Annotated in this window: 80 protein-coding genes and 20 pseudogenes (1 of these 100 cut by a window edge); 67 read left to right on the top strand and 33 right to left on the bottom strand. The window is 58.1% G+C overall.

The window, feature by feature from the left end; all coding sequences use genetic code 11:
* From IVA95_RS28935 to IVA95_RS28920, 4 genes and pseudogenes are all read right to left on the bottom strand, one after another.
* Positions 1 to 11, bottom strand: the 5' portion of a protein-coding gene (locus tag IVA95_RS28935; RefSeq protein ID WP_247513569.1) for an aminodeoxychorismate/anthranilate synthase component II. Its footprint begins 574 nt before the window's first position; the window shows 11 of its 585 coding nt (coding positions 1–11); the start codon lies at positions 9 to 11; its stop codon lies off the left edge, out of view.
* Positions 8 to 1,403 (bottom strand): annotated as a pseudogene (gene pabB, locus IVA95_RS28930) (aminodeoxychorismate synthase component I). The gene IVA95_RS28935 and the pseudogene pabB overlap by 4 nt, the downstream one beginning before the upstream one ends.
* A 171-nt stretch (positions 1,404 to 1,574) precedes the next feature.
* Positions 1,575 to 1,880: a Dabb family protein gene (locus IVA95_RS28925; RefSeq protein WP_247513568.1), complete on the bottom strand. Its 306-nt coding sequence runs from the start codon at positions 1,878 to 1,880 to the stop codon at positions 1,575 to 1,577.
* A 167-nt stretch (positions 1,881 to 2,047) separates the two neighbouring features.
* On the bottom strand, positions 2,048 to 2,683 hold the full coding sequence (locus tag IVA95_RS28920) for a GntR family transcriptional regulator (protein ID WP_247513567.1): 636 nt from the start codon (positions 2,681 to 2,683) through the stop codon (positions 2,048 to 2,050).
* A gap of 294 nt (positions 2,684 to 2,977) precedes the next feature.
* Between IVA95_RS28920 and bioB the strand changes: the two genes are divergently transcribed.
* From bioB to IVA95_RS28890, 6 genes are all read left to right on the top strand, one after another.
* Positions 2,978 to 3,979: a biotin synthase BioB gene (bioB, locus tag IVA95_RS28915; RefSeq protein WP_247513566.1), complete on the top strand. Its 1,002-nt coding sequence runs from the start codon at positions 2,978 to 2,980 to the stop codon at positions 3,977 to 3,979.
* A 47-nt stretch (positions 3,980 to 4,026) separates the two neighbouring features.
* The gene (panD, locus tag IVA95_RS28910; RefSeq protein ID WP_247513565.1) at positions 4,027 to 4,380 is read left to right on the top strand and encodes an aspartate 1-decarboxylase; all 354 of its coding nucleotides are present in this window, start codon (positions 4,027 to 4,029) and stop codon (positions 4,378 to 4,380) included.
* Between the two features lie 82 nt (positions 4,381 to 4,462).
* Positions 4,463 to 5,617: an 8-amino-7-oxononanoate synthase gene (locus tag IVA95_RS28905; protein WP_247513564.1), complete on the top strand. Its 1,155-nt coding sequence runs from the start codon at positions 4,463 to 4,465 to the stop codon at positions 5,615 to 5,617.
* Complete coding sequence (gene bioD, locus IVA95_RS28900) at positions 5,614 to 6,246, top strand: dethiobiotin synthase (protein WP_247513563.1); 633 nt, start codon at positions 5,614 to 5,616, stop codon at positions 6,244 to 6,246. The genes IVA95_RS28905 and bioD overlap by 4 nt, the downstream gene beginning before the upstream one ends.
* Positions 6,243 to 7,529 carry an adenosylmethionine--8-amino-7-oxononanoate transaminase gene (locus IVA95_RS28895; protein WP_247513562.1) on the top strand — a complete coding sequence of 429 codons (1,287 nt, stop codon included), beginning with the start codon at positions 6,243 to 6,245 and terminating at the stop codon, positions 7,527 to 7,529. The genes bioD and IVA95_RS28895 overlap by 4 nt, the downstream gene beginning before the upstream one ends.
* Positions 7,530 to 8,121: 592 nt before the next feature.
* The gene (locus IVA95_RS28890) at positions 8,122 to 9,186 is read left to right on the top strand and encodes a Crp/Fnr family transcriptional regulator (protein WP_247513561.1); all 1,065 of its coding nucleotides are present in this window, start codon (positions 8,122 to 8,124) and stop codon (positions 9,184 to 9,186) included.
* Here IVA95_RS28890 and IVA95_RS28885 read toward each other — a convergent pair.
* Together IVA95_RS28885 and IVA95_RS28880 are read right to left on the bottom strand one after the other, a co-directional pair.
* The gene (locus tag IVA95_RS28885; protein WP_247513560.1) at positions 9,183 to 9,374 is read right to left on the bottom strand and encodes a hypothetical protein; all 192 of its coding nucleotides are present in this window, start codon (positions 9,372 to 9,374) and stop codon (positions 9,183 to 9,185) included. The two genes, IVA95_RS28890 and IVA95_RS28885, sit on opposite strands and share 4 nt — an antisense overlap.
* On the bottom strand, positions 9,371 to 9,538 hold the full coding sequence (locus tag IVA95_RS28880; RefSeq protein WP_247513559.1) for a hypothetical protein: 168 nt from the start codon (positions 9,536 to 9,538) through the stop codon (positions 9,371 to 9,373). The genes IVA95_RS28885 and IVA95_RS28880 overlap by 4 nt, the downstream gene beginning before the upstream one ends.
* A gap of 605 nt (positions 9,539 to 10,143) precedes the next feature.
* On the opposite strand from IVA95_RS28880, the gene IVA95_RS28875 reads away from it, so the two are divergent.
* Complete coding sequence (locus IVA95_RS28875) at positions 10,144 to 11,028, top strand: hypothetical protein (protein ID WP_247513558.1); 885 nt, start codon at positions 10,144 to 10,146, stop codon at positions 11,026 to 11,028.
* A gap of 246 nt (positions 11,029 to 11,274) precedes the next feature.
* Here the strand turns inward: IVA95_RS28875 and IVA95_RS28870 are convergent, their stop codons facing one another.
* A complete protein-coding gene (locus IVA95_RS28870; RefSeq protein ID WP_247513557.1) occupies positions 11,275 to 12,669 on the bottom strand; it encodes an FAD-binding oxidoreductase in 1,395 nt (464 codons plus the stop codon).
* Positions 12,670 to 14,286: 1,617 nt separating this feature from the next.
* Here IVA95_RS28870 and IVA95_RS28865 point away from each other — a divergent pair.
* The 11 genes and pseudogenes from IVA95_RS28865 (at position 14,287) to pimD (ending at position 30,428) form a co-directional block, all read left to right on the top strand.
* A complete protein-coding gene (locus IVA95_RS28865) occupies positions 14,287 to 16,080 on the top strand; it encodes an ABC transporter ATP-binding protein (RefSeq protein WP_247513556.1) in 1,794 nt (597 codons plus the stop codon).
* 1,189 nt (positions 16,081 to 17,269) lie between these two features.
* The gene (locus IVA95_RS28860) at positions 17,270 to 17,593 is read left to right on the top strand and encodes a hypothetical protein (RefSeq protein WP_247513555.1); all 324 of its coding nucleotides are present in this window, start codon (positions 17,270 to 17,272) and stop codon (positions 17,591 to 17,593) included.
* A 283-nt stretch (positions 17,594 to 17,876) separates the two neighbouring features.
* Positions 17,877 to 18,087 (top strand): annotated as a pseudogene (locus IVA95_RS28855) (hypothetical protein); the annotation flags it as partial.
* Positions 18,088 to 18,428: 341 nt separating this feature from the next.
* Positions 18,429 to 19,289 carry a MaoC/PaaZ C-terminal domain-containing protein gene (locus IVA95_RS28850; RefSeq protein ID WP_247513554.1) on the top strand — a complete coding sequence of 287 codons (861 nt, stop codon included), beginning with the start codon at positions 18,429 to 18,431 and terminating at the stop codon, positions 19,287 to 19,289.
* A 1,160-nt stretch (positions 19,290 to 20,449) separates the two neighbouring features.
* Positions 20,450 to 21,298, top strand: a complete 849-nt coding sequence (locus IVA95_RS28845) for an acyl-CoA thioesterase II (protein ID WP_247513683.1) — start codon at positions 20,450 to 20,452, stop codon at positions 21,296 to 21,298.
* Between the two features lie 491 nt (positions 21,299 to 21,789).
* On the top strand, positions 21,790 to 22,662 hold the full coding sequence (tesB, locus tag IVA95_RS28840) for an acyl-CoA thioesterase II (RefSeq protein WP_247513553.1): 873 nt from the start codon (positions 21,790 to 21,792) through the stop codon (positions 22,660 to 22,662).
* Positions 22,663 to 23,757: 1,095 nt separating this feature from the next.
* On the top strand, positions 23,758 to 24,354 hold the full coding sequence (locus IVA95_RS28835) for a phosphotransferase family protein (RefSeq protein WP_247513682.1): 597 nt from the start codon (positions 23,758 to 23,760) through the stop codon (positions 24,352 to 24,354).
* Positions 24,355 to 24,441: 87 nt separating this feature from the next.
* Positions 24,442 to 24,573, top strand: coding sequence for a hypothetical protein (locus tag IVA95_RS38865; protein WP_256470305.1), 132 nt, complete (start codon positions 24,442 to 24,444; stop codon positions 24,571 to 24,573).
* 1,207 nt (positions 24,574 to 25,780) lie between these two features.
* Entirely contained in the window at positions 25,781 to 26,914 is a 1,134-nt protein-coding gene (locus IVA95_RS28830; protein WP_247513552.1) for a mandelate racemase/muconate lactonizing enzyme family protein, read from the top strand.
* A gap of 1,116 nt (positions 26,915 to 28,030) precedes the next feature.
* Positions 28,031 to 29,218 carry a pimeloyl-CoA dehydrogenase large subunit gene (pimC, locus tag IVA95_RS28825; RefSeq protein ID WP_247513551.1) on the top strand — a complete coding sequence of 396 codons (1,188 nt, stop codon included), beginning with the start codon at positions 28,031 to 28,033 and terminating at the stop codon, positions 29,216 to 29,218.
* 67 nt (positions 29,219 to 29,285) lie between these two features.
* Positions 29,286 to 30,428 (top strand): pimeloyl-CoA dehydrogenase small subunit, encoded by a 1,143-nt coding sequence (pimD, locus tag IVA95_RS28820; RefSeq protein ID WP_247513550.1) that lies wholly within the window; start codon positions 29,286 to 29,288, stop codon positions 30,426 to 30,428.
* 18 nt (positions 30,429 to 30,446) lie between these two features.
* On the opposite strand, the pseudogene IVA95_RS28815 reads toward pimD, so the two are convergent.
* A pseudogene (locus tag IVA95_RS28815) lies at positions 30,447 to 31,389 on the bottom strand (IS481 family transposase); the annotation flags it as partial.
* Positions 31,390 to 31,479: 90 nt separating this feature from the next.
* Between IVA95_RS28815 and IVA95_RS28810 the strand changes: the two are divergent.
* A pseudogene (locus tag IVA95_RS28810) lies at positions 31,480 to 32,519 on the top strand (IS3 family transposase).
* A gap of 756 nt (positions 32,520 to 33,275) precedes the next feature.
* Here IVA95_RS28810 and IVA95_RS28805 read toward each other — a convergent pair.
* The 3 genes and pseudogenes from IVA95_RS28805 to IVA95_RS28795 form a co-directional block, all read right to left on the bottom strand.
* Positions 33,276 to 33,991, bottom strand: a pseudogene (locus tag IVA95_RS28805) (IS5 family transposase).
* 147 nt (positions 33,992 to 34,138) lie between these two features.
* Positions 34,139 to 35,791, bottom strand: a complete 1,653-nt coding sequence (locus tag IVA95_RS28800) for an MFS transporter (protein ID WP_247513549.1) — start codon at positions 35,789 to 35,791, stop codon at positions 34,139 to 34,141.
* 462 nt (positions 35,792 to 36,253) lie between these two features.
* Entirely contained in the window at positions 36,254 to 36,730 is a 477-nt protein-coding gene (locus IVA95_RS28795) for an Lrp/AsnC family transcriptional regulator (protein ID WP_247513548.1), read from the bottom strand.
* 128 nt (positions 36,731 to 36,858) lie between these two features.
* On the opposite strand from IVA95_RS28795, the gene IVA95_RS28790 reads away from it, so the two are divergent.
* Both IVA95_RS28790 and IVA95_RS28785 read left to right on the top strand, forming a co-directional pair.
* On the top strand, positions 36,859 to 38,394 hold the full coding sequence (locus tag IVA95_RS28790; protein ID WP_247513547.1) for an NAD-dependent succinate-semialdehyde dehydrogenase: 1,536 nt from the start codon (positions 36,859 to 36,861) through the stop codon (positions 38,392 to 38,394).
* A 10-nt stretch (positions 38,395 to 38,404) separates the two neighbouring features.
* Entirely contained in the window at positions 38,405 to 39,802 is a 1,398-nt protein-coding gene (locus tag IVA95_RS28785) for an aminotransferase (RefSeq protein ID WP_247513546.1), read from the top strand.
* Between the two features lie 58 nt (positions 39,803 to 39,860).
* On the opposite strand, the gene IVA95_RS28780 is transcribed toward IVA95_RS28785, so the two are convergent.
* On the bottom strand, positions 39,861 to 40,193 hold the full coding sequence (locus tag IVA95_RS28780) for a hypothetical protein (RefSeq protein ID WP_247513545.1): 333 nt from the start codon (positions 40,191 to 40,193) through the stop codon (positions 39,861 to 39,863).
* A gap of 95 nt (positions 40,194 to 40,288) precedes the next feature.
* Between IVA95_RS28780 and IVA95_RS28775 the strand changes: the two genes are divergently transcribed.
* The 5 genes from IVA95_RS28775 to IVA95_RS28755 all read left to right on the top strand — a co-directional run bounded on the left by IVA95_RS28775 (position 40,289) and on the right by IVA95_RS28755 (position 45,549).
* Complete coding sequence (locus IVA95_RS28775) at positions 40,289 to 41,422, top strand: ABC transporter substrate-binding protein (RefSeq protein WP_247513544.1); 1,134 nt, start codon at positions 40,289 to 40,291, stop codon at positions 41,420 to 41,422.
* A complete protein-coding gene (locus IVA95_RS28770; protein WP_247513543.1) occupies positions 41,419 to 43,161 on the top strand; it encodes an ABC transporter permease subunit in 1,743 nt (580 codons plus the stop codon). The genes IVA95_RS28775 and IVA95_RS28770 overlap by 4 nt, the downstream gene beginning before the upstream one ends.
* Positions 43,162 to 43,224: 63 nt before the next feature.
* Positions 43,225 to 44,316 carry an ABC transporter ATP-binding protein gene (locus IVA95_RS28765; RefSeq protein ID WP_247513542.1) on the top strand — a complete coding sequence of 364 codons (1,092 nt, stop codon included), beginning with the start codon at positions 43,225 to 43,227 and terminating at the stop codon, positions 44,314 to 44,316.
* An 857-nt stretch (positions 44,317 to 45,173) separates the two neighbouring features.
* Positions 45,174 to 45,386 (top strand): hypothetical protein, encoded by a 213-nt coding sequence (locus IVA95_RS28760; RefSeq protein WP_247513541.1) that lies wholly within the window; start codon positions 45,174 to 45,176, stop codon positions 45,384 to 45,386.
* Complete coding sequence (locus IVA95_RS28755) at positions 45,379 to 45,549, top strand: hypothetical protein (RefSeq protein ID WP_247513540.1); 171 nt, start codon at positions 45,379 to 45,381, stop codon at positions 45,547 to 45,549. The genes IVA95_RS28760 and IVA95_RS28755 overlap by 8 nt, the downstream gene beginning before the upstream one ends.
* 957 nt (positions 45,550 to 46,506) lie before the next feature.
* Here IVA95_RS28755 and IVA95_RS28750 read toward each other — a convergent pair.
* Positions 46,507 to 46,653 (bottom strand): hypothetical protein, encoded by a 147-nt coding sequence (locus IVA95_RS28750; protein WP_247513539.1) that lies wholly within the window; start codon positions 46,651 to 46,653, stop codon positions 46,507 to 46,509.
* A 62-nt stretch (positions 46,654 to 46,715) separates the two neighbouring features.
* Between IVA95_RS28750 and IVA95_RS28745 the strand changes: the two genes are divergently transcribed.
* Positions 46,716 to 48,263, top strand: coding sequence for an acetolactate synthase large subunit (locus tag IVA95_RS28745; RefSeq protein WP_247513538.1), 1,548 nt, complete (start codon positions 46,716 to 46,718; stop codon positions 48,261 to 48,263).
* A 448-nt stretch (positions 48,264 to 48,711) separates the two neighbouring features.
* Here IVA95_RS28745 and IVA95_RS28740 read toward each other — a convergent pair whose 3' ends face one another.
* On the bottom strand, positions 48,712 to 50,142 hold the full coding sequence (locus tag IVA95_RS28740) for an aldehyde dehydrogenase family protein (RefSeq protein ID WP_247513537.1): 1,431 nt from the start codon (positions 50,140 to 50,142) through the stop codon (positions 48,712 to 48,714).
* Between the two features lie 790 nt (positions 50,143 to 50,932).
* On the bottom strand, positions 50,933 to 52,042 hold the full coding sequence (locus IVA95_RS28735; protein ID WP_247513536.1) for a M14 family metallopeptidase: 1,110 nt from the start codon (positions 52,040 to 52,042) through the stop codon (positions 50,933 to 50,935).
* Between the two features lie 616 nt (positions 52,043 to 52,658).
* Between IVA95_RS28735 and IVA95_RS28730 the strand changes: the two genes are divergently transcribed.
* The 18 genes and pseudogenes from IVA95_RS28730 (at position 52,659) to IVA95_RS28645 (ending at position 74,858) form a co-directional block, all read left to right on the top strand.
* The gene (locus IVA95_RS28730; protein ID WP_247513535.1) at positions 52,659 to 53,432 is read left to right on the top strand and encodes a hypothetical protein; all 774 of its coding nucleotides are present in this window, start codon (positions 52,659 to 52,661) and stop codon (positions 53,430 to 53,432) included.
* Positions 53,433 to 53,610: 178 nt separating this feature from the next.
* Positions 53,611 to 54,435 carry an enoyl-CoA hydratase-related protein gene (locus IVA95_RS28725; RefSeq protein ID WP_247513534.1) on the top strand — a complete coding sequence of 275 codons (825 nt, stop codon included), beginning with the start codon at positions 53,611 to 53,613 and terminating at the stop codon, positions 54,433 to 54,435.
* Positions 54,436 to 55,183: 748 nt separating this feature from the next.
* Positions 55,184 to 56,383, top strand: coding sequence for a pimeloyl-CoA dehydrogenase large subunit (pimC, locus tag IVA95_RS28720; RefSeq protein WP_247513533.1), 1,200 nt, complete (start codon positions 55,184 to 55,186; stop codon positions 56,381 to 56,383).
* Positions 56,384 to 56,472: 89 nt separating this feature from the next.
* Complete coding sequence (locus IVA95_RS28715; protein ID WP_247513532.1) at positions 56,473 to 57,636, top strand: acyl-CoA dehydrogenase family protein; 1,164 nt, start codon at positions 56,473 to 56,475, stop codon at positions 57,634 to 57,636.
* A gap of 69 nt (positions 57,637 to 57,705) precedes the next feature.
* Positions 57,706 to 59,916 carry an acetate--CoA ligase family protein gene (locus IVA95_RS28710; RefSeq protein WP_247513681.1) on the top strand — a complete coding sequence of 737 codons (2,211 nt, stop codon included), beginning with the start codon at positions 57,706 to 57,708 and terminating at the stop codon, positions 59,914 to 59,916.
* Positions 59,917 to 60,163: 247 nt separating this feature from the next.
* Positions 60,164 to 60,609 (top strand): annotated as a pseudogene (locus tag IVA95_RS28705) (3-alpha,7-alpha,12-alpha-trihydroxy-5-beta-cholest-24-enoyl-CoA hydratase); the annotation flags it as partial.
* 822 nt (positions 60,610 to 61,431) lie between these two features.
* On the top strand, positions 61,432 to 62,433 hold the full coding sequence (locus IVA95_RS28700) for an amidohydrolase family protein (RefSeq protein WP_247513531.1): 1,002 nt from the start codon (positions 61,432 to 61,434) through the stop codon (positions 62,431 to 62,433).
* A 653-nt stretch (positions 62,434 to 63,086) separates the two neighbouring features.
* Positions 63,087 to 63,962 (top strand): N-acyl homoserine lactonase family protein, encoded by an 876-nt coding sequence (locus IVA95_RS28695; RefSeq protein WP_247513530.1) that lies wholly within the window; start codon positions 63,087 to 63,089, stop codon positions 63,960 to 63,962.
* A gap of 115 nt (positions 63,963 to 64,077) precedes the next feature.
* Positions 64,078 to 65,560 (top strand): annotated as a pseudogene (gene istA / locus IVA95_RS28690) (IS21 family transposase).
* A 174-nt stretch (positions 65,561 to 65,734) separates the two neighbouring features.
* Positions 65,735 to 65,989 (top strand): ATP-binding protein, encoded by a 255-nt coding sequence (locus tag IVA95_RS28685; RefSeq protein ID WP_346658064.1) that lies wholly within the window; start codon positions 65,735 to 65,737, stop codon positions 65,987 to 65,989.
* 2 nt (positions 65,990 to 65,991) lie between these two features.
* Positions 65,992 to 66,261 (top strand): hypothetical protein, encoded by a 270-nt coding sequence (locus IVA95_RS39160; RefSeq protein ID WP_247513529.1) that lies wholly within the window; start codon positions 65,992 to 65,994, stop codon positions 66,259 to 66,261.
* A 566-nt stretch (positions 66,262 to 66,827) separates the two neighbouring features.
* Positions 66,828 to 67,712: an NtaA/DmoA family FMN-dependent monooxygenase gene (locus IVA95_RS28675; protein ID WP_247513528.1), complete on the top strand. Its 885-nt coding sequence runs from the start codon at positions 66,828 to 66,830 to the stop codon at positions 67,710 to 67,712.
* A 153-nt stretch (positions 67,713 to 67,865) separates the two neighbouring features.
* The gene (locus IVA95_RS28670; RefSeq protein WP_247513527.1) at positions 67,866 to 68,162 is read left to right on the top strand and encodes a hypothetical protein; all 297 of its coding nucleotides are present in this window, start codon (positions 67,866 to 67,868) and stop codon (positions 68,160 to 68,162) included.
* Positions 68,163 to 68,373: 211 nt separating this feature from the next.
* Positions 68,374 to 69,285: a CoA ester lyase gene (locus IVA95_RS28665; RefSeq protein WP_247513526.1), complete on the top strand. Its 912-nt coding sequence runs from the start codon at positions 68,374 to 68,376 to the stop codon at positions 69,283 to 69,285.
* A gap of 97 nt (positions 69,286 to 69,382) precedes the next feature.
* Complete coding sequence (locus IVA95_RS28660; protein WP_247513525.1) at positions 69,383 to 70,555, top strand: CoA transferase; 1,173 nt, start codon at positions 69,383 to 69,385, stop codon at positions 70,553 to 70,555.
* The gene (locus IVA95_RS28655) at positions 70,552 to 71,451 is read left to right on the top strand and encodes an MBL fold metallo-hydrolase (RefSeq protein WP_247513524.1); all 900 of its coding nucleotides are present in this window, start codon (positions 70,552 to 70,554) and stop codon (positions 71,449 to 71,451) included. Before IVA95_RS28660 ends, IVA95_RS28655 begins: the two co-directional genes overlap by 4 nt.
* A gap of 712 nt (positions 71,452 to 72,163) precedes the next feature.
* Positions 72,164 to 73,309 (top strand): ABC transporter substrate-binding protein, encoded by a 1,146-nt coding sequence (locus IVA95_RS28650; protein WP_247513523.1) that lies wholly within the window; start codon positions 72,164 to 72,166, stop codon positions 73,307 to 73,309.
* Between the two features lie 979 nt (positions 73,310 to 74,288).
* On the top strand, positions 74,289 to 74,858 hold the full coding sequence (locus tag IVA95_RS28645; protein ID WP_247513522.1) for a DUF296 domain-containing protein: 570 nt from the start codon (positions 74,289 to 74,291) through the stop codon (positions 74,856 to 74,858).
* A gap of 806 nt (positions 74,859 to 75,664) precedes the next feature.
* Here the strand turns inward: IVA95_RS28645 and IVA95_RS28640 are convergent.
* On the bottom strand, positions 75,665 to 76,114 hold the full coding sequence (locus IVA95_RS28640) for a hypothetical protein (protein ID WP_247513521.1): 450 nt from the start codon (positions 76,112 to 76,114) through the stop codon (positions 75,665 to 75,667).
* On the opposite strand from IVA95_RS28640, the gene IVA95_RS28635 reads away from it, so the two are divergent.
* The 3 genes and pseudogenes from IVA95_RS28635 (at position 76,113) to IVA95_RS28625 (ending at position 79,477) form a co-directional block, all read left to right on the top strand.
* The gene (locus tag IVA95_RS28635) at positions 76,113 to 76,589 is read left to right on the top strand and encodes a hypothetical protein (protein ID WP_247513520.1); all 477 of its coding nucleotides are present in this window, start codon (positions 76,113 to 76,115) and stop codon (positions 76,587 to 76,589) included. The two genes, IVA95_RS28640 and IVA95_RS28635, sit on opposite strands and share 2 nt — an antisense overlap.
* 282 nt (positions 76,590 to 76,871) lie before the next feature.
* Positions 76,872 to 77,266: pseudogene (locus IVA95_RS28630) on the top strand (hypothetical protein); the annotation flags it as partial.
* 1,626 nt (positions 77,267 to 78,892) lie between these two features.
* Complete coding sequence (locus IVA95_RS28625) at positions 78,893 to 79,477, top strand: DUF296 domain-containing protein (RefSeq protein ID WP_247513519.1); 585 nt, start codon at positions 78,893 to 78,895, stop codon at positions 79,475 to 79,477.
* A gap of 459 nt (positions 79,478 to 79,936) precedes the next feature.
* On the opposite strand, the gene IVA95_RS28620 is transcribed toward IVA95_RS28625, so the two are convergent.
* Both IVA95_RS28620 and IVA95_RS28615 read right to left on the bottom strand, forming a co-directional pair.
* Positions 79,937 to 80,290 carry a hypothetical protein gene (locus IVA95_RS28620; RefSeq protein ID WP_247513518.1) on the bottom strand — a complete coding sequence of 118 codons (354 nt, stop codon included), beginning with the start codon at positions 80,288 to 80,290 and terminating at the stop codon, positions 79,937 to 79,939.
* Between the two features lie 847 nt (positions 80,291 to 81,137).
* Positions 81,138 to 81,449 (bottom strand): annotated as a pseudogene (locus IVA95_RS28615) (transposase); the annotation flags it as partial.
* Between the two features lie 236 nt (positions 81,450 to 81,685).
* Here IVA95_RS28615 and IVA95_RS28610 point away from each other — a divergent pair.
* A pseudogene (locus tag IVA95_RS28610) lies at positions 81,686 to 82,096 on the top strand (hypothetical protein); the annotation flags it as partial.
* An 813-nt stretch (positions 82,097 to 82,909) separates the two neighbouring features.
* On the opposite strand, the gene IVA95_RS28605 reads toward IVA95_RS28610, so the two are convergent.
* Positions 82,910 to 83,647 carry a dienelactone hydrolase family protein gene (locus IVA95_RS28605; RefSeq protein ID WP_247513517.1) on the bottom strand — a complete coding sequence of 246 codons (738 nt, stop codon included), beginning with the start codon at positions 83,645 to 83,647 and terminating at the stop codon, positions 82,910 to 82,912.
* Positions 83,648 to 84,780: 1,133 nt separating this feature from the next.
* Between IVA95_RS28605 and IVA95_RS28600 the strand changes: the two genes are divergently transcribed.
* The 3 genes from IVA95_RS28600 to IVA95_RS38940 all read left to right on the top strand — a co-directional run bounded on the left by IVA95_RS28600 (position 84,781) and on the right by IVA95_RS38940 (position 87,299).
* On the top strand, positions 84,781 to 84,933 hold the full coding sequence (locus tag IVA95_RS28600) for a hypothetical protein (protein WP_247513516.1): 153 nt from the start codon (positions 84,781 to 84,783) through the stop codon (positions 84,931 to 84,933).
* Positions 84,934 to 86,345: 1,412 nt separating this feature from the next.
* Positions 86,346 to 86,522: a hypothetical protein gene (locus IVA95_RS28595; protein WP_247513694.1), complete on the top strand. Its 177-nt coding sequence runs from the start codon at positions 86,346 to 86,348 to the stop codon at positions 86,520 to 86,522.
* 651 nt (positions 86,523 to 87,173) lie between these two features.
* Positions 87,174 to 87,299, top strand: coding sequence for a hypothetical protein (locus IVA95_RS38940; protein ID WP_276577726.1), 126 nt, complete (start codon positions 87,174 to 87,176; stop codon positions 87,297 to 87,299).
* Between the two features lie 742 nt (positions 87,300 to 88,041).
* Here IVA95_RS38940 and IVA95_RS28585 read toward each other — a convergent pair.
* The gene (locus IVA95_RS28585; RefSeq protein WP_247513515.1) at positions 88,042 to 88,320 is read right to left on the bottom strand and encodes a transposase; all 279 of its coding nucleotides are present in this window, start codon (positions 88,318 to 88,320) and stop codon (positions 88,042 to 88,044) included.
* Positions 88,321 to 88,669: 349 nt separating this feature from the next.
* Between IVA95_RS28585 and IVA95_RS28580 the strand changes: the two genes are divergently transcribed.
* From IVA95_RS28580 to IVA95_RS28570, 3 genes and pseudogenes are all read left to right on the top strand, one after another.
* Positions 88,670 to 88,966: a hypothetical protein gene (locus IVA95_RS28580; protein WP_247513514.1), complete on the top strand. Its 297-nt coding sequence runs from the start codon at positions 88,670 to 88,672 to the stop codon at positions 88,964 to 88,966.
* Between the two features lie 642 nt (positions 88,967 to 89,608).
* Positions 89,609 to 91,288 (top strand): class I adenylate-forming enzyme family protein, encoded by a 1,680-nt coding sequence (locus IVA95_RS28575; protein WP_247513513.1) that lies wholly within the window; start codon positions 89,609 to 89,611, stop codon positions 91,286 to 91,288.
* A 1,277-nt stretch (positions 91,289 to 92,565) separates the two neighbouring features.
* Positions 92,566 to 92,760 (top strand): annotated as a pseudogene (locus IVA95_RS28570) (transposase); the annotation flags it as partial.
* Positions 92,761 to 92,894: 134 nt separating this feature from the next.
* On the opposite strand, the gene argG reads toward IVA95_RS28570, so the two are convergent.
* Positions 92,895 to 94,205: an argininosuccinate synthase gene (gene argG / locus IVA95_RS28565; RefSeq protein ID WP_247513512.1), complete on the bottom strand. Its 1,311-nt coding sequence runs from the start codon at positions 94,203 to 94,205 to the stop codon at positions 92,895 to 92,897.
* A gap of 302 nt (positions 94,206 to 94,507) precedes the next feature.
* Between argG and IVA95_RS28560 the strand changes: the two genes are divergently transcribed.
* Positions 94,508 to 94,672 carry a hypothetical protein gene (locus tag IVA95_RS28560; protein WP_247513511.1) on the top strand — a complete coding sequence of 55 codons (165 nt, stop codon included), beginning with the start codon at positions 94,508 to 94,510 and terminating at the stop codon, positions 94,670 to 94,672.
* 169 nt (positions 94,673 to 94,841) lie between these two features.
* On the top strand, positions 94,842 to 95,600 hold the full coding sequence (locus IVA95_RS28555) for a transposase (protein ID WP_256470311.1): 759 nt from the start codon (positions 94,842 to 94,844) through the stop codon (positions 95,598 to 95,600).
* Here IVA95_RS28555 and IVA95_RS28550 read toward each other — a convergent pair.
* Both IVA95_RS28550 and IVA95_RS28545 read right to left on the bottom strand, forming a co-directional pair.
* Positions 95,557 to 95,705, bottom strand: a pseudogene (locus IVA95_RS28550) (IS110 family transposase); the annotation flags it as partial. The gene IVA95_RS28555 and the pseudogene IVA95_RS28550 overlap by 44 nt on opposite strands.
* 366 nt (positions 95,706 to 96,071) lie before the next feature.
* Positions 96,072 to 96,443 (bottom strand): hypothetical protein, encoded by a 372-nt coding sequence (locus IVA95_RS28545; protein WP_247513510.1) that lies wholly within the window; start codon positions 96,441 to 96,443, stop codon positions 96,072 to 96,074.
* 219 nt (positions 96,444 to 96,662) lie between these two features.
* Here IVA95_RS28545 and IVA95_RS28540 point away from each other — a divergent pair.
* The 4 genes and pseudogenes from IVA95_RS28540 to IVA95_RS39155 all read left to right on the top strand — a co-directional run.
* Positions 96,663 to 96,928 (top strand): annotated as a pseudogene (locus tag IVA95_RS28540) (IS256 family transposase); the annotation flags it as partial.
* Between the two features lie 385 nt (positions 96,929 to 97,313).
* The gene (locus IVA95_RS28535) at positions 97,314 to 98,558 is read left to right on the top strand and encodes an ArgE/DapE family deacylase (protein WP_247513509.1); all 1,245 of its coding nucleotides are present in this window, start codon (positions 97,314 to 97,316) and stop codon (positions 98,556 to 98,558) included.
* A 158-nt stretch (positions 98,559 to 98,716) separates the two neighbouring features.
* Positions 98,717 to 98,983 (top strand): hypothetical protein, encoded by a 267-nt coding sequence (locus IVA95_RS28530; RefSeq protein WP_247513508.1) that lies wholly within the window; start codon positions 98,717 to 98,719, stop codon positions 98,981 to 98,983.
* Positions 98,984 to 98,995: 12 nt separating this feature from the next.
* Positions 98,996 to 99,279, top strand: a pseudogene (locus tag IVA95_RS39155) (IS256 family transposase); the annotation flags it as partial.
* Between the two features lie 120 nt (positions 99,280 to 99,399).
* On the opposite strand, the gene IVA95_RS28525 reads toward IVA95_RS39155, so the two are convergent.
* The 4 genes and pseudogenes from IVA95_RS28525 to IVA95_RS28510 all read right to left on the bottom strand — a co-directional run.
* Positions 99,400 to 99,912, bottom strand: coding sequence for a hypothetical protein (locus tag IVA95_RS28525; RefSeq protein WP_247513507.1), 513 nt, complete (start codon positions 99,910 to 99,912; stop codon positions 99,400 to 99,402).
* A gap of 527 nt (positions 99,913 to 100,439) precedes the next feature.
* Positions 100,440 to 100,520 (bottom strand): annotated as a pseudogene (locus IVA95_RS39150) (carbon monoxide dehydrogenase); the annotation flags it as partial.
* 289 nt (positions 100,521 to 100,809) lie between these two features.
* Positions 100,810 to 101,390, bottom strand: a pseudogene (locus IVA95_RS28515) (4-hydroxyphenylacetate 3-hydroxylase C-terminal domain-containing protein).
* 125 nt (positions 101,391 to 101,515) lie between these two features.
* Positions 101,516 to 101,791 (bottom strand): annotated as a pseudogene (locus tag IVA95_RS28510) (4-hydroxyphenylacetate 3-hydroxylase N-terminal domain-containing protein); the annotation flags it as partial.
* Positions 101,792 to 101,972: 181 nt separating this feature from the next.
* On the opposite strand from IVA95_RS28510, the pseudogene IVA95_RS28505 reads away from it, so the two are divergent.
* The 4 genes and pseudogenes from IVA95_RS28505 (at position 101,973) to IVA95_RS28490 (ending at position 109,002) form a co-directional block, all read left to right on the top strand.
* Positions 101,973 to 103,081: pseudogene (locus IVA95_RS28505) on the top strand (IS630 family transposase).
* Between the two features lie 1,522 nt (positions 103,082 to 104,603).
* A pseudogene (locus tag IVA95_RS28500) lies at positions 104,604 to 104,996 on the top strand (CoA-binding protein); the annotation flags it as partial.
* Between the two features lie 1,208 nt (positions 104,997 to 106,204).
* Positions 106,205 to 107,596 (top strand): CapA family protein, encoded by a 1,392-nt coding sequence (locus tag IVA95_RS28495; RefSeq protein ID WP_247513505.1) that lies wholly within the window; start codon positions 106,205 to 106,207, stop codon positions 107,594 to 107,596.
* A 336-nt stretch (positions 107,597 to 107,932) separates the two neighbouring features.
* Positions 107,933 to 109,002, top strand: a pseudogene (locus tag IVA95_RS28490) (IS630 family transposase).
* A 10-nt stretch (positions 109,003 to 109,012) separates the two neighbouring features.
* On the opposite strand, the gene IVA95_RS28485 reads toward IVA95_RS28490, so the two are convergent.
* Positions 109,013 to 109,192, bottom strand: a complete 180-nt coding sequence (locus tag IVA95_RS28485) for a hypothetical protein (protein ID WP_247513504.1) — start codon at positions 109,190 to 109,192, stop codon at positions 109,013 to 109,015.
* 1,493 nt (positions 109,193 to 110,685) lie between these two features.
* Positions 110,686 to 111,621, bottom strand: coding sequence for a cyclase family protein (locus IVA95_RS28480; RefSeq protein WP_247513503.1), 936 nt, complete (start codon positions 111,619 to 111,621; stop codon positions 110,686 to 110,688).
* 498 nt (positions 111,622 to 112,119) lie between these two features.
* On the opposite strand from IVA95_RS28480, the gene IVA95_RS28475 reads away from it, so the two are divergent.
* On the top strand, positions 112,120 to 113,061 hold the full coding sequence (locus IVA95_RS28475) for a phytanoyl-CoA dioxygenase family protein (RefSeq protein ID WP_346658074.1): 942 nt from the start codon (positions 112,120 to 112,122) through the stop codon (positions 113,059 to 113,061).
* A 180-nt stretch (positions 113,062 to 113,241) separates the two neighbouring features.
* Here the strand turns inward: IVA95_RS28475 and IVA95_RS39145 are convergent, their stop codons facing one another.
* The 4 genes from IVA95_RS39145 to IVA95_RS28460 form a co-directional block, all read right to left on the bottom strand.
* Positions 113,242 to 113,703 carry a class II aldolase/adducin family protein gene (locus IVA95_RS39145; RefSeq protein ID WP_346658063.1) on the bottom strand — a complete coding sequence of 154 codons (462 nt, stop codon included), beginning with the start codon at positions 113,701 to 113,703 and terminating at the stop codon, positions 113,242 to 113,244.
* Positions 113,676 to 113,981: a class II aldolase/adducin family protein gene (locus IVA95_RS39140; RefSeq protein WP_346658062.1), complete on the bottom strand. Its 306-nt coding sequence runs from the start codon at positions 113,979 to 113,981 to the stop codon at positions 113,676 to 113,678. The genes IVA95_RS39145 and IVA95_RS39140 overlap by 28 nt, the downstream gene beginning before the upstream one ends.
* A gap of 124 nt (positions 113,982 to 114,105) precedes the next feature.
* Positions 114,106 to 114,408, bottom strand: a complete 303-nt coding sequence (locus IVA95_RS28465) for a hypothetical protein (RefSeq protein ID WP_247513501.1) — start codon at positions 114,406 to 114,408, stop codon at positions 114,106 to 114,108.
* Between the two features lie 68 nt (positions 114,409 to 114,476).
* Positions 114,477 to 114,617, bottom strand: a complete 141-nt coding sequence (locus IVA95_RS28460; RefSeq protein WP_247513500.1) for a hypothetical protein — start codon at positions 114,615 to 114,617, stop codon at positions 114,477 to 114,479.
* Positions 114,618 to 115,004: 387 nt separating this feature from the next.
* Here IVA95_RS28460 and IVA95_RS28455 point away from each other — a divergent pair, with 387 nt between their 5' ends.
* Entirely contained in the window at positions 115,005 to 115,184 is a 180-nt protein-coding gene (locus IVA95_RS28455; RefSeq protein ID WP_247513499.1) for a hypothetical protein, read from the top strand.
* The last annotated feature ends 159 nt before the right edge of the window (positions 115,185 to 115,343 follow it).

Here is a 115,343-nt window from a genome sequence, read left to right as displayed (position 1 = left end):
ATGACAATCAAGATGCACCGCATGCGTCAGCACGAAATGCGTCAAAGATTCGCTGCGCCTTGGCGAACGTCTCCTCGTATTCGGCCTCTGGGTCCGACATCGCCGTGATCCCGCCGCCAGCATGAAACACAGCTAGACCGTCGTCGATCGTTACGGTGCGGATCGCAATATTCGTGTCCATATGCCCGTTGAAGCCGATGAAGCCGATCGCCCCGCAATAAATATCTCGCGCCACACGCTCGATTTCGGCAATAATTTCCATTGATCGCACCTTTGGCGCCCCGGTAATGGAGCCGCCGGGAAAGCAAGCTCGCAGTAGGGTTAACGGCGTCTTGCTCTTCTGCAAGTTCACCCGTAACGATCGACACGAGGTGGTGCACTGAGGCATAGGATTCGAGGTTGCAAAGCGCTGGAACTTCGACCGAATGCGGCGTGCAAACACGCGAAAGATCGCTACGCAGGAGGTCGACAATCATAATGTTCTCGGCACGGTCCTTTTCGGACGCGACAAGAATTTCAGCGCGGCGCTGGTCTTCCTCGGAGTCAGCGGAACGCGCAATCGTGCCCTTGATAGGGCGCGTCTCGACCTTTCGTCCGGCAAGCTTTAGGAACCGTTCCGGGGAGCTGGATGCCATAGTCAACTTGCCGTATCGCAGGAGGGCTGCAAAGGGTGCCGGGTTCAATGAACGCAGCTGGCAGTAGAAGGCAAGCGGATCAAATGAGGGCGACATCCTGGCACTGAAGCGCTGCGCAATGTTGGCTTGGAAGACGTCTCCAGCCAGAATCAAGTCGATGACGCGCTGTACCGCCGCAATGTAGCCGTCACGGCTGAAGTTCGAATGACATCCGCCGGATGTGCCCAGGGCCTCATTCCGTGGCAACTGTGGGCTAGCAAGCAGTGCTGCAAACTCATCGGCTCGACGGCGTGCACGCTCGCTCCTACGTGCGGGATCCTGTTCCGGCCATCCGGTAGAGACGATCCAGCATCTGTCGTCGCGGTGGTCGTAGCTGACCACCACATCATAGAAATGCAGGACAGATTGGGGCAAACCCTGACCGGGAATTGCGGGCGTCGGCAGTTGCTCCAGTGTCCTGTTCAGATCGTAAGCAAAAAAGCCGGCCGCGCCTCCCTGGAACGGCGGGAGATCGAGGCGAGGCTCTTGCGGATACTTCGCGAGCAGGGTGCGAAGAACTTCCCATGGATCGCCCTCGAGAGCCGCTCCATTGCAACTCGCCCGTCCGTCCGCGACCATAAAGGTACTGAACGGGTCGCAGGTCAGATATGAGTACCGCCCAAGCAACTCTTGTCTTGCCGCGCTATCGAGAAACGTAAGGTGCGGTCGATGCGCGAGACATCGCATCGCTGCAACAGGCTCGATCCACTGCAGTTCGCGGACGTGCATCGGGCGGGCTGTCAGTCACTGACGACTGGCATGCCGTGAGACGCGCTCCGATTGTGGTTCTCACCCAAACGAGAGCGACGCTCGTCTGTCCGCAAGCTCTTGAGATCTAATATCAGGTTAACCCCCATCAGTGGACACGGCGCGCCGACTAACTTGGCTAATCGCTGCTATTCAGGCAAAACGCACATCTGTTAATACATTGTAGTCGGCCGCAAACCGCAGTTCGCGGAGTGGTCGTACCCGACGGATCGATTCCTGGTATAGATCATGCGCTTTGTAAGCTGCGAGATCCGCCTCGTTATCGAACTCACCATAAACCACGACGTCGATGTCGTTGCCGAGTTGGTCGGTCTTGCGATTGCGAGCAACCTCGAGCCGGCGGGCGTGCGGGATTGTGGTGAGAACCGACAGGCCTTCGATCATTTTGTCGATCTGGGCCTCATCCTTGGCGGTGAACAAGACGATATGACGAATCATGGATAACCTGAGGAGTGATATCGCAAGTAGGTCGCATAACTATCGTGGGATCAAGCCCGCTGCAACGCTAGCGCCGTATCCCGCGTCGCCCGGCAAGATGGTCGCTGCTTTGACAGTCTTGCAATGGAGCGCGGTCTGCAGCGGAACTTGCCAGATCGCATTGACGGTCAGGACGCAGGAAGGGTAAGGCGCTCAATAGTTTGGATGTGGCGCGCGAGCAGATTACAGGCTTGATCGACGTTGCGCGCTCGCAATGCTTGCAGAATTAGGCGGTGATCCTGATTGGACCGTGGTTGCCAGCCGCTACTTCGCGCCATCGCGAACACCAGTCGAGAGTTTGCAAGCTGTAGTCCCTCGAGACTGGCGAGCAGGCGCGGCATCGCGCACGGCGCCACCAGCGCTTGGTGAAAGGCGCGGTTGGCCATCTCAAAATCCTGAATCGTCTGGGCATTGTCTCCTTCAATCAGGGCGAACTCGATCCGTGCCAAATGGCTAGAGGTGAGCTTTGGAGCCGCATTGCGCAGGGCGACCACCTCGAGAGCTGCACGCATCTCGGCGATCTCCTTCACGGAATTGGCATCGAGCGGGGCGACCCTCACGCCACGACGGGGCATAGCGACAACGAGATGTTGGGCCTCCAGTTGTCGAAAAGCCTCGCGCACCGGGACGTGGCTTGAATTGAATTCCCGTGCGAGATGATCCTGCCGCAGTGGGGCGTCTGGCTGCAGTGCACCGCTGATAATGCGCTCACCAATTGAGCCTGCAATGTGCTGGGCAATTGTTGTATTCTCGTCGGTGATCATAGATTATCTATCGTAGCTGAGCGGATATGTTGGGCCCGTTCGAGTGGCCCCACGCGAGATGTTCGAATCGAAACATGAAATTCCTCTGATGGTGCAGTATTTCCCCAAGCTTAACTAGGTTTTTGCTGTTTTTGCGCGTCGATTGGCTTTACACCTTTTTCGGAAGGCTGGCTTGGGGGCGGCGATAATAATCTCTAGCCGGTCCCCTGGCCGTTAATTGGCATCGATCCGGCGGCTATTATCGATAATCGACACTGGTATCTATGATTGATCGTGAGTGGGAAGGCTAGTCCATTGGTTACTGCTAAGGGAGTGGAGCGGAACGACGGCGGCAACAGAGCGTCGCTCCGCAGTGGCTGGGGACGCGCCGAGGCCGAAGCGCTCTATAGCCTGCCGTTTGCCGACCTGATGTTTCAGGCGCAGAGCGTTCATCGCAACAACTTCGATCCAAACCACCTTGAGACGGCGAGTCTGCTCAGCATCAAGACCGGCGGCTGTCCGGAAGACTGCGCCTACTGCTCGCAGAGCGCCCATTACGACACCGGGCTGAAAGCCGCCCGCCTGATGGATTGCGCCGATGTGGTTGCCACCGCAAAGCGCGCGAAGGGCGCCGGCGCGAGGCGCTTCTGCATGGCCGCGGCCTGGCGCAGTCCAAAGGACCGCGATCTCGATCAGATCTGCGAGATGGTCAGCGCTGTCAAAGGCCTCGGCATCGAGACGTGCGTCACGCTCGGTATGCTGACGCCGAAGCAGGCCACACGCCTCTTTGAGGCCGGGCTCGACTTCTATAATCACAATGTCGACACCTCGCCGGAGTTCTACGGCAAGATCATCACCACGCGCACGCTGCAGGACCGCATCGACACACTTGCACATGTGCGCGAGGCCGGCATCAAGGTGTGCAGCGGCGGCATTATTGGCATGGGCGAGCGCCTCGAGGACCGGCTCGGCATGCTGGTGCTGCTCGCCAATCTTCGAAAGCCTCCCGAAAGCGTGCCGATCAACCTGTGGAACCAGGTCAAGGGCGTGCCGGTCAACGACACCGCGGAGCGTCCTGATCCGATCGCGGTGGCGCGGCTGGTCGCGACCGCCCGGATCATGATGCCGAAGAGCGTGGTGCGGTTGTCCGCCGGACGGCAGTACATGAGCGATGAACTGCAGGCGCTGTGCTTCTTGGCCGGCGCGAACTCGATCTTCATCGGCGATGTGCTGTTGACCACCAAAAACCCGAAAGCCGACCGCGACGCGAGTTTGCTGGACCGGCTCGGCATCACGTCCGCACCTTGTCTCAAGTGAAACAGGGCAGCGAGCGGGCTGTACGCAAACTCCAGTGTAGGGGACAAATGCAGATTACGTCGATGAAAGGAAAGATCGATCGTGCCTCGGTGACCGAAGCCGATCTGCACTCCGAGGGCTCGATATCAATTGATCGCGCGCTGCTAGACGCGGCAGGTTTCCTGATCAACGAACGCGTCGAAATCTACAACATCGAAACCGGAGTGCGCTTCGCCACCTATGTCACCGCAGCGCCCCGGCGGTCGGGCACCATAGACTTGAATGGTGCAGCTGCGCGACTCGCGATGCCCGGAGACAAAATTACTATCGTTGCATATGCCTCCTTTGATGAAGCGGAAGCTAAGTTCTTCAGACCCCGCGTTGTGCTGGTTGACTCAGAAAACCGCATCCTACCAAGTTAAAAGCCATGAGGCGATGTTGGAGCCTTTGTGCTTGACGGCATCAGAGCTCTGGCGCGATCGATGACTCCTCTGGAAGTGAAGAATGCACCCAATCCATTCGGTCAAAGTTGCCGTTTACGTCGCACATTTGCATGCCCTGAAAGAAGACAACCGGCTGCGCAGTCTCAGGCCGCGCTCAGGGGTCGATTTCGCATCGAACGATTATCTCGCGCTGGCGAGTGCGCCGCGTATGAAAAAGGCTGTCTCCGCCGCGCTTGAGAAAGGCACATCGATAGGTGCCGGCGGGTCGCGGCTTTTGCGCGGCAATTGCGAGGAGCACGAACGTCTCGAAGCCGAAGCTGCCAGGTTCTTTGGGGCGGAGACGGCGCTTTTCTTCGGCGGCGGCTATGTCGCAAATTTTGCTCTCCTGACAACGCTGCCGCAGCGGGGCGATTTACTTGTCCTCGATTCCCTGGTGCACGCGAGTATTCATGAAGGCGCGCGGGCTGGCCGGGCGGAGTTTCGGATAAGCCCCCATAACGACCCCCAATCGGTCGAAAACACAATTCGTGACTGGCGGGCCAAGGGCGGAATAGGCCGCGCCTGGATTGTGGTCGAAAGTCTCTACAGCATGGATGGCGACTTCGCACCGCTGCAGGAGCTGGTCGCGATCGCGGAGCGGTACGAAGCGTTCCTGATTGTCGACGAGGCCCATGCTACGGGCGTCTACGGCGAGCAGGGACGCGGGCTCACCGCACCCTATGAGGGGCGCGAAAATCTCTTGGTCGTTCATACCTGCGGCAAGGCGCTGGGTGCTGCCGGCGCGCTTGTCACTGCTTCCGGTGTGCTGCGCGACTTCATGGTCAATCGCTGCCGTCCGTTCATCTTTGCCACCGCGCCCTCGCCGTTGATGGCCGTCGCCGTGCGCGAGGCAATCTTAGTCCTGCAGGAGGATCCCGAGCGGCAGCAGCGTCTGGCCAAGCTGGTCGCGTTCACGCATCAGCAGATCAGTAAACGCGCTGGGCGAAGTCCTTCGGAGTCGCAGATCGTGCCTTATATCGTTGGCGACGATTCGCGTGCGATGCGGCTCGCCTCTGCACTGCAGGCTCGCGGCTTCGATATTCGCGGAATTCGGCCGCCCACCGTGCCGGCGGGCACGGCCCGTTTGCGGATTTCACTGACACTCAACGTTGGGGAGGATGACGTGCGTGCAATGCTCGATGCGCTCATTGAGGAGACGAGGGGCTGGTCTCGATGAGTCAGCGGATCGTAGTGACCGGTACGGATACCGGGATCGGAAAAACGGTGTTTTCTGCGGGGCTCGCCGATCTCCTCGGCGCGAACTATTGGAAGCCGATTCAGGCGGGTCTCGACGGAGAGACCGACACCCAAGTCGTCGCAAGGCTGGGCAGTCTTTCACCCGATCGCATCGTGCCGGAGCGCTACCGCCTTCGAACGCCCGCTTCGCCGCATCATTCCGCCGAAATTGACGGAGTCCGTATCGACGTGGATGCGCTCGATATTCCGGACACCGGGGAGCGACCGCTGGTGATCGAGGGCGCCGGGGGGATAATGGTGCCGCTAAGGGGCGCCACACTTTATGCTGACATCTTCGAGCGGTGGCAGCTTCCAGTCGTGCTTTGCGCGAGCACAGCGCTGGGTACGATCAATCACTCGCTGCTTTCGATAGAGGCTCTGCGAAAGCGCCAGATCGACATTCTTGGGATTGCCTTCATTGGCGGAAGAAATTCGGAGAATGAGAGCGCAATTTGCGAGATCGGGCGGGTGCGTCGGTTGGGGCGATTGCCCTGGCTTTCCCCTCTCACGGCAGACGCGCTGCAGGCCGCGTTCAAAGCCTCATTCCGAGCTGACGATTTCAACCCATGATGCCAAAGAAGAAGTCGCCAATCTGGCATCCGTTCACGCAACACGCGCTTCAAGACGAGATGACAAAGGTAGTGCGTGGTGATGGTGCTTATCTCCACACAGCCGATGGTCGCCGTATCATCGATGCAATCTCGTCCTGGTGGGTCGTGACGCATGGACATTGCCATCCACACATCGTAAGCGCGATTCAGAAACAGGCAGAAAAGCTCAACCAGATTATCTTTGCCGGCCATACCCACGAACCGGCTGAGCAAGTTGCTGCACAACTTTTGAAACTCGCTCCCCGCGGCCTTGACTATGTCTTCTTCTCCGACAGTGGCTCAGCCAGTGTGGAAGTCGCCTTAAAAATGGCACTCGGCTATTGGCACAATATCGGCAAACAGCGAATACGAATTGTCGTGATGCAACATTCTTATCACGGCGATACGGTCGGGGCGATGTCGGTAGGTGCTAGAGGGGTGTTCAACGCAGCGTACGGGCCTCTGCTATTCGATGTTACTGCCATCCCGTTTCCCGCGAGAGGCCATGAACAGGCAACGCTCGATGCGCTCGAGTCTGTTTGCCGAAACGAAATGCCCGCCGCCTTTATTGTGGAGCCTCTAATATTGGGCGCGGGCGGGATGCTGATGTACCCGGCCTGGATGCTAAGAGAGATGAAGAGAATTTGCGAGGCCTCGGATGTCCTATTTATTGCCGACGAGGTCATGACGGGCTGGGGCCGCACCGGAACACTATTCGCTTGCGAGCAGGCCAATGTCACGCCCGATATCGTCTGCTATTCAAAAGGCCTCACAGGAGGAGTGCTTCCGCTCGCGGTGACGCTCTGCCGCGCGGATATTTTCGATGCGCATTATTCCAAAGACCGTACGCGTACGTTCTTTCATTCGAGTTCATATACTGCAAACCCAGTGGCCTGCGCCGCCGCAAAGGCCAACCTGGATCTCTGGCAAGATCAGGAATGTCGCCAGCATGTGGCGTCAGTCGCCACCATGCAAGAGCAGGCAATTGGGCCATTCCGCGCCGACCCACGGTTCGAAAACGTCCGTCGCACAGGCACGATTACGGCACTCGATCTGAAAGCAAGGAAAGCGGGCTATCTCGCGAGCATCGGTCCGAAGCTTCAGGCGTTCTTTAAGGACCGAAATCTACTGCTGCGGCCGCTCGGCAATACGATCTACGTGATGCCGCCATATTGCGTCACATCGGCAGACCTTGATGAAATCTACGGCGGCATCAGGGATGCTGCCGATGCGCTAACTGGAAGGCGCGCTTCGGTTGCGTAACTCCCATAGAGTACGCCAACCGATCCAAAGTCGCTCCGCATGACGAATTTGCGGCTGGAAAGTTCTTATTTGATGATCGAGCAGCATCGGGCCGTCTCGATGTGTCTGTCTATGAGTTCTGGAAAGCTGATGTGTATTTCCTCTCACTAAAAAGGTTTTCTCTTGCCTTTCTTAGGAACCGACCTCCGAGGGACGCAGGTCATATCGCGGATGGGGATCCAAGATAAGCTAAATTCGGAGGGCGCTTCCCAGACGAGAGTTTGACCGTTTGCGGGTTGGTTCTCATCCTTCGTTCGCAAGACGCTCCCGGCTCTTGCTCCGAGAAGTCCCGAGGTCTCGTGATTCTGGATAATGGCCGCGCTGGCGTCTGCATCCATCCGCCGCTTCAGATATCCACGCCTACCGAAATCGCCTTCGTAGGGCGATGGAGTTTGGAGCACCGGGGGCTCTTGACCCACGCCGGGTGGGGCGCTCTAGGCGGGACCATGAAAACGCGACTTTCGGCAAGCCCGGCGCCTTTTTTCTGAAGAACTCAAGGACCTCAGGTTCGCCAAGGCAGGCGCAAAGCCATCGCACCCTGCCCACAGTAACCATGCATATCAAGCAGCGGAAGGCGCAAATCGTGTTGCCGTTTGACAGCAAAGCCAAGTTGGTGGCGCTGACACTCCAAGCGAGGGTCGGTACATGCGCCCGCCGGCTCGGCCAGTCGGAATCCGTCAAAAGAGGCGCTCGCAAGCGGGATTTGAGCGCCGAAACGAGGCTCATTGCATCAATCAAGATTGAAACGTCGTTACAGTCGGTGATCCATATTTCGCGACAGTCAGCGGGGTCGACCCGAAAGAGAATCCGCATGCCAGGAGACGGATCAGACCATGACCGACCATCCGCGCGCTTGATAGCTCTGGAGACACAGCTCTCAAACGGATGTCCGGCACACACCAAATGCTTCGACCGGCCTGGTGCGGTGCGTCCTAATACGTGGTCCTTTGTCAAAAACGTGATTCTAACGAGTATTTCTCGTCAAGACCTCGCGGCAATAGGGGAGTTCCTTGAGCCGATCGTCCTGAAAGAACGCATGGTGCTGCAACAGCCGAAAAGGCATCCTGGTCATGTTTATTTTATCGAATCGGGCCTCGTCTCGCTAAGGATTGTCGCGGCGGGCAGCATCCTTGAGACGGCGGTGATAGGACATCGGGGCGCGGTCGGTGCTTCGCTCTTTGTGGGAGAGCATCTTTCGACTCATCAATCTGTTGTGCTCTTTCCTGGAAACGCGCACAGGATCCGTGTCGAAGATTTGTGTCGGGTGATGACCGAGCGTCCTGAAATCCGAAAACAGCTTTTTCAGTACCTTCAAGCGCTGGCCTTGCACTGCGCTCAGACAGGATTATGCGGGGTTCGGCACGATCGCGAAAAGCGGCTCGCGAGCTGGCTTTGTTTGGCCAGTGATGCTCTTGGCGCTCATGTGCTTCCAGTCACCCATGACTACCTTTCGTCTGTCTTGGGATTGCGCCGCGCTGGGGTAACGGAGACGTTGACCCAATTTGAAAAACAAGGGTTGGTTCGCAAGATGCGGGGCGTTTTGCAGATCGATGGACGCAAGGGCCTCGAGCAAACGGCATGTGGCTGTTATAAACTTATTTCGGACGCTTATGTCTAGTCGTGTCCGTAGAGACCAAGATCCTCGTCGATAACGACGATGCGGTCATCGGGCCAGCCGAGGTCGCGGGCTTTGCCGACAAGCGCATATTGCCGCTCTGTCGATGCGCGGTTGTGCTCGACCTGTGCGGCGCTGGATTGGCGCAGGTAGACGACCGCAATGACTTGGCGTAATCTTGACGCGCTCATTCATCGCTTGCCTCCGTCGATGGGCTGTTCTGAAGCAGGCGCGAGATGAGGCGCGCCAGAAGCTCGATTGCCGCGATGCGGGCGGCTTCGTCGATTTGCTCCCACGTCACTGGCGCGCTTGGTGGAACATCCGGCTGATCGAAAAAGTCCAGGTTCAATTGCATGGCGGCTCTCCTTGGACGGCGCCGACTCGGCACCCCGGATGCAAAGAGCGTCGACGAGCTTGCGCAAGTGGAGCAAATCACCGAGCCTACCGAGATCGTGGACAGCGTCATCGGCGTCGATTGGCGGCGTGCCTCCAAGCGGCTCCACCTTCCAATCTGTCCAGCTCGCCGGAATCAACGACCGAGTGCCATCCGGCAGAACTGTGAGGAGATAGTGGATGCCGCGCCGCCTAATGGTGCCGAGCACGGCCAACGCCCGACCTTCGAATGCGTGACGCTTGCGCGTGATCGTCACCGAAGCCGGCATATCATGGCGATGGGCAGTGTGTGGCCGCTTCCTTCGACTCGGTCGACCACGAGTGGTTGTTGCGGATGGTGGCGCACAGGATCGCCGATCCTCGCATCTTGCGGCTCATAGAGCTGTGGCTGCGGACCGGCGTTCTTGAGAGCGGCGAAACATCTTTCTGCACTACATCCTCGATCTCTGGCCCACCGTGGCGCAGTCGGCACGCACGCGGTCGCGTTGTGACCGTGCGCTATGCCGACGACTTCGTCATGGGCTTCGAGAGCAAGGCGGATGCGCAGGAGATGCTCTTGGCCCCAAGGTGCGGCTGGCCAGCTTTGGCCTGATGCTTCATGAGGGTAAGACGCGGCTCATCGAGTTCGGTCGGTTCGCGGCCCTCTCGCGTCAGCGGCGCGGCCAGCGGCGACCCGAGATCTTTGCCTTTCTCGGCTTCACCCACTACTGCGGGCGGACCCGGGACGGCCGGTTTATCGTGAAGCACAAGACGGAAGGGAAACGCCTGACGCGCAAGCTGACGGCGTTGCGCCAGGACGCCTGGCGGTTCATGCACGAGTCACTGGCCACGCAGCACGAGTGGTTCGCCTCTGTGCTGCGTGGACACTACGGCTACTACGGCAGGCCGCACAATTATCCAGCGCTCAACGGCTTCTACCGCGAAGTGCGTCGGACCTGGATGCGCTATCTGAAACGGAGCAGCCAGAAAAGTCGGCGCATGGGTTGGTCCGAGTTCGAGACCCTAACGAGCACGCTTCCGTCTGCCCGTTCCACGAATCACTCGCACTTGGGCACAGGCGCGGATATGACGCGGGTCACCCTTGGAAAAGAGCCGGGTGCGGGAAAGCCGCCTGCCCGGATCTGTGAGGGCAAAGCCAAATGGCCGAGCTACTCGACCACGACCGTGGTTCCACGCTCTAAGATGGCCCTGTGGGAATTCGCCAGTCTCATTCCCGTCAGGAGGTTGGAAGGGCAAGCCGCTCAATCGGTTGAATGTGCCGCGCGAGCGGGTTACGAGCCTGATCGACGTTGCGCGATCGCATTTCTTGCAGGATCAGCCGATGATTGGGCGTGCTCGCCAGCCGCTACTGCACGCCATCGCGAACAACAACTGGAATTTGCAAGGAGCAGACGCGACATCGCGCAAGGTGCCACGAGGGCGGAAGGCACCGTTAGCAGTCTCAAATCCTGAAAGTTTACGTATTGTCTCCTTCAATCAGGGCGAGCTCTATCCGCGCCAAATGGTGAGAGATGCCGCATTGGTAGCGCGACCAGTTCGGCGCATCTCGGCTATCTCCTTATGGTTATCGAACGGAGCAAACCCTTACACCGCGAGGGGCATGGCGATGACAAGGTGTTGGGCCTCCACTTCCCGAACGACCTCACGCACGTTCGACCGTTCCGACCGAGGTGCCCGCGCCGCCCTCGCATCCTCCTCTCACATCGTGAAAATTCGTCCCCGGTTCAGGATATTGTTCGGATCGAGCGCTCGCTTGAGCGTACGCATCGTTTCGATTTCCTCCGATGTCCTACTCATCTTCAGATATGGCCGCTTAACTATGCCGATGCCGTGTTCCGCTGAGATCGATCCGCCAAATTCACTCGTGATCTGATAAGCAAGCCCCTCTAATTCCTGCCGCCTATCGGGCGTGTGCTCGTGATGTAGCTCAATATGCAGGTTACCATCGCCAGCGTGCCCGAAAACCATCGCGAACGCGCCGGCGTCGATCTCCTTAACACGCGCGACAATTGTCTTCACGTACTGATCCATCCGGTTGATGGCGATGCTGACGTCGAGGGCGATACGTGCAGCATAAGGAAACGTCCGGGCAAGTTCCAAGCTGCAATCTCGGATACGCCATATCGCTGCTGCAGATGCATGCGACATCGAGAGCGTCGCGTCAAGGATTATGTTCGCGCGCATTGCCGTATCGAGCAGCTTTTCGAAATCGGCATGGATGCGATGGGCATCGTCACCAGAGGCCTCGATCAAGACATAAAAGGGATAATCGACCGGCAGCGGCCGAACCACGCCGTTCACGCGCTCGAGCGCGAGGCGGTAGTACTCGTTCCACATCACCTCAAATGCGGTCAGTTCTCCGCCCAGATGTTTTCGTGCCATCCCCAAGATCGAGATGACTCGTGCAAAGGAGGGCAGGGCGCAAAGCGCAACTTGCCGCTCCGTAGGGGCGGGGAAGATGCGTAAGGCCGCTCGCGTCACCACGCCGAGAATCCCCTCGCTGCCGATGAAGAGTTGCTTAAGGTCGATGCCAGTATTGTTCTTGATGTATTTGCGCAAGCCCTGCAGCACCGTGCCATCGGCGGTAACGACTTCGAGGCCGAGGATCAAGTCGCGCGTCATGCCGTACCGAATCACGCGATTGCCGCCGGCATTAGTCGAGATGTTGCCGCCAATAGTACAGCTACCGCGCGCGCCGAGATCGAGTGGGAACATGTAGCCTTCCCGCCCGATTCGTTCCTGTATCTTTTGCAGCGGCGCGCCGGCCTGCGCCACGGCTGCGCCTGACGAGGTGTCCACCTCCTCGACCGCATTCATAAGTTCCATCGACAGCACAATTTCATTCGGGTTCGGCAGAGCGCCGCGCACCAACCCGGTCATACCGCCCTGCGTCGTTACTGGCACTTTTTCGCGGTGACAGAGTCGAAGCAAGGCCGAGACATCTTCCGTCGTCTTTGGACGGACGACTGCTCGCGGCTGCGCGACCGGTTTACCCGCCAAATCATGGTAACAGCGAGGGTCAATGTCCGTGCCAGTCAGCACCGAACCCTTGCGGAGCGCCTTGCACAGTCGGTCGATGAAGCTGTCGGTCATGTCCCTCACTCGAGCTAGTCATGATGGCATGGTCCCCTGTTAGAACGCTGCAGCGTTCTCGTTGGCCTGCCGGGCGAGGTTCTCAGCAACTTTATTGATGCTCGTCGAGAACCACAAATCTTCTCCGCGCATTCATTGCACCGATCTAGCAATCTCCATCGACAACGCCGGAAGAATCCCGCTGCTCTCGGGCTGCGGGTTCTATCGCAGTAGCAATCGACGTGCCACTCGTGGAATCGGACGCGCGCCTTGCTTTGATAAGAGAAATACGCGTAATCCCAACGTAGCTGCGCTTGATGCTCTGGCCATGCATTGAGCCAGAGCGAAATTTCAAAGTTGATTGGGTCTGCCACTAGGATCAGCTCAGCCGTGCTGACAAACGCCGCAAGGCGTTCTTTCGGGCGCAAACGACCGCCCATCCTGTTCGGTTTCTGACGTCGGTGTGATGGCGGTTGCGCTCAAAGCAACCAGCCGTCGCCTACGGCTTCTCCAATCCCAAACAATAGCTTAACACGTTGCAAGGTGCTGGCATGGTTATTGCTACTCAAAGGCAGCGAGAGGAGCCAGACGACCGATGCTCTGTTTTCCCGGTGTTCGAGTCGTGAGGACATTCGTGCTGCAACGGAGACATACCGATAAAGAAGTGCGGCCGCACTGTTGCATGGTGCTGGGGCAAGAGACGGGGCAATGGCTAGGCCGAGCAAATCTGTCGCCGCCGGAATTAGCTGGTGCGTGCACACCGCCTTCTATCTGAAAGGAAGCGCGCGGCTTGTGTCGACGACAACAAACTGTTTGCGAACGCGACGTTGTGCACAAAACCAGAGCAAGGCGAATGGCTTGCGCGGCCCCAAATCCTGCGGCCGCAAGAAAAGGGCGTCGAAAACGGCGTAACAGCGTCAGGCCATTTCAGCGCGTCGGTTATGTGAGCTGACGCCTAGAGCAGGGATGTCACACTTGTTCCATCGATGGACGTGTGTGCAAGTCGGGAATATGCACCTTGTGAAAGTTTATGATGCGAACTGAAATGCGTTTTTGGCGTGACGACACAACGGTTACGCTCGTTGCAAGCGGTACTGCCAGTTCAGCGGATCTAGAGCCTGCGGTGAAGATCCTGCCAGGACTGTGGAGCTGGACCAGAGGATCTATTGGCGTGCTCGTCGGCGGCGACTGCGGCCAGAAATCCTTCAGTGACTACGGTCCATCAATCTACCGCAACGTCACCGATACCCCTGTGTTCTTGCAAGATGGCCAGATCGGCTACAAACGAGCCCGCCACCGTGGCGGCGTCATTCGACGACGCGCATTGAGATGGATGCGCTCACGGGCTTGCCATCTTGCAGATTGCACCCGATACATCCGTAGGCTGCGCCTCGTCACTCCAACGGGCGAGGCTTTTCGTGATCAAGTCTTGTTCAACGATCGCGCGCCTACGCCCGCTGTTCTTGCTGGGTTTTCGGCCGTGCCGTTGACCGCCGGCGTTGATCCGGACCGACGTCCCGCTCGCCCAAAGCACCCAAGAACCTACTGTTTTCCGATGACTCCCCTGTCGTTCCTGGCGCCACCGCGCGTCAATTCAGATGGAGTCGGCTCGCGCTGTGAGTGCGGCCGGATTGCGCCATGATTGTTTCCGACGACAAACGACGCGCCGCGATCCGCGAGGTGATCCCTTTCGTGTTCCAGCACTGGCTGAAGCAGCCTGTCCGCCTCACGATCGTCTTCGTCGGCTTCTTAGGTGCATCGGTCGCCGACCTGTTCATGCCAGTCTATTCGGGCCGTCTGGTCGATGCATTAACGTCGGGTCCGTCCGATTTGGCCGCACGGCATGCGGCGCTCCTTGCGTTCGGCGGCATCGTCGGGCTGGGTTTCGTCTCACTCATCCTGCGGTTTGCTGGCCTGCAGGCGATTGTGCCATTCACGCTTAAGACGATCTCCGATGTGGTGCGCGAAGCCTTCTTGCGGGTGCAGCGCTTCTCGACCGATTGGCACGCCAATTCCTTCGCCGGCTCGACCGTGCGCAAGATCACGCGCGGCATGTGGGCGCTCGACCTGCTCAATAGCATCATTCTGATGGCATTTTCGCCATCGCTCGCCGTGCTCGTGGGATCGATGATCCTGCTCGGCCTGCACTGGCCCGCGCTCGGCGGCGTGATCGCTGTCGGCACTGTAATCTATGTCGCGATCACGATAGCGATGACGATCGGCTACATCGCGCCGACTGCACGAATAGCCAATGCCTGGGATACCAAGGTCGGGGGCACGCTGGCGGACGCGCTCACCTGCAACGCCGTGGTGAAATCATTTGGCGCGGAGGCGCGGGAGGATGCGCGGCTCAACGGTGTCATAAACCGGTGGCAGGCACGGGTATCGCGCACGTGGCTGCGTGGCAACGCCACCAATGTGTTGCAGCACGTGATGCTCTTGTGCTTTCGTGGTTCGGTAATTGGCGGCGCTATCCTGCTGTGGATAGCGGGGCACGCCTCCCCGGGCGACGTCACCTATGTGCTGACGAGCTATTACCTCATTCACGCCTACTTGCGTGAGGTCGGCATGCACATCAACAATCTGCAGCGTTCGGTGAACGACATGGTGGAACTTGTTACAATTAGTGGCGAGCCGATCGGCATCATCGATGCACCCGGCGCCAAACCGATCGATATCCAGGGCGGAAGGATTACATTCGAGGACGTGACCTTTCACTACGGAGCGGACCGCTCGCCGTTTTACGACGGCTTGTCTATCGACATCCGTGCCGGCGAACGCGTTGGGCTTGTCGGCCGTTCCGGCTCGGGCAAGACCACGTTTGTCAAGTTGGTGCAGCGGCTCTATGACCTCTCCGGCGGCAGGATCCTGATCGACGGTCAAGATATTGCCAAAGCGACACAACAATCGCTGCGCAGCCAGATCGCGATCGTGCAGCAGGAGCCGATCCTGTTCCACCGCTCCCTGGCTGAGAACATCGCCTACGGCCGGCCCGGCGCGAACATGGCGGCGATCGAGCAGGCAGCGCGGCTCGCCAATGCGCATGACTTCATCCTGCGGCTGTCGAAGGGTTATGGCACGCTGGTCGGCGAGCGCGGCGTAAAGCTGTCGGGCGGTGAGCGGCAGCGGGTCGCGCTGGCGCGGGCGTTCCTCGCGGACGCGCCGGTGTTGGTTCTGGACGAGGCGACCTCGAGCCTCGATTCGGAATCGGAGGGGCTCATCCAGCAGGCGATGGAGCGGTTGATGAAGGGACGCACTTCGATCGTGATCGCGCATCGGCTGTCGGCGGTGCGCAACCTCGATCGCATTCTGGTGTTCGATCGCGGTGAGATCGTCGAGCAGGGCACCCACGGCTCCCTGACTCGGGCCGGCGGCATCTATCGATGGCTGTTCGAACGGCAAGCCAGCGGTAGGGTCTCGGCGACGAGCTAGCCGATCACTCCGGACCCATGCGAAGCATCGAAACCTGACAATCGGACGCCTTCGGGTCACGCCTGTATGGTGCGTCAAACTTGAATACGATTATGAGTTGGCAGGCTGCGTGCCCCGCGGGATTATCCGGATGGGTGTTCCGAGCGACGTTGTTCGCGCTTCCACGCAAACGCCTGCGCGACAGTGGTCGCTCGCCTAACATGAACATTCGTCTCAACCAGACGGATCATCATCCTCTCGGATAAACGGGCAAAGGATCCTCGCCGCGTCACGGAGCCGTGCAGAAGCTGCAGGCTATTGCCGTCCGCCCTCTGATCCACGCGACCTGTTCGGCGAGCCTGTTCAACGAACTGCTCGTGGAGTTGTCACACTGATCCGGCTCGATTATCACAAGAACCTACGGGGGCGAGCGGACTTTGTCCAATAACTTTATCCCGTTCCGTGCCTCCGTTTGGGTCCATGTGCTTTGGCTGCCCAGCAACATGTTTGTCCGCTCAGGTGATTTACTTGAGAGGCGCGCAGAGTGGGTGCAACTTCCCGTGGACTGTGTCTGCGATTATCCGCGTTGGTCATTCGCCTCCGTTTGCCGCGTCTACGCTACGCTCGGTTTGCCTCAATCGGGTAACGACGTTCCCGGCCGCGAGCAGGTTGTCCGATTTGTCAATCAAGATCCATCAGCTGCATGCGCATGCTAACAGGTTGAGGGAGAATCAACTCCATTATAAACTCCAAACTGGAGAGAAGCCTTCTACAGCTTTCAGGTCCATGGGTGCGATCCGCGGGCGGTGCGATTCGCGCAGTCGCCGGCTTGGTGCCGCCAGGTACGAAACGTCAGTATATATCGGCCGCACGAAGGCCAAGTCTGCGAGTTTTGAATGTCGGCAGCTAGGCTCAAAGTGGCCTTGCACGGATTGAAAAAGGGCGCCGGGAGAGCGGCAGGATATTGAAGGTGTAAATCCTTTTCGCTGAGCCTTTAAGCTGCGTCCTGGGGCGCCAAGCGCTCGGTTCTTGTCCAATTTCTGACAGGCACAAGGCCCCGTCAGGTTCAGAACACTGGGGGGACTTGGATGTTGTCGGGGTTTCGAATGCGTGATCAGACGCTTAGCGAGCGGTGAGACGCTGGCATGGCCGTTGCTATTGAGATTCAGCAACACTCGGTTGGGGCGCCAAGTCTCGCAAGGAAGACGAGATGCTCTTCTCTTCAACCTGTGTGTCGCCTGTCCTGAACAAAAAAGCTCACGCAAAAAACCGCGCAGCTTTGGCAATAGCTTCGGAGTGCAACATGGTGCTGCGCATGGAATCGCTGGCTCCTTCCTTTAAAGCGGAGAGTTGGCTAAGAGGCCAGCCCGTGACGAATTTCCAGCCGGGGAGAGTGTATAACGTGGAATGGGCAACGTTGTCCGGACCATGTGCTGCGGCGATGCTCCGTCTCGTCCAGCTGCAACAAGCATACAAAGACGACGACCTCGACGTCGTCGGAAACGCTGCTAACGAGCGAGCTGCAATCGGATAAGGCACGAACCAAGTTTGAAGGTCTCGAAGATGAACTATTCTATTGCGTTCGACTTCACGGGCAAAATGAACAAGCTTTGGATGGAATCCAGTTCTGCTCCCGGGATCTCCACCTCTTTCGTCCTTGATCGCGACAGCCACATCGCTTCTTGTCGGACATCCGATGAGACTCGATGGCGTTTTGCCGAAAGTCCTCCAAGCCATCTGGCGCACCAGAGATGAAGGTAAGGCAGCCGATACGAAGCGGATAGCCGAGCCAACGCATAGCCCGCAAACGAGCAGTGAATGTCGCCTGCCTCGTAGCGCTGAAAGTGGGACTAGATGAAGCCATGCCTGACGTGCAGATCAGCCTCTTCTGCGCCTTCGGCCTCGACGCGGTGGATTTCGCCGAAGTCCAGATCATGAGCGGCCAGCATGAGCATCATGATCGGCGGCGGAGCCAACTCTTCGCGCGACTATGTCGATACCTATGCCGTGGAGAGCCAGCGAGCAGCCAAGCCTCGAATTGGGTCCGGTTCAACTCCCGCCGTCATAGGTATCGCCATCACCGCAGGCAAAAAGTACTGTCAGCCGACCCCGATCTTGCGATGCCCGAGGGCATAAGTCGCACTTATGCGCGCGTGTTGAGAAGGGGCGAGGTCGCGATACCAACTGTGCGAGCAGAGCCGCCGCTTCTCGCTTGCGTTGCGGCATCGGAACCTCGCGCAAACCTTGGGCCTTGGCCATGAACGGCCCGCGCTCACTGCTGTACACAAGTTTGATCTACGTGAACCTCCACTGCCGCTCTATAAGCTGACCTGACGCCAACGGTAACGACGACACAAGGAAGCGGCCCGATGCCGATCGACTACCCCGCCATACTCGATCTCAAAACCGAAGCCGCTCCCTATTCGTGGAGCGATCGCGAGGTGATGCTTTATGCGCTTGGCATCGGCATGGGCTCCGATCCTCTGAACGAAAGGGAGCTGCAGTTTGTCAACGAGGCTTTTGCAACACCCAAGCCGCTAAAGGTGGTTCCGACTTTTGCTTCGGTCTGCGTCTGGGGGGCTCGACCCGGATTCATCGACCTCAACCGCGTCATGGTCCTTGACGGCGAACGCGACATCACATTTCACAAGCCGATACCTGTCGCGGCCAACGTTACGGCGGATGCTCGCGTGCGCGGCGTGTTCGACAAGGGCGAGGAGAAAGGTGCGATCATTCAGAACGAAGTCGTCGTCAAAGATTGGGAGGGTGACAAGATCGTCACGATCGCTTCTTCGACCGTTGCCAGGGGCGATGGTGGCTTTGGAGGACCATCGGAGGGAATGCCCGAGCCGCACCAAGTACCTCGCCGAGCGCCGGACAGATCAGTCGATATCCCGATCCGGCCCGACCAAGCACTGCTCTATCGTCTATCGGGTGATCGAAATCCTTTGCACAGCGATCCGGAATTCGCGCGTAAGGCCGGTTTTCCCAAGCCCATTCTCCACGGCATGTGCACCTATGGACTGACCTGCAGAGCCGTGTTGCAGACGTATGCTGACTACGATCCCTCTGCTTTCCATCGTCATCGCGCCCGCTTTTCCGCCCCGGTGTTTCCGGGTGAGATCATTACGGTCAATCTCTGGAAGGACGGCGATTCGATTTCGTTCGAAGCTCATGTTCGGGAGCGCCAAGTTACCGTCGCCAGAAATGGGCAGACGCTGCTGGGCTGAGCTGTCTAGGTGAAGATGACAACGGAATTGGCGAGGCACCCGTGCGGCCTTAAGACGCCCGGGAATCGACCCTGCCGGTATGGCGAGGCGTCGCTTGGTGCGCCAGCGCTGCTTTGCCCCAATCACGATCCCGCCAAGACGCCGAAGGCGCAAAATCTGAAAAGAGCGGTTCCCTCTGCTGCCGCGGCCTGGTGATCCGCCTGAACGACCCGGCCGCGCTTGGAGGCCCACCAGGCCGCGGAAACGGAGATGTGAGCGACTATCTAACACTCATATCTTACGGCGCGCATGCTGCGCGTGTACGTCAGTACTGCTTCAGACCGGGGGTAACGGTGTGAGCGTCGCAAGGACGAAGAGCCGCGCCGACCATTGAGGAATGGAGCTTGCGCCTAGCGTGTTGTCGCAACACTGACCTTGCTGGCCGCGCTGCGCAGCCGTTGCCAGATGCAAACCGGGCGGCTGGCGCGCACCTTTGGCGCGGAGGATGAGTAGATCGTAGCGCTCGTCAGATGGGCAGCAGCTCGCCCAGCGGAGGAGCCGGATGGGAGGCGATCCATTGCAACGATCGACCTAGAAGCTCCTTTCCGGACTGCCTTGGAGAGGCAGGGGCAGAAGGCGCTCACGAGATTAAAGGCCGCCGTCGGCTTATTTTTGCGTATGACAGCGCGGACGCATTTCTTTGTTCTATTTGCGAAAGTTCAAGCGAACCGTCGAATCTAATACGAAGCGTCACCTGTGAGATAATTTTGAAGGACCGTCATCGCCAAACGTTCGGCACGAGAGGTGTCCTTCGCGTCTGCTCAGCCGTGTCCGGTTTCAAATCTCTATGTTCGGAGCGCGACGCTAGGGTGAAAGTATTTCGTCGGCGCGGCACGAAGTAGATCAATTTACATCTCCTCTAGCATGAACAGCGTTTTATGGCACGCCGATTGCTGCAGCGACCGTAAAGCATCGTTGCGAAATGCCGACAGTCCGGAGTTCATGAGAAGGTTTCGATTTATCCAAGTCAATGCCATAGACAGCAGCACTGTCGCGTGCCGTTCCGCAAAATTTGCGCTTGCATCGTACGGTTCGAAAGAATGCCCCGACTCTCGAAAGTTTTAGGTTCACGGCTGTGTGCCATGCCCGGGAATGACGCCGAAGAAACCGAAAGCACATCAATGTCAGAAAGCCTTATCGACCTGCTCGCTATCTTCGACGTGGAACCGATCGAAACGAACCTATTTCGTGGCAAGAGTCCGAACACTAACGCGCAACGGGTGTTTGGCGGGCAGGTGATCGGGCAGGCGATGATTGGGGCATGCCGTACGGTCGAGGGTTGGCTACCGAACTCGCTGCACGGCTATTTCATCCGGCCCGGCGACCCCCAGGTGCCAATCATTTACCAGGTCGAACGGCTGCGTGAGGGCAAGAGCTATTCGACGCGCCGCGTCACCGCAATCCAGCATGGCAACGCAATCTTCTCCATCGTGGTGTCGTTCCATGCCGGGGAGGAGAGCGCCTTTGACCACCAGGACAAGATGCCCCGAGTGCCGCTGCCGGAAAAGCTCATGGCGGGGAAATTGCCTAAGCAGCCGATGTATTGCGAAACGACGGAATTCATCCGCCGCTATTACGCGATAGAGTTGCGCCCTGTCGAGATTGGCCGTTATGTCGGTCAGAAAATTGATGACGGTCGCGTTCATGTCTGGATCAAGTCCGCAGCGACGTTGCGCGACGATCCAGCGCTGCATATGTGCGCGCTGGCCTATGCCTCCGATTACTCGCTGCTCGATGCGGTGACGGCGCGCTACGAACGCCCACTGTTCGACAAGCGGATGATGATTGCAAGTCTCGACCACGCAATGTGGTTCCACCGCCCGTTTCGGGCCGACGAGTGGCTACTTTACGCCAAAGAGTCGCCCAGCGCGCAAGGCGGACGCGGTCTCGTGCGCGGCTTATTCTTCAAGCCTGACGGCACGCTGGTCGCGTCTGTCGCCCAGGAAGGCTCGGTGCGCGAGCGACGCTGAGCCTTCACGTCCGTATAGACGTGATGATAGTTTCGAAGATCCCAGTGCCGTTGATCCTCCGGCACGAGATGCGTTCATGTCTCTTTCATGTGCGTTGTCGTGTTTGGGCCGTGTCCGATTGAAGTCTACGTTGGCAGTCCGACAGTAAGCGCAAGTGTTGTTGCCGGCGCGGGATGAGCACATCGATTTCGCATCTCTTCAACTATAGCGGCGTGGCACGGTAATTGCTGGTGGGGGAGTGAAGCATCATTGGAAATGGTGGACGCGGTAGTCCCGGCCGCAGGAGTTCAACTAGGACTTCTCGATCTGCTCAAATCAATGTCAATAGACTCAGCATAGTCGCAGTTGGCGGGGGTCCTTAGCTGGGAAAGAGATGGACGAAAAACAAGAATCCCCGGGTGGCGCGAAAGAATGCCCGATCTCGAGAGCTCGGCTTCATCGCTGGGCCGCCATGCCGGGGAATGATGCCGAAGAAAAACGAAAGCGCGTCAATGTCAAAAACCTCGATCGACCTGCTCGCCATCTTCGACCTTGAACCGATCGATGTGAACCTGTTTCGCGGCAAACATCCGAACACTCGCTCGCAACGGGTGTTCGGCGGCCAGGTGATAGGGCAAGCGATGGTCGCGGCATGTCGCACGGTCGAAGACAGGCTGCCGCATTCGCTGCATGGCTATTTCATTCAGACCGGTGACCCTAAGGTTCCGATCATCTACCAGGTCCAACGGCTGCGCGATGGTAAGAGCTATTCGACACGGAGCGTCACCGCGATCCAGCAGGGGAAGGCGATCTCTTCCATCATGGTGTCCTTTCATGCGGGCGAGCAGGGCGCTTTCGACCACCAAAACAAGATGCCCGATGTTCCGCCGCCAGAAAGGCTCACCGTCGAGGAACTATCCAAGCGACCGATGTTTCCTGACATACCGGAATTCATCCGCCACTATTATGACTTCGATCGGCCGATTGAATTGCGTCCAGTCGAGATTGGCCGTTATGTCGGTCAGAAGATCGACGACGGCCGCTTTCATATCTGGATCAAGGCGGCGGCAAAGCTGCGCGATGATCCTGCGCTGCATATGTGCGCGCTGGCCTATGCCTCAGATCTGTCGCTGCTCGATGCGGTAATGGTGCGCTATGGCCGCACTCTGTTCGACGGGCACATGATCTCGGCGAGCCTCGATCATGCAATATGGTTCCACCGCCCGTTTCGGGCCGACGAGTGGCTACTTTACGCCAAAGAGTCGCCGAGCGCGCAAGGCGGACGCGGTCTTGCGCGCGGCTTGATCTTCAAGCGTGACGGCACGCTGGTAGCGTCCGTTTCTCAGGAGGGCTCGGTGCGCGAACGGCGTTCGGTTTCCAAGTGAACAAAAGCGTTCGGCGACCGGCAGTCATGCGCCTCACCCACGTCAGCAGGATTGCGATCCGGCCCATCAGCATCTGCGACTGCGTGGATCTTCTTGCTGTCCCTCCGCGCGAGCGGCCAATAACCTGCTTGCGCTCCCACTTTTTCCGCTCGCTGTCGAGCGATGCGCGTTGACGTGCGTGGCGTCGATCATTTGCGTGTCCGTAGCGCGCGCCAGGCCGGCAAGCTCTCGGAACAGGTTTTCCTAGACCCCACGTCAGCCAGCGCACAAAGCGATTGTAGATTTTTGCCGCAGGACCATATTCGGGCGGGCAATCGCACTAGCGGCAGCGACGTTTCAAAAGATGAACGATGCCACTGATCACGCGGAGATCATCTGCAGGCTGAACCCCACGGGCGTCCGTCGGCAAATGAGAGACGTTCCGCTCCCCCGTCCGGCATTCGTCGCTCAACAAAATGGAGTCTTGCGCAAGGTCGCAGCTTCAACGCGAGACGGATCGTATTGTCAGCGCAGAGAAAAAATGACGTCTGATCCTAGTCAGCTTCAGCTCCGGCCCGTTCGCGCGGCCGCAAACATTCACGTTTCCGTCGAGTCCAGCGGCTTGAGATCCGCACAAGAGGTTCGACAACGAGAGACTACTGCTGAATTGGCATCCAAAGACAAACCAGCCTGTGAATCATCGATCAAGCGACGCAGAGCTTGCGCCCGCGCGTCCACGAGGAGCGCTTAATCCGCCGCGACTAAGCCTCGACGCGTACTATGCGTCTGACGGGTGGCCCGATGAAAAGCAGTGCCGCCCCGTTGTAAGACTTGAACTTCGGAAGTATGCACCTGCTCGGGGTGATTAATGCGAAGCGGCCACGCGGGACGCTTCAAGAAGTTCGAGGAGCGTCACCTTGGCCGATGGCGTCAGGAAGGACGAGGAGTTTTCGGGCACGAGACCCGTCGAAGAGCGACATCGCATCGACGAGATCCGTCTCGATCGTTGGATGCGGCATGTCGAGGGCTACGCCGGCCCCTTGACCGTCTTACAGTGTAAGGGGAGGCCAATCCAATCCCACCTACAAACTCGACGGCCCCGGCCGCTCCTGCGTGATGCGCAGAAAGCCGTTCGGGAAATTGCTGCCGTCGGCGCATGCGGTGGATCGCGAGTTCCGTGTCATTTCTGCGCTCGGCCATCAGGGCTTCCCGGTCGCGCATGCATTTGCGCTCTGCACTGACGATGCTGTCATTTGGCGCGGCCCTCTACATCATGTCGATGGAGGACGGACGGATCCGACCTTGCCGAGCCAGCCGTCCGAGATGCGACCTAAGATCTTCCGCAGCAAGATCGAGACTCTCGCGGAGCTGCACATGCTTGATCCCGATAGGATCGGCCTTGCCGACTTCGGAAAGGCTGGCAATTATTTCGCGCACCAAGTCGATCGCTGGGCCAAGCAGTACCGCGCCTCGGAGACGCAACATATTCTCACGGTCACCGAGCAGAAACGTATCTCCATCGTGCATGGCAACTATCGGCTCGACAACATTATCTTCCATGCAAGGCAGCCTCGCGTGATCGCGGTACTCGACTGGGAATTGTCGACGCTCGACGATCCCATGTCCGGTTTTACCTATCTGTTGATGCAATGGATTAGGCCGGGGCTTGCGGACGCCGATCTGAAGGCGCTCAATATTCGTAGCATGGACTAGGCTGCGCAAATCTATTGCGACTACACGGGCAGCGAGCTGCGGGATTTGAACTGGTATTTTTCGTATAATCTCTTTCGCTTAGTCGGCATGACCCAACGCATCGCAGCCCGCATCCGAGATGGCACAGCCACCAATACCAAGGCGATCGAAGCTGCCAAGCGCACCGTGCCGTTCGCGAAGGCGTCATGGAAGTATGCGCAGAAGGCGAGCGCGAGATAACGGAAATGATTGAAACGAGCTCGACGTTAGGAACGTTCTCAGTGAGCAGTACTCGGCGTCAAGTTCAATAAAGTCGGTCAAGGGGCATTGTTGGTCCGTTGAACCTCGGCTGAAGCTCATGCGCCGCCGTTCGCGTCGAAATAGCAATAGCCCTTCTATCGAATGTGCTCCTCACCAGAGTAGGTAGTGTCTCGATCTTTGTTGACGGCGTACAGCAATACTATCGCAGCATACGCTATGTCGCAGGTCACAGCTGGACGGAGTACAGACATGAATATCCTAGTTGATCCGCTGCAACGTCCATTGGTGCAAGTACATGATCATGCCGCCGCTACAAGAGGAAAGACAGGAGTTGATTTGATTTCCATAAGTATGTCTCGATCGCGGTGACGAGATCAACAAAGGCACCCGCTCCCCAACAAAATCACGAGATGGGTTGTGGATGATAAGCCTCGACAAAAAGCACGAGGTCGCGTTTTACAGGTTGTTCGAGGGTATGAGCTTTCGCGCACCAACTCTACAGAGCATCTTGCAGAGGTGTTTAGCGCTGACCCGCTCCAACATGCACATCTTCACGACTTTATATAGCACCAAGCGCGAAAAAGATGACCTGTAAAGTAGCCTTCCATGGGATGGTTTGGCTGCGAACAGCATCTTGAAAGGGCGCACCCAAAAATCATGGCAGGAGTAGCATTTGACCGCTCTTTTGCCATGACTTCGTATTTGGCGTTGTAGGGGCGATGGCAGTTGGACCGGTCGTTGCGCAATACGGATATGCGCATCAATGAAGCTGGAATGTCGGCTGAGGCTCTCAAGGCGCCCGGGACTAACTACCTCGGCGATGATTGTGTCCACGAGCACCGCGCGGCTCAACGCGGATTGCAAGCCAGGCGACTAGGACTTGCTGCTGTCCGGCGATGCACAGCGAGAGGCAGTGCTCCGCTGCTCCCCTGCCGCTGCCTGGCCGACGACCATTGGCCCACCATGGTGAGTACCGGCGCTCTTCGTGCACGAACGGCCGAAATCTTTGTCCGGTTTCTGACAGTTCTAAAATGATCTGGCCTTCAATACACCGAGCATCGTTTCCTATGTGCGAACATTCGCAAAGCAAAAGCTTATTGCGTTCAAACGCCGCAGCACGGCCGTTACCTATTTAGAAGCGACTACCCCGAGTGAGGAGCAACAGAACTGGAGCAAGGCAAAGCCGATGAAGATCACGAACGTTCGCACTCATATCCTTCAAGCCGCGCTGGCGGAGCCTCTTGCCTCCGCGCGTGGCTGGTACCATACACGTACAGCGATGCTGGTCGAAATCGAGACCGACCAGGGTGTCGTCGGCTGGGGCGAATGCTACGGACCGGCGGGGATGACGGCCGCCGTGGTCGAGAGCGTCGCGCCATGGCTAGTTGGAGAGGATCCGCTGCGCACAGAGTATCTCTGGCAAATGATCTATGCGCGCCTGCGTGATCACGGCCAGAAGGGTGTGGTGATAGAGGGCTTGAGCGGTATCGATATCGCGCTCTGGGACGTCAAGGGCAAGTACTTTGGCGTTCCCGTGCATCAGCTGCTCGGCGGCGCGCGGCGGACTCACATCGTCGCCTACGCGACTGGCCTCCACCGACGCAAAGCTGAAGACCCGACCCGGTATCTAGCCGAGGAGGCAGCGCGCTACGTCGCGGAGGGATTCTCGGCGGTGAAGCTCAAGGTCGGCTTCGGTGTGGAGGAGGATGCGGTCGCGACAAGCGTCGTGCGCGAGGCGGTCGGGCCGACTGTGTCGCTGATGGTGGATGCGAACCACGCCTTTGACAGCGTCGCAGCGATCCATCTGGGCCGCATGATCGAGAAACACGATATTGGCTGGTTTGAGGAGCCGGTACCGCCAGAGGATCTTGCCGGCTACCGCGCGGTAAAGGGGGCAATTTCGATCCCGATCGCAGGCGGGGAATGTGAGTTCACCCGCTTCGGGTTCCGCAACCTGTTCGTCTCGCGCGCGCTCGATATAGCGCAGCCCGACGTTTGCGCGGCGGGCGGGTTGACCGAATGCAAGAAGATCGCCGATATGGCAGAAGCGTTCGGCGTCCGTTACAATCCGCATGTTTGGGGCACCGGGATTGCAATTGCCGCGTCGCTGCATTTGCTCGCCGTTCTGCCGCCGCACACGCGGTCCTCGCCCATATCCGTGGCGCCGTTGCTGGAGTTCGACCGAACCGAAAACCCGCTCCGGCAGGCGATTTTCACCGAGCCCATCGAGCACACTCGCGGCATCGTCCCCGTGCCTAACGGGTCGGGATTGGGCATCGAGATCGATCGGAAGGCCCTGGCCCGATTTGCTAGGCGGTGATGCATCAGCCGCTGCGCGCGACCGCAGCATTGCTGATTGGCAGGCGCTAGCCGCTCAAGTCTCGCGATCCTGCCACACATCTGATGATCCGGGCAAACGGCGAGCGATGCTTCTGCTGTCCTTGCTCACGTTCACGGTCATGCCCGATCTTAGATCAGCATTGATACGCAAGCGGATCGAAGAACCGTTGGGTTGGATGATGATGTCGGTGCTCTGCTTAGGACCAGCTGTTGCGGCAGACTGCTCGTCGAACGAGCTGGCAGGTCGACTATGGCCGCATCAAGGACTCCGCGCGCGTCGGAAGCCGTTCTGGACTGTCCTCGCTGGGGAGCCGTCGTGCCGAAAACCCTCAGCGTCCGCCAGCATTTCCGCAAACCTGAGGCTTCTTCATCCGTCCGTTCTCAGGACTACAGGGCTCGAACGGTAGGCGAACGTTAGTCCACATCCATTCGCATCAGAGTTGAGAGATAATGAAGGCTAGCAAATTTTGGATCCGCCAGCCATGCGGCAATTGAAACAACGGTCACGCCTTGATGGTTGTCCGATCTCTGACAACGTACGATGTCTGTTCGGTTCAAAACGCCGGTGATTGTTTGCGAAGTACGAATCATTCTCAAAACGAATCAGAGGTTTACGGCGCTCGAACGCGGCTGGCACGACCGTTGCTACAGAGAGGCGGCAACACTGAGAAGGGGCGGTTGAATGCATTTAGGAGCGCAGGATGAGCAATGCTTCGCTCCCGTAAACCAGGGTGCCCCATTCCTGACGGAGATAGAATGCAGGAATAGCTGCGCAAGCTTTGACGCTCGCTTGATGGGGAGCAAGACGCCCTTAGTGGGACAAATCACATTTTGCGACAAATTGAACAGCGAGAAGTCGAACGCGGACATGGGGGAACTATCATCTAACGGGTTCGCAGCGGTCAGGAAGGGGGAATGCTCGGTGTCGCCATGCAAGGGCGCTAGGATCAGGCGGATCCTTTGCCCCTCGTCAGCCCCGTCGATACGCTTCGCGTTCGGTTTCACCTTACGTCGAGGCCGTTTCTGATTTGGCATGCATTGAGAGGGTTTCACCATCCTAGCGCGCCCCGAATTAATTCGGTTGCAGGAGAACCCGATGGATCTTGTATTCACCGAGGAAGAACAAGCCTTCCGACAGGAAGTGCGGCAGTTTCTGCGCGATAATGTATCGCCGCAGATGCGGCACAAGATGATAGAAGGCCGCCATGTATCGAAGGAGGAAATGGTTACGTGGTGGCGCATCCTCAACAAGAAGGGGTGGAACGTTAGTTCCTGGCCGAAGGAATACGGTGGCACAGGCTGGAGCTCGGTCCAGCACTACATCTTCAGGGAGGAGCTGCAGATGTATCCCGCGCCGACGCCGCTCGCCTTTGGCGTCGGCATGGTTGGCCCGGTCATCTATACCTTCGGTAATGAGGCGCAGAAAAAACATTACCTACCGCGCATCGCAAACGTGGATGATTGGTGGTGCCAGGGCTTTTCGGAACCCGGTGCTGGCTCGGACCTCGCCTCGCTCACGACCAAGGCCGAACGCAGGGGCGACAAGTGGATCATCAATGGCCAGAAGACCTGGACCACGCTCGCGCAGCATGCCAACATGATCTTCTGCCTCTGCCGCACCGATCCCCGCGCCAAGAAGCAGATGGGCATCTCCTTCATCGTGTTCTGCTTGAATTCCAAGGGCGTGACGGTGCGTCCGATTCAGACCATCGATGGTGGCCATGAGGTTAACGAGGTCTTCTTCGACGACGTCGAGGTGCCCTACGAAAACCTAATCGGCGAGGAGAACAAGGGCTGGGACTACGCAAAGTTCCTGCTGGGCAACGAGCGCACTGGCATTGCACGGGTCGGGGTCTCTAAGGAGCGCATCCGGCGCATCAAGGAGGTGGCTTCTGACGTCAAAAGTGGCGGCCGGCCTATGATCGAGGATCCCGCGTTCCGGGAGAAGCTCGCCTTCGCCGAGATCGAGCTGAAGGCACTGGAGCTCACGCAACTACGCATTGTCGCCGACGAAGGCAAGCACTGCAAGGGTAAGCCAAATCCAGCGTCTTCCATGCTTAAGATTAAGGGCTCACAAAGCCAGCAGACTGCGACTGAACTCTTGATGGAGATGATCGGGCCATTCGCTGCGCCCTACAACGAACATCCTGATTCTTCGTACAAAGCGATGGACTGGACCGCGCAGATCGCGCCGAGCTACTTCAACAACCGCAAAGTCTCGATCTACGGCGGCTCCGACGAGATCCAGCGCAACATCATCGCGAAGGCGATGCTGGGACTCTAGCTCTTCTTCCATCCCCGCAAATGGGGACCGGCAAGAGTCCAGATCCGTCGTTAGGAGAAGCTGAGATATGGACTTCAATTTATCCGAGGAGCAGCGGCTCCTCAAGGAAAGCGTCGATGGACTCTTGACCGATGTCTACGATTTCGAGCAGCGCAAGAAATATTCGAAGGAGAAGGGCGGCTGGAGCAGATTGATCTGGAGCCGCTTTGCTGAGCAGGGTCTGCTCGGACTTCCCTTTGCCGAAGCCGATGGCGGGTTTGGTGGCGGCGGCGTGGAGACTATGATCGTGATGGAAGCGTTCGGCCGAGCGCTTGTGGTCGAGCCCTATCTCGCCACGGTTGTGATCGGCGGCGGCTTCCTGCGCCGTGGCGGTTCGAACGCGCAGAAGGCAGCTCATCTGCCTGGGATCATCGACGGCAGCAAGACCTTTGGATTCGCGCAACTTGAAAAGAACTCTCGCTATGATCTGAACGACGTGACTACCTCCGCCAAAAAGAGCCGCGATGGATGGGTCATTGACGGCGAAAAATTTGTTGTGCTCAATGGCGAGAACGCCGACACGTTGATCGTCACCGTGCGCATCAAAGGCGCTCAACGCGATAGAGGCGGTATCGCGGTGCTTCTGGTGCCTGCCGACGCGAGAGGCATCTCCAAAAAGAGCTATCCGACCCAAGATGGGCTGCATGCCGCCGACATCAGCTTCACAAGGGTCGAGGTGGGCAGCGCAGCGGCGATCGGCGATCCCGAGAACGCGTTGCCGTTGATCGAGCGGGTGGTTGACGACGCCCGCACCGCGCTTTGCGCGGAAGCGGTAGGCCTAATGGACGAATCGCTGAAGACCACAATCGACTATATGAGGACGCGAAAGCAGTTCGGAGTGCCAATCTGCTCATTTCAAAGTCTGCAGCACCGCGCCGCCGACATGTTTGTGGCGCTCGAACAGGCGCGCTCGATGTCGATGTACGCCACCATGGCCTCGGATATCGAGAATGCTGCCGAGCGTGCAACAGCGGTCGCCGCGGCTAAAGTGCAGATCGGGAGGAGCGGAAAATTTATCGGCCAGCAGTCGATCCAGCTTCATGGTGGAATTGGCATGACCATGGCGGCTAAGATCGGCCATTATTTTAAGCGGCTGACCATGATCGAGAACACGTTTGGGGATGCCGACTATCACCTTCGTCGGGTGAGTGAGACGGGCGTGTTGGTGTGATTGGTGGCACTTAGGCAGCTAGGTGTTTAGTCCCGGCATTTGCTGGAGCAGGTCAAGTTTGATTCGTTCTTGCTGGGAAGTCCAGCATTTGCAGATGTAGTCGTTAAGTGTGAGACACCTTCAGTGTCTTCAGCCGCCGAATGTAGTTTTTGGGGTTGATGAAGTCGGCAAGGTGTGCTTCGAGCTGATCGTGTCGGTCGTAATGATGGCCTTGGACGGTTGCTTCTTTGATCGTGCGTTCATGCGTTTGACCCGGCCATTGGTCTAAGGATGCGTGACTGGTCAGCCGATGCTCGATGCCGTTTTCGCGGCAGCACATATCGAACATATGTGTCATGTACCTTGCCGTCGGGCCGTCTGCGTCGCTTGGTGGGAAGTGAACTGAATCCCGTTCTCGGTGAGAACCGTGTGTAGTTTGTAGGGACAGCCGCGACCAGCGATTCCAGGAAGGAAGAGGCGGAGGTCCTTCCCATCTTTCTGACCTTTGACCAGTTGCACGAACGCGAACTTGCTTGCGCGATCGATGGCGACCGTAAAGGTAGAGCTTGCCTTCAGCGCTTGTAGTTGAGCGACGTCGATCTGGATATAGCGGATCGGATAAGCCTTGAACTTCTTCTTCAAAGGCTTGCCGCCTTCGACCTCCGCAATGGGCTGATACCCTGGCGCTGGACGCAGCGATGACCGCGTCAGGTGTGGGATGGTCGGCCGCAGTGCATACAGGCAATCATCGAGCGGCGGCGCATGCTGCCGGAAAGCGACGATGATCGCCTCCTCCTCGACTGAAAGGACGCTCGATTGGCTTCCTTAGGGAGATCGGCGACGGTCTTGCGCTCCTTCCATTTCGCGACAGTCTTCTGGTTGATCCCGTTTTGCTTGGCGAGCGTTCTCAGGCTTTCTTGATTCATTTGTATAGACGGACTGCCTCAGTCGTGGCGGCGCAGCCGCGTTAGACTTGTCTGACCTGCCAATGCGTATTTCCTCCAGATGGAGTTAGAGTCCGGCCCGCAGAAGGACGGACAGATGAAGCGAGCAAGGTTTTTCGGAAGAGCAGATTATCGCGGTGTTGAAGGAGCATGAGGCTGGGGCGAAGACGGCTGACCTGGCTCGCTAGCATGAGATCTCCGAGGCGAAGCGCCTGAAAGCCTTGGAAGAGGAGAACGCGAAGCTGAAGAAGCTTCTGGCTGAGCAGATGCTCGATGCGGCCGCCCTTCGGAGCTGCTTTCAAAAAAATGGTAGGGCCCGCCGCCAAGTGGCCTGCGGTCGCGCATCTGCAGGCCGTCATGAGCCTGTCGGAACGGCGGGCCTGTTCGATCGTGAGCGCGGATCGGAAGATGATCCGCTATCGCTCCATCCGTCCTCCGGACGCGGCTCTCCGTGGCCGGCTGCGTGACCTCGCCAACGAGCGGCGGCGTTTCGGCGACCGCCGACCGTTCGTCCTGATGCGGCGGGAGGGCGAGCCATCGGGGATCAACCGGATCTACCGGCTTTATCGCGATGAAGGACGCACCGTCCGCAAGCGACGGGCGCGGGGCCTCGATCCTGGTGGAGGCCAGGCCCAACGCGCGCTGGTCATTGGACTTTGTCCACGACCAGTTCGCCAATGACTGGCGCTTCCGCATTCTCAACATTGCCGACGACGTCACCAAGGAATGCCTGGGCGCCATTCCTGAGACGTCGATCTCGGGACGGCGGGTGTCCCGCGAACTGACGGCAATCGTCAAGCGACGCGGCAAGCCAGGAATGATCGTGTCCGACCATGGCACCGAGTTCACTGGCACTTCATCGCGCCCGGCAAGCCGATGCAGAACGGCTTCATCGAGAGTTTCAATGGCCGGATGCGCGATGAGCTGCCCAACGAGACCCTGTCCTTCGATCTGAATGACGCCCGCGCCAAGATCGCCATCTGGGTCGCCGACTACAATCTCCGGCGGCCTCACTCATCGTTGAAATACCTGACACCCCCGCTATGCCGCCCACCTCACCGCAACGGACGATCGGCTACGCAACCCCGACCAGCTCCGCCGATCGTCCGTTGCTCCACCCGCGCCACTTGGCGGACAAAAATCCGAGACTCTAACCGCCGCAGGATGAAAACTCAGTGGCAGGTCAACGCCCTGCGACTATGGCAATACTGTCACGTGGCACGCGCAAGTTGTCCATCTTTGAACTGGGCAATCAACAGCTCTCGCTGCCACAATGATTGAGCTCTGGGCGCGCTTCAGCGCGTTCGGACGTAAATCGGGGCTTTAGAAACGGAGAACCTTCTCGCGCGGGCATCTACCCAAGCTTGTACTAAGGTTTTCGGCAGATCCTAGCTCGCCAGCCTCTTGCATGTCTGCAATAACTTCCAAGTCTCTGCGCTAGACCGGGCCAGACGCTTCGGTGGCTATTCCGTGGTCTATATCGTGACGCGCATGCGGCTCGAAGATAGCTTATTTCCACGGTAAGTTTACCCGGCAGCTATTGAGTTCTGTTGCAATGGCAGCGTCTTTGGGAAACAAGCAGCCATCCAGTTCCGCCGTCCCCCAGGCGAGTAAAACAAATGCTTAAGCGAGAAGTAGTACTAAGCAATTTGGGGTTCATATCAATACCGATCGCTCGTCGGGCCTATTTGCTAGACCACACACAGATTGCTCTCGAGCTTTTCAAGATCCTGCTAGGGCTAGTAGAAAGAGCATCACAACAGTTGGCAATTTCGGTCCGCGTCAATCTGACTGACATATGTCCGGTGAGTATCTGGGAGAAGTGGATGGTGGCGAAGAGTTAGCCAAGCGCAAGGGCGTCATCGCGCCCAGGGGTCTTGAATGCGGTGCGATGGAAGGGACGACGGCTAGGTGGTGTGGACACTTATCGCAGCCACAGGACGATGGCAGCGAGAGTGACGACGGCGTGATAATTTCGAGCGGTCTTTTCGAAGCGGGTGGCGACGCGACGGAACTGCTTGAGCTTGCTGAAGCAGCATTCCACGAGATGGCGCTGGGCATAGAGATGTTTGTCGAGCGGATATTTGAGGGCTCGCGAGGGGTTGTTGGGGATGACGGCGAGCGCGCCCTTGGCCGCGATGGTCTGGCGCAAGTGATCGGCGTCATAGGCCGTATCGGCCATGACGACCTCGGCGGGCAATCCCTCGATCAAAGTGGCGGCTTGTGGTGCATCGCCCTTCTGGCCTGCGGTGAGCGTGAACCGCACGGGACATCCCAAACCTCGAACGGCCAGATGTATCTTGGTGCTCAAGCCACCGCGCGAGCGCCCGATCGCTTGATCTTCAGACCCCCTTTTTTCGCCCCGGCGGCGTGCTGATGCGCTCGGACGATGGTGGAATCGACGATCAGATATTTGAAGTCCGGATCATCGGACATCGCCTCGAAGATCCGCCACCAGACACCCTTGATGCTCCATCGACTGAAGCGCCGGAACACGCTGTTCCAATCCCCAAACGCCTCCGGAAGATCACGCCAGGGAGAGCCCGTACGAACGATCCAAAGCACCCCTTCCACGAACATCCGGTTGTCACGTCCGGTCGAACCCTTCTGGTCAGGCCGGCCGATGATCAGCGGCGCCATCCGCTCCCACGCCGCGTCGCTTAAAACCAACCGGTCCATCACACCCAAGACTACCTCCCAAAAGCAGTCTTGAATCTGATTTGCTCCCAAAAGGGAATCCTTAGAGTCCACACCGCCTAGTGCTTGCGCCGCGCTCCCGAGCAACAACTAGAGCTCACTCGCGGCGCGGTTGGGCACATCATCCTTCCAGCGTACCGATCCAAACGGGCGCTCTAGCATACGACGGATACGCACGGGCTCAGGCCCGATATGGAAAGCCATGGCCTTCTCATCTAATGCGCGTTCCGACTGGGTCCAGCGGTTGCGTTGGCGCAAATAATCGAGCCATGTCGGGCAGTGATAGCGCTCGGTCCACAGCTCGGGGTCGGCGATATCACGCGCAATTGACCAACCATAGGCCCCGTTGCGTTTCCGGTAGAGCTGCACATCCTGCATGACATTGTGGAAAGCTCGCGCATTTTCCGAGGCCACCCGATATTCGAGCTCAACCACCAGTGGGCCGCTCCGGTAGGTCAGCGGGAGCCGCACCTTAGGGTCGGCGAGCATCTCGGCGTCCTCCCCGCGCTCGGTGATGGCCGGCATGCGCAGCCAGCGCCCAAGCAGCGGCAAGAGCAGCATCAGTCCGGCAGAGACGAGCAGCGTGATGTCGACACCGACGGCATCGGTGAGGCGACCCCAGCCCCAACTGCCAACTGCGAGGCCCCCAGAGAACGCAGCCTGCCAAGCCGCAACCGAGCGGCCCGCAACCCAGCGCGGAGCGGAGAGCTGCACGCCAATGTTGAACAGCGTCCATACGATGGTCCATACCGCACCCGCTAAAACCAGAGCTGCGGCTGTCAAGACCGAATTGTGACTGAGCGCGACTGCCGCGATTGCGCCGCTCATGGACAGCGTGCAGGCACGAACCGCAGCCTCGCCACTCATACGCCTGCGCATTTCTCCGATGTTGAGAGCTCCTACTACCGCGCCCAACCCGAACGCACCTAGCATGATGCCGTAAGTCTGAGCGCCCCCGTGCAACAGGTCGCGAGCGACCAGCGGCATTAGCGCTTGAAGCGCGCTGCCGACGACGCCGGTTATCATGGTGCGAGCTACCACAATCTTGATCGAAGGCGAATTGGCGATATAGCGCACGCCCGAGACAATGGCGCGGCTCAGGTGTTCGCGCGGCAGCCGCGACGGCTCCGCGACACGTTTCCAGAGGAACAACGCCACTATCAGAGGTAGATAGAGGAATGCGTTAATTGCAAAAGCCGCACCCGCGCCCGCAGTCGCAACAACAATTCCTCCGACCGCGGGCCCAAAGCTACGCGCGATGTTGTAGCTAATTCCATTGAGGGCAATCGCAGCCGGCAGCGTCTTTGGCGGAACCTGCTCGCTAACCGAGGAGCTCCAGGCCGGCCCCATCAATGCCATGCCGCCGCCGACCACAAAACAAAGCACCAGGAGTAGATCCGGCGTGGTAACCTCCGACCAATCGAGCGCAGTCAACGCTGTCGCGCCGCAGAGCGCGATAGAGAGCGCAACGAGCGTCACAGTTCGGCGGTCATACATGTCAGCGATGGCACCGGCTGGGACAGCGATCAACATGACAGGCAGCAACAAAGCCGTCTGCACCAGTGCAACCTTATCGGCTGACGATGTCATCTCTGTCATGGCCCAAGCCGCGCCGACGCCTTGGATAAGTATACCGAGGTTCGACAGCAGGCTCGCGAGCCAAATCCGGCGGAAGGTGGGGTAGCGCAGCGGCGCCGCAACACCATCGACGCTAAAAGTCTGAGGATCGGGAGGTTCCGTCATTTAGGATCCACGGACCGTGCACCACGACCTGACCGAGGTCAGTGTTTGTCGCGGAACGCTGAAGCCAATCGGACGAGCGGTTCTGGGCCCGCCCTCAACCATCTGAAATTCGCGTTGCGCGCCCGTTTCGTTTGCGAATTTGCTGCCTCTATCACGACCTGTAAAAAATAATATCCAGATCAAAGAATAAACTTGTCGAGTTCTCTTACAGCTTTTTGGCATCGCTCCAGCAACGATCCGATCGGGGCGTCACGGCCATAACGGCGGTTGCATTGCTCTCAATGTCCGCGACGTCGCTTCACTTGGCTGCCATTCCGGCTGTCGGAGCAGCCATGCTCCTCTACCTAGAGGTAAGCACACTAGATACTACAAGAGCGATGGTGCTCGTTTCGCGCGTTCTGCGCGGATGAGCGATGAAAAAACGCGCGAGGCCTCGGAACAACGACCGCAGAGACACGAAGATCAATCTTCGTGGGGAACCTCTACCGGAATCGCAAAACCAGCCTTTACGCGATCCATGACGACCATCGTCTTGAAGCCCTTGATGTCCGGGTTCTCATAAAAAAAACGCCGCGTGAATTGCTCATAATCTTCCATGGTCCGCGAGGTAATATACAGAACGAAGTCCGCGTCCCCAGTGACGTAGAATCCGTTGACGACCTCAGCTGACGACTTAATCGCCTTCTTGAACCTGTCTATGATATCTGCGCGCTCGCGCTCGAGGCTTACGAGCACGAGCATCTGAATAGGCCTTCCTACCGCCTTTGCCGAAACAATCGAGACATCCGCCTCGATGATGCCGTCAGAGCGAAGCCTCTTCAATCGTCGTTGGCACGCAGTAGCAGAAAGTCCAGCAAGTTCGCCGATGATCTCGGATGTCAGGCGATTGTTCTTTTGCACGATCTCCAAGATACGGGCGTCTGTTCGGTCGTATTGCATAAGTCGGGCTCCAGGTGAATTCCGCTGCAAATGGCAAGGGCCTGCAGGAAACCGTCCACGCGACGGTAAAAAGCGACGCAAATCTGTTTGTAACATTAGTATCCTGATTGGCAGCAGAATTTCAACAAATGCCCGCCAAGGACTTTGAAATGGTGTTCCAAGCTGCCCGGCTCAAAAGTCCACCTCTGGTCGGGCTAGCTAAGAGACATCTCGAAAGTCTGCGCCGTCGAGACTTCGCCGCGGGAGCCGCTCTGATCGATGGACGCTGGATCGAGGGCGACCAAAGAGACGTTGTCGTCGATCCGGCAACTGGCGAAGTGATTGCTAAGGTTGCTTGTTGCCGTGCCGTAGATATGAATCTTGCGATCGACGCAGCCGAGCGATCGTTTGCTGAATGGCGAGGGCTGCTGCCAGAGCGGCGGGGGGCAATTCTCAGGTCTTGGGCCTCGTTAATGCTTGCCCATTTGGAGGAGCTTGCTGTCCTGGTAACTAGCGAGCAGGGCAAGCCACTTGCCGAAGCGAGGTACGAAATTGGATATGGCGCCGGATTTCTCCAGTGGTTTGCCGCAGAGGGGGAGCGCGCCTATGGCGAGACGATCCCAAGCCACAAGCCTGGAAATGTGCTTCAGGTTAGGATGCAGCCAGTTGGGGTCGCGGCAGCGATCACGCCTTGGAATTTTCCGGTTGCTATGATTGCGCGAAAGGCCGGCGCCGCTCTGGCGGCTGGCTGCCCGGTCATCGTGAAGCCTGCGCCCGAGACGCCGCTCTCTGCTCTTGCTCTGGCGAGGTTGGCTCAAGAGGCTGGAGTTCCGTCGGGCGTGTTTCAAGTGCTCGTCGGCAATCCGATTGAACTTTCGACCCCTCTGTTGCGGGACGCAAGGGTGCGGGCCCTGTCGTTCACGGGGTCTACGGAAGTTGGTCGTCTGCTACTTGAGGGGGCCGCGCGGACGGTGAAGAAGGTGTCGCTCGAGCTCGGAGGGCATGCTCCCTTCATTATCTTTGACGACGTCGATCTCGATAAGGCCGTTAAGGGGGCGATGGCCGCAAAGTTTGCCACGTCGGGGCAGGACTGCTTGGCGGCTAACCGCATCTACGTACAAAGGGGCGTTTATAGCGCCTTTGTCGAAAAGTTTGCGGCGGCAATCACTCGGCTCAAAGTTGGTCACGGGTTGGATTCTGCGACTGAGATCGGGCCGATGACGAAGCTGTCCGTGGCGGATAAGTGCAGGGCCCAGATTAATGAGGCAGCTGCAAAGGGGGCGCGGGTTATTTCTGCCAAACAAGACGAAGTCTTCGGGCAGAGTTTTATCCTTCCAACGCTGCTGAGCGACGTCACTGACGACATGCTTATTGCGAGTGAGGAAACGTTTGGGCCGGTCGCCGCAGTACTTCCGTTCGATTCCGAAGGGGAGGTCCTGGCTCGAGCCAATACCAGCGAAATGGGCCTGGCTGCCTACGTCTACACCGACAGCTTGCGTCGAGCGCTCCGAGTTTCTGAGAACATCGAATACGGCATGGTCGGCATCAATACGGCGTCATTCACTGGGCCTCCAATCCCATTTGGAGGTTGGAAACAATCCGGGCTCGGTCGCGAGGGTTCGCGACACGGCATCCAGGAATACATGGAATTGAAATACGTCTGCTTCGGCGACTTGGTGGATTAGGAGAAATGGTATGAACGATATCAAGACGATCGCCGAAAAAGATCGCGCGACTGTACTTCATCCGTTCACCCAGCTTAAGGATTTCGCGACTGGCAAAATTGGCGATCCGATCATCGTCACGGGGGGGAAGGGTATCCGAATCGAAGACGCGCAGGGACGTAGCTACATCGACGGCTTTGCGGGCCTCTACTGTGTCAATATTGGGTACGGCCGGACCGAAGTGGCTGAGGCGATTGCGCGCCAAGCGTACAAATTGGCCTACTACCATACGTATGCTGCTCACACGACTGAAGAGCTGGCGAACCTGTCAGATCGCCTTGTAAGAATGGCGCCGGGCAAGCCGAGTAAAGTCTTTTACGGGCTATCCGGATCGGACGCCAACGAAACCCAAGCCAAGCTTGTTTGGTACTATAACAATCTGCGAGGGCAGCCCAGGAAGAAAAAGATCATCTCGCGCGAGCGCGGTTATCATGGCTGCTCAGTAATTTCTGGTTCGATGACGGGTATGTCATTCTACCATGATCACATGGACCTTCCCTTTGCGGGCATTTTGCACACAGGCACGCCCCACCATTATTGGGGCGCGGAGCCGGGTGAGACTGAAGAGTCTTTTTCCCGTCGGCGTGCAGCCGAACTTGAAGAGTTGATCGTGGTTGAGGGGCCAGAAACCATCGGTGCCTTTATTGCCGAGCCAGTATTAGGTACGGGTGGCATTACGCCGCCGCCTGAGGGCTACTGGCGCGAAATTCAAGCCGTACTGAGGCGCTACGACGTTCTTCTGATTGCAGATGAAGTGATTTGCGGATTCGGCCGAACCGGAGCTGATTTTGGCAGCACTCTATATGGCATGGAACCTGACTTGGTGACCGTGGCGAAGGGGCTGACATCCGGCTACGTGCCGCTCTCGGCTTCTATTGTTGGAGAGCGAGTCTATGCGGTCATGGAAGAGGCTGCTGATCGCGTCGGAGCATTCTCGCATGGATATACCTATTCTGGCCATCCGATTGCGGCTGCAGCTGCTAACGCAGTCCTCGATATTGTGGAGAAGGAGCGACTAAGCGATCGGGCGAGAACAGTAGGCGTGCATTTTTTGAGGCGGCTGAAGGAGCGGTTCGCGCAACTTGAGATCGTCGGCGAAGTAAGGGGGGTTGGCTTGCTTGGTGCGCTGGAGTTTGTTGCCGATCGCCAGACCAAACGACGCTTTGATCCGCAGCTCAAGGTAGGCGCCCGCATCTCCAAGGCCGCACGGGACAGGGGACTTATTGCGCGAGCAATGCCGCATGGAGACATTCTAGGCTTTGCTCCACCTCTCGTCGTATCGGAACCCGAGATAGACGAGATTGTTGAACTCGCCTATCGCGCGACGAAGCAAGTGATGGACGAGCTTGCGAAAGAGCCAGTAATTTGAAACATCGGTTCTTGTATTCCGATCTGACCCGACCGGCTTAGCAATTCGCTCACCTTTGTTAGGCCTGGAGAGCTGCTGAGATCGCGCTGAAGAGACCTCCGTCGCAGCGCTCAATGGTACGCGCAGGCAGCGCGGGCATCATGACGGTCGAGCTTCCAGACCTTCGCTGTACGTCGATCATCGCGTCGACCGCGTGCTGTTGCGGCAATGCTGGCGTCGCCGGATAAACCGATCGCCGCCAACGTGCGGTATCGCTAATATCATGGTTCGAGAACGGGCGTGGAGTGAGGGTATGGGCACGTGGTTGCAAGACCGCGATGGTGCCATAGCTCGCTGGTAAAATCGTGGACTGGAGGGCTGCTACTTGCAGTTTTCCTTCGGGTGCAGCCATTTTTTGCTGCCTTTGTGCGTCGATGCGTCGGTAGACGGTGAAAATGGTAGTAGAAAACGATTTAGTGCTGCGTCAGTCTAGGGGAGGAGTGTGCCATGATCAAAAAGGATTGTGTTGGCCATTTACATAGCGGCCTGAGCCGGCGCTCAATTCTTAAGTCAACGGCTGCTTTCCTGAGCGCGCCGTTTGTTGCCAAGGCCACCGCAGCCTGGGCGCAGGAAAAGCTTGCCGGCAGTGGGGAGGTTGTAGTCTTCAGCTACGGCGGATCGTATACGCAAGGGGTAAGAAAAAACGTTTATGAACCCTTCACGAAGGCAACAGGCATTGCTGTCGTCGATGTGACCGCTGACATCGCCGAGCCCCAAGTGAGAGCGATGAATCGCGCCGGGCGCGTCGACTGGGATGTCGCCTTGGTTGACGGGCAGAACTACCCGACCATGCATGAGGCTGGTTTGTTTCAGCCCATCGACTACAGTTTATGGGACGATGAGGCGCTCAAGGGGGCGCCGCAGAGTGCTCGCCTCAGTGACGCAGTCGTTGCATTTCGTTCGACGACGTTGCTCGCTTATGATGAGCGTTCCTTCCTGAAGGGAGGGCCACAAAATTGGGCCGATTTCTGGAACGTCAAGGCCTTCCCCGGACCGCGTGGCCTCAGTGCGGTCGCCAGGCATATGGTCTTGGCGCTTGCGGCTGACGGCGTGCCAAACTCAGATCGTTGGCCTCTGACTGACGACAAGGTCGATAGGGCCCTCAAGAAGCTCGCGGAGATCAAGCCGAATATCGCGAAATGGTGGACGGCTGGAGGGGAGCCTGTTCAGGCGCTGATCAATCGGGAGTTTGTAATGACGAGCTGTTACGACGGACGTGCGCTGTCGGCCATTCGTCAGGGAGCGCCTATTCGCATGGTGTGGAGCGGTGGTAATCTGGTCTACGTTTACTGGACAGTGCTAAAGGGCGGTCCCAACAACGCAAACGCTCACAAATTCGTCGCATTCCTGAACCGGGCCCAGAGCGCAGCTGGATTCACGCTCGGTACAAACCTTACAGGTCCGAATGTGAACCAGCTGCTGCACCTGCCGGCCAATATCGTTCCGCTGCTCAGCATCACCGAGGAGAATGCATCCCAGGTAGTGCCTCAGGATGACGCTTGGCTCGCCGCCAAGCGTCCTGATGGCAAAACCAACGTAGATCATCTCCAGGAGCGCTGGCTGGCATGGCGGGCACAATGAGTTCCATCGCAATCACCGGTCGGGCGGAATCCTCGCGGCCTCGGCCCACGCCATGGGCCTGGCTATTGCTGCCTGGAAGCATCTTCCTTGCGGTCCTCTTTGTTGTGCCGCTCACTGGGCTTCTGTTGCTTTCGTTTGGGATGCCAAACTGGACGCTGGCGAATTTTCTGCGCATTGGCGAGACTCCTGTCTACCTAACCGTGTTGCGGAATACGCTGGAGATCAGCGTTACGGTCACTGCGCTCGCGTTCGTACTTAGCTACCCTATCGCCTACGCCCTTACGACGGGCGGAGTAGTGCTGCGCACATTCTTGCTCATCGCCGTCGTGCTTCCGTATTTCACCAGTACTCTGGCGAGGACATTCGCCTGGATTGTCCTTCTCGGGCGCAATGGCGTCGTTAACCAGCTCCTGCTTGAGCTTGGCTGGGCGTCCCAACCGATCCCAATGCTCTACAACCGATTCGGTGTGATCCTCGGCATGACCCACATTGTCATGCCGATGATGATCCTGCCGATGTTCACGGTCATGTCGAGCATTGACCAGAAGCTCATGCGCGCTGCGAGGGCGAATGGAGCGAGCCCGCTCGCCGCCTTCCTCACCGTCTTTCTGCCGCTCAGCCTGCCGGGCCTGATTGCGGGCGTTCTGCTGGTCTTCATTTATTGTCTCGGCTTCTACATTACGCCTGCATTGATGGGGGGGCTGTCGGATGTCATGATCACAATGGCTATCAGCTCACAGATCTTGGAGCAGCTCAATTGGAATTTCGGCGCTGCGCTTTCCGTGGTCCTTCTGGTCGCCGTCCTCAGTGTATTGTGGATCGGCTCGCGCTTCTTCCCGATTGAGCAGCTCCTTGGATTCTCCGACGGCAAGACCGGTTCGACCCTCGCCCGCCGCCAAATGGGTGCACAATTGTTGATGCGTATCGGCTCGGTGGCAAACGCGCTCGACCGCTGGCTCCCCTCGATGAGAGGTCGAGGTGTCCCGATCTTGGCAAGCTTTCTGGCCGTGCTTCTCCTGCTGCCGGTAGTGATCGTGGCATATTTATCGTTTAGCGCTTCGTCCTACTTCGTCTTTCCATTGCCAGGCTACTCCCTGCGCAACTACGAAGCCTTTCTTTTCGATACCCTGTGGGTGCGCGCAACATTCACCAGCATCCGCATTGCGCTGATGGCGGCTGCCATGGCAACCGCGCTGGGCGGCATGCTTGCCTTCGGCCTGTCGCGTGGTAGGACGCCCGGTCGCGGTGTCATGGTCGCCCTCGTGCTCTCGCCGATTATCATGCCGACCGTTATCGTGGCGGTCGCCACGTATTTTCTGTTGGCGCGGATGGGGCTGCAGGGCACCGAGTTCGGTCTGGCGCTTGGTCACGCCGTCCACGCCATTCCCTACGTGGTGGTGATTGTGGTTGCCAATCTGCGTGACCTTAATCCGAGCTACGAGCGTGCGGCTCGCAGCCTGGGCGCCGGGTCTTGGGCGACCTTCCGCACGATCGTCGCGCCGCTGGTCATGCCGGCGCTCATCGTCTCGAGCTTCTTTGCCTTCCTGACCTCGTTCGACGACGTGGTCTACGTGTTGTTCCTTGGTATCGGAAAGATCACGACCTTGCCGATGCGCATGTGGGAAGGAATTCGGCAGGATATCAGCCCCACTATTGCTGCTGTGGCTACGCTACAGATGCTGTTTGCGACGATTGTGATCGTCGTCGGTACTTTGCTGAGACGGCAAAAAAAGACCTGACGGCCTGCTTGGCCACGCAGGCCAAACAACAATGAACGACGAATTTATCCCTAGGGAGCTGAAATGTTGATGAAAGCGACCGTGAGCGGCACTGATGTGAGAACCGGAGGCATTGCGCTGCACAACCTGCAGAAGCGTTACGGTAGCGCGATGGCCGTCGACGAAGTCAATCTCTCCGTCTCGCCCGGCGAGTTCATTTCGCTTCTTGGACCGAGCGGATCGGGAAAGACAACAACACTAATGATGATCGCTGGTTTCGAGATGCCCGACAGCGGTCAGGTTCTGCTGGACAAGCGCGACATCACGCGCCTGCCGCCTCACCGCCGCGAACTCGGCGTGATCTTCCAGAACTATGCGCTGTTCCCGCACATGACAGTCGCCGAGAACGTTGCCTATCCGCTTCGGATGCGGCGTATAGCAAGGGTGGAGATCGAAGCTCGGGTGCGTCGCATCCTCGATCAGGTGCACCTCGGCGCCTTCGCCTCGCGTTACCCCCACCAAATGTCGGGCGGCCAGCAGCAGCGCGTGGCCATAGCGCGCGCACTGGTTTTCGATCCGCCTGTTCTTCTGCTTGATGAACCTTTGGGCGCGCTGGACAAGAAACTGCGCGAGCATCTGAGGAACGAGATCAAGACCCTGCACAAGGAGGTGGGCAAGACGATGATCTACGTTACGCACGACCAGGATGAGGCGCTCGCCATGTCCGACCGTGTCGCGGTAATGCACGAGGGGCGGATCCGCCAGGTATCGGCGCCGAAGGACATTTATTGCAGGCCGGCCGACTTGTTCGTGGCGGGTTTCGTCGGTGAGGTCAATCTCATACCAGTTAAGCTCAAATCCGGCATCGTGCACGGTCCTGCTGACAAAATCCTACCTGCTCAGCCATGGTCTGGTGCGGACAGGGATGCAACGCTATGCCTGCGGCCGGAGCATTTGCATCTCGACAAGAGGCTCGCCAGATCGTCCGGCGGGATTCACGGGCACATCACGGGCATGACCTTCGTTGGCGATGCGACTACCCTCGAATTCCGTAGCGAGTCTGGATTGCAACTGACGTCGAAGGTGCTGAACGTATCGTCTGAGGCAATGCCCGACGTCGGCGATCCATGCGTCGCCTCGTGGGCCGCGAACGATGCAACCATTTTGACGGAATAGCTTGCAGCACAGCTTGCACGCCAAAGCGTCCTGGATCTGGCAGTTGTTGTTATCTGGCAGCATCTTAGTCCCTTGTCTCGGAGCGTTTTGGGGACGTCTGCTCAACTTCTTATCTGTTCCGTTGTTATCCAGTTGAACGGTTGTGGGCAAGTTTCACGATGCCCATGGCACCCGAGCGAGCCTCGGCGATCATCAGCTTCCAGTTTACGAGCCGCTTGCCAACCGCGATGATGAACAATGCCACCTAGGGTGAGATGCGTCCGCCGGGGCGCAAGCAACCCGCTCCATATCGCTCAGCTAGTTGCGCCTGGCCCGCGCGATCGCGTCAGGTTGAAGTCCGAGGCATCGCCTCTGATGTTGCAGAAGTGCGCCTTTCTCCAAGCGGCTTTAGTCGATCTTTAGGCGTCGACACACCTACATCTTGGTCCGGCGAGTCGAACCACGGCGCTCACAGTAGAGAGCTTGCTTCTTTCCTCAGCCTTGAATGCGCGGTTGCTATCATTAACCTCGGGCATCCGCGCCCGAGACATGGTCAACGCGACCTAGCCCGCCGACGTTCGTTTGCCGCCTAGCTCTCTACGATATGCGCGCCGTCTGAGCCGTGAGCTCGAAAGAATCGGTTTTGCTTCGGCAAGAGAGGAATTCCACGTCCAAGCTGAATTGTGAGTACACTTCATATTGCGGCGTGACCCGCCGGCCACTGCTGCATCAACCGCCGGCCTTGCTGAGCCTGCCGTTCCTGACGGACGACACTAGCGCTTGGGCACAGGAAAAGTTTGCCGAACTAGCGAAGTTGAAGTTTTCAGTGGGCACGTTCTTTTACGGGCGGCGTTCGGCGAGATTGCTACGAGCTGTTTATGAAGGCGACAGAAATGGAGGTCGTGGATGTAGTTGCCGAACTCGCTGAGCCCCGGGTCAAAGAGATGCACGAGGCTGAGCGCGTCCATCGAGACATTGCCTATCTGGCACCAATGACCTATCGCGGAATGCACCATGCGGGAATGTTCGTGCTCGAGTATAACCTCAGGGACAAGGTACGCCCGCGCATGCAAAGACGCGGTCATGAATGAAACGAGCGCGTTCGTGCTCGCTTATGATCAGCTCGCTTTCCAGAAGGAGGCGGCAAACCCTTGGGACGCCAAGAAGCGCCAGGGCCCGCGCGGGCTGTTCTCTTCCACCGCTAAGGCTAAAATGCAGTTTGCAGTTATCGCCGCCGGTGTCGCACACAAATAGATCTGGCCGCTCACCCTCGACAAGCTCGATGGCGCATTCTGCGACATCACCAAGATCAAGCCGCTCATTTCCAACTCGCGGAGCGCCGGCGGTGGACCCGTATCAGCGTCTGATCAAGCGGGTGGACAATGAGCATCATCTACAAGGACCGTGTAGAGCTGCAATCCGCCAAGGAGCGCCAATCAAATTCATGCCGAGGGAGCTGTCCTGACCTACGGCCACGCAGCTGTTTGAAGTAGTACCAAATACCGCGAACGCACGAAGGCTGATTGCCTTGTTGAACTGCGCGTAGATCGCGGCCGCTGGGCGCATGTACCGGCTATCACCGGCCGAATACATATTTGCTCAAGTACTTGCTAGCCGATCTGAGCTCGCAGGTCAGCGTGAATCCGGAGAACACTTCGAAGTACTTCTTCGAAGACACGGCCGGGTTTCTGGCGAAAAGCCGGGACGGCAACACCAATGCGGATCACATCCAGGAGCGCTGGCCCGCGTGGTGGCAGAATAAGCTTTATCGCAGTCGACGGCAAACTCCTGCGGGCTCATCAACGATTGGACCTAGCGCCGGGCTGCCTGCTGTTTTCGGAAGCAGATTCGTTGTGACGATGCCGCTTGCTGCAGTGCGATCAGCGAGTTGGTCGCGCTGGTTCTGATAATAGCGCCGATCGCATAGCGGTGATCGACGAACAGGTTGGGGCAAGTAAGGTGGCGTGCTGCAGCGCACACTGACATTCGAGCGTCTCTGTACGGCTGTTGAACGGACCGCAGCAAGGGTCTGCTTCGGTACGTCATTCCTTGCGCCAATGTGGAGCCCAGGATGATGGCATGCGCGCGTCGGTGATCCTGGTGATTGCTTGGCTCGAGAAATGCGAGCTCGCAAGCTGTTCCCTGGCCGATCGCATTAAAACATCGCACTCACGGAATTGGCCGCAGAAAATCGGTAATAGAGACCGCTAGTCAGGGAAACGCGGCTTCAAGAGCCGGGTAGGATTGCGGAGCGATCGGTGTTCTGCCGAACGGACTCACCGCATTCAACTCGCCCGCCCCGATAATTTCCAGCAGCTCGATGGCACGCGCCGCACGATCATCCGTCTTCAGAGTCAACAGCCTGCGATTTGCAGATGCGCGAAGACGGTGTGCGACTAGGTTACAAGGAAACGACGTCAATGAACGGCGCTGAAAGTCTAGTCCGTACACTGGTTGCTGGCGGAGTTGACACCTGCTTCGCAAATCCAGGGACGTCCGAGATGCATTTTGTCGCTGCTCTCGACCGCGTCGATGGTATGCGCTGCGTGCTTGTGCTCTTCGAGGGAATCGCTACGGGAGCTGCGGACGGTTACGCGCGTATGGCCGAAAAGCCGGCCGCCACCCTGCTTCACCTTGGGCCAGGGCTGGCGAATGGCCTCGCCAACCTGCACAACGCCACCAAAGCGTCTACGCCAATAATCAATATCGTGGGAGATCACGCAACCTACCACCGCAACTATGATGCACCACTCACTTCAGACATTGAGGGTGCAGCAAGGCCGTTCTCGGGCTGGGTCCGCACCTCGCCGGACGCGAGGCATGTTGCGGCTGATGGTGCCGCCGCGATAGCAGCTGCGCGAATCTCGCCCGGTCAGGTGGCAACCCTTATTCTTCCTGCCGATACCGCCTGGAATGAAAGCAGTGGCCCCGTAGCTGTGCCCCAGGCGCAAGAAAGAGCACGTGTTTCGCAGGATTGCATTAAGAATGCTGCCAAGGCACTCCGTTCCGGAAAGCCGTCAATGATGCTGCTAGGAGGTCTCGCGTTGCGACAGCGCGGCCTTGATCTGGCGGGGCGCATATGTACCAAGACTGGTGCGAAAATCATGGCGCAAACATTTGTTGGCCGCATCGAGCGTGGCGCTGGTTGCGTTCCGGTCGATCGCCTTCCGTACCCAGTCGACCAGGCGCGTGCCACACTTGCGGGACTTAAGCACGTCGTTCTGGTGGGCAGCCGCGTCCCGGTCGCCTTCTTTGCCTACCCCGACAAGCCAAGTTTGATGGCTTCTGAGGATACGGGCTTTTTCACGCTAGCGCGTGCTGATGAAGATGCATTGAATGCGCTTGAGAGGCTTGCGGATGAATTGGATGCTCAATCAGTTCCGAGCCTGGCGGCGAAGCTGGAGCCGCCGTCGCCGGCCACTGGGCCAATTACCGGCGCCAGCCTATCACAATCGCTTGGCGGATTGATCCCGGAAAATGCTATCGTGGTCGATGAATCAATCTCGACTGGCGCCGGGTTTTTCGCTGCCACGTGGACTTCGCAGCCACACACTTGGCTCCAAAATATGGGCGGTTCGATTGGTCTTGGCATGCCGATGGCAACGGGCGCTGCGATTGCCTGCCCGAACAGGCCTGTGCTGAACCTGCAGGCGGATGGCAGCGCCATGTACGCCATTCAGTCGCTTTGGACACAGGTGCGTGAAGGCCTAAACATTACGACAGTGCTGTTCAATAATAGATCATACGCTTGCCTGCGAGACGAATTGGCTAACGTCGGAGCGCAAAACGTTGGGCGCAAGGCTCTGGATATGCTCGATCTCAGCCGGCCTGACATCGACTTCCTTGGATTGGCCAGAAGCATGGGTGTGCCGGGCGCTCGGGTGACAACGATGGATGAATTCAATATCGAGGTGGCACGTGGACTTGCGACGCCAGGACCATATCTGATTGAAGTACTGGTCACTTAAGCCAGCCATGGCCTGGCCGTCGGCCGATTTTGCGTTGAACTCCACCGTCCCTTGTCATTTGGCTAAGTGCGGCACGCGAGAGCGAGTGTGCCCGCGACGGACGATGAACAGCTCGACAGAGCATTCCGGAGAATTGTACGCCAGCAGCTCACGGTGCGAGGACGCAAAACCCGGGGATCATCCCGTGGCGGTCATTCGCGGATGCGTGGATGGCCATGGGAGGGGCGAGTCTCCGGGATGGGCTCGTTTCGCGGTCATATCGACGTTTTGCTGAATTGAGATCCGACGGTGAGCTTCAACAGGCGCGGTGCTCCCTACTTAGCTTATCCGAGACAAGGAACGCTCAATCATAAAATCACAAGCTCTCGAGATTCAATCTCGAAAGCTTGCAAGCTCTAATAATCGGCGGATCAGGATAGATGCCTGCTCGACGGTTCTAGTTCGCAATTCAGCGCTCAAGGGACCCAGCAACAGACTTGACTTCCAAATAGTCCTCCAGTCCGAACCGCCCCCATTCACGACCGTTGCCAGATTGTTTGTACCCGCCAAATGGTGCGGCCCGGTCAAGGGATGAGCCCTGCAGATATATGTTGCCCGCTCGAAGCATACGGCCAATCTTGCGCGCTCGCTCCGTTGACCCAGAGAATACGTAACCGGCAAGGCCGTATGGCGTGTCATTGGCGAGTTGGATCGCTTCGTTCTCGTCCTTAGCGCCAATGATCGCAAGCACTGGCCCGAAGATCTCCTCGCGTGCAATAGTCATTTCGTTTTTGACGTTTGCAAAAATGGTGGGCCGGACGTAAAAGCCCTTATCCGTGCCGTTCGGGAGACCTAAACCGCCAGCAACCAGCGTGGCCCCTTCATCTATACCTTTCTGGATCATGGCTTGGATCTTCTCCCATTGACCGCGGTTTACGACGGGTCCCATGTCGGTGCCTGCCGCGCGGGGATGGCCGACCCGGTATTTACCTGCCAACGTTTTCGCGATGTTTGAGACTTCTTCCATTTTCGAGTCCGGCACAATCAGGCGGGATGGTGCATCGCAAGATTGACCGGAGTTGAGGAATATCGTCTCAATGCATCCAGAGACAGCCTTTTCGAGATCAGCGTCATCAAGAATAATATAGGGAGACTTACCTCCAAGCTCTTGGCTAACACGCTTTACAGTTGGGGCCGCCCGACTTGCAACGTCGATCCCGGCGCGGGTCGATCCAGTAAACGAGATCATATCGATATCTCGATGCTCGCTCATGGCCGCGCCCACTTCGGGCCCTAGACCGTTAATCAAATTGAAAACACCCCTCGGTACGCCAGCCTGGTGAAGGATTTCCGTGAATATCAGCGCGCATGTTGGGGCAAATTCCGATGGCTTGAGAATCATCGAGCAGCCGGCGGCGAGCGCGGGCGCTACTTTGCACGCAATTTGGCTGATCGGCCAATTCCAGGGCGTGATCATTCCAACCACGCCGATAGGCTCCCGAACAACAACAGTACTGCCAATGCGCTCCTCAAAGGAGTAGTGCTTGAGCACCTCCAGAGTGCTTATGAAGTGGCCGATGGCTGAATTTGCCTGCATCTGCTCAGCCATGGCCAGTGGTGCGCCTATCTCATCGGAGATGGCATCGCCGATCTCCTTCACTCGATCTTTGTAGATCTCGATAATGTTTGCGAGCAGGCTAATGCGCTGCTCGCGAGTGGTTTGAGAAAAGCTCTCAAATGCGTGCCTGGCCGCCTTCACGGCCCTGTCGACGTCAGCTTTTGAACCGAGCGCAATTTGGTAGAGTTCCTCTGCAGTTGCCGGATTCACGGTCCAGGTCGTTTTCACAAGGACGGGATCGATCCAGGAGCCATCTACGTAGAATTGCATTCGATTGACCATGTCATCCTCTCGTGGTTTGTTAAAAGAGATCGCTCAAAGGAAGGTCGCTCGCTCTCGTTACGGGAAAGCCCGACTCAGGGAGGAAGGCGCCCATGAGAACCCTTTGAGGGCCAACGGCCTGTCGCCGACCCAAGCTCTTTAGCGCCAGCATATGCTAAGCTTCTCGCAGACCCGACTTCGTGCGTAGACCTGAATCATTCTGCTTGCCATCGAGGGTCGCTAGGCTCACAGGGCCTTCACCTCCGTGGCATTGTCGAGGCTTGCGATGCTCGTATATCTTCTTTGTTCGTATATCTTCTTTGTAGCGTCGCTTAGCGCTGATCCTCGCGCAAGTCGCGCGCGTTTTCTCCAAACTCGTTGAAACGGCGCTGAAATCCGAAGATCAATCGTATCTCCATACAGGAGAGGCTATGACGCGAAAAGGCAAGAACCGGCATGTCTGCAGAGCCGCGGCCGAGCAGCCTGCCACGTTAGGCGCGCTCTCTCTGAGCTGCTGAGCTCGGAGAGCCTCGCTGTCTGTGGATTTCTGGCGTCAATCGCAAGAAGCTTTGGGTTTGGAATTGCGCAACAGCGATAGCTCGACAGCCGGAGCTAGATAGTAAAAGAGCAAGTAGGTCAGAACACTTCCGAGCTCGTTGAAAAGACCCGGACATCACAGAGCAATCGGCCAAAGTGGAGCAGTCCATGAGCTCCGTTGAAGCAAACCAGCAATAATTGCTAAGACATTTCCCGCCGCTACTGAAGAAGCGAGTTGACGCAAGTTCGGCGTCCGGCTGGTATTGGCTGGCGTTCACGCGCTCATCCCTTCCATCATCTGCCGGTGAACTTGACGACTGCGATATAGGACCATCTCCTTCCAATCGGTTCTGTCGGGATAATAGTGCTCCTTCACGCGCTTGCGGATATCGCGCCCGAATTTGTGGTCGATCTCGGTTTGACGATACGCGTAAAGCCAATGGTCTGCGCGCAAGACCGGTCTTGCCACCTCCGGAGGGTAGGTTCCGAACTCCAAGCAGACGTAAACGTGGCGATCACCCAAGAGCCGCTGCCAGTAATCATCCTGCGTGCCATTAAGGATGAGAGCCGATGAGGTACCCAGATCTGGCGACGTGACGGAATGGCCAAATATGTCACGTGCTCGCTGATATCCGGACATGCCCGAGGCCTGCTCGCACTGCAATTCGCCATAGCCGTACGGTCCTAGGCCCGTGTGATAGTCAACGATCAAGACTAGCCGACGCGATGCGATACTATAGTCCGATACGATCCGCTCGAGTGTTTCGCGAGCTACGGTAGGACCGAAGCCGCCAAAGAACATTCCTGTCGCGTGTCGATACTGGCCAGTGGTCCGTGCCTTCCGATAGGCAATTTCACCGTATGTTGCCCGGTACTTTTCAATTGCTGCCTCGGCGGCCGCGAAAACAGGCCCTTCCAAAGCACTTGGCACCAGACTATCCGCAAGTGCGTCATATCCCTCGTTTTGAGGAAGGGGAGCCGTGAAATCGATGAAGTTTCTATTGAGATCGCAACCTTCTTGCGTGACGCGCCGATCCCATGCGAACCCGTATGGATTGATGGCATGGATCAGCAACATCGCTTCATCGGATTTCAGCTTTTCGTACCCCCGCTCAGCCAACCAGTCGAGCTGTGCTGCAGATCCACAATATCCTTCGGCGCCGTGTGTCGCTGATATCAGAATTCCGACTTTCGAAGCGCCTCGATCTCCGAACCATGCAACATCCGTTGAGAGTTCTTCTCCACGAGGTCCGCGGGCCGGCGATGGATAGGCGGCTGCTTCGCCTATCACGGCGTCACGAACATAGTCCCGAAATTTCTGGCGAGCTTCAAAGTAGTTCGATGAGAAGTGCTTATTTGCTGCGTGGACAATGGCATCATTCATCGGCATTCCACTCATGGTTAGAAGGGGCTGCTCGCCATCGGCCCACTGCGAATTCGTAGCCGTCAGTTGCGTCAGTTAGGCCCGCTCCGGATCCCCTTGCCGGATCAGAACCAAAGCTCTACCGGATTCAGTTCGAAGCTTTTCGGCGTTAAGGTCCCGAATCTGGTGAATGAAAGCGCAATTCAGGGGAATCTTCCTCTAACGAAGACAAGCAATCAGAGGTCCTGGTTCTGCCGAAAGGTCTCTGCTGGAAATGTCGCCAGCTGAGCTCCAGCGCGATGCAGTCATCGAGGTCTGAAATCCGAACAAATCGCAGCGTAATTTGCAGAAATCCGTCACTTTGAACCGCTTTTTGCAATATGGCCGCCCCTGTGGATGCAATATAGTTGCTGCGCGAAAGCCCGGACGGCGCGTTGCCGCGGCAGTGCAGCCTGCTGGTGCGGAGATCATTTGAAGGCGAGGGCCGCTAACTATCGTGCAGGCCTTCGCGTCCGGCGCCATCAAAGGCTTACTGTGGTCGCACGAAGCATTTGATGCAATTGCTGGAACGATTGCAATGAACGAGCTCGTTGCATGCCTCTCGAGGCTGGTTGCCGGACCAAGAAGGGAGAACGGTATGACTGGGGCACTCTATTTCAAGAGCGATGACATGGTGTTTGCGCCAATTCAAGGCGACGCCAGTGGCTCCTCGAAGAGTTGCCAATTGGTTGGTCCCGAAATCAGCAAAACGATCGATGCCGGCGTGGCCATATACGATGGCTGCTCGATCGAGCGAAGGGTGAAGTACGACGAGACAGCCATCGTCCTTGGTGGGACATTTCGGATTCTAGCCGGCGAAAACTATAGCCGCGTCATTGAAGCGAAGTTCGGGGATGTAATTTGGCTCACTAAAGGGACCCGCTTGAAGTACCAAGGGGACAAGGCGAAGGTATTCTATGCTCGTCATCCAGTTGATTGCGGAACAGGCAGCGCGGTTATCGAAGGGGAGAAGCCGATGACCGACGTGTACCACTTCAGAAGCACGGACATGATCTATTCACAGATGCAAATCTATTCGGGAGGCTATGCATCCACGTGTAGCCTCGTTACTCCGGAGATTAGCAAGTCGCTCGGCGCTACGATTGCGACCTTTAACGGTAGCTCAGTCGACTGGACGACAGAATATGATCAGATCTCGGTCGCGCTGGGTGGAGTTATGCGGATTCGCACGGGCGAAAGCTATAGTCGTGCAATGGACGCAAGGTTGGGCGACGTGGTTTGGCTGCCGAAAGGGACCCCGCTGAAGTACGAAGGCGAAAGAGGAATTATGTTCTTCGTCCCGTACCCAGTTGATTGGCGTCTGCGGAGCCAGCCGGTGAGGCCGAAGCCGTGGCCTGCATCGGTGCGATGAACCCATCCGTGGCTGTGGGAGCCAGCAGGAATGATGCCCGGGAGCTCCATGGCCGCCAACGTTTACGGCTTGAACCTCTTCGGGCAGGGTCCAAATTGCGGCGAGCTCTGTAAGGCTTATTGCTGTCCCTTCGTATGTTAATGGCCCATGCGCGGCAAAGTACAATTGAGCTATGAGCATGTCGCAGACATTAAGAATCGACACCGGAACAGATGACCTGCTTGCAGTAATCCGTGATCGCGTGGCTGTTATTACGCTTAATCGGCCACAGGCGCGCAACGCAATTTCCAAAGGAATGAAGGCGGCTTGGGTCGAGTTGATCAAGCGCTTTGCTGATGACCCAAACGTCGGCGCCATCCTTATCACCGCCGCAGGGACTGCATTCTGTGCCGGGGGCGATGTAAAAGGCATGGGCCAAAGTACGGCAACAGCCGAAGCAACATTCGAGCAGCGCGTGACTGATTTGAGGGCTGACCAGCGAAGGCTGATCGGTGACCTGTTCGCGGTGAGAAAGCCAACGGTCGCGGCGCTCCCTGGGTCAGCTGCCGGCGCAGGCCTTGCGCTTGCTCTCGCCTGCGACCTCCGCATTGCTGCACAGTCGGCCATCCTAACCACCTCATATGCGAGAGTCGCGTTGGCGGGAGATTGCGGTATAGCCTGGCTGCTGACGCGACTGGTCGGAGCCTCCCGCGCGCGAGAACTGATGCTCCTATCCGAACGCATCGATGCGCGGCGAGCGGAAGCGATGGGCCTGCTCAATCGCGTGGTGGCCGACTCGGATTTGGCCGAATTGTCCTTTGCTCTTGCAGCTTCACTCGCCCAGGGACCCACTTTCGCGTTTAGCTGCATGAAGGACAATCTGGATCATGCTGTCGGGTCAGGCCTTCTGGAGTCGATGGACTACGAGGCCGAGAACCTGATCAAGACGGAATTGACATTTGATCACAGAGAAGGCGTGCGGGCGTTTGCGCAAAAGCAGAAGCCCGTGTTTCAGGGGCGTTGAGTTGGTTGCAGTGCGTTAACGCGACTTACCTTCGTAGGCAAGCATCGATCAATGAGCCGCGGGCCCTCCTGACGCCAGGCATGAAAAGATGTTGATGGAACTCAGGCGCATTATGAAGCGCTTGAGAAATCTTGTCCCAAGCTAGAGCTGGGGTCCAGATCAGTTGAATGCAGTGACGCTGCTGCGGCGGAGCTCTCGAAGCGCGCGGCGTTGAAGAGTGCAGTGCGCGGGCCTTACGCGCAGTCGGCTGCATCGACGCTAACGCGAGGATATTTGATCAGCAACTCACCATGAACATAGTATGAATGCCCAACACGAGCCGCACGAATCAGGACTTCGAGTCAGTTGCACGCATTAAAAAAATGCTGGGAGGGCGGCCGATAGAACGTCCGGACCCAACTGATTGCAATATCAGTCTGCGGCTCTGACACACGGAAGCGGAATCGAATCAGCTTTTCGAGACCCGGCCATTAGGGCGACAAGCGGCAGTAATCTACTTAGGCGACGTTTACCTCCGCGAACTGCACCCATGGCTGAGCGTGTGGTGTCCATGGTATTTTCGCAAGATTGGATAGTGCCGGAGACCACGACAATTCCGCTCGTGAGCGCGGAGAACACTCGCACTAGGGGCGTTTTACGCGGTTTTTCGGCTTCGGGCCGGCAGATTTGAGAGTTTTGGCATCAGGGGCATAGGTATATTCGCCGACATAGGATCGGCGCGCCGCGTTCGCGCAACTAGGAAGCAACGATGGATCTGAATTTTACCGCTGACGAACTTGCCTTTCGCGACGAGGTCCGGGCATTCTGCCGCTCCGCAATCCCCGCAGACATCCGCGAGAAGCTGATTGCGGGCAGGCATCCTAGCAAGGACGATAAGGTGCGCTGGACGCGCATTCTGGCGCAAAAGGGATGGGCCGTACCGCACTGGCCGGTCGAGTACGGCGGCAAGGGATGGACACCAGTCCAGCAGTACATCTTCGGCGAGGAAGTGAGTCAGACCCCGGCGCCGGAGCCGGCTGGGAGCGGCATCAACTTGGTCGGCCCGGTAATCTATACCTTCGGTAATGAAGCGCAAAGGAAGTATTTTCTGCCGCGTATTGTAAACGTCGACGATTGGTGGTGCGAAGGCTTCTCCGAGCCGGGAGCTGGTTCGGATCTCGCCTCGCTCAAAACGCGGGCCGTGCGCAACGGCGACCACTATATCGTCAATGGCCAGAAAATCTGGACGTCGTTAGCGCAATACTCCAACTGGATCTTCTGCCTGGTTAGGACTGATCCTGATGCCAAAAAGCAGCTGGGCATCTCCTTGCTTCTGATCGACCTGAAGTCTCCCGGTGTGACCGTGCGTCCGATCCAGTTGTTCGACGGCTATCCCGAAGTTTGTGAGGTGTTCTTCGACGACGTACGGGTTCCTCTCGAGAACCTAGTCGGCGAAGAAAATCGCGGCTGGGATTACGCCAAGTTTGTCCTCGGCAACGGGCGCGTGACGATTGCTTGTGTTGGCCTTTCGAAGGAGCGCATCCGGCGCATCAAGGAGCTTGCTTCACGCACCCGCGTCGGTGGCGAGCGGCTCATTGAAAGGGCCGATTTCCGCAAGAAGATCGCCGCGGTCGAGGTCCAGCTCAAGGCGCTTGAGATGACTCAGCTCCGCGTCGTGGCCAACCAATCGAAGCTTGATAAGGGCACGCAGGACCCCGCGAGCTCGATCCTTAAGATAAAGGGTTCGGAGATCCAGCAGGCGACGGCTGAGCTTCTGATGGACGTGATCGGCCCTTACGCGTTGCCCTATCAATCAGAGGAGGAGTTTCAGCGGGGGGAGGCAGCGATCGGTCCCGATTGGGCTGGACCGATCGCGCCCGCTTATTTCAACGGGCGTAAGGTACCAATCTATAGCGGCTCGGATGAGATCCAGAAGAACATCATCGCAAAGGTTGTCCTTGGCCTCTGACGCTTCGGCAAACCACAAGATGCTGCCTTCGCAGGGTTCTAAAGAGTTTGAGGGGGCAACGATACGCCCCGATTCAGGAGGATTTTCTAGTGGATCTTGATCTTTCCGAGGAGCAGAGGCTCCTTAAGGATGGCGTCGAGCGCTTGATGCGCGAGCATTATAGCTTCGAGGATCGCCGCAGGTACCTGACAGAGAAGGCGGGATTCAGTGAGAAGATGTGGGCGCGCTATGCTGAGCTCGGGCTTCTCGGGCTGCCGTTTCCGGAGGTTCATGGCGGACTCGGCGCCGGGGCGGTCGAGACGATGATTGTCATGGAATCTTTCGGCAAAGCGCTCATCCTCGAGCCATATTTCGCAACCGTAGTACTTGCAGGTGGTATCCTGCGGCACGGAGCGAACAAAGCGCAGAAGACGGCACTCGTCCCAGCGATTACAGAAGGCCGGATGAAACTCGCATTCGCTTACGGCGAGCCTCAGTCACGATATGACCTCTTCGATGTTGAAACTCAAGCCAAGAGGGACAGCGAGGGTTGGGTACTCAACGGGACTAAGGGTCTTGTCCTCCACGGCGAGGTAGCGGACAAGATCATAGTGTCAGCACGAACAGCGGGGAGCGCGAGGGAAAAGGACGGGATTGGCCTTTTCCTGGTCGACGCTAATGCGCCGGGTCTTATGCGGCGGGGCTATCCGACACAGGACGGTCTGCGCGCGGCCGAGATTTCGCTTCAGAATGTGCGAGTTCCGGCAGCTGATGTTATCGGCGACCCGGAGGGCGCTTTCCCGGTGATTTCGCGAGTTGCAGACGAAGCGGTTGCGGCCTTGTGCGCCGAGGCGGTCGGCTGCTTCGCTGAAATGCATGGCATCACTGTCAATTACTTGAAGACACGTAAACAATTCGGCACGACAATCGGCTCTTTCCAGGTGCTTCAGCACCGCGCGGTCGACATGTTCGTCGAATTGGAACAATCGCGTTCCATGGCGATGTACGCCACCATGATGGCAGGAGAAACTGATGTGACCGAGCGTGAGCGGGCGATCTCGGCAGCAAAAGCGCAGATCGGGCAGTCATCGAAAGCGCTCGGACGCCAAGCTATTCAGCTCCACGGTGGCATCGGTATGACGATGGAATACAGCATCGGCCACTACTTCAAGCATGTGACGATGATCGACACGTCGTTCGGCGATACCGACCACCACCTTCAGCGGCTCGCCTCCCTCGGAGGCCTCTTCGGCGAGCAAGCAATTCAGGGATAGGGCCGGTACCTCGTCCAAGCCAGGCGCCAGGCGCCAGCGTTACGCAATACGAGAACCGACGGGTTGAACATGCAAGTTGATCGTGTGCTGCGACAGGACCGCCTTCAGCAGGGAACGGCAGGAAGGATCAGCCAGCTCTTTCGGCCGGAGTCCGTCGCTATTGTAGGAGCTTCCCACAAGGGAGGCTTCGCAACAGAAATCCTCAACAATATCAAGAAATGGGGTTTCTCAGGCGAGGTCGTTGCAGTGAACCCGCGTTACACGCAGATCGCGGGCGTGCCATGCTATCCGAGCTTGACGGCCATACCTCATCCGGTTGGCCTCGCTATGGTCGCCATTCCAAGCAAAGCCATTCCCGAAGTTCTTGAAGATTGCGAAGCCGCTGGTGTGCGAGCGATTCAAATCATCTCGAGCGGATTTGCCGAGCAGGCTGGGGAGGGGGCAAGTAAGCAACGCTGGCTTATGGAGTGGGCCGCGCGAACCGGCATCCCAGTGGTAGGTCCAAACTGCTTCGGTTTGATGAACGCGGCCAATCAGCTGATGGCGGTCCCACTAGACTTTCATACCATGAGGGCAGGAGGAATTAGTTCCATCCTGCAAAGCGGTACCCTCGTCTATAGCCTGATCGTGCCATTGCTGGCTCGCGGAATCGGCATCGGCCGCGTGGTCACAGTGGGCAATGAGGCATGTCTCGATGTCGCAAATTTCATTGATTATTTTGTCGATGAGGAGGACACGCGCGTCATCACCTCCTACTGCGAGCAGATCAGGCGGCCGGTTGAATTCATCAAGGCCTGCGAACGCGCGGCTGACAAGGGCAAGCCCATTGTGATGATCAAGGTTGGCCGCTCTGAAAAGGCCCGCCAGGCAGCCTTGGCTCACACCGGCTCTCTCGTAGGCTCGGACGTGGCGATCGACGCGGTCCTGAAAAGACTGGGTGTCATCCGGGTCGATACCGTTGATGATCTGATCGAGACCGCGGTTGCGCTGTCTTCGACGAAGCGGCCGCGTGGCCGCCGCGTAGCGTTTGCCTCTTTCTCAGGTACCGCCGCCGGCATTCTGTCGGACGTCGCCGATTCCTACGGCATAGAATTTCCGCCGCTGCCCGCGCCGGCGAAAGCTCGGTTGGAGGCGGTCTTTCCCGAGTTCGGCAATGTCGGCAATCCGCTCGATCTCACCGCGCAGGGCGGCTATGATACGCATATCATCGATGAATCACTAAGCATACTTGCCACCTGTGGCGCCTATGACATGGTGATCTGGGGCCGCGGCTTTCCTTCATGCCTGGATATGCGCTCGGCTCTCGGACAAGCTTTGACGCGGGCTGCTGCGTCGGCACCAGAGGTTGTATTCCCGATATTGAGCCTTGCCGGCGGTCACTTCTACACATCGTTGGATCCAAAGGATCCGATGATCGAGCCGAAGGCGGAGTTCGAGGGCATGCCGTTTCTGCAGGGGCTAGCTCAGGGGCTGAAGGCACTGTCTGCTCTCATGGGTTATGCTGAGTTCCAACGGGGCCGCAAACCAGGCGATCGTCTATCGGATCAGCGGGGCCGACGCAGCCCTCTGTATTCCGAGGCAGTGCGCATCATACGCGAGCCCAAGGACGATATTTTGACGGAGCGTGAGGGCAAGCGTCTGCTCGCGCTCTACGGAATTCCGGTCACGCGCGAAGCGCTGGCTACGAGGGCGGATGAGGCAGTGCGCATTGCACAGACTCTTGATCTTCCGGTGGCGATGAAAGTCGAGTCGACCGAAATTGTGCACAAGACGGACGTTGGCGGCGTCATCTTGGATATTCCGTCGGCGGAGAAAGCAGCGGAGGCGTTCGAGCAAATCATGGCTTCGGTCCGGTCGCACCGTCCCGAAGCGAAGATCGGCGGAGTGGTCGTGCAAGAAATGGCCAGGACGGGCCCCGAAATCATGCTGGGCGCGACTTTCGATCCTCAATTTGGGTCCGTCATCGCCTTTGGATTAGGAGGAATCTGGGTTGAGGCACTCAACGATGTGCAGGTGCTGCTGCCGCCCTTCGATGCGGCCGACGTGCAATCTGCAATCGGGCGGCTACGCGGCGCGAGCGTTCTACGTGGTGCGCGGGGCGGCGCAAAGACAGACTTGGAGGGATTGGCCGACTGCATCGTGAAGTTCGGCACGCTCTGCACCGATCTTGCCGACGAGATCGGGGAAATCGACATCAATCCCATCATCCTTTCTCCCAGTGGCGTTGGGTTAACTGCCGTTGACTGCCTCATCACCAAAAAGAAGCTGAAAGGAGGTTGACGGACGAGCCGGCGATCGGTCGCGGCGCTTACTTCGACCAGCGAGACGTTCGGCAAAGACAGATATCACCGCCTAAGGAGGACAGAGGCGGCATGGAGTTGAGCTTTTCAGCTACGAGAGATCTAGGCCACGCAAGGATCGTTGCTTTGTATCTTCTCCGCAAGAACGTGAGCAGTCGAGCCGCTATAAATTCGGCCAAGCCTTGGCGCGAGGAAAGATCACAATGGCAATCAAATATGAGTAGCTGATGGCCATGACGAAACTCGGCCAAAAATACAGTTACAGCGTTACAGCGATCGCGATGTGATCCTTTACGCTCTTGCCATCGGCATGAGAGCTGATCCCCTGGACGAGAAGAAGCTCGCTTTCGTGAACGAGGCCACAGCGACGGCGCGGCCACTGAAGGTCGTACCGACGTTTGCCTCAGTCGCAGCCGGTTTCGCTGAACCCGGTGAGTTCAATCTGAGCTCCATCGCGTTGCACGGCGAGCGAGATATCACATTTCACAGCACACTTCCACCCGCTGCGTATATCACGGCCGATTCTTCCGTGATTGCCGTCTACGGCAAAGGCAAGCACAAAGGGGCAGTCATCCGCTTCCAAACAGTGCTGAAGGGCAGTCATGGCGAACCGCTGGCAACCCTGGTGACTTCGTACTTTGCGCGTGGGGATGGCGGTTTTGGTGGCCCGTCCGATGGTCGATCTGTTCGCCGGGCTTCGGGATGCCGAAAACGCATCTCGTATATGAGGATGATGACTGGCTGACTGCGAAACGTCCCGATGGCAAGACAAACCAAGACCACATTGACGAGCGGTAGCTTGCTTGGCTGACATAAATCGAGAACTGGCGCGGCTGCACGCAAAGCTGCCACGACCGGACCGCGCGGGCGCAAGCATCGGAATGCGCTGAGCGCGAGCGCACTTGATCAAGAAACGAGCAGATTGCCATGAGCCATGTGAACGCCGAAGCATCGTCCGTGCATCACCAAGAGCAGTCTCACCAACGTAGACGGTCCCTTGAGGGGCGAGTTGCGCACTGGAGTAGCGGGTGGGCTTGGAAAGGTCATCGTGAACGATCTTCGGGACCGCGGCGCTGAGGTGCACGGCGCGGATATCGCCGGAGAGCGCGTTGACCTCTCAACCGCGGAAGGCAATCGGCAGATGGTGTCCCATGTCGTTGAGACGGCTGGACGCCTCGACATCCTCATATTGAATGCAGGATGTCAGTTCGTTGCCCCCTCCACGAGTTTCCAGACGCGGATTGGAATCGGCTTCGGTCGGTGATGCAGGACGGCCCCTTCTTCGCAGTCAAAGCTGCATGGCAGGCTAAGGAAAAATGCAGAACTCCGACAGTCAGATCAGGTAATGGGTCGAGCAGACGCCGTTCATAGACACTCACGAGCATCTGATCGAGGAAAGCCAGCGCCTCTCTGGTGTGCTTGATGGGTGGCCGTCTTGCGACGACTGGACCTATGCGGTCAGGGAGTACGTGCGCGCGATTTGGCGGTTGCGGGAATGCCGAAAGCCGAGCTGCAAGGCTTCCTCGGACCGGATCTTTCGAGCGATGCAAAATACCGGCTGGTTGCAACTTACTGGGACCGGATCCGCCACACCGGCTATGCCCAGGCGGAGCGCTGTACGCTTCGCGGCCTCTATGGTGAGGACGACCTGACTGCCAAGAGTGTGCCACGCATCGCCGAAAAGTACCGCGAGACCGTTCAGCCCGGCTTTTACGCTGCCATTCTGCGTCGTGCGAACATCGAGAACTGCCAAGTCAATTCTCTGCAGCGCATCTTCATGAAAACCGAGCAGCCAGCGCTACTTGCGCAGGATCTCAGCATCCTCGAATTTTCCCGGTGCAGCGCTGCGGACATCGCCCGCGTGCATACCGAAACAGGCAAGCAACCGACAACGCTGGATGATTGGCTCGATATCATCGTGCTACGTACGGTCCGAGAGCCGTGGCGGTTAAATGTCAGATTGCCTATTCGCGTTCGCTTGATTTTGCGCCGGTCGCCAAGGCACACGCGGCGCGGCTGTTTCTGCACCACACCGGCAAGATGCCGCCACGATCTAGGTTCCGAGGACCTCAAGTCGCTGCAGGATTTTCTGTTTCGTTACTGCGTCAGTAAGGCTGGTGAGTACGATCTGCCAGTCAAGTTGCACACAGGCTTTCTCGGTGGTACCGGCTCGATGCACCTCGCCCGCACTCGCGACAACGCCTCCGATCTCTGCCGTCTCCTGCAGGATTTCCCCGAGACACGGTTCGTCCTGATGCACATTGGCTACCCCTACGAGCAGGAATTTATCGCGCTGGCCAAACACTACCCGAACGCGTGGATCGACATGTGCTGGGCATGGATTCTCAACCCGGCGGAGAGCGTCCGTTTTCTAAAGGAATTTCTGCTGGCAGCCGCGGCCAACAAGATCTTCACGTTCGGTGGCGATTATGTCGCGGTCGAGCCAGTCTATGGGCATGCCTGCATTGCTCGCCGCCGTATTGCGCAGACACTGTAGGAGTTAGCTGCCGAAGGCTGGATCGCCCTCGAAGCGGCAATGCACTCCGCTTCTTTCCAACGGGGCAACGAGCGCCTGCTGCGCATCCATAAGTTGCGGACATGGACGCGGGACAAGATAATGATTGCGGCAGCTAACGGATCGATTCCGCTTGCCGCTCAAGCTGGTGTGTTTGCGAGGGTGTAGAATGCCGCAAGTAGATCCTAATTTTGGCTGCCTACCGCAAGAGCGATCCCGGGCCGCCGATCGTGAAGGCTCACCGCCGGCGCTTCGCAAGCCATTGCTTAAGGTGGCGCGTTCTCGCATCACGCCCAAGAAGCGCAGATTTGCTGCATTCAACCCCGATATTTGCAGCGATTGGGCAAAAGCATTCGTTACAGTGGCATGAACACGCTAGGACTCGATAAGGTCAAGGCCATGCAGCTTATGGGTACTCGACAGTGAAGGCTGCGCGCACCTCTATCACGGTGCGCTGGGTAATCCTGTCAAGACCAGCGCGGATGGCGTGGCCAACGAAATGCTGCATTGGGTACACTTCGATGATGGGCCTTGGCATGCCGCTCTGACCGTCCAATTTCAGCGGAGGCTGTTAGTGACATCACTCTGGCGGGCGCTTTCCAGACGACTTTGAGAACATTGAGAGGGCACCTAACATGATTCCACGCGAACTTTCCCGGCTGCTGGCCGCATTCAGTACTGCGTTGAGGCCAAGATGTGGAGTGGCCATCGCCGCATTGATCGCACTCATCGCGGTGTCTGGTGCGGGAAAGGTTATGGCAGCGCCGCCGGACGTCGAGATGTGGCGACTGGACTGCGGAGAATTCAAAAGCTACGACCTTGAACGCCTGTCTGATGTCTTTGCCTATCCGGGCAAGAAGAAAGCCTTGCCGAACAGCTGTTACCTGATTCGGCACGAAAAGCAGTTCATGCTGTGGGATGCCGGATTTTCGGCATCGGCGATCAGCAGCATGGGTAAGTCAAGGGGATTAGAAATGAACCAGGCGATATCCTCTCAATTGCAGACAATAAATGTCAAGCTGGAGCAAATTTCGATTGTTGGATTGAGCCACTGGCATTTTGATCACACTGGCCAGGCCGCTAACTTCCCGAATGCGCGACTATTGATGGGTAAAGCAGATTATGAGTACTTGGCGGGCAAGCAGTCTAATTATGAAGACATCGCTCCATGGCTAGGTTCGAGCACCAATGTAGAAAAGCTCGTTGGAGATAAAGACATATTTGGCGACGGCAGTGTCATTATGCTGGCAACGCCTGGCCACACGGCGGGACACTATGTATTGCTGGTTCGCCTACCGACGTTTGGGGCAGTGGTATTGAGTGGGGACCTATGGCATTCCTCCGAACAACTCAATCATAACGGAATGCCGCGAGGTCAGGACCGAGCCGACACACTCGCGTCCATGGACCGTATACAGAAGGTAGTCAGCAACCTGAAGGCTACGCTTGTGATTCAACATGAGGCCGCGGACATTGGAAAGCTGCCTGTCTTTCCAGCGTCGGCGCATTAGCACGCCGACCGAAATTTGACCCCCTTGTGAGGGTTGTGCCGATTCAAATCTGACCCGGGTGTTCAACCTACCCTGCTGCTTTTTTGTGCAGCGGGGGATTCAAGGAGTGATCACCATGGTCATGATTAGCAAGGTTCGGCGAATGGGCTTTCGCCAGAACAGGTCGGTACGCGAGATCGCGCGGTCAACGCGCAACACGGTGCGCAAGTACCTGCGAGGGCAGCATCTCGAGCCCCCCTGAGGTACGAGCGAGCGCCGATGCGCACGAAGCTCGCGCCGTTTGAGGAGACGATCAAGCAGGCATTGAAGGCCGACGCGCGCCGTCGCCGGCTGGAGCGGCGCACCGCGGGGGCGCTGTACGAGGAGTTGCGCCGCGCCGGCTACGACGGCGGCTACACGCGGCATCCGCGCCTAGCGCGCTGTCGAGGGCGGCGGCGTGGCGACCAAGGCGTTCGTGCCGCTGGCCTTCGAGCTGGGCGAGGTGTTCCAGTTCGACTGGAGCGAAGAAGGCATCGTGATCGCCGGGGTGTACCGCGGGCTGCAGGTGGCGCACATAAAGCTGTGCGCATCGCGCGCGTTATAGCTGGTGGCCTACCCCATGCAAGGCCACGAGATGCTGTTCGATGCGCACACGAGATCCTTCGCGGCGCTGGGCGGCGTGGCGCGCCGCGGCATCTACGACAACATGAAGACCGCCGCGGACCGCGTTAAGAAGGGCCGCGGTCGCGTGGTTCAACGCGCGCTTTGCGGTGATGTGCGCGCACTACCTGTTCGATGCCGACTTCTGCAACGTCGCCTCCGGCTGGGAGGAAGGCATCGTGGAGAAGAAAGTGCAGGACAGCCGCCGGCGCGTGTGGATCGAGCCTGCGGCGCTGGGCGAGCCTGGATGAACTCAACGCCTGGCTGGCGGCAGCGCTGCAAAGCCCTTTGGGAAAAGGTGCGCCATCCTGAGCACGAGGCCTTCAGCATCGCCGAGATGCTCGAGCACGAGCGAGGCAACTGATGCCCATGTCGGCAGCGTTCGACGGCTACGTCGAGAAGCCCGCGCGCGTCTCGAGCACCTGCCTGGTGTCCCAAGAACCGCTACTCGGTGCCGTGCGAACTGGCGGGCCAGGTGGTCAGCACGCGGCTGGATCCCGCGCGCGTGAAGATCGTCGCCGGCAACGTGATCGTCGCGGACCACGAGCGCCCGAGCGGCGAGAGCGGCTCGCGCTACGACTGGCAGCACTACATCCCGCTGCTCGAGCGCAAGCCCGGCGCGCTGCGCAACGGCGCGCCGTTCACCGATCTGCCCGACGCGTTGCAGCGGCTGTGCCGCGACGGCGGCGAACGCGCGATGAGCGCGGTGCGGTCTATGGTGCCCGAGGCCGGACTGGAGGCGGTCATGGTCGCGGTGGATCTGGCGCTGGCGGCCGTACCGGCCGGGCGCATCAGCGTCGAGCAGGTTCTGAACGTGCTGGCGCGGCTGAACGCCGCACCGGCGCCTGAGAAGGTCGCCACGGCGCTGGTCGTGAACACGCCGCTGCTGGCCGACACCGCGCCACGACCGGCTGCGCACCGCCAGTGCAGGCAAGGGGCAGGAGGTCGGCCATGCATGATCTGATGCTGGAGCTCACAGCGCTTCGCCCTGCACGGCTTGGCCGCGGCCTGGGGCGACCTGCTCGAGCAGGGCGCGCCGGCGCGGACACCTCGCGATGGCTCGTCGAGCAGTCGCTCGACGCCGAAGGCGCCGATCGCGCGGTGCGCTCGGTCAATCACCAGATGCGTCGCCCGTGGATCGCAAGCTCGTGCTGCAGCTGGCCGAGTGCGCCTTCAACGCGCACAACGTCGTGCTGGTGGGCGGTCCGGGCATGGGCAAGACGCATCTGGCCACCGCCGTCGGGGTGTCGGGCGTCAGGCAGCACCGCAAGCGCGTGCGCTTCTACTCTTGTACTCAGTGGTGGACAGTACGCATCCGGCGTAGACCGCAGGCCCGGTTGGATTATTCTGACGGCCAGCGCTTAATCAACTCCGGATTATCTTTTTAAACTTGGATGAGCTCGATGAGGCGTTCGATGCCGAAGTCGGTGAACGCCTGGACACCGTCTTCGCCAACGCCATAGACCCATATGCCTCCGTCCTCGATCTCCATTTCATTGGCGACGCCTTGCAGCCAGTCTTCGTCTTCGCCGAGGTTCCTCGCAACCTTGGTGATGGTGGTGAGGTGATGGCCTCCAAGCCCAAGCCACCAAGGCTGTGGCCTGAAAACAGCGCTTACGGCTCAACCGCTGGCGAACGGGATACCTGGTTGATGATCTAAACGCGGTGGTCGTTGACGGCCTCGAAGGGTCAGCGTCTTGCCTGGGAGGGGGCACTATGGCGCCGACTGCGCAGCGATTCTAAAGGGCGGACCAAATACAGCGAACGCGCAAAAGTTGATCGCTTTCCTAAACCGCGCACAGATTGCCGCCGGCTGGACGCAGGCCACCAACTATCCCGGGCCGAGCACACACCAACTTAAATACCTGCCGGCCGACTTAGGTTCGCAGCTCAGTGTAAATCCGGAGAATACTTCGAAGGTGTGGCCACTGAGCTTTGGCGGCCATGACCTTGCTTCCGCCTTGATGAGCGAGTCGCCTGCGTCCCCCGGAGCACCAGGAGCTTTCTGCACTATCTCGTTCCGCCAATTGCGCCGGCTCGCGTGATCGCTCCACGTTGAAATCCCACAATTCTCGTCTTACTTTGCAGAATTTCTCCTCCGACGAGTTTCGTCGATCTTGGGCGCCGACGCGCCTTACATTTTTGCCTAAGGCTAATCTACCGCAGCACGCGCCATAGGGAGACTGTTATCGCTTGGCCGAGTTACAGAAAAGCAGAGAGACGATGATGAGCAAGAAGAAGCAAATTGTTATCGGAGCGATGATTCTCGCCAATGGAACTCATTCGGCGTCATGGCTAATGGAAGAGGCTCAGCCACGTGCGTCGACCAGCATCGATTACTATCGCGCCATCGCGCAATTGGCGGAGCGCGGCAAGTTCGATTTCCTCATGATTGCTGATACCCCGGCCGCAGCCACCGAGAATCTGCAGGCTTGGAGCAGGTCGCCGTTGTACACGAACGTGCTGGAGCCGATTACGCTGTTGTCCGCAGTTGCCGGCGCAACCACCCATATCGGCCTCGGTGCAACGGCTTCGACCAGCTTCTTCGAGCCCTACAACCTCGCCCGCCGGTTTGCGTCGCTGGATCATATCTCGCATGGGCGGGCCGCGTGGAACGTCGTGACGTCGGCCAACGACTATGCGGATCGCAATTTCGGACTGAATCGTCTGCCGCCGCATGGCGAGCGGTACGCGAAAGCCCGCGAATTCGTGCAGGTGGTCGAAGCGCTCTGGGACACCTGGGAGGACGGCGCATTCATGTACGATCGGAGCGCCTGCCTGAGTTTCTTGCCGGAAAAGCTCCATAAACTTGATCACAAGGTCAAATATTTCACCGTGCAGGGCGCCCTCAACATCGAGAGGACGCCGCAAGGCAGGCCGGTCATCATCCAGGCAGGTGCCTCGGATACGGGCCGCGATTTCGCGACCGAGGTCGCCGAGGTGGTCTTCGTACCGAGCGGCACGCTCGGAAAGGCGAGAGAGTTCTACCAGGACCTCAAGCAGCGAATGGGCAAGTTCGGCCGTCACCCCGACGACCTGAAGATCGCATCAGCCATCTCGGTGATGATTGGCGAGAGCGAGCAGGAGGCGCGCGAGAAGCTCGAGAGCTAGCAAGATCTCATTCATCCGGATGTCGGCGTGTTTCGGCTGGGGCAGGACCTCGGCACCGATCTGTCCGATCTTCCGCTGGACCAGCCGGTCCCCGAGAACCGGATTCCAAAGTCCTCGAACTTTCAGAAGGCCTTTTTTGACGAAATAGCAGAGATGATCCGCGAGAGATTGCCGTTGCAAGAAATCGCAAGGCGTTACAATCGCAGCAAGGCCGCTTTCTGCGGAACGGCAGCGCAGGTTGCGGATCATATGGAATCCTGGATTGAGGCTGGCGCATGCGACGGATTCATGATCTCGTTTCTGGCATTGCCCAGCACCTTGAGGGGTTTCGTCGAGAAAGTGGTTCCGGAATTGCAGCGTCGAGGGATATTTCGCTCCGACTATACTGGACGTACATTGCGCGATCATTTGGGATTGCACCGTCCCGAGAACCGCTACGCGTCGCGGTGAAAGGCCGATACAAACTGTTTCGCGACTACATCATCGGCCAACTAGTGCGAAACCTTCGAAAATGCCTTCTTCATCGCCGAAATTCTGCTCCAAAGCGCTGAATTTCATCAAATCATATGAAGAGCTCGTTATAAGAAGCATGGACCACCGAAGTTGAGGATTTAGGGACCGTATGCCTCAGACGTTTCGAGACGCTAAGTGTTATCGCTCGATGCTCTTCGTCCCCGGGCACAAGCTCGACTGGATGTTGAAGGCGCCCAAATATGGCTCCGACGCTCTGATCCTCGATCTGGAGGATTCGGTTGGTTTGGCGGAAAAGCCGGCGGCGCGCAACGCGGTCGCGGAAGCGATTAAGGCGCTGTGCGCAAAGCCCATTGGGCTGTTCGTGAGGCTCAACGGGTGGCGAACCGGATTCCTGGTAGATGATCTAAGCGCGCTGGTCTCTGATGGCCTCGATGGGGTGATGCTCTCCAAGACCGGGGACCCGGAGGATGTCGCGGCCCTGGACCTTGTCCTAGGGGAGTTTGAGCGATCCCGCGGCCTTCCGGTCGGCGCGATCGAGATCTGCCCCTATCCCGAAACTGCCTTGGCGATGTACCGGCTCTACGACATCTGCATGGCCTCGCAGCGCGTGAAGCGGGCGGGCGCAGCGACCGGCCCGAACCCCCGAGGGGACGGGGGGCGCTCTCTTGGCCTGCAGTTCGAAGAAGAGGATGCCGTCGAGGGGGTCGCTTTCGGGGCGTGCTCTGTTCTGCAGGCGCGGGCCGCCGGGATTGTGCACATCGAAGGCGCGATGACCGGGCGATTGGATGACCTCGATCTCGTGCGGCGGAACTGCCAAAAATCAAAGCGTATGGGCGCGTCCTTTGCTACGGCCATCCACCCCAGCCACATCCCCATCATCAATGAGATCTACTCGCCTTCGCAGGAGGAGGTGGATGAGGCGCGTGGGATTGTCTCGGCTCTTGCTGAGGGTATCGCTCGAGGCCACGCCGCGGTTCGCTACAAGTCAAAGCTTGTCGACTTTGCGAATGTTCGCGCGGCTATGGACGTGCTCAAGAAGGCCGGGGCGGCGGGAATGGACATCGGCGACGTTCCGAAGATCGAAATTCCCGCCTATTGAATACTGCAGATATTGTTGCGCACCGGACGTTCATTCGGGTGCGATCGTTGGCAGTATTCGTTACAAGTCAAATCACACCTCAGCCTGAGAGCGAAAGATGTCGGAAGCCCTCCAAGGAATAGTTGTTCTTGATCTCGCCGGGTACCTGGCGGGGCCATATGGCTCCGCCCTACTCGGAGATGTGGGGGCCGACGTCATCAAGATTGAGCCTCCTGGCGGGGATGCGGTGCGGCAATACCCGTCAAGCTTAGACGGAGACAACAGGAGCTTTCTGGGAGCGAATAGGAACAAGCGCTCCATCGTGCTTGACCTGAAAAACCCTGAGGGCTTGGCCGCTTTCTACCGATTAGTTGAGCAGGCAGATGTCGTCGTCCACAACTTCCGTCCCTCCGTGCCCAAAAGGCTTGGCATCGACTACCAGAAACTGCGGAGCCTGCGTCCCGATCTCATCTATTGTTCGCTCACGGGTTACGGCGAAAGCGAGAAGGGACCTCTACGGGACCATCCCGGCTACGACACGATGCTGCAGTGCTTCACCGGTATAGCCGCGATGCAAGGAGGCGAGACCGGACAGCCGCAGATCCTGAACGGTTCCATTGTGGATTATTTCACTTCCTCATTCGTGGCGATCCATATTTTATCAGCGCTCGTCCATCGGCTGCGGACAGGCGAGGGTCAGCATGTGAAACCCTCGCTTCTGCGGTCTGCTGTCGCATTGCAGGCCGGCCAATTCATCTGGGCCGACAGCGAGCCTCGTGACGTTGATCGTTGGTGGGGAGCGAGTTACTCGGGAATCTATGCGACCAAGAAAGGCAATCTCTACCTGCAAGCCACCACTCCGGCCTTTTGGAAGAACCTTTGTAACTCTCTCGGTTTTCCGGAGTTAGTGGAGGACCCCCGGTACGATACGCTCAAGAAGCGTGCCGCTCTGAGGGACGAGATCAAGCCGCTAATAAGGGAAGCCCTGAAGCAGCATACCGCCCTTGAATGGGAGGAGCTGATGCTTGGCAAGGTCCCTTGCATCGCAGTGCGATCGATCGGGGATATGTTCGACCATCCCCAGCTCTTGGCAGAGGGGCTCGTTGTCGAGCACGAACACCCACGTGTCGGCACGTACCGAAGCATGGGCAAAGCGGTCAAGATGGGCGTGGGAGACAAGCCGAGTACGCGCGCCCCGATGCTAGGGGAGCATACGGACGAGGTGCTGGCTCGCTTCGGATTTCAGGAAGACGAGATCGCCGCGCTGCGGGCGAAGGGGGCTGCAGCATGAAGACCCAGGTCTTCGGGGACATTCGCGTCGACTCGATCACGGAGTTCGAATTCGGGGTCGCGCCGGGCGAGCTGCTGGCCGGCGTGACGCCAGAGGATGTTGCGGAACATGAGCACTGGCTCGGGCCTCGTCTGGTAGAACCCGGAACGCGAAATCTTACCGTTCATATGCATGCGTATCTGATACGCACGCGACACCATACAATCCTGTTCGATACCTGCTGCGGCAATGACAAGGAGCGGTCCTACTACCCGGCCTGGCACAGGCTGCAGACGCCCTTCCTCCAGAACCTTGCGCGCGCAGGCATCTGTCCTGAGCAGGTCGATTTCGTCATGTGCTCGCATCTCCACGCCGACCATGTTGGCTGGAACACACGGCTGCTCAACGGCGAGTGGGTGCCCACATTCCCCAACGCCCGCTACTTGATCAGCAAAGGTGAGTTCGAATGGTGGCGGGCCGCTATCGAGACGGGGAGTGTTAAGCCGTACCGGAAGCTGGCGTTCGATGACAGCGTCTTGCCGGTCGTGGACTGCGGTTTGGCGGCGTTCGTGGAAGACGACCACGCCATCGAGAACGAAATGCCGGACGAGGTTCGCTACATGCCGCTCCATGGTCACACCAAGCACCACTGCGGCCTCTACCTCCGCTCGCGGTCCCAGGATGCGATCTTCAGCGGCGACGCCATCCACCACCCGATCCAGTTGGCGCGGCCGGATTGGATCAATCCCGCCTACGACAATGCGGCGGCGATCCAAGTCATACGCGATCTGATTGCCCGCTGCATCGACACCCCCACGAAGCTGATGACAGCACATTTTCCCGAACCCACCGCAGGCTGCGTGGTGAGCGATGCGGGCCACACCCGTTTTCGCTTTGACGCTGATGACAAGTGGTGAACGTGTTCAAGTGAAGCGCCCAAACGTGCCTGCACCCGCAGCTTTATCAGAGGCTCTCGGTCACTACGGGCCCGGTCAAGATCCCGCGCTCGGCTGTAAGTCGTCGACCGACATCAGGACACGCTGTCGGGCTCTGCATTTAAATTCCGAAGGGAGCTAAACCTGTGATCCTGAGTCAGGGGATCTCCTGCTGAATGTGGCATCACAGTCGATCTCGCCCTGATCCCCACTCACGGCGCATCTTACGCTGGCGCGACGAGCCGCCAGATGCCTCGGGCAACTATTCTTCGGGAGTGGATCGCGCTAGCGCCCGCTCGACGAAGACCGGTCGACAACCATTGCCGCCGAGCAGGGCAAGTTCTCCGAAGCTCGCTGCGGGATCGCTTACGCGACCTCTCTTCTGGATTGGTTTGCTGCGGAACTGAAGGTCCTGTAGAGCGAGATCTGGTCGATATAAAAGCGCACTGGAGGCGCCAGCTTATTAAGAGTCAGTATTGGCAATCCGAGCCTTGGCGGGAGCTTTCTATCGGTTTCAATTTGTTGCCAAGTCGACATCGTGCTTAAAGCCGTCTGGCTGATGCGGGATTTTATCGCGGCGACGCCGACAATTGGTGAAATCCGGCTCGGACGACAAGCTACGGTCCCATAGGTTCGAGTTGAGGTGCGCCTTTTAGCCGTTGACAACCAAACATTGGCTTCCAAAGGGGGAATCATGTCCGAGCAGGTGTCTCGTAAATTTCCGTTCCGTCGCGTGAGCCGACGCTCGGTCCTTCAATCGTCGACAGCGCTGTTGAGTGCGCCGTTTGTTTCAAAAGCCACTGCAGTCTTCGGGCAGGAAAAACTCGCCGGCACTGGCGAAGTAGTCGTTTACAGTTATGGCGGCTCGTTCACGGAAAAGTTGCGTAGGTATGTCTCTGACCCCTTTACGAAGTCGACGGGTATCAGGGTTGTCGATGTGACTGCTGACAATGCCGAGCCGCAGATTAAGGCGATGCTCGAAGCTGGCCGGGTCGACTGGGACATTGCCTTTGTCAACCCTTTTTGGCCTGCCTACTTGGAACTGCAGCAGGCCGGCGCGTTTATACCCATCGACTACAGCCTCTGGGATGACGAGGCGCAAAAAGGTGTGCCAGAATCTGCCCGTCTGAAGGACGCTGTCGTTGCATTCCAAAACGTCGGCGTGTTGGTTTATGATAAACGTGCTTTCCCGAAGGGCGGGCCGAAGAACTGGGCGGACTTCTGGAATATGAAGGAATTTCCGGGACCGCGGGGACTCTCTGCCAATTCTTTTATCGCCGATATGGCGTTTGCGTTGAGCGCCGATGGCGTGACGCACAAAGGTCTCTGGCGACTGACTGATGATAAGATCGATAGAGCGTTTAGAAAACTCGATGAGATCAAGCCTCACATTGTCAAGTGGTGGACGGCAGGTGGCGAGCCCATACAACTTCTCATCAACCGTGAATACGCGCTGACGAGTGCCTACGATGGCCGTGCTCTGGTGGCCATCAAGCAGGGGGCGCCCATTCGCATGGTATGGGACGGCGCTACTGTAACCGAAAACTACTGGACTGTTCTTAAGGGGGGGCCGAACAGCGCGAACGCACAGAAATTCATCGCATTCGTGAATCGGGCCGAGATAGCGGCCGCCTTTACCCAATGGACCGGTTTTTCCAGCCCAAATCTAGATCAGCTAAAGTACCTGCCAGCCGAACTGGTGCCACTGACCAGCATAAGCCCCGACAACGCGGCAAAGACAGTCCGGTACGACGTTCCCTGGTTTTTGAAGAAACGTCCGGACGGCAAGACCAACGCGGAACACATACAGGAGCGTTGGTTGACATGGCGAGCACAATAGCGGCTACCGACGGAAATCGGACCTCATGGTTAGCTTAGCACGTTTATATTTCGGTTAGGAGCGCATCGCAGACGGTCTGGCGCCTCTTGAATGGTTCACCGATTTGCCGCACTTACTTGGAACGGCGAAGCTAAAATAACCACGCCCTTCACGGTCGCTATCGCAAAAGTTCGCGGGACATTTTGAGGGCGACTTTCGATAGGAGCGGCCACTATCACGACCTTGTCCCGGCATAGGCGCGCATGGCGCAATCGGGCGCCGAGGAGCTTGTCCTGCCGGTGGATGGTTTGCGGCCAACAGCAGCGCCAGTTAGTCGGCGCGCCCCAGGCCGACAGCTTTGGGATTGTCGATCAGTTCGCGGAAGGTCAGCGCCATGTCCTGGAAAATCGAGGCGTGGCGCTGATGGAACGTGGGATGGCCTCCTCAGTGATAGTCGGTTGAGCCGGGGACGGCTGCGAAGAGCTCGTCACCGTCGTGGCTGCACGCGCTCACCGGCGGGGGGCGCGTTCGCAGGCCGCCCCAGGCGACGCTCGTAGACCTTGTTTAGGTACACGATCCCCATTGTGGTACGGAAGCCCTGTTCGGGATGCGGCCGGTGCTCGAGGATCATGGTCCGAGAACTACCCTGAACCGTGGCCACAAAGGTCAGCTTGCTGCCGGTGACCTAATTTAGCAGACGCTTTCAGGACGTCCTTGTGAAGGGGGCAGTTCAGATTGACAGACGGGCGCCCTCCCGAAGGAGCGGCGGGCAGCAAAGGATGCGCATTCATGAGTTGGACCGGCGCTCGGTCTGCGAGCACCTGATCGAACAAAAGCCTCGCTTTCCTTAGCCCCCGCAAAGACTTTCGTCCTTGGGAAGCGCCACATTGCGGAAATTCGGCTACTGGATCCCGTAGTGTCCCCGCAGAACCCGGGCGGCTATCAAAGGCCTGCGACTGGAGAGTCAGGCGTCTTACCTAATCATCTGGAGATCTATGACATGAAGAAGAGGCTAGGAATGAGAGGGAGGATCGAAGAGATCATCTACGTTCGACTCGAGGCCGGCGAAGACTTCGTTCACGCTCTTTGGGAAATCTGCAAAGAATACGATATCAAAACAGGTATCCTTCTCGATGCGACCGGCAACTTCGCCAAGGTCAGGCTGATGCGGATTTCTAGAGAGCCACGGAGGGACAATTGGGGAGTTGACTTCCTTGAGATCCCGGGGCCGCTACAGGTGAGCGCGACTGGCATCCTTGGGACGGGCTGGGTCCCGGATAATTTGCCGCCGACGCCGGAGTTTCACCGTCACTATCCCGACACAGGCTTCGGTGCTGGCGGCTTTGAAGGACACGAGACCCCCTATTTCAAGATCAATATCACTGTAACGAATGTCTCGGAGACAGTGTGTGGGCACCTCTTGCAGGGTTCACTGGTCGGCGGCGTTAATTGGGAGGGAGGCGCTGAAGTGCCGTCGCACTTCACGGTCGCTATCGCAAAGGTTTCGGGGGTCATCTTGAGGGCGACCTACGACAAGAGCGGCTTCTATCACGACCTCGTGCCGGCATAGTTCGCTGGACAAGAACACGGCGTATTCTCGGCGGTAAGGCGCCACGATCGGTGCGCTGAACCAATAAGCGACGCCGAGCTGGAGAAACTGCTGTAGGGGGTGGTGCCTGGGATGAAGCCGGGCCGCTGCAAGATGGCCGAGCCTGGCTGGTCCGTTATTGCCCGCGAGCTCAAGCGCAAGCATGTGACCTAGCAGGTGCTGTGGGAAGAATCGTTCGATTGGTTTTATGCGTTTACTGCATGATCGAAGACTTGACTATATGCGCCGCGCAGTAATTGCGGCATGCCCGAGTTATAACCTCCTGGACAATCTGCTCGAAGGGGGCCATCTTTACTGCGAAGAAGCCGAACTACGTGAAGCGATTGCGATTCAACTGTAGCTTCTGCACCGCGTGCTCTGGCCGAGAGCGGTGCACTGCCCGTAGATACGTCCTCAGAATCTCGTTCCCATTGAGCCCGGAGCGAGAACGTCCAATTTTGACCCTCACCACTGCAGTAGGCGTTCCGACGATCCCGTAGCCGTCGTTTTAGATCGTCTCAAGTCTGCAATTGCGTGAGTATCATCATCGGTATTCATGAACCAATATTCAGCCCGTGCTTCATCGTGGCACTATCAACATAGTTGCAGAGCGAAAGGTTACGCCCATAGAGAACTGCCAAGGTACTCGTTGCAGAAAATTTGTTGGTTGTTATCGCCCTCTTCAATAGCATCAGACCGAAACGAACCCTAAGTCGGCCAGGACGCAAGAATCTAGCCGTGATGTAAGTGTGTCCGTCCGAACGGCAATCGCACTTGGTAATAGAAGTTCAAAGGTTTCCTTTTTCATAAGCCTGGGGAAACATCTCAGGGCCCAAGCTGTTGCGTAAGTAAACACGGAGTATTTGCTTGTCTGCGCGAGTTCGACCGGAAGCTTCGCTGCAAAATTGAGACGCCTGGAGCGCCTTCTCCGGCTTGTCCCGCGCGACCGAACAGATCGCGGTGGAGAGGGTTTTCCAGCCGCCGACCTTAGTGATCTGTCCCGACGCCATGAAGTCCAGACAGCACCGCAAGACGACGGCAGCGCGGCCTGCCCGGTCGCTACCTTGAGCAGCTCGTGCAGACGTTTGACGGATAATCGTTCGAAGTTCCCACTGGCCGGCAGGAGTCTGAAGGTGAAAAGCGCTCGCCATGGACGATGTTATCGGCGACGTCAGCCCAAAAATGAAGGCAGGCGCCAGACGGTCTGGAGCCCTGCCCGAGCCGAGCGTCATCTTCATGGACGCGTTCGCCATCCGGCCCGGCATGAAGCAGATGGCGCGGCACGTGGCGGATGCTCTCGCGGTGCTCCATGGGGAAGCGCAGGTAGGTCGTCAGCTCTTTGATGTTATTGGTCAAAGCGCTGGGCCGCGGTGGGGTAGCGCTTGCCGTATGCCTCCGCGAACGCCTCCGCGCGCGATCGCCACGGCGCGCTCGCCGGGCGGCGCGTCGATCTTGCGAAGATGGCCCAAGGCCTTCCTGATCTCCTCCTTGGCCTCCTCGGGCACCTTGGGCGACTTCGTCGCAATCCGCATTGGCCAGGACGTTCCTTCCGGCATGCGCGAGACAGCGCTGGCGGAGGCTCTTGCCGAACACGTCGGTGAACGCGCGGATCAGACCAAGGGCGCCGTCGCAAATGCCGAGGAGCGGGGCGCGGGGACCTCGCTCTTTGAGCCCGCGCAGGAAGTCCCACAGGCCTCTTCGCTCTCGTCGTAGTCCACTCCGAGGCTCACCAGGACCTTCTTTCCGAGTTTCCGACGGCGGTGATGCGCTAGGCGGCGAGCACCGCCGGCGCTGTCGCTGTCGGGGTGCATTTTGAACCTGGTCGCGTCACAGAAGAGGTATTCGAGCGACACGCCCGAAAGGTCACGTTCCTGGAACGTAGAACTCGCTCTGGAGGCCTGGCGGATGGTCAAGGCCGTCGATCGGCTCGAATGCTATCCTCGGCATACGCTGCTGGGCGGCCGCCTTGTATCGGAGATCCAAGGCGGACATTTTGTCGATTATCGGCACGTCATACATGCCCTGCGCCGCAAGCCGATGGCGCTCGTCAATCTCGTTTATCGTGACCAGCTCTTCCCCGCGCACAGCTTACAAACGTCCGTTCGGAACCTTGCGGGACCTCGGTGATGACCAGCGCGCCTGCAATTGTCGGTCGAGCTTCTGGCGCTGGCCCACGAGCGAGCCTGCGATGCCGAGCTCGCCAAGGCGATCGCGATCGACGTCGATCCGGACAGCTACCCGATCTTGCAGTATTGCGCGATCGCTTCCGACCCGAGACGACCTCGATCCCGAATGTTGCAGTTAAGCTGGCGCCACTCCAGCATCGCGTCGATCCACTCCAGCCAGTGAGAGGCGGCATCACCAGCATCGCGCCGCGGATTCCAATATAGCGCGCATGTGAAGCCCCGGATCGTTAAAGGCAATTGGCACTATCGTTAGCCCATGGTCAAGCGGCTGTCGGATGGAACAGGCAGTTGGTCAACGGCCAATGCGTGCCGACCTTTCCGAACGCGCGTTACAACTTCAATGAGCGCGAACTCACGGCGACGCAAGCTCAGGATGCGTCGTGCCGCGGGCAGCCTACCGGGACGGCGTTCTCCCCATTGTGCAGCTCGGCCGCGAGGATGTCGTGCAAAAGGACGTCGAGATTTACGGCCGGGCATACCGACGGGCACGTAGCGGTCTGCTTCCGCAAGAAGAGCGACGCGTGATGACGGGTGACTTGATCCAAGTTCGCGGGTGACACGGACCACCCTGTGCTTGCCGCAAAAAGATGCCGTAACTTCCTGGATCGCTATTGTGATACGCAGCCCACGCTCTGCTGTACTGCCCATTTCCCACCGCCTTCGGCAGGCCGCGTGTGATGTTTATCGAATGAACTACGAGTAGTTCATGCGCGCCATGCACCGATTAACGTTTTTGCGAGCCACTCTCTGCCGTAGACTGTGGTTCGTTCAGGCGGTTAAGACTTGTTCATGTGACGAGTCGTGCAAATCCGTCGATAGTAAATGCGGACATCTGATGCTAGGGTATGCTGATCGCGATCCTGGCGGTGTAATGACCGGCGCCGCCATTGCACTCGATCGCGGCGCCAGGGCTATTAGGCGGCCGACGCTCTGATGCCGGAACCCAGCTTCTAGAGGGCGAACGCTGCACCGGACCGGCGAGCGGAAGACCAAGTCCGAAGAACTTCGGGCACGCGCTAACATCGAAGCCCAGGCAGAGGGCAATGACGCGCAGATGTGGCTCATCCACGACATGAGCCTGTATCAAGTGGTCCTCGAGTTGCGGGTTATTTTCAGTGAGCACCGTGTCTGTGCGCGCGGCCGTGAGATCTGAGCGTTAACGCGACGGCCAAATCTACGAGGTCTCTCCCACGGACTAGGTTTGCATCGCGCTCCGGGAAGCTCATGAGCCGGCCAGACGCGGACGGTCTCATGTGATCCGCACCACAGCCCCGCAAACCGGAAAGCAGATCAACCAGCCTGTTCTCTTTTGAGAATATCAGACCAATTCAACGCGCGCACAGGTCTACTTTGAAGCACGTCCCATTAAATGGCGTTCTATCCGGTAGAGTTGAAAAAATTCTGCACTGTATCGGGTCAAACAGGTCGTATATATCCTTGGGAAGCCTTGCCGAAGCGTCGAAAGGCTGGACGGCCTTCTTCTGAGCAGCACCTTGAAATCGAGAAGAACTTTTCGAATGGAATTGGCGATTGCCCATGCGCCCTTTGCGTCCTCAACTCTATCTGATTTGGTAGTTGTCCGATCTAGCCGGTGATTTAGTTCAATCCCAAGAGTCCGCACGACCTGGTGTTGCACGTGTAGCAGCGGACGCTTGGCGCACAGAAGCGTCGCATCCTCCAGTTCAGGTGAAGAATTTCGTCCTTGCAAGCGCCACGTTGCGGAAATTCGGCCAAGGAATCCCGTTTACTTCAGTACAACCCTCGGGGCGGCCATAAAAAGTCTGGGACTGAGGAGTTCACGCGCTTCACCTTAATCTGGAGGTCGATGACATGAAAAGGCAAGCATTCAGTGGGAAGATCGAGGAGGTCATCTACGCGCGACTCGAGGCAGGTGAAGATCTTCTTCGAGCCCTTTGGGACATCTGCAAACAATTCGATGTCAAGACAGGAATCCTTCTGGACGCGACCGGCTCGATGCAGAAGGTTAGGGTGCAGCGGTTTCCCCACCAGCCACGACCGGGGAATACCGGGATTGACTACGTTGAGATCCCTGGGCATCTGGAAGTGAGCGCGCATGGCATCATCGGGATGGGCTGGGTTCCGGACAAGTCGATTACACCCGAGAGCGTTAACAAGGCCGATCCTGGGCTTCTACAGGAGATCGACACCGGCTTTGGAGTTGCAGGCTTCGAAGGGCACGAGACCCCCTATTTCCACGTTCATATTACGGTGTCGAGTGCCTCGGAGACGGTCTGTGGACACCTCATGGAGGGGTCACCAATATCCAAAAACACTTGGAATGGCGAAGCTAAGGTACCTTCACACTTCACCGTCGCTATCGCAAAGGTTTCGGGGGTCATCTTGAGGGCTACTTGGGACAAGGCGGGCTACTATCACGACCTCGTACCGGAATAGCCGAATCGCTGGACAACAACACGGCGTAGCCTCCGCGGTGAATCACGACCATACGAGGAGAAAAAACTTACGCCGTGACCAGCAGCACAGTCGCAGCGCCTTTGCGCTGATCTGGTCCCATTAACCGAGTACGTCATCGGCCTGCGCCAGGACACGCAGCCGGTGATATGGCTCTCGACATGAATTCCGGAGGTGGTTGCGCCGGTCTTATAGGCCATATGTTGTATTTTTCTATGCCGGTACCGAAGCGGTATTGGCGGCGGCACCGCAACACGGATCCGGACCAAGCTTGCGTACTCGCCGAGAGATGCTCGCCATCTGCGCCGAACGCGAAACACTACTTTCCGCCGCACATTTTCTCCATCCGTATGCCACCAGAGTTCACAAGCGCAACCGTGAGTTCTCTTTCTAGAGTCTGCTGGGATTCATCGGGAGTCTGTCACGACGGCGGCCAGATGATCATGGTGTGAAGCTTCGATCTGATTTGTCTGCGCGCATCGCGATGCGCTTAAATTCCTTGAGCTTGCAGATGAAGTTTTCGATCAGATGCACCATTTGTCCGTTTCCTGATCGATGGCGATCGGTGTGGCGCGGCGCGAATGCTGTGAGATGATGGCCTTGGCGCCGCGTATGTCGAGTTCGGGGATAATGGCGTTGCTGCCGAACGACTTTGTCGGCGTTCCACCGCTCATCGAAGAAGCGGCCTTCGATGAGCGGCGCAACGCCGACTGTGTCGAAGCGCTGCCCGGGCAGCAGCACGAAACGTGCCACATTGCCGAGCGCATCGGTGAGCGCCAGGATTTTGGTGATCATGCCGCCTTTCGAACTTTCGAAAGCCGATGGCTTGGCTCTGAGTCCCCGCTTTTGCGCCCTGTCCTTGGTGGTGAAGCTTGACAATGGTGGCGTCGACCATGTCGTATTCCAGGCTCGGCTCGTCCCAGATCGCGCCGAACAGACGCTTCCACACATCCGCCTTCACCCAGTCGCAAAAACGTGTGTACACGCTATTCCAGTGGCCAAAGCGGGTGGCAGATCGCGCCATCGATTGGCCGTGCGGGCGATCCATAACACCACCTCGACAATAACACCACCTCGACAAACAGCCGATTGTCCTTGCCGGGGCGCTCGGCGCGCCGTGGCGCGGGTCGCGACCTCATAAAAGCCGGATTGAACGAAGCCGCGGAGTTTTGGGCTCTATGGGGTAGTGCGGCGGGGGCAATTGCGGGGAAGGCGCGCCAGTGGTCGCCACGCGTCGGCGAGACAATGATCGGATGTGAGGGGCTCGATTGGTCGGGCCAAGGGCGCGATGCAGCGAGGGATTTGCTGCGCTGGGTGCGTGGCCGAACGATTGGCGGATTGTTCTGTGACGAACGCGGCCACGGCAACGGCAACATCGAATGTAGCCATCGAGAAGGGGATCACAGAAGGGGAGAATGGTGCAGGCTCTAATCATGACGTGTCACAACGAAACGGATGGTCGCGCGCGCCGGCTCGCAGGACGACATCGACGCGCCCCATGGTGCCGCCGCAATCGGGCTGACGGGGATCTCGCATTTGACGAGTAGGGCGCCGCCGGCTTCTTGATCAGCCGGAGCGTTGCGGACGCCAAGGAGTTGACGGCAAAGGACGATTGTATCGGTGCGCCCGCCATGGCGAGGAAGCCATAGTGGCGGATGCGGTGAAAGCCGTCCGGCAGGGTGTGCAGGAGAAAGCGACGAATGAATCACCGGCATCAAGCGTCATCACCTTGGCTTTGCGATACTGCCGATAATCGTTCCTGGAAAAAGCTCACCTTACCGTCGGCTAGTGAGATCAGCCGACTGTTGGCGATGGCGACGCGATGCGTATAGCGGCCGAGATAAGCCAGCACCTGTTCGGGTCCGCCGAATGGCGGATTGGCGTAGACGATCCGGTCGGTCCGTCGGAGTTGATCGAGCCGCTGAGTGAAGGCGGCGAGATGGGCGAGATCACCAACGGCGGAGAGGCGCAGCTGGGCCATCGGAAAACCTCCTGTCTGAGGAGTTGGGCTCTGACAACCCTCGATCCTCTCAGATAGGAGGCGGCCGTTACTACTCTCCTCAAATGCCGCGCCAGCGGCTTCGTTCAGTCCTGAATCCCAACAGACCCTAGGCAGGCCTGCCAATAAAAGGCCGATCAATTGCGGATCGAACGCGAATCTCAGGAGCGTTGCATCTTCAAAGGGCCACCCCAGCAAGCCATCCAACTGCGATGCCGCCGATTGAACAGTTCTTGTCGAGCTTGCGAATAGCATGGAAAGAAGGAGCGGGACGCCCGACCGACAGGCCAATTGCGAAGCTGAAGCGAGAGCGACGACGCCCCGATCCGCTGGTCAAAGCCACGCCACAGCTGCGCGAATGGTTCGAGGCCGAGCCATGGCGGACCAGCAGCGAACTCCTGTCCAAGCTTCAGGCAGAAAACCCCGGGGTCTACCCGCGCAAAGTACTCCGAACCCTTCAACGTCGTCTCAAATTGTGGCGCAGCGAGCAAGCAAGCGCACTGGTGTTTGGCTCCGGGGAAAACGCGGCACAAAGCGATGTGATTGTCACATCACCGGAAAGTCCCCCCGCTGCTCGACGGAGCGTCGGTAGTCTAAGGTAGACCGGTGATCGACCGTGCTCAAGGCTGGCGCGATGCGCCACCGCCTTCGGCGGCTGGCGGCCTTGACCACGCCCGATCACCGGTCTGTTGGCTTGGCAAGCGCTCGGTCGAGGACCGAGCGCGACATCGGCGCGCTCGTAATGACGACCAGTTGTGAGACTGGCTTCTTCGCTCCCCTCGCTAGGGAGCAAAATAGATGAGGCAACAAGAGGTCTCTCGGGAACATCGCTAGATGCGGCAATACGGCTCCCCACCCGGATTGTCGCGCATATTTGAGGATCGACGTCGCCGGGTCCTGCGCGCCTTCCCGTTGCTTTGACTGGTTGGCCACGGTGCGAAGCTGCGTCATTTCAAGCGCCTTGAGCTGGACCTCGATCGCGGCGACCTTCTTGCGGAAATCCTTCCCGTCGATCAGCCGCTTCCATCGAGATCCTTGATGCGGAGGATGCGCTCCTTAGAATGACCGATACAGGCGATAGTCACGCGCCCGCGTTGCCAAAGTCGAGCTTGGCACAATCCCAGCCGCAGTTCTCTTCCTACGCGGTTGTCGACTGAAACACGCATATCGTCGAAGAATACCTGGCACAGTTGGAGATAGCCGTCGAACAACTGAATTGCTTGGACGTGACGCCGGAAGACGTCAAGTCGATTAGGAGGAAAGACGAAACCGTGCTGCGCTTCGTCCAGCCCAAGGTCAGCGCTTGATGTCCTCAGTAGAGGTCGGCGGCCTGAAGCAATACCAAGTCGCGGGGAGGCTCCAGCGTATCCCGCCTTGTCAAAGGCGGCTTTGCCACGCGCAGAGAAGCGTCGCGCTCAGCGAAGATTGCGTGCGTAGAGCTCCGAAAGCTTGGCCCAACCGCGCTCAGCCGCCTCAGCGTCGTAGACGGGCATGTCTGGCTTCATCCAGCCGTGCGCCTTTCCCGCGTAAAGCTCGCTAGTGTAGTTGACGCCAGCAGCATCCATGGCCGCGTCGAAAAGCTTCGCCATTTCAGGAGGATAGCTGCCGTCGTTGTCGGCGACGGCGAGATAGACCTCGCCCTTAATCTTGGCCACCTGCAGGTGCGGGCTATCGGGCAAGTCCGTGGCCAAATTTCCACCGTGGAAACTGGCGGCTGCGGCGATCCGGTCCGGATAGAAGGCGGCAGCGGTCAGCGCCATGCCGCCGCCCATGCAGAAGCCAACCGTACCCACCTTGTCGCCGGCCACGTCTTGGCGGCTCTCGAGATAGGCGAGGAAGGCGACGGTGTCCTCGCCGGCCTTGTGGTTGTCGGTGCCGCCCATCAGCGGGCCAACGATGGCGCCGAAGTCGCCCTGAAGCACTTCCTTCGGATCCAGGGGACCATAGGCGCCATGGCGATAGTAGAGGTCGGGCAGGAGCACCACGTACCCCAGGTCCGCCAGGTGCTGCGCCATCTGCTTCATGCCGGGCCGGATGCCAAACGCGTCCATGTAGAAGATAACGCTTGGCCAGGGCCCCAGACCCCCGGGCTTGAAGACCCATGCCTGGCAAAGGCCATTCTTCGCTTTGATGCCGACCTGTTCCTGGCTCATGAATGCACTCCCATGCTCGCCCCGTTCGTCGGTCCTGCCTCAGCAGCAGCGTTGGACTAAAAAAAGCATAAGTAAGCAGGCCGGCGAGCACAACGGACTCCAGGAGAAATGGACCCGGCGCGAAAACCTCATAGAGGCTCACCGCGAACGGCGCGAAAAGCACATTCACGCCGTTGACCGCCCCGATAGCTCCGGCCACGCCGGCCTGCTCCTTCATCGGAACGGGAAGGGACGCGCCGACGATGAAGCCCGGTCGGGCCAAAGAGAAGCCGAGGCTAGCCAGGCCATACCCCACGATAGCGGTGGCATAATCTGGCGAGAGCGCGACCAAGACGGTGCCGAGTGACGCCAGTCCGGCACCCCATCGCAGGAGCGCCTTCGGGGTCATGCGGAAAACTGGGATGAGGCCCCAGAGCGCAAGCAAACTCGCGACGGCCCCGACCACCATCGCAATCTCGATATGACCTTGGGCGATGCGCAGCAAGGCCGGGGATGGGAGCTCAGGTAGCGCTTTGCTCGTTTGATTGATGATCAGGAAACCCAACGTCTGTGCCAGCGCATTCTGGCAGACTAAGAGCAGAAAGCCGTAAGCGATGAAGGGGGCAAAGTTGGAGTGGAGCCACAGCGGTTTATGCGTCGCCTTATCACTCCGGAGCGGCGGCTTCGTCACCAAGGTCGGCGCCTCATCTAGATAACACGCGACGATGATCAGCATTGTCGTGGCGATCAAGGCAAACGCGTACAGCGGTCCTGCGAATCCAAAGACGCCAACGATGAAGAGAGGCGCCGCCACTGGGCCAACCACGGTGCCAAGGCTGGATGCCCCAGCGATGCTCAACATCCACCGCGTGCGCTCGGCGGGGCAGGTGCGCTCCGCGATATAGGTTTGACTCGCCGGGCTGGTGGCAGAGCCGAAGAGCCCATAGATCGCGCGACAGACCAGGAAAAATCCGAAAACCATCGTCGGAGTTGCCAAGTGGGTCAAGCCGGCGCTCACCACTAGGCCACAAAGCATCATGGACGCCGCAAATCCAGCAAGGCCGACGATCATGAGCGGCTTACGACCTCGAGGATCCGATTGATGAGCCCAAAACTGTGAGGAGGCAGCCCATAACAGGGAGGAGAGCGAGAAAATGGCCGCCACCATCGAGTCTGCAATGCCAATCGAGCGGCCAATCAACGGAAGCACCGACAGCAACCCCGTGTTACCCATCGCTGTCGCAATAGAAACGGAGAAGATGATGGCGAAGGCGCGGCGCGAAAGCCTGGGCACATCGGACATGTGACGTTCTTGCTAACGGAACCAGCGGCTGGAACCTAGCCGTAGTCCGCCTTCCTTCAAAAGTGATGCATCTGGCCCTGCAATCCGTACCGGTCCCTGACCGGCAGCCTTCGAGATGCAAAGTCTATCCGAGCTTGCGGCAGAATTTTCGTAATAATCGGCCTGTCCCTGCAGGAGTTCGGCGTTTTCACCGCGAACTCCGACGGAAATTATGCGATGAGCGATCATCGCGGGCCTCCGCATGTAAGAGCCGCGAAGGAGGAAGCGAGCTGATTGAGCGCTAGTGTCTCGCAACGCGAGCATCTGGAAGGCAAGCCGCATCTCCTAGCCTAGCCCCTCCGCGTCCAGGACCTCTACCGCCATGTTGTCGGCGGCTACAGCGGCCAGCGACTTGTCATGAACCCACTCGGCGCACGTGTAACCGAGACCGGACTGTATCCCATAAGCTGTCACGGTGCCCATTTTGCAGTGAATCACAGCATCTGGCCGGTTATACCAGGAGATTGTCACCCGCGCCGACGCTTGCGACCTTCTCGCAGGCGGCGTTCAGATCGTTGACTGCGATCGCGTAGTCCAGTCTTGAGTTTGACCCGGTTCAGGAGATTCGCGATATCAGAATTGAGTTGGGAAGGGCGCGCGGTTGAAGCTGCGGCGAAAAAGATTTCACCGGGCAATATCCTCGTTAGAGAACATGCATGAGCAGCTAATGCTCGCAAGACGACAGCGAGACGTGCAGACTGTGCCGGCAATCAACGAAGAATTTTATTTCATAATCTATTAATCATCAGACTTGCCTGATGGTTTGTAGACCTGATCGAAAATCTGTGGGTTCAGATAGACCCGCTTCTCACGTTGCACGATTTCAATGAATCCGCAACGGCGAAGGATCGATCCTCGTCGATCGATATTGGCGAGCCTGGCGGCAAGAGATGTGCAGACGCACGTGATCGCTCTGGATTTGGCTGCCGTGAAGCACGAGCATTCGTGTGCCATATCCTACGCGGGCTTGAGCGAGGCGCAAGTGGCTTAGATGCTCGGTGCATCGCAATAGCCAACGCAGGAGAACGGGGCTCTTTTGGTCTGCGCGGCCGAAGGATATTCTATAGGACAGAGTCACGAAGCAGCCCTGCCAGCTATGAAGCCAGTGGGCACTTCTCTGTTGCGCGGCACAGGGAGGCGAACTGGGGCATCATGGCAGCACAACGATCAGGTCGAGGCCATGTTCGTCCCCTTTAGGGAAGAAGACGCGGAGTTGAACGTCTTGAAGCCGCATCTGCAAAGCCCTGAATTTACGTTGCTTGAGCGCCAGACAAGCCAACCACCCGCCCGAAGCTGCGCCGCGAGTAGCACAGGGTCATCACGAGTAGGCGCGGGCGGCGGTAAGCTCCCCTACCTCCGCGACCGCCGGCTATCCGAGTGAAGGTGCCCGCCAATACGTTTGATTTCGCCCGCTCAGCCTGTGAACCGCATCGGGCATGGATCGAACAGCAGGTCCGCCTGAAGCGCAATGCGCAGGCGATCTATCAAGATCCGGTTGATCAGTTCGAGGCTCTCGAGCGCGTCGATCAAGCACCCAACTCACGCTGCTTCTGACGCAGGATCATCCAATGATCCGTCCCGCGGATGAATACGGCGAGCTCTTTCGCCTCGGCGCCTAGAACCGTGCCAGCAACGAGAGCCGGCCCATCAAAATGGCGATGGTCAGCCCGCACCAAACCGCGCTCGCGTCGTCTCCGCAACCCCATCCAGATTCGACGACGCGAGGGCTCCCCCCGAGATCTTGATTGCCGATCAACTCTGCGTTTCAACCACCACAGGAATGACCATGACTTGCCAGAAATCGATCGCTGCCGCGACAGTTGCGGATATCTGGCATACCCGACACGCTCGAGACCCGTGTCCTGCAGGCCCAGGGCGCCAGCCAACCGTTCCTCGATACCTTCTGCCCGCTCCTGCCGGACGAACTCGATTGTCGTCAGTCCCGTCTGATCGATCGCCGCTACCAGCAATCTAGGCTTGAAGAGAAGTTCACGCTCGCGGAGTTCGACTTGTCCCCCTTCGAACCCAAACTGCCGTGTCAGGCCTGCTTCTAGCTGCATGCGCTGATGTTTATCGCCGTCGGCGAAAACGCTTGTTCATTGGCAAACCCGGCACTGGAGAATCGCACGTGGTCAACCCTGACGAAGCTGGCGCTTTGATGCAGAATCTAATCAACGCTACAAATTGCACCGAAGCGTCATCGTCATGTCTAATCGCGTCGTGCAGGATTGGGACGCTTATATCCGCGACAACACCATGAGCACGACGATCCTTGACCGCTCATGCACCATTGCCATCTCCTCGAGTTCGACGGACGCAGCTACCGCCTGAAGGAAGCCGCCGAAGCCCTTGCACGCAAACCCAGTCAACTTCCCCATTTTAGTCCGGCGAAGTACTCCTCAGATACACCTGCGCTGGAGACATGCCGACGAGTTCCTTGTAGCGGCGAGCATCGGTCGCGCTCTCGGTATTGATCAGGAAGACTCGAGCATCTCGTCCAAGACCCACCTTGTCCCGCAAGGGCTGGTCGGAAGCTACCTTCAGTAAGTCCGCTTGTATGACGGGGTGCACGTGAGGCCCGCAAGTCCGTGCTTAGCTGTGCATATGCCGTGGAGCCTGGGAAGCCGCGCCCACCCAGCACCGAAGAGAGGTTGAGGATAGACCCCCGCCATTCGAAATGATTTCAGGGATCTGATACTTGAGGCGGTAGAAAAGTGACGGCAAATTGATGTTATTATCGTAAGGCCGTCAAGATCATGCTCCGCAAAGTATTCTCCGGTACTGCTGATGCCGGCGCTGTTCGCAGCCAAATGCAGGCCGCCGAACCGAGCGACCGTGGCTTCCATCTCTTTTGGTAAGTCAACATCAATGACTATCGACGAGGCCCGCAATCTCGCATCAACGAGCGCTGTCGCCCCAGCCGAGGCGCCTTTTTCGTCTCGGTGAGATCCAGATTCTCGCCCCTGCTGCGATCGGGATCATTGCCGCTCCAGCAGATCCTACACGCGATACGACGCGCTCATATCAACGCCGGCATCCGCGATCACTCGAAAAGCCTTGCCGGAAAGAATCTCTAAGCCTCCGCTCGCTGACGTCGCCAAAGCTGTTTATTGCCCGGGTCCGGCATCACCATCGCCGGCACAAAGCCGGCCCGAAGCTCATCATCGCAACTCGCCCGTGGCCCAAACGATCGCTGCCAAGTCAGCAGCAGCGAGCGTGAGATGCCGTATCGTCGCGCCGTTGACGAGACGGCGCGCGGGGCCGGCAAACTCTCCAGAACGATCTTGAGCTTCTCATCATCGGTCGACTGGCGGTGCCGGCCCGTCTCAACAACCTCGATCAATCTGAGCATTGCACTTATTGCTGTCCATAAGCGCTGTTACACAGCACTCGCCCTTACCCGACAAGGCGGCCATCACCGGAGGGAGGCCCTCAACTCTATCTGATTTGGTAGCTGTCCTAGCGATATAGCCGGTGGTTTAGTTCAATTCCAGCAGTCCACACGGCCCGGTGCTTTGCTCGTGTGATCCCAGAAGCGACGCTTGATCGCAAGGAGCGTTGAATTCACCTTCAGGCGAAGACTTTTGTCCTTGCGAAGCGCCACATTGCGGAATTCCTTAAGCGATCCCGTAGTGTTTCCGCTGAACCCTCGGCGGCTATCCAGAGTCCGGTGTTACCTTCATCATTTGGAGATCTACCACATGAGGAAAACGCTCAGTGGTAAAATCGAGGAGGTCATCTATGCTCAGCCAGGCGAAGACCACCTTCGAGCCCTTTGGGACATCTGCAAAACACACGATGTAAAGACCGGGCTCCTTCTGGACGCGACCGGCACGATGGACACGGTTAGGGTACAGCGGTTTCCCCACGAACCACGATCAGGAAGTGCTGGGATTGACATGGTTCAGATCCCTGGGCAGCTAGAGGTGAGCGCGCATGGCATCATCGGGATGGGCTGGATGCCGGACAAGTCGGCGACAATTCCGGGAAGGATTTGACAGTGAAATCGACACAGGCTTCGGTGCGGCAGGCTTCGTGGGACATGAGACCCCCTATTTCCACGTGCATATTACGGTGACGAGCGCCTCGCAGACTATCTGTGGGCACCTCATGGAAGGTTCACCGATCTGCCGCAATAGTTGGACCGGGGAAGTTAAAGTACCCACGCACTTCACGGTCGCTATCGCAAAAGTTTCCGGGGTCATCTTAAGAGCGAGCTTGGACAAGAGCGGCTACTATCATGACCTTGTACCGGCATAGGCGCGTCTTGACAATGCTGCAAAACACGCTGCGAAGACTGACGCCACAGCTCCGCAAGGGACCAAAAAATGCGCGCGCATTTATTCATTGTCCGCCCTTTTCTTGAGCCCATGCTACCGTCTGGTGACGTCACCTAATCAAATGTTTCTTTTCAATACTGAAGTGATTCATGCGCGTCCCAACCCGATACGAAAAGACCGCCCGGATTACTTCTCCGTCGTCGCTATCGCCGCGACTTTCATTTGGCAAGGGTAGGTGTGTCCACACGAGCTAGCGTCCCACACCACCTAGAGTAGGTAGTGCCTCGATCCTTGTTAATGATCTACGATCGACCCTTAACGTGTGGGGACACAGTTATAACGATAGGACAAAATGCAGCCATGGCAAGCCTAGACAATCGGTTCGCGACGTCCCCTACAAAACTGACACAGAGCCAGCTGCAAGAGCGCGTCGCAGAAGCGTTGCGCAAAATCGAGGAGCAAGAATCCAGTTATGAGACTGTCACGATCGGACAATTGATCTCAATGCGGGCGAGAACGCATCACTCAACGACCGCAGTCGACGTCTTCGAGCGCGGTGAGCGCGCGACCTACTCCGAGATGGACCTGGCGTCCAACAGATATGCACATGCGCTTCGTTCATTGGGCGTACGCAAGTGCGATCGCATCGGGGTGATGCTCTCCAACCGCATCGAATTCCCGATCCTATGGTTCGCGATTGCCAAGCTGGGTGCGGTGATGGTTCCGATCGACATCCGCTATACGCCGAGGGAGATCGAACACGTTCTCAGCGATACACAGGCCAAATTCGCGGTCGTCGAGGAGTCCGCATGGACTGTGTTCTCGGCTATTGAGCCTTGGCCGCAGCGCCTGGGCAAGGAGCGAGTACTCCTCGTAGGGCAGCTTTCCGACCGGACAGCCATTACCCTCGACGAATTGGTCAAGGGCGTCGAGGACTCTCCGGTTGAGGAGGATATCCGGGCCGACGATCTGTTGGACATTCAATTTACATCGGGGACAACGGGCTTTCCAAAGGGCTGCATGTTGACGCACGACTACTGGGGAGTGAGCTCGTACCAAGCGGCGTGCATGGACGGGCAACCGTACCGGCGATATCTGACTCCAAATGCGTTCTCCTATGGCGATGCGAAACAGGCTCTGCTGAAGTCGTACCGACAGGGCGGCACGCTCTACCTAGCTGCGTCCTTGAGCCCGACACGCTTCATCAGTTCGTTGAAGCAACACCGCATCGAGTGGTGCCATTTTCGAGAGCCGGTAGCGCGCCACGCCGAGTCGGTCGGCGAAGACGGAGGCACAAGCCTAAAGCAGGCCCTGACGTGGGGCTTCAGTCCTGATACGGTACGGAAATTCCGGAGGCGCTTTCGGGTGCGAACGCAGGATGCGTTTGGAATGACGGAAATCGGTTTTGGCACACAAATGCCGAACGATCTTGATGAGATGGCCGACTCCGGTTCGGTAGGGATTCGCGCCCAGTTTCGGAACCTGCGACTGATGAATGACAATGGCACACCCACCCCAGTCGGCGAAGTCGGCGAGCTGTGGGTGAGTGGTCGGGCAATCTTCAAGGGCTATTGGAATAGACCGGAGGCGAATGCTAGCTCCTTCGAAGGTGAGTGGTTCAAGACGGGCGACCTGCTGCGGCGCGATGAGTTTGGCTTTCATTGGCTGGTAGGGCGCAAGAAAGACGTTATCCGACGTTCGGGCGACAACATCGCTGCGCGGGAGGTGGAGGCTGTCGTCCGCGAGATTCCCGACATTGCAGATGTGGCCGCCGTGCCCGTTCGCGATGCCGAGCGTGGCGAGGAGGTCAAGATCTACGTGGAGCTGAGAGAAGGTGTCATACCAGACGATATGCTCGTGCAGCGCATTGTCGAACATGCCCGCTCCAATCTTGCTGTGTACAAGATGCCGCGTTACATCACGTTTACTCCGGTGCTTCCTAGGACCAGCGCCAGCAATAAAGTACTCAAACGTAAGCTAATAGCCGTGAGCGATCCGCTTGCCGGCACCTACGACAATGAGGAGAAGCGCTGGCGCTGAAAGCCAATCTTTCATTTTCGTTTCCCGTACGCCGCAGCCGCTAGTCCGGTATCTCTGGCGATCCATAGGACCACAAGAATGGCCGTGCCGGGATCGGCTCGACATTAGTGCCCAGGAAGTAGTCGACTGTGAAGAGTCCTGTTTTCACGTGGGATTGAGCCGCGGCCTGGGGAAGAGAGCGGCGAGGATTTGGTGCAACAAAGGCCTGAACCAGCGGAGGAGACGGCGGAAAAATGGGGCGTGGCCGGTAAGGGAATAAGCCCAATCATGAACAATGGAGCGCCCCATGGTAAAAGCAGATGATCTGAGCAGGTCGCAGACTCTGCTGGAGCAGAATAGCACGCTGATCGCTGTCATCGAGATGAGCCCCTCGAGCTGGCTCGTCGCTGGAATCGTACCCCGGCTGGCCTCGTCATCCATTGAAGAAAGTTGGCGCCGACGCAGACACGCTGCTCCTGTTGCTACACCGCTGGCGTGAAGAGGCGGCAAGTGTGCGCACGCGATTGCGCGCATAGCGTTGCCTTTGAGGCTGGCCGCGACGGTTTTTGGCTGGCGCGTTGGCTGTGGGCCCGTGGCGTCGAGCCCTTCATCATCCACTCTACGAGCGCCGCGGTGTCACGCGAGCACCGACGGGCCAAAACCGACCGGCTCGACACCGAGCCTTTGAAGCGCGCTTCCTTGGGGTGGCTGCGCGGCGAACCGAAACATGGCCAAATGGCAGCAATCTCTCGAGGAAGAGATGCCCGGCGTCCCGCGAACGAGAGAACGTGGTCAGCCAACAAGCCGGCATTGTCAATCGAACGAAGGCATGTCTCATTTGCGTGGGTATTCGCAATTTCAAGCCGACGCTGCGTCATGCGACAGAGCGGCTCGAGACGCTGCGAACGCCGGAAGGGGGGCCTCTGCCGCCCAACACTGTCGCCCAGATGCGCCGGGACATTTGGAGCAGATCAGGGACATCGAGGTGGCTCGATTACAGCGTTTGCAGGTTCCCGATAGCGGAGAGCACGCGATGGTCAAATTGCTAGCGCGGATCATCGGCGTTGGAATCGAAACAGAGTATATGCTCGTGAGACCCTTTCCAGGCAATTGCGAGATCGTAGACGGTCGCGCGTTACGCGGGCTACTGGCGCGCCCGACGAGAGCGGCAAGCGAAGACGAGAGAGGGGCCTTGTGCGCCCCGCATTCGCCAAGTCCGGCGTGGGATGATCCAGCTGGCCTGGCGCTTCTCTTTTCAGAAGGACAGCGCATTGGCCCAATGGTTCCGCGCGCGAACCTTCAGCGAAGCCTTCAACGGTCGCTTCCGGGCCGAATGCCTCAGCGCCCACTGGTTCCTCAGCCTTGCGGACGCCCAGGAAAAGGTGGAGACTTGGCGCAGATACCACAATGAAGAACGTCCCCATGGGGCAATCGGCAACAGACCGCCGATTTTTCTGCATAACCGCGATGGCGCCACCAGCCCGCCACCGTGAACGCAAGGCAAAACTCTAGTGCTGGGTGGTCCAAACTTCGGTCTCGCTGCAGTGGAGAGCAGAACCCTAACTCAAAACCGGGGGCGTTTCAGGGGAGCAGGTCAAAAGAGATAGCCTGGCGCCACAGGGCTGGGTCAAATGATGCTCGAGGCAATTTCATGATTTCTGAGCGCGTGCCGCATCGGGCCATCCATTAGCTCGATCGTCGGAGCTACTAAATCTTGATTATAGCGAGCAGCACCCTGATTTTCCCCGTACATAGATCGAAAATCTAGACCGTAGACTGGCTTTATCGATTCTATAAAACACTGTCCTGCCCCAATCTTGAATGTCACTTCGCCGGCAATTCTTCGATTTGCTACATTAGCAAACTCGTCGATGCAATATACAACAGGATCTGCTCTACCGGACACTATACACTGAACCCAGCGCGTCTCAAGGTATCGCTTTGTTGATAGCTCAATCGGGGTCAACGAAGCATGTTCGAGAATTTTATGTGCCCTGATTATCAATGTCGCAGCAGGCGATTCATGGATTTCGCGAACCTTCACACCTGACGCTCGCTCTTCCAAGTGATCGTGCAGACCGATGCCATGGCCTCCGACGAACGTGTTCAGCTTTATGATGGCCTGCACAATGTCCGTGACTTCAGCTATTCCATTTTCGTCGCCAAGCTCGACACGCGCCGGAAGACCTGCGTCGAATTCAATCGACACGCGCCCATAGCCGTTTGAAGGTGGGAGCTTCACCCATGCAAGAGCCTCGGAAGGGAGCGAAAAGGTCAAGTCGTCGAGCGAACCCGCCTCAATCTCCCTCCCCCACATATTCTCATCTACACTGTAAGGACTCTTTCGAGTGGCAGATACCGGGATGTTATGTTTCTGCGCGAACTCGATCTCCCGATCTCGATCGAGCTGGTTATTGCGGATAGGGGCGAGGATCTTCACGCCTTCCAGGCGCGACAATAGCGCATTATCGAACCGAAATGAATCGTTCCCTCGGCCCGTCGCTCCGTGGGCGACAATCCTCAACTTTCTCTGCTTTGCGATCTCTACCGCGCAATCGCTTACGATCTGTCGGCTCAACGAAGATGCCAGAGGATGCTCATCAAAATAGCAGGCATTAAGCCGAATAGCTTTTGTAATATACTTGGTGTAAAATTCCGATTTTACATCTTTAAAAATATACTCTGCACCAAGATTGACAGCCTTTCTACCAATTTCTTTAAAATCTTCACTTTGGCCGACGTCGCAAGTTAATGCAATTACCGATACTTTGAATTCCTCCTGAATATATTTGATGCAACATGACGTATCCAGCCCGCCAGAATACAGCAGAAGGCATGTCGCACCGTCGGACACATCTGCTGGTTTTAGGATATAGTCTGCTAAGTATGCTTGCGAACCCATCCCGAAGAAATCGCTACTACTGGCAGATATGTTCATTGCTGCTCCTTTGAGATCGCGTCAGAGGGTTAGCGCACAAACTATACGGGAGCGGAATTCTCGAAAACTACCAGGATGGGTGGCTGGGCGCTCGCTGTGCCTGAGCCTGAAAAACATTCAGCGTACCGCGCGAAGCTATTGCTGGAAGTTGGTGACGGCGCTGAATCGCGAAGACGGCATATCGTGGGGGTGCTGGACGCCTCCACTTCTCCACCGAGGTCCAAAGATAACATTATCAAGCTGCTTCAACCAGGAACCGTCGAGATCAACTCACCGAAATCTTGCGCAATGGAGCGTGTACTTTGCTGACCCAGGCGGTCGAGGCCGAGGTCGCGGACTTTCTCGCCAATTTAAAGGCTGCGGACGGCCACCAGCGCGTCGTCCGCCAGGGTCACCTGCCGGAACGGGAGGTGATGACCGGTATCGGTCCGGTCACCCTGCGCCAGCCGCGTGTACGCGATCGCTAGGCAGACGCGACCGACCCCGACCGCATCCGGTTCTCTCCGTCGATCCTGCCGCCCTACATGCACCTCTCAAAATCGATTGAGATGCTGCTGCCGATCCTTTACCTGAAAGGCATCTCCACCGAGGACTTCTCCAGGCGCTGGCCGCGCTGCTCGGCAAGGATGCTGCCGGCTGCGGGCATCCTCCGTCGCCCGCCTGAAGGACGGTTGGCTCGACGAACACACTGCGTGGCAGAGGCGCGATCTGTCAGTAAAGCCCTACGTCTACGTCTGGGCCGATGGCATCCATCAAGGACGCCTCGAAGACGAAAGGCAATCCATCCTGGTGCTGATCGGCGCGACGGCGGAAGAAGGAAATGGTTGGCTTCACCGATGGCGCCTGCGAGAGCGCGCAGGACTGACGCGATTTGCTGCTCGATCTCAAGCGGCGGGGCTTGACATGCCGCCGCGGCTCGCCATCGCCGATGGCGCACTCGGGTTCTGGAAAGCCGTCGGCGAGGTTTGGCCGAAAATGCCCGAGCAGCGCTGTTGGGTGCACAAGACCCTCAACGTCCTGGACAAGTCCCGCTCTCGGTGCAGGCCAACATTAAAAAGGACCTGCGCTAGGTCTATTGGTCGCCGAACCGCGCGGCCGCCGAAGCAGCGATCGACGTCTTCGCACAGAAATACCGCGCCAAGTACGGCCGGGCGCTCGAATGCCTCGAACGATCGCGATGCTCTGCTGGCCTTCTGCGACTTTCGCGCAGAGCATTGGGATCACCTGCGCACGACGGATGAGATGGACAAGCGATTTCTTTGTGGCCGAGGCGACGGTTGCGAAGATCGCCGCCAGTTCTTTCTTTTGTTCGGTCGCGCTGCGGACCATTCTTCCGTCCCGGCCACCATTCCGGCACCTGTTGAGCAGCCAACCACGCCCGACCGCAAGCGTTGAACATATCGGCGTGCGGGCACTCTGGATCAGGTGCGCATGCAGGATCGAAGGCACCTCGTTCTTGAGACGCGTACGATGCCGCACGACTTGGTAGCGCCGCGCCACCAGCTCGCGCGTTGACGCCGGCACACTCGCCAATCTGCGGCGGGCGGCATACCTGCCGCAGATCTGGACGCCTGACACGGAGACCGAACGCAAGCGCGATCTCGCAGCCGCCCGATGCAGGGACGGTCGAAGCTGGCCCCATTGCGGCCACCGCATGGCTTCGCCTTGACCTGCCCGAGCACGACGGCACGCTGGCGTGAAACGGGACTGGGTTCCTGGACTGGCTAGACCTAGCCGTCAGCCGCCACTGGTTGTTGGGGCGCCTCGTGGCGACGCGTCAAGCGTCGGCTGCAAGCCGTTACCGGAGTGCCCATTTTGTCCTGCCGGACTGAGGCGCCGGCGCGCCGGGTTCTCGTCGCCGCGCTTTCATTGCCACACGAACCGTTCATAGCTTTGCTCCGCTTGGGCGGCAATCAAGATCTCGCGATCGCGCAGTACCGTGATGTTGTAGGCATAGGCTGGTCCGCGGCTGCTACCTTTCTGTTGTGGATGTCCGGCTTGAAGTTGCATCGCGCGGCTCTTGTTGGCAACCAGCGCTAGGCGCGCCCACAGGTAATCCTCGCGCTTCGTCAGCAAATGCCTGCAGAGCTCAGTGAGCTTGCGAAGCCACGGCCACCGCTGTGATCTGATGGTCGCGCCGCCTCGGATGCTGTGACCCGCATGTGGGAGCCTGCACTCCTCCCAAAACACCGCCACCCCAATAATTCGGGGGACTTCGATGCCAGTCACTAGTCGCATTCGCACCTCCTGCTTGAACTACGGGAGTAGCGGGCGACACGACAACTACGGATTCGCGCTCCCAGGGCAACCGGGCGAGCCGCAGAGGCGGCCAGCTACTAACGCGAGCTCTATGCATCGGCCTGCCCGAATATCGTGCTCCCGGTTTCTCTGTCCCGATGGTCGCACCATACGCTACGATAAAAAAGCAGCAGCGGAAGGTCGGCACCGAGAAATCTCATACGGCTTACCAATCCGATTGAAAGCACCTTCGCTACCGTGCGCCGCCCCACGATCCGATCGAAGCATTGTCTTTCCGACAGGACAGCGCTAGCCTTGGTCTTCAAACTGCTCAAGGCCGCGCAGAAAAGCTGGCCTCGTCTCGATGCCAGAACCAGCTGCCACAACTCATTCTTGGTGTGACATTCAGCGATGGGGTCGAGATCATCGCCAAACCGAAAGACCGTCAGCCCACAAGCGCCGCCGCCCGACCAGCCGGGCCGTGACCAAAAAATTTGCGATGCCTCCCGATTCGATGTCGTGATCTCATTGCTCATGCAAAATAGAGAACCAGCTTCGGGTTTCCCTTTACCTCGACGTTTGAGTGAGACGCTGGATGGTGAAATTCGTCGAAAACGACCCGCTCGACGCGTAATTTAAGCGTCACCGTCGAACCTAATGCAACAACCAGCATCGATATCTTGATACAATTAGACGACTCTGCGCGCGGTTTTCTGATTGCAGCCAGACAGCGTGTACTCAGGCCACGTTGAAATGAATTGCCAGCCTCAGACGGGGAGGCGAAGGGCGGAAGGTATGGAGCGATGCAGAGGTCGCCGAAATGACCGGGCTGAGCACTAAGACGCGAGATTGCTTCAACAAGAGGCACATATGACGGACATCAAGAGTCAGCTCCTTCTTCGCTTGTCCGAACGTGAAAGCGAAATGGTGGATTTTCTACGTCGGTTGATCCGCATACCGACTCCAAATCCTCCAGGCGATACAAAAGCTGCTATGGCTTTGATCGTGCAGTTCCTCTCAGACCGCGGCATAGCTCACGAAATTATCGCGCCGATTTCGAAGATGCCCAACCTAGTTGCACAGTTCGCAGGGGATCGAGATGGCGCGAGGCTCGTCATGAATGGCCATGTCGATGTCTTTCCCGCCGGCGATCCTGCTAAATGGACTCGCGATCCCTGGCGGGCGACCGAAGAGAATGGCTGCATTCACGGCCGGGGAGCGTGCGACATGAAGTCAGGCACAACAGCGCTGTTATTTGCTTTTGTAGAGCTGTTCGCGTTGCGCCATCATCTAAGAGGCTCTCTTGTTCTCACAATCGTATCTGATGAGGAGACCTTTGGTCCGTGGGGCGCTCGATACCTCGTTAAACATAGGAAAGATATTCTTGGGGATTGTCTACTTAACGCTGAACCAACTAGCCCATACGCGTTGCGTTTTGGCGAGAAGGGCCGACTGTGGCTTCAGTTCCGTGTTCGCACTCCGGGAGCTCATGGTGCGTACGTTCATCTGAGTCGGAATGCCGTGGCTGTCGCTGCGGAAGTGATCGCAAGTCTTCGTTCGCTACAAGAGATCAGAAGTCCGGTGAACAGCCCACTTACGGTCACACTGCAAAAGCACGCCGCTGCTATCGACAAGGCTTATGGGGTCGGGGCATCGAAGATCATTTCCTCCACTACTGTAAATGTCGGGCCGATCAGAGGCGGGGTGAAGATCAATATGATACCCTCCGAATGCGATTTTGAAGTCGACATACGCGTGCCGCCTGGTGTTCCACATGTGGCGATCATGGACCGCCTGACGTCCATTATGGCAACGTTCCGTGAGGCCGAATTCAGTGTCCTTGACCAAGATGAAGCGAGCACCTCTCCACCGGACCATCCGATGATTGATGCTTTGATCAAGAACTCGAAGCAGGTATCCAACATCGAGCCTAAACCGATTATCGCATTGGGCGGATGTGACGCTCGCCTCTGGCGATATGCGGGCATTCCAGCATTTGTATATGGACCATCACCCACCGGGATGGGCACTGTAGATGAAGTTGTGCGGATTGATGAGTTTATGCACATAGCGAAAACGCATGCCTTGGCAGCGTTTGACTATCTTTCGAGCTGATGGACAATGCCAAACTGAGACGGCAATCGTCGTCTCGTCAGCATGCGGGCACTTCTGATTGTATCAGGCCGGCCGTCGCGGCGTATGGGGGCAACTGTGGTATTCGATACGATTGCGAGCAGTTTCGCTCACGCCGAATAACGCGGCCGGCAATCAGGATGGACGCCAGCGCGCGCTTCGGGTTTTGCGGCCGCGATGATCCCGATCCGGAGCGTGGAATGCGGATCGCCACAGGCCGTACGCACATGAACTGCGATCACAATGTCTTTTGTCTATCCGTCGTCGGTCCCGTCGTGGGATTGGTAGGAATCGAAGACGGCGCGGTCTCCAAATCGATCGATGTCGAATCATCCGACGTTGGAGCGCCGGACCGGAGAACACACCTTGAGCAGCAATATCATGAAGTCGAACTCCCCGCAGTGTGAAGGAGTCCCCAGCTTTTCGACGATTGGTTCAATCCGATTGGAACCGCTGTGCAGGAACGAGCGCGGGAATCTATTTAAGAATTGATCCGGGGGAGCTTGAGGCGGGCCTGGCCCTCCGCGCTACGAACGCAGCAAGAAGGTCGGCCATGAGAGAAAGCCCGGCATGACTGGTCATCCGCACGGCAGCCGGCCGCGGTCGCTGATCGGCAGCGTCGGGCCGATTGAGATCGCGATCCCGCGCGCGGTGCTCAACACGGCCGATGGCCAGACCACCCAGGAGCCAGTCGCTGTGAGCCTAGCAGCGTCGCACGCTGACCGCCGACGCGCTGATCGCCAGCTGTTACCTGGCCGGCGACCAACGCGCGCCATCTGCGCCGGGTGCTCAGCGCTCTGTTCGGTATCCGTCCGGTGAACTTTCAATTATCCACAAATTCTCCTCCGACCATAGCGCCCAGCGCGATGTCGGTGAGGCGTGACAGCCGGCGCCACATGACGGTATTGCCGGGCGGCGGATCGCTGGCGACGGCGAGATAGCGGCCGAGCCGGGCGATCTTGATCAGATAGTGCGAGAGCGTTTTCTGGCTTGCTTTTGGTTTGTCGTTGACGAGGCGCTCGAGCACGCCGATTTCAGTCGCAGTCAATGCGAGGGTTGGCGGTGCGTCTGGGGCGAAACGGTTGAGCATCGTCATCCAGAAGACCCGCCAACTCAGGATGCAAAAGAGCGAGATCAGATTGGTCAGACGCTGGGCGGGTCCTGAGCTTCGACTCCTCAGCTTTGCAGCCCGACTTGAGGATCTTATGGAAGCACCTCGATCTTCCATCTCAAAAGCATAGCATTCGAGCTTCTCAATCGCCTCGGTGCGGGAACCAACAGTCAGGTCGTTGAGCGGCTTCCAATCGATCTTCCTTCTGTTTTTTCGGCGTCCCACCCTCTCTGGGATGGATCACTGTCAGGGTCGGAGCGGGATAGCGATTCTGCTTTCCGATCGGCGGCAGGACGCGTATCTTGCGATACCTGATCTCAAGAACGGCCTGGTCGGGATCGCCGTTGCTGTCTCTGACTTCGATGCAATGGAACCCTTTGGCGGCGACCTCGTCCATTTCGTCGACGATCGTGTGATTCCCGTCTTCAGCCAAGCGGTCGACGCAGGTCCTGATCAGGAAATGAGTTCTGCAGAAAAGCTCGTAGATATCACTTCGCGATCACCGATATGGATGCATCGTCCGGAATGATCTAAGAGTTGCATAGACTGCTTGAGATTTTCTAACCATCGGACGCTTTCCTTTTTCTCGATGGGAATCCGGGTCGGATTGATGTCACGGCGGTGGAAATTGGTAGAAAGGCCCATTGTACCTGCCTCCAGTTCTCTTTAAATGGGTACGACATGGAGAGCATCGCAGCGACAGGGATGATCTCAACATGATAAGGCTGTAGGTGTAAACGGTCGGCGACGGCCTTGCCTTCTTCGGAGAACTGTTTGCCGTTCAGCAGATCGAGATCGCTCAAGGTAACCTTGCCTTTGAACCGCGCTGAGACCAGTTCGATCAAGAAAACAGTGATCTTTGCTCTGCTCCCTCGCATCCCGGCAGCAGGGATTTCAGCAGGGTGGGCGTACAGTATCGTCCTGAGCCGTCTCGGGGGAGCAGCAAGCTGAATTTCCCCCGTCGTCGCAAGCAAAGTCTCCGAATGCGTGAAGGAAGCATTGAGCAATGACGTTGAGGAAGGCTTGGCATCGGACCCTTTGGCCTCTACTCCAGAGAGTCCGGACAGGACTTCTTCGATTCAAGCCGGATCATTCCGGGACTGGCGCGAACACTCTGGCGATCTAGATTGAAAGATCGCCGACGATCTCGGCGCGCGAAGCGGCCCTCACCCCGGCCAGCGGCTTCGCCAGCTCCTTGTTGAATTCGAGCTGCATTGATCGCGCGATCTGGATCCGCTGCGCTTGCGGCGATCCGGCGCCATGCATGGACTCCGTTAAATAGCCGACGGCGTTCCTGCCTAACGTCATGTTCTCCACCAGACGAAGATGCGGATCCTGTCCTCCGTCGCCACCTCGGGTCGTCCTTTCAGATACTTCTCCAAGATCGGACCGATGGTTTCGTGCCGCAGCTCCCGCTCCGAAGGCAGCGTCACCATCAGTCCTCCGGCAAGACCCTGCGCCAGCCGCCCGATCTCGTATGGCAGCTTGGTCACATGATGCTTGCAGACGTTCGCGAGCATTTCGTCCGGCAGGTACGCTCCTGAATTTATCGCAATTCCCTGATGGCTCGCCGCAATGCCGGCGCCGTAGATCGTCTCATTGAGTTGTGTCATCTCAACCAACTTGTCGCGGACATGGGAGGCGCGCTCGACGCCGTTGTAGTCTGCAATCGTCGCCGCCGCACCGATCAGCACGTCACCCACGCCTGTCTTGCAGACGTAACTGCGGCGATGGTAGCAGGTGAAACGTTCGACCAGCGTGGAGGCAAATTCGAACTCTCCGTCGAGAAAGACGAATTATCGCGGTATGAACACGTCCTCGAAAACGATCATCGCCTCCTGACCGGAAAAACGTGCATTGCCGCGTCAATATCGCCGCGTTCGGCGCTGCGGGTGTCGCAGGATTGCCGGCCGTAGATGTAGGTGATTCCCTTGGCGTCGACCGGTATCGCGCCAACGACGGCATAATCCTTGTCCGCAGCGTCCAGCCGCATTGTCGGCATCACGATCAGCCAATGCGAGTTGAGACAGCCGGTCTGGTGAGCCTTCGCTCCGCTGACATAAACTCCTTCCGCCGTCCGGCGGGTGGCGTGGACGAGCAGGTCTGGATCCGCCTGCTACGAGGCTTTCTGTTCGGAGTGGGCTCAAAATCGGCATGGCCACAATCAGTGGTCGCGGTTTCTTTGGTCCTCTCAGCACGCATGCTCAGCTGGGTGGTCCTAGTCATCTGGAACGCAAGTTCGTCACATTAGTTGATAGCTCGAATCTCTACAGAGGAGAGTGCTCGTGGCGAATGCAGGTGAGCGAGGCCGGCCGATCGCGCCGTTGGCGCTGAGTCAGCAAGGGCGGGCGTACTTGGAGAGGCAGGTTCGTCGTCATCGTGTTGCCCGGTCGCTATCTGAGCGATGCCGCGCGATCCTGCGATGCGCGGATGGCTTGCCAAGCAAGTCTGTGGCTCCAGAACTCGGCCTCCACGAACATACCGTTGGCAAGTGGCGTCGCCGGTTTTGAAGGATCGCTGTGATGGCCTGCTTGACGAGGCCCGCCCTGGCCGTCCTCGAACCATCAACGACGATCAGGTTGCTGAGGTAATCGAGCGGACATTGCGTACGACGCCCACCGACGCGACGCACTGGTCGATCCGTTCGATGGCTGCGGAAACTGGCTTTTCCCACACCACGATCCGCCGAATGTGGGCGGCATTCGGCCTGCAGCCGCACCGTAGCCAGACATTCAAGCTGTCGAGCGATCGGCTGTTCGTCGACAAGGTCCGCGATATCGTCGGCCTTTACATGTCCCCGCCGAACCGAGCCCTTGTCCTCAGCATCGATGAGAAAAGTCAGAGTCAGGCACTCGATCGCGAGCAGCCAGTCTTGCCAATGATGCCTGGGGTGCCGGAACGTCGCACGCACAGCTATGTGCGGCATGGTACGACCACGCTGTTTGCAGCACTTGATGTTGCGTCCGGGTTCATCATCGGCAAATGCTACAAGCGCCATCGGGCAGTCGAGTTCTTGAAATTTCTCAAAGAGATCGATGGTCAAGTCCCTGAAGGGCTCGATGTTCATATCGTCATGGACAACTACGCCACCCACAAGACACCCAAGATCAAAGCGTGGCTCGCTCGCCGGCCCCATTATCACGTCCACTTCACGCCGACTTCCGCGTCATGGATCAATCAGGTCGAGCGCTGGTTCGCTGAACTCACCAGAAAGCAGATCCAGCGAGGTGTCCACACTTCCGTCAGGCAGCTCGAAGCCGACATCCGTGCCTTCATCGACCTGCACAATAAAAATCCAAAGCCCTTCAAATGGACCAAGTCCGCAGACCAGATTTTGGCTTCCGTCAAACGCTTCTGCCACAAAGCCCAGCAAACTTTATGTGGCGAACTTTAGATTCACGTGACTAGCTGTCAGCCGCAGAATGGTAGGCGATGCAGGACACATAGTGCATCTTGGCTGGTGCTATGACCGCGGCGAGCTTGATGTCGGAAAGGGCGAGGGTAAGTGCGTCGCCGAATATGAGTAAAGATCGCGCCGCGCGAGCCCACGGTCACTTACACAGTCGAGCTGCGTTTCCTCAAAAGAGGCGCCGCGCTTGCAACATCGGGAAAAAAGTTACCAGCTGCCGCGCTGCACGTGAAGAGCATTCAAGACAAGTTGCAGGCTACGTTTACGCGCATCACCCTTGAACTGCTCCGGCGAGGACATCCTTTAAAGTAAAGTATGTCGCAAACCATGAAGCTGCCGGCCAGGGGGCGAGCAGTGACGGCTGCGGCGACATCACAGGTCTGACTGACCGCAGAGAAGCTGCGAACTTCTCGAAGTTGCGCTGCCACGCTCTTCCTATTTTGGGGAAATTAGATAGAAGCTGCGATATTTCATTCATGAGATCCTGCACCTCTCATTCGTTAGTAACTCCTGATCACCGACATGCTCCGCCGGCTGGCAGCGCTTCCGCGCAAGTGCGAGACTCTTTGAACAACGGGCACGAACAGCAATGTCGCGCGCGTGGATGGTCGCTTGACGGGCGAGTCGCGATCGTGACTGGAGCGGCGGGAGGGCTTGGCAAGGCCATCGTTATCGAACTATCTGAACGCGGGGCGGACGTGGACGGTGTGGACATCTTTGGCGAGGGTATGCGTCGGCATCAAGGATCTACTGACCGACGCCGACGGCCTGTTCTGCATGCGGATCTGTCCAGTCCGAGCGGGAATCGGGACATGGTTGCCCATGTACTTGCGACTGCTGGACGTCTCGACATCCTCGCATTGAACGCTGGATGTCAGTTCGGCGCACCGCTCGATCATTTTCTGGACCCCGAATGGGAACGCCTTCGAGCTGTGATGCTGAACGGACCGTTTTTCGCGCTAAAGGCGGCGTGGCCGGCTTTGGCGAGATCCCCCGGTGGTCGCGTTGTGGTCACGGCATCAACGGCAAGCTTCCGAGGGGCTGCCCGGAAGGCCGCGTATGTTGCCGCAAAGCACGGAGCTCTCGGTCTGGTCCGCGTTGCCGCGCCTGAAGGATCTGCGCTGCCTGACTGTCAATGCCGTTGCACCGGGATGGATGTGGCACGATGCGTGGTCAGGTAGAGGTTCAGGCGGTCGCGCGTCGCAACCAAGCAATCGCTTCGTAGACGTTCACGAGTTGGCCGCAGCCGTAGGCTTTCTAGCGAGCCCTTGTGCTTCCGGAGTCAATGGCGTTTGCGTACCCATTGATCTGGGTGCGAGTGCCTAGGGGCCGTCACTGCTGATATCTGCGATCACTGATGAGGAGCGCGCTAGCTGTAATTGCGCCGAGCCACAGGCCGAAACTTATTTCTTACGCCGACCTTGACCCCAGCCTCCGATGTACGCAAGCCGCGTTGAAGAACTCGAAAGGTCATCGTCGCCGTCAAAATGGACGAGGAAGCCCGAGTGGCCAGCCAATCGCTTTTCTGATGACCGCCGGGAATCAGGCGCAGAGCGGTCATTTCCGAAATGGCGCTCGGCCTGATCGAGGACAATCGCGCAACTGCGCTTGGCGGCCTGCACGTCGTGAGCTTCGATACCGTCGCCGGTTTCGAAACGCTGGCAGCGTGGGCGCGGGAACCGAGGAAGCCGATCTTCGCGATGAAAGCTGGTCGTTCTGAGCAGGCGCGTCAGGCGACAGTTCGCATTCCGCCTCGCTTGCCGGCTCTTACGCCGCACCTGGCGCCTTCCTGAGGTGCCTCGGAATCCCCCGCGTCGATTCCATTTCCACCTTCATCGAGACGCTAAAGCTTTTGCACGTCATCGGACCGCTGGCTAGCTACCGTCTGTCGTCGCTGAGCTACGGCGGGCTAGTATTTTGGGGTCGGATCCATTCGAACAGGCCCTGCCGAACTATCACAAAGGGATTGTCATTGCGAAGCGGGCACTCGGCTTTGTTCAGCAAAGATCTTCCCTGCCGCGTCCAGCCAGTTGGCTTTCGGAGAGAGCCCAAAGACTGTGAAAATTCTAAAGACCGTGAAAATTCTGATGTCATCAAGTACCTTTCGGGCTTCGAATTCGAAGGGATTTCTGATGTTCAAACGACGCGGTATCTGTGATCAGACATACGTCTAGCCATCTCAAACAACATTTATGGGGGATACGCGCCGGGCTCAGCGTCGATTAGACGGGCGGACATCGAAGCGATGGTCGGCGACTCGTTTCTCGGGCTCTGACGGTCGTGGGATTTCCAACGACGGCGTCGACCGGAATTCTTGACGACTTGAACCGTATGGCGTTCCCGTGTCGCTGGTGACCGAGCAATCATGCTCGACTGCCATAAGGCACTCCCCGAACGTCCGGCCTCAGCGGTTCGTCAAGCTGAACTCGATCAATGGCGTCCCAACACACCAGGTCCTTTTCGGCCAAGCGTCGAGCGCCGCCTTCGTGGACTTCAATGATATAGCCCATCGATTGCTGCAAAGCTTCCAAACCGATTGTCGGACATGCGATACACGTCGCAAAACCAACAGCCGTGATTTGAAAACTGCAGCATTGTCAGTGAGGGACTTGGCTGGCATGCGAGTTGCTAAATCATGTTCGAGGGGGCAGGCATCAGGCATAGTGAGATCAAAATATGTCCAATCTTACGGAGAGCGCAAGTCTAGTCGGTGAAGAACGCGCTGCACGTCAATTCACCCGCTCCCCCGATCAAGGTGGAGAACTGGCTGCGTGGCCAGCGCCTCATCAACTTCCAGCCCGGGAAGTGTACATCTTCAAATATTGGGCAACTGATGCCGGCCATTTATTGAGGTGATGCCCCATCTGGTGCCCCTGCAAGAGAAATAAGAAGGCAGCGGACTTGAGGTCGTCTGAATCTAGTACAAACTACTCCGCGCCTGAAATGAGCAAAGGTCTGATTTCGACGCTGTTTTTGTGCGCACCACCCCTCAGTCTTCGAGCGAAAAGGTGCGCTAATTCACTCTATCGTAGTGGCGGCCGAGTCACTGGCCGTAGTCGTCAATGGAAGCCTGCGTGGGCGGCTGTTGAGAGCAAGGGGGAACCCAACTTGGTAATTCAATCGCGAGCGCGCTGCGAGACCGCCAGCTTCGATTTCCTCGGCTCTACCGAAACAAATGTAGTCGACGGCTTCACACTGGCTGCGGTCGGTGATGTCATGATGAGGCGGCCTCATACCATTGTTCAGGCGGCCACCTTGAGTCCAGTCGCCAAGATCCTGCAGGACGCCGATGTCAGTTTTGGGAACCTTGAAACAAATTTAACTGATCTCAGGACCTCGAAGGGAGGACCGACCGTCAACGGGGATGCCTATCACGTCGCGACGCCTGCCGTGGCCCCTGACCTAAAAGCCGTTGGTTTCAACATGATGGCACGTGCGAACAACCATGCCTACGACTGGGGTATCGAAGGTATGCGGGAAACAACCGAAGTGCTCGACCAGATAGGTATCGTTCATGCGGGCTCAGGTGAAAATTTGGCTCAAGCCGCGGCCCCTCATTTTTTGGAGACCCGCCGCGGCCGCATCGGACTCATCTCGTTAACCATGACTTTCCCTTCGGCCTCCCGGGCTGCCGATGCAGCGGGTCAGGCGCCAGGCAGACCCGGACTAAGCGCGCTTCGCCTGACGCGAATTGTTGTAGTGGCGCCAGACATGCTGGAGAGCCTGCGTCGGATCCGCAACGGGCTACCCGGACCGATTGAAGAAGGTGGGAACCCAAATCAGGTCGTTGTGGCTGACACCGTCTACCGCGCGGGGAACAAAATAGGATACAGTTTCGAGCCCAACGCACACGATGAGACGACGATCTTGCGCAACATCCGTGAGGGGAAGCAACTTTCGGACTTTTTGATCGTTAGCAACCACGATCACAATCCTGGCAACTGGAGTGAAGTGCCCTCGGACTACGCACAGGTCTTTGCGCGCAAGACGATCGATGTCGGAGCCGATGCGCATATCGCCCACGGACCACACATCTTGCGCGGAATCGAAATCTACAAGGGCCGCCCGATCTTTTATAGTCTGGGGAACTTCCTCTTCGACAATCTAAATCCCGTCGAGGGTGCAGATTATTTTGAATATTATGGCCTGGATCCAAGAAAAGACACGGTACCCGATGTGATTGCGGCTGCTATGAAGGGCGATTTCGCCAATCCCGTTTATTACGAAAGTGTTGTAGCCGTAAGTCGATTCGAACAGAATCAGCTTGTCGAACTTCGTCTCTTTCCGATCGAGTTGAACTTCACGAAGAGGCTGGCCGATCGAGGAGTGCCGCGCCTTGCCCCGCCTGCGCACGGACAAGCCATTCTTGAGCGTCTCCAAAGGCTGTCAGAACCATACGGAACGCATATTGCCATAGAAAGCGGTGTCGGCGTGATAAGGCTCCGTTCAGCGGCTACCTCCGTCGAGACAAGCGTCAAGCCCACTGTCGGAACGCGTTAATGCGCGGGTTTGCGGACTTCGGATGCTTGCGAGCACTATATCGGGAGGGGTAGTCATGTCGGCACGCGCCATTGCGAGTGATATCATCTCGCTTCCAATCGCGAGGACTATGTGAAGCGCGCCACCGCTCGGGAATGGGTGAGGTGTGCGCTTCGTCTTCGTAAACTAACCCTATCGCCCGTCTGTACTCGCGCCTGAACGCCTCGTCAGCAAGCCTGATGCCGCGACGCCGGGCGTGGCAGCAGCGCCGAGAAACTCGAAGATGTCCTAGTCATCTGGAACGCAAGTTGGTCACATTATATGATAGCTCGAATCTCTCGATAGAGGAGAGCGCTTGTGACGAATGCGGGTGTGAGAGGCCGGCCAATCGAGCCGTTGGTGCTGAGTGCGCAGGAGCGAGCGTACTTAGAGAGGCAAGTTCGGCCCGGTCGCTATCTGAGCGGTGCCGCGCGATCCTGCGGTGTGGATGGCTTGCCAAGCAAGTCCGTGGCTGCCGAACTCGGCATCCATGAACACACCGTTGGCAAGTGGCGCCGCCGATTTCTGAAGGATCGCTGTGACGGCCTCCTTGACGAAGCCCGCCCTGGCCGCCCTCGCACCATCAACGACGATCAGGTTGCGGCTGTGATCGAGCGGACGCGCACGACGCCGGCCGATGCGACGCACTGGTCGATCCGATCGATGGCTGCGGAAACTGGCTTTTCCCACACCACGATCCGTCGAACGTGGGCGGCGTTCGGCTTGCAGCCGCACCGCAGCCAGACATTCAAGCTGTCGAGCGATCCGCTGTTCGTCGACAAGGTGCGCGATATCGTCGGCCTTTACCTATCCCCACCCGTTCTCAGCATCGATGAGAAGAGCCAGATTCAGGCGCTCGATCGCGAGCAACCGATGATGCCGGGCGTGCCGGAACGTCGTACGCACGGCTATCTGCGGCATGGTACGACCACGCTGTTTGCAGCACTCGATATCGCCTCGGGGTTCGTCATCGGCAAATGCTACAAGCGCCACCGGGCAGTTGAGTTCTTGAAGTTTTTAAAGGAGATCGATGCTCAAGTTCCTGAAGGGCTCGATGTCCATATCGTCATGGACAACTACGCCACCCACAAGACACCCAAGGTCAAAGCGTGGCTCGCCCGCCGCCCGCATTATCATGTCCACTTCACGCCGACTTCCGCGTCATGGATCAATCAGGTCGAGCGCTGGTTCGCTGAACTCACCAGAAAGCAGATCCAGCGAGGTGTTCACACCTCGTCAGGCAGCTTGAGGCCGACATCCGCTCCTTCATCGACCTGCACAACAAAAACCCGAAGCCCTTCAAATGGACCAAGTCCGCAGACCAGATTTTGGCTTCGGTCAAACGCTTCTGCCACAAAGCCCAGCAGACTTTATGTGGTGAACTTTAGATTCACGTGACTAGAGCGAAAATTCCTTATTGATCTCCTCGGTCCTGACGCGGTTGCCAACATTGCGCAGCGTTGGACTGAAATGGGCAGATGCGAGCAGACCCGCGACCACAGCGGACTGTAGGAGAAATGGACCCGGTGCGAAAACCTCGTAGAGGCTCACCGCGAACGGCGCGAACAGCACGTTCACGCCGTTGAGGGCACCGATAGCTCCGGCTACGCGGGCCTGCTCCTTTATCGGAAGGAAAGGGACGCACCGACGATGAATCGTGGTCGGGCCAAGGAGAAGCCGAGGCGAGCCAAGGCATACCCCACGATGACCGTGGCACATTCAGCTACTCGCAGCAGGCCGCGGATGGGAGGTCAGGTTGCTCGTTTTGTCGATGATCAGAAAACCCAACGTCTGTGCCAGCGCATTCTGACAGACCAAGAGCAGGAAGCTGTAAGCGATGAAGGGGCAAAGTTGCAGCGAAGCCACAGCTGTTCACGCGACGTCTTATCACTCCGAAACGGCGGCTTCGTTACGAAGATCGGCGCCTCATCTAGATAGAGCGCGACGACGACGATCATTATCACGGCGATCAGGGCAAACGCATACAAGGGGCCTGCGAATCCAAAGACGCCAATGATGAAGAGCGGCGCCAGCACTGGGCCAACCAGGGTGCCAAGGCTGCACGCCCCAGGGATGCTCGACATCCACCTCGTGCGCTCGGCGGGGCACGTCCGCTCCGCGATATAGGTCTGACTCGCCGGGCTGCTGCCGAGCCAAAGAGCCCGTAGATCGCGCGACAGACCAGGAAAATCCGAAGACGATCGTGGGAGTTGCCAATTCGGCCAGGCCAGCGCTTACCATCAGACCACAGAGCGGAAACCGCCGGCAAGATCGACGATCATGAGTGGCTTACGAGCACGCCGATCCGATTCACGAGCCCAGAACGGTGAGGCGAGGGTTCATAACAGGGAGGAGAGCGAGAAAGTGGCCGCTACCAGCGAATCTGCGATGCCAATCGAACGCCCGATCGACGGAAGCACTGACTGCAATCCAGTGCTACACATTGCGGTAGTCATGGAAAGAAAGAAGATGATGGAGCGCGGCTAAACGTAGTCCTCGTCCGCTTACTTGCGAAAGTGTATTCCTGCGGCCGTGCGTCCCCAAGTCCGTCAAAAGGAAAGGCAAGCCATCGGAAGTGCAGTTTATGCGAGGTCCGCGGCCGAATTCGTGATGATCGCCCTTCGGCATCTTGATCGGAAATCAGACGAAACTCTGCTAAATCTGATCCGACTTCACCGCAGATTGGGCGATGTTTGATTCGAGCGGCATCCTGGCGATTTCGGAAACCTAGACATCTCTTCCGTGGCCGCTGACATTCAGCCTGAGCTCGGTATCAATAATAGAGATCTTTCCGTTAACCGAGCGCAATTGGTCAGTCTTTGAGGGCCTATTCCCGTTTGCGGATGTCCATTCAGACGGATTTTATCCACGGCTCGGTGTGGGCGAAGTTTCGCTGCTAATCTCGTCAAGAGCTCCGGTTGGCATTGCATATCTAGGCCTCGCATGAGCTGCAAGAGGGCTCGTGCCAGACCCCGAACTATCAGACATCCCCAAAGGAGACACGACTAGTTGCGGGTCGAAAACGAATTTTGTGAGCGTTCATCCACCAACCCGTCGCTCTTAAGCGTAGCCTATTTCAGCGCGTGCGGGTTGACGGGCGAGCCAAAGCCGCCAGTAACTTCCAGAGGCGGGGCAGCAAGCAGGAAGCTGTAGCGACCGTCGGCGGCGCAGTCGGCGGCCAATGCCTCTAGATCGAACATCTCGCCTAGCGGCATGCCCATGTCGCGCAGCGCCAGCATGTGGAAGGCGAGCGGCATTTCCGAACCCATCGCCTCGGCGTCCAATATCTCCACAGCCATATTGTCTGCAGCTACGGCAGCCAGCGACTTGTCATGAGCCCACTCAGCGCAAGTATAGCTGAGGCCCGGTTGCACCCCCATAAAGCGGTCGCGGTCCTCGTCCGCCGTGAACCACAGCATGTGGCCGCTGTGCACCAGAAGGATGTCGCCGGCGCCGACGCTTACGCCTTGCTCCTCGCATGCGGCGTTCAGATCATCCACCGTGATCGCGTAGTTGAGCGGCAGCCGTTCGACTCCCTTTAGCCGTGCAATATCGACGAGCACGCCGCGCGAAACGATGCCGGGGGTTGCCAGATGGTTGATGCCCATCTTGAGCGCGCCGTTCTCCGTGAGGCATTCGCGCGCGTTGCAGCCATTGTAAAGGTGACCGTCGTAGTGAACGTGGCCCAGCGCGTCCCATTGCGTTGAACACTGCAGGGGCATGTGGATGACGTCATCGGAGTAGCAGACTCCTTGCGCGCCAGGGCCCATCGGAGTGAAAAGGTCTGTCGCGTAGACCATCGGATTGAACCGCTTATGTCCTAGCTGCGGCCCATTCCGATCAAACCGCAGGCCGAGGTTGAAGAGCTTGCCGTCGCGCACTTCGCCCGCCGCATTCTTCAGCGTTTCTGGCCCAATGTGGTTAAGTGTGCCCCGCTGGTCCGCTTCCCCCCACCGCCCCCAGTTGCGCAGCTGGTCGGCAAGGTAGTCAAAATTGGCAGGCCGCATGGCCGGTTCCTTTTTCGCTGCAGAATATTGGGCAGCTTGGAGCTATTAGATGAAATGCCCGTCGCTTGCTCGGCATTCTTCATTGAGATGTCGGCGCACCGGAGTCGCTGTGCCAGCATGAAGTGCCGCTGCTGCCTGAGAATTTTACTGCTTCACAGCGGTTCTGCCCGCCCTAAATCAGATGGCGTCGTACCGAAATTATGCGTGCGAGCGCAACCATACGCAGCTTTTCGCACAAGCAACGCCAGCATTGTGAGGCGCTCAGAATACGATTGATCGGCGACGCTACAGCGTGACTAAATCCATGGTAGCAAGCTCTCGGAGGTTCAAGTAGCGGTCGCGCTAAAGACGCGGCAGCCGGGCATCTCGCGCAGAGTTCCGTCGATTGGCTGCAAAACTAAGCTCGGAACGCGTGCATCGAATTGGTAAGTTTGGGCCAAGTAAAATGCCATGGAGGAAATAAGCAATGGTGGCCCAACAGCCTGAAGTAGCTCCTGTATCAAAAGTCAGTCTCTCGGCAGCGCTCGGGATGGCTACTGCATCATTCCGGACGTCTTGTCGCCTAGTGAAGTTGCCCAAGTCCGCCAGCGCATGTCGAGCGGGCCGCAGCCGAAAAGCCCTCGGCTGGGCGCGCGAAGATGCCGGCCCGACCCAACTCAAAGGATATTGGAAGATCCGAGGGGCGCGCTGACTGAGAACGTTTCCGAGATCAAAGGAGGCGTGAACCAGCGAATGAATCTGCTGCTCAATAAGGGAAAGATCCTGCGCGACCTGGTGACCCACCCCGTCGCCCTCGAGCTTGCCGAACATGTTCTGGGTGCCAATTTCCTCCTAAGCTCCTTCACGGCGAACATTGCCAAAAAAGGCGGAATGCTCGAGCCGCTCCATCGTGACAATTGGTGGCATCCGGTGCCCGCCTGTCAAGGGGAGGCTTATGTCAGAGTCGGTGATCGGGAGCGCTACACGCAGGACAGTGCGCCAAAGGGCACAACCATGCCGCCCTGCGGGTGCAACGTGATCTGGTTGCTGACGGACTTCACGGAGGAGAATGGAGGCACACGCCTCGTACCCGGCTCCCATCTGCTGCCGGTTGGTCCAGAGAGTTCCGTGCCTTACAAGGTGCCGACCATTGCGGCGACCGGCAAGGCCGGCAGTATCGTCTTCTTTGATGGAAGGTTATGGCACGGCACGGGTCAGAACCTCACGGATGAACCGGGGATTGGATTATTGACCTTCTACGTCGGTCCGCAATTCAGGCAGAATGAGAACTTCTTTCTCGGCCTAGATCCTGCCGTCCTCGAACAGAGTCCGGAAAGGGTGCTCGATCTGCTCGGCTATACAACTTGGTTTTACTTCGGGCAGACCGATGCGCTGTCCTCCCGGAAGCGCTTGCGTGCGCGGGAGCTCTGGATCCCCGAGCTGCGCCTCAAGACACGGTAATAGGACAGCACACTAGTTTGCCAGCGTTTCGCGACGTGTACCTTATACCCGCCGGCGCCGATCAAATCGCGGCGCGATCGAGTTCGCGATCGCGCCGCTATCAGTGGTGGGTCGCCAGAATGACAAAGGTGCGTAGCCGTTCAATTCCTGTCTCACAGATCAAGGCGTCGCTTAACCGCATCAAGTTGCGTAACCGGGACTTAGGCGATCGAGGCGGCGCTTGAGAGCCGCCCAAGGATGTGGATTCCTATTGTAGCCTTCGCGTTGAAACTGCTCCGCGGTGTGGGAAGCGATCTTATCAGAGGGTAAAGCGATCCTTTGTCCACCCTGCGCAGCCGCGATCTGGATCCGGCAGGATTGCTCTAAGAGGTACATGTTAAGGAACGCTTCGGAGATGGTACGGCCAACTGTGAGCAAGCCGTGATGCTTGGGGATCATCACGTCCTTAGTCCCGAGATCGCGCACGAGACGCTCGCGCTCGCCAAGATCGAGCGCGACGCCTTCATAATTGTGATACGCGATATCGCCATAGAAGCACATCGATTTTTGGTTCAATGGAAGCAGTCCCTGTTCTTGAGCAGCAACTGCCATTCCTGCCAAGGTGTGCGTGTGAATTACGCATTGGGCATCATCACGCGCCATTGCACGGCCGAGTGAATCGTGAAGCCCGCGTTGCTTATCTTGGCCTCGTCCTCTTTCTGAATGGCATGCCCATCCGGATCGACGACGACAAGACTAGAGGCCGTGATTTCGTCGAACATCATTCCGTAGGGGTTGAGCAAAAAACGATGCGTCTTACCAGGCAAGCGCGCTGACAGGTGCGTGGAGATCAAGTCGTCCATGCCGAAATGGGCGATCAGGCGATAGGCTGCAGCCAAATCGCAGCGGATCTCCCACTCCTGTGAGGCGTCGTTAAGCATGGTCGCTACTCCTCAAGCGCGGTTAGGAATGCGAAGGATCATAGCGGCGGGTAAAGCCAAACTTTCATTGATGAATGCCGTTCGGTCGTGGATATTCCGCTTGTGGCAGAAGAATTAGCAGGTTTCATGCGTTTTGACATTCCCCGAAACTTCTGAAGCTGTTGGAGTTTGCGTCGCAATACTCCTCCCGAAACAGCATCAGCGTCACGTTCGAGTGCAGCTCGCGATGCACGGGCGCCCAGTCCGGATGTGGACTCTCGTCGCTGGGCCGATCGGAAGGCGGCGGAAACAGGCTGTCCTCGAGGTGGACGTCGTCATCCAGCTCCGGCGGCAACGGCCAGGTCAGACCGGCGCGCCGGGCTCGGTTGAGGTATTTGCTGACCGTGCCCTGGGCCAGACCGAGGCTGCGGGCAACGAAGAGGTGCATCGGTTGCTACAATCGCGATGATGGAACCGTACTCACCGCCCCAGAGGCGATCGATGTTAGATGCCGTCCTACTGGTACTCCAAGAATATTGAGGAGCGGTCGAATGCTAAAGTTCGCTTGTACCGGGCATCCGACTGTATAGCTGTCACCGAATAGCCCACGAGGCGGGACGACGTTCCCGTGCCTCCCTTAAACTCGAAGCAGATCATTCCAGTTCCGCCACCAATGCTCAGCTTGAATCGAAGTTAGGATCATTCATGTCGGCATCTTAGGTGTCGCGCGGATGCCATCCGCGAAGGTTCTCCCGTAGCACCTTTGTCCACAAATCTAATCCAGCTTCCGGGCTCGAGCCGGTGATGATCCCAATTCTGGGTCTTGCGACATACCTCCCGAGAGCGGACATTCGACCGTTCGCGACGAGCGTTCGGATCGTGCGAGACGAATGAGTTCATCACACTCGATGACGCAGCCGGTCTTGACGCACGGCCAGACACGGTGCAATTGCGGAACTCATTCCGCAGTGGCGCGAGTTTTCAGGCGCACTTGGCGCAATCTGTCGCTCGCCCTCAGGGTACGATGCCCTCATCGAGGCGGGTTTGCTGCAGACGCCGCCCGACATCCACATCGATTTGATCGTCATCAAGCGCAAACTAGGTCTACCTGTCGGGTCCAAATACTCCCGAGCAACCCGCGTACAACAGGGCGCGCGCTCGTCGGCCGCACCGACGCCGAACGCACTTCTGGATTTCGAGGACTCGGTTCGGATGGCGTTCTAGCCGGTAGCCCGGGCCGCCGCGCCACACCCATCGGCGTCGTGTCCCCGACGATCCGAGGCGTTTGCTCCAGGTCTCATCGCTTTGCAGAGTTGCGCCTTCGTTCGGAAGTGTGATGCAGGATTCCGCCGTGCGTTGCGAGCAATTGCGTGAAAAGTGGCT

It is taken from the genome of Bradyrhizobium sp. 157 (genome assembly GCF_023073815.1).
Taxonomy (GTDB): domain Bacteria; phylum Pseudomonadota; class Alphaproteobacteria; order Rhizobiales; family Xanthobacteraceae; genus Bradyrhizobium.
Note: the sequence above shows the minus strand (reverse complement) of the source record. Positions and strands in the feature narration are given on the sequence as shown.

Excerpts from the sequence above, each read along its gene's own strand:
- IVA95_RS28695 (WP_247513530.1), top strand. The coding sequence starts at position 63,087 with ATGATTCCACGCGAACTTTCCCGGCTGCTGGCCGCATTCAGTACTGCG.
- IVA95_RS28745 (WP_247513538.1), top strand. The coding sequence starts at position 46,716 with ATGAACGGCGCTGAAAGTCTAGTCCGTACACTGGTTGCTGGCGGAGTT.
- IVA95_RS28585 (WP_247513515.1), bottom strand. The coding sequence starts at position 88,320 with ATGCTCAGATTGATCGAGGTTGTTGAGACGGGCCGGCACCGCCAGTCG.
- IVA95_RS28905 (WP_247513564.1), top strand. The coding sequence starts at position 4,463 with ATGCACCCAATCCATTCGGTCAAAGTTGCCGTTTACGTCGCACATTTG.
- IVA95_RS28650 (WP_247513523.1), top strand. The coding sequence starts at position 72,164 with ATGTCCGAGCAGGTGTCTCGTAAATTTCCGTTCCGTCGCGTGAGCCGA.
- IVA95_RS28870 (WP_247513557.1), bottom strand. The coding sequence starts at position 12,669 with ATGACCGACAGCTTCATCGACCGACTGTGCAAGGCGCTCCGCAAGGGT.
- IVA95_RS28890 (WP_247513561.1), top strand. The coding sequence starts at position 8,122 with ATGCATATCAAGCAGCGGAAGGCGCAAATCGTGTTGCCGTTTGACAGC.
- IVA95_RS28580 (WP_247513514.1), top strand. The coding sequence starts at position 88,670 with ATGAGGAAAACGCTCAGTGGTAAAATCGAGGAGGTCATCTATGCTCAG.
- IVA95_RS28655 (WP_247513524.1), top strand. The coding sequence starts at position 70,552 with ATGAAGACCCAGGTCTTCGGGGACATTCGCGTCGACTCGATCACGGAG.
- IVA95_RS28675 (WP_247513528.1), top strand. The coding sequence starts at position 66,828 with ATGAGCAAGAAGAAGCAAATTGTTATCGGAGCGATGATTCTCGCCAAT.
- IVA95_RS28755 (WP_247513540.1), top strand. The coding sequence starts at position 45,379 with ATGAATGAAACGAGCGCGTTCGTGCTCGCTTATGATCAGCTCGCTTTC.
- IVA95_RS28860 (WP_247513555.1), top strand. The coding sequence starts at position 17,270 with ATGCTCTTCTCTTCAACCTGTGTGTCGCCTGTCCTGAACAAAAAAGCT.
- IVA95_RS28725 (WP_247513534.1), top strand. The coding sequence starts at position 53,611 with ATGTCGCAGACATTAAGAATCGACACCGGAACAGATGACCTGCTTGCA.
- IVA95_RS28925 (WP_247513568.1), bottom strand. The coding sequence starts at position 1,880 with ATGATTCGTCATATCGTCTTGTTCACCGCCAAGGATGAGGCCCAGATC.
- IVA95_RS38865 (WP_256470305.1), top strand. The coding sequence starts at position 24,442 with ATGACCCAACGCATCGCAGCCCGCATCCGAGATGGCACAGCCACCAAT.
- IVA95_RS28850 (WP_247513554.1), top strand. The coding sequence starts at position 18,429 with ATGCCGATCGACTACCCCGCCATACTCGATCTCAAAACCGAAGCCGCT.
- IVA95_RS28785 (WP_247513546.1), top strand. The coding sequence starts at position 38,405 with ATGAACGATATCAAGACGATCGCCGAAAAAGATCGCGCGACTGTACTT.
- IVA95_RS28770 (WP_247513543.1), top strand. The coding sequence starts at position 41,419 with ATGAGTTCCATCGCAATCACCGGTCGGGCGGAATCCTCGCGGCCTCGG.
- IVA95_RS28895 (WP_247513562.1), top strand. The coding sequence starts at position 6,243 with ATGATGCCAAAGAAGAAGTCGCCAATCTGGCATCCGTTCACGCAACAC.
- IVA95_RS28460 (WP_247513500.1), bottom strand. The coding sequence starts at position 114,617 with ATGATCTGCTTCGAGTTTAAGGGAGGCACGGGAACGTCGTCCCGCCTC.
- IVA95_RS28740 (WP_247513537.1), bottom strand. The coding sequence starts at position 50,142 with ATGGTCAATCGAATGCAATTCTACGTAGATGGCTCCTGGATCGATCCC.
- IVA95_RS28640 (WP_247513521.1), bottom strand. The coding sequence starts at position 76,114 with ATGAAGATGACGCTCGGCTCGGGCAGGGCTCCAGACCGTCTGGCGCCT.
- tesB (WP_247513553.1), top strand. The coding sequence starts at position 21,790 with ATGTCAAAAACCTCGATCGACCTGCTCGCCATCTTCGACCTTGAACCG.
- pimC (WP_247513533.1), top strand. The coding sequence starts at position 55,184 with ATGGATCTGAATTTTACCGCTGACGAACTTGCCTTTCGCGACGAGGTC.
- IVA95_RS28865 (WP_247513556.1), top strand. The coding sequence starts at position 14,287 with ATGATTGTTTCCGACGACAAACGACGCGCCGCGATCCGCGAGGTGATC.
- IVA95_RS28465 (WP_247513501.1), bottom strand. The coding sequence starts at position 114,408 with ATGCACCTCTTCGTTGCCCGCAGCCTCGGTCTGGCCCAGGGCACGGTC.
- IVA95_RS28885 (WP_247513560.1), bottom strand. The coding sequence starts at position 9,374 with ATGAGCGCGTCAAGATTACGCCAAGTCATTGCGGTCGTCTACCTGCGC.
- bioD (WP_247513563.1), top strand. The coding sequence starts at position 5,614 with ATGAGTCAGCGGATCGTAGTGACCGGTACGGATACCGGGATCGGAAAA.
- IVA95_RS28795 (WP_247513548.1), bottom strand. The coding sequence starts at position 36,730 with ATGCAATACGACCGAACAGACGCCCGTATCTTGGAGATCGTGCAAAAG.
- IVA95_RS39140 (WP_346658062.1), bottom strand. The coding sequence starts at position 113,981 with ATGCTTAACGACGCCTCACAGGAGTGGGAGATCCGCTGCGATTTGGCT.
- IVA95_RS28880 (WP_247513559.1), bottom strand. The coding sequence starts at position 9,538 with ATGCAATTGAACCTGGACTTTTTCGATCAGCCGGATGTTCCACCAAGC.
- IVA95_RS28790 (WP_247513547.1), top strand. The coding sequence starts at position 36,859 with ATGCCCGCCAAGGACTTTGAAATGGTGTTCCAAGCTGCCCGGCTCAAA.
- IVA95_RS39145 (WP_346658063.1), bottom strand. The coding sequence starts at position 113,703 with ATGGCGCGTGATGATGCCCAATGCGTAATTCACACGCACACCTTGGCA.
- pimD (WP_247513550.1), top strand. The coding sequence starts at position 29,286 with ATGGACTTCAATTTATCCGAGGAGCAGCGGCTCCTCAAGGAAAGCGTC.
- IVA95_RS28605 (WP_247513517.1), bottom strand. The coding sequence starts at position 83,647 with ATGAGCCAGGAACAGGTCGGCATCAAAGCGAAGAATGGCCTTTGCCAG.
- IVA95_RS28920 (WP_247513567.1), bottom strand. The coding sequence starts at position 2,683 with ATGATCACCGACGAGAATACAACAATTGCCCAGCACATTGCAGGCTCA.
- IVA95_RS28530 (WP_247513508.1), top strand. The coding sequence starts at position 98,717 with ATGGACGCCAGCGCGCGCTTCGGGTTTTGCGGCCGCGATGATCCCGAT.
- IVA95_RS28765 (WP_247513542.1), top strand. The coding sequence starts at position 43,225 with ATGTTGATGAAAGCGACCGTGAGCGGCACTGATGTGAGAACCGGAGGC.
- IVA95_RS28480 (WP_247513503.1), bottom strand. The coding sequence starts at position 111,621 with ATGCGGCCTGCCAATTTTGACTACCTTGCCGACCAGCTGCGCAACTGG.
- IVA95_RS28845 (WP_247513683.1), top strand. The coding sequence starts at position 20,450 with ATGTCAGAAAGCCTTATCGACCTGCTCGCTATCTTCGACGTGGAACCG.
- IVA95_RS28700 (WP_247513531.1), top strand. The coding sequence starts at position 61,432 with ATGCCGAAAGCCGAGCTGCAAGGCTTCCTCGGACCGGATCTTTCGAGC.
- pimC (WP_247513551.1), top strand. The coding sequence starts at position 28,031 with ATGGATCTTGTATTCACCGAGGAAGAACAAGCCTTCCGACAGGAAGTG.
- IVA95_RS38940 (WP_276577726.1), top strand. The coding sequence starts at position 87,174 with ATGTCTAATCGCGTCGTGCAGGATTGGGACGCTTATATCCGCGACAAC.
- IVA95_RS28575 (WP_247513513.1), top strand. The coding sequence starts at position 89,609 with ATGGCAAGCCTAGACAATCGGTTCGCGACGTCCCCTACAAAACTGACA.
- IVA95_RS28660 (WP_247513525.1), top strand. The coding sequence starts at position 69,383 with ATGTCGGAAGCCCTCCAAGGAATAGTTGTTCTTGATCTCGCCGGGTAC.
- IVA95_RS28775 (WP_247513544.1), top strand. The coding sequence starts at position 40,289 with ATGATCAAAAAGGATTGTGTTGGCCATTTACATAGCGGCCTGAGCCGG.
- IVA95_RS28835 (WP_247513682.1), top strand. The coding sequence starts at position 23,758 with ATGCGCAGAAAGCCGTTCGGGAAATTGCTGCCGTCGGCGCATGCGGTG.
- IVA95_RS28730 (WP_247513535.1), top strand. The coding sequence starts at position 52,659 with ATGACTGGGGCACTCTATTTCAAGAGCGATGACATGGTGTTTGCGCCA.
- argG (WP_247513512.1), bottom strand. The coding sequence starts at position 94,205 with ATGAACATATCTGCCAGTAGTAGCGATTTCTTCGGGATGGGTTCGCAA.
- IVA95_RS28830 (WP_247513552.1), top strand. The coding sequence starts at position 25,781 with ATGAAGATCACGAACGTTCGCACTCATATCCTTCAAGCCGCGCTGGCG.
- IVA95_RS28545 (WP_247513510.1), bottom strand. The coding sequence starts at position 96,443 with ATGCGACTAGTGACTGGCATCGAAGTCCCCCGAATTATTGGGGTGGCG.
- IVA95_RS28600 (WP_247513516.1), top strand. The coding sequence starts at position 84,781 with ATGGCCGCCACCATCGAGTCTGCAATGCCAATCGAGCGGCCAATCAAC.
- IVA95_RS28625 (WP_247513519.1), top strand. The coding sequence starts at position 78,893 with ATGAAAAGGCAAGCATTCAGTGGGAAGATCGAGGAGGTCATCTACGCG.
- IVA95_RS28760 (WP_247513541.1), top strand. The coding sequence starts at position 45,174 with ATGAAGGCGACAGAAATGGAGGTCGTGGATGTAGTTGCCGAACTCGCT.
- IVA95_RS28535 (WP_247513509.1), top strand. The coding sequence starts at position 97,314 with ATGACGGACATCAAGAGTCAGCTCCTTCTTCGCTTGTCCGAACGTGAA.
- IVA95_RS28735 (WP_247513536.1), bottom strand. The coding sequence starts at position 52,042 with ATGAATGATGCCATTGTCCACGCAGCAAATAAGCACTTCTCATCGAAC.
- IVA95_RS28645 (WP_247513522.1), top strand. The coding sequence starts at position 74,289 with ATGAAGAAGAGGCTAGGAATGAGAGGGAGGATCGAAGAGATCATCTAC.
- IVA95_RS28710 (WP_247513681.1), top strand. The coding sequence starts at position 57,706 with ATGCAAGTTGATCGTGTGCTGCGACAGGACCGCCTTCAGCAGGGAACG.
- IVA95_RS28665 (WP_247513526.1), top strand. The coding sequence starts at position 68,374 with ATGCTCTTCGTCCCCGGGCACAAGCTCGACTGGATGTTGAAGGCGCCC.
- IVA95_RS28670 (WP_247513527.1), top strand. The coding sequence starts at position 67,866 with ATGATCCGCGAGAGATTGCCGTTGCAAGAAATCGCAAGGCGTTACAAT.
- IVA95_RS28780 (WP_247513545.1), bottom strand. The coding sequence starts at position 40,193 with ATGGCTGCACCCGAAGGAAAACTGCAAGTAGCAGCCCTCCAGTCCACG.
- IVA95_RS28800 (WP_247513549.1), bottom strand. The coding sequence starts at position 35,791 with ATGACGGAACCTCCCGATCCTCAGACTTTTAGCGTCGATGGTGTTGCG.
- panD (WP_247513565.1), top strand. The coding sequence starts at position 4,027 with ATGCAGATTACGTCGATGAAAGGAAAGATCGATCGTGCCTCGGTGACC.
- IVA95_RS28635 (WP_247513520.1), top strand. The coding sequence starts at position 76,113 with ATGGACGCGTTCGCCATCCGGCCCGGCATGAAGCAGATGGCGCGGCAC.
- IVA95_RS28620 (WP_247513518.1), bottom strand. The coding sequence starts at position 80,290 with ATGATCACCAAAATCCTGGCGCTCACCGATGCGCTCGGCAATGTGGCA.